At 62.6% G+C, this 115,343-nt stretch carries 110 protein-coding genes and 1 tRNA gene (1 of these 111 running past the window's edge); 50 read left to right on the plus strand and 61 right to left on the minus strand.

The features are described 5' to 3' along the window. The first annotated feature begins 40 nt into the window (after window positions 1–40). Genes EHW12_RS22080 through EHW12_RS22090 form a run of 3 tightly spaced genes read left to right on the plus strand, consistent with a single transcriptional unit; the run spans window position 41 to window position 4,478 of the window. Window positions 41–1,450 (plus strand): NAD(P)/FAD-dependent oxidoreductase, encoded by a 1,410-nt coding sequence (locus EHW12_RS22080; protein WP_030534884.1) that lies wholly within the window; start codon window positions 41–43, stop codon window positions 1,448–1,450. A 29-nt stretch (window positions 1,451–1,479) separates the two neighbouring features. Continuing rightward, window positions 1,480–3,009 carry a carboxylesterase/lipase family protein gene (locus tag EHW12_RS22085; protein ID WP_003946388.1) on the plus strand — a complete coding sequence of 510 codons (1,530 nt, stop codon included), beginning with the start codon at window positions 1,480–1,482 and terminating at the stop codon, window positions 3,007–3,009. Beyond that, complete coding sequence (locus EHW12_RS22090; RefSeq protein ID WP_064443896.1) at window positions 3,006–4,478, plus strand: carboxylesterase/lipase family protein; 1,473 nt, start codon at window positions 3,006–3,008, stop codon at window positions 4,476–4,478. The genes EHW12_RS22085 and EHW12_RS22090 overlap by 4 nt, the downstream gene beginning before the upstream one ends. 7 nt (window positions 4,479–4,485) lie before the next feature. Here EHW12_RS22090 and EHW12_RS22095 read toward each other — a convergent pair whose 3' ends face one another. Both EHW12_RS22095 and EHW12_RS22100 read right to left on the minus strand, forming a co-directional pair. Continuing rightward, entirely contained in the window at window positions 4,486–4,911 is a 426-nt protein-coding gene (locus tag EHW12_RS22095) for a hypothetical protein (protein ID WP_003946354.1), read from the minus strand. Next, window positions 4,908–5,498 carry an XRE family transcriptional regulator gene (locus EHW12_RS22100; RefSeq protein ID WP_003946400.1) on the minus strand — a complete coding sequence of 197 codons (591 nt, stop codon included), beginning with the start codon at window positions 5,496–5,498 and terminating at the stop codon, window positions 4,908–4,910. The genes EHW12_RS22095 and EHW12_RS22100 overlap by 4 nt, the downstream gene beginning before the upstream one ends. A 166-nt stretch (window positions 5,499–5,664) precedes the next feature. On the opposite strand from EHW12_RS22100, the gene EHW12_RS22105 reads away from it, so the two are divergent. The 6 genes from EHW12_RS22105 to EHW12_RS22130 all read left to right on the plus strand — a co-directional run bounded on the left by EHW12_RS22105 (window position 5,665) and on the right by EHW12_RS22130 (window position 11,627). Continuing rightward, a complete protein-coding gene (locus EHW12_RS22105) occupies window positions 5,665–6,450 on the plus strand; it encodes an aldolase (RefSeq protein ID WP_073512722.1) in 786 nt (261 codons plus the stop codon). A 33-nt stretch (window positions 6,451–6,483) separates the two neighbouring features. After that, the gene (locus EHW12_RS22110) at window positions 6,484–7,386 is read left to right on the plus strand and encodes a dihydrodipicolinate synthase family protein (protein ID WP_073512721.1); all 903 of its coding nucleotides are present in this window, start codon (window positions 6,484–6,486) and stop codon (window positions 7,384–7,386) included. A gap of 59 nt (window positions 7,387–7,445) precedes the next feature. Continuing rightward, window positions 7,446–8,306, plus strand: coding sequence for an SDR family oxidoreductase (locus EHW12_RS22115; protein WP_054188823.1), 861 nt, complete (start codon window positions 7,446–7,448; stop codon window positions 8,304–8,306). After that, window positions 8,306–10,114, plus strand: coding sequence for a DEAD/DEAH box helicase family protein (locus EHW12_RS22120; RefSeq protein ID WP_073512720.1), 1,809 nt, complete (start codon window positions 8,306–8,308; stop codon window positions 10,112–10,114). Before EHW12_RS22115 ends, EHW12_RS22120 begins: the two co-directional genes overlap by 1 nt. Before the next feature lie 199 nt (window positions 10,115–10,313). After that, window positions 10,314–10,790, plus strand: coding sequence for a nitroreductase/quinone reductase family protein (locus EHW12_RS22125; protein ID WP_073512719.1), 477 nt, complete (start codon window positions 10,314–10,316; stop codon window positions 10,788–10,790). 57 nt (window positions 10,791–10,847) lie between these two features. Next, a complete protein-coding gene (locus EHW12_RS22130; RefSeq protein ID WP_047272578.1) occupies window positions 10,848–11,627 on the plus strand; it encodes a DUF427 domain-containing protein in 780 nt (259 codons plus the stop codon). Window positions 11,628–11,657: 30 nt separating this feature from the next. On the opposite strand, the gene EHW12_RS22135 is transcribed toward EHW12_RS22130, so the two are convergent. Then, window positions 11,658–12,890 carry an MFS transporter gene (locus tag EHW12_RS22135; RefSeq protein ID WP_030534893.1) on the minus strand — a complete coding sequence of 411 codons (1,233 nt, stop codon included), beginning with the start codon at window positions 12,888–12,890 and terminating at the stop codon, window positions 11,658–11,660. 72 nt (window positions 12,891–12,962) lie between these two features. On the opposite strand from EHW12_RS22135, the gene EHW12_RS22140 reads away from it, so the two are divergent. Further along, a complete protein-coding gene (locus EHW12_RS22140) occupies window positions 12,963–13,838 on the plus strand; it encodes a LysR family transcriptional regulator (RefSeq protein WP_073512718.1) in 876 nt (291 codons plus the stop codon). Here the strand turns inward: EHW12_RS22140 and EHW12_RS22145 are convergent. The 4 genes from EHW12_RS22145 to cobF all read right to left on the minus strand — a co-directional run bounded on the left by EHW12_RS22145 (window position 13,831) and on the right by cobF (window position 17,940). Continuing rightward, window positions 13,831–14,697, minus strand: coding sequence for a DNA-formamidopyrimidine glycosylase family protein (locus EHW12_RS22145; protein WP_007727653.1), 867 nt, complete (start codon window positions 14,695–14,697; stop codon window positions 13,831–13,833). The two genes, EHW12_RS22140 and EHW12_RS22145, sit on opposite strands and share 8 nt — an antisense overlap. A 40-nt stretch (window positions 14,698–14,737) precedes the next feature. Continuing rightward, on the minus strand, window positions 14,738–15,913 hold the full coding sequence (locus EHW12_RS22150) for a GGDEF domain-containing protein (RefSeq protein WP_073512717.1): 1,176 nt from the start codon (window positions 15,911–15,913) through the stop codon (window positions 14,738–14,740). A 43-nt stretch (window positions 15,914–15,956) separates the two neighbouring features. After that, window positions 15,957–17,123 carry a GGDEF domain-containing protein gene (locus EHW12_RS22155; protein WP_223304416.1) on the minus strand — a complete coding sequence of 389 codons (1,167 nt, stop codon included), beginning with the start codon at window positions 17,121–17,123 and terminating at the stop codon, window positions 15,957–15,959. A 76-nt stretch (window positions 17,124–17,199) separates the two neighbouring features. Then, window positions 17,200–17,940, minus strand: coding sequence for a precorrin-6A synthase (deacetylating) (gene cobF / locus EHW12_RS22160; RefSeq protein ID WP_003946376.1), 741 nt, complete (start codon window positions 17,938–17,940; stop codon window positions 17,200–17,202). Between the two features lie 85 nt (window positions 17,941–18,025). Here cobF and EHW12_RS22165 point away from each other — a divergent pair, with 85 nt between their 5' ends. The 5 genes from EHW12_RS22165 to EHW12_RS22185 all read left to right on the plus strand — a co-directional run bounded on the left by EHW12_RS22165 (window position 18,026) and on the right by EHW12_RS22185 (window position 22,171). Further along, entirely contained in the window at window positions 18,026–18,826 is an 801-nt protein-coding gene (locus EHW12_RS22165; protein ID WP_003946427.1) for a thymidylate synthase, read from the plus strand. Window positions 18,827–18,828: 2 nt separating this feature from the next. After that, on the plus strand, window positions 18,829–19,320 hold the full coding sequence (locus tag EHW12_RS22170; protein WP_003946393.1) for a dihydrofolate reductase: 492 nt from the start codon (window positions 18,829–18,831) through the stop codon (window positions 19,318–19,320). 84 nt (window positions 19,321–19,404) lie between these two features. Continuing rightward, complete coding sequence (locus EHW12_RS22175) at window positions 19,405–19,737, plus strand: cupin domain-containing protein (RefSeq protein ID WP_003946336.1); 333 nt, start codon at window positions 19,405–19,407, stop codon at window positions 19,735–19,737. A 19-nt stretch (window positions 19,738–19,756) separates the two neighbouring features. Next, window positions 19,757–20,452 (plus strand): hypothetical protein, encoded by a 696-nt coding sequence (locus EHW12_RS22180; protein WP_073512716.1) that lies wholly within the window; start codon window positions 19,757–19,759, stop codon window positions 20,450–20,452. 27 nt (window positions 20,453–20,479) lie between these two features. Next, a complete protein-coding gene (locus tag EHW12_RS22185) occupies window positions 20,480–22,171 on the plus strand; it encodes a GAF domain-containing protein (protein WP_042921348.1) in 1,692 nt (563 codons plus the stop codon). Window positions 22,172–22,174: 3 nt separating this feature from the next. On the opposite strand, the gene EHW12_RS22190 is transcribed toward EHW12_RS22185, so the two are convergent. The 7 genes from EHW12_RS22190 to cycA all read right to left on the minus strand — a co-directional run bounded on the left by EHW12_RS22190 (window position 22,175) and on the right by cycA (window position 30,381). Next, window positions 22,175–22,813: a response regulator transcription factor gene (locus tag EHW12_RS22190; RefSeq protein ID WP_003946380.1), complete on the minus strand. Its 639-nt coding sequence runs from the start codon at window positions 22,811–22,813 to the stop codon at window positions 22,175–22,177. 76 nt (window positions 22,814–22,889) lie between these two features. Continuing rightward, window positions 22,890–23,783 (minus strand): universal stress protein, encoded by an 894-nt coding sequence (locus EHW12_RS22195; protein ID WP_073512715.1) that lies wholly within the window; start codon window positions 23,781–23,783, stop codon window positions 22,890–22,892. 358 nt (window positions 23,784–24,141) lie between these two features. After that, window positions 24,142–25,182 carry an LLM class F420-dependent oxidoreductase gene (locus EHW12_RS22200; RefSeq protein ID WP_007727670.1) on the minus strand — a complete coding sequence of 347 codons (1,041 nt, stop codon included), beginning with the start codon at window positions 25,180–25,182 and terminating at the stop codon, window positions 24,142–24,144. Window positions 25,183–25,358: 176 nt separating this feature from the next. After that, window positions 25,359–26,252, minus strand: coding sequence for a universal stress protein (locus EHW12_RS22205; RefSeq protein WP_007727672.1), 894 nt, complete (start codon window positions 26,250–26,252; stop codon window positions 25,359–25,361). Between the two features lie 141 nt (window positions 26,253–26,393). Beyond that, a complete protein-coding gene (locus EHW12_RS22210; protein ID WP_050654664.1) occupies window positions 26,394–27,899 on the minus strand; it encodes a glutamate-cysteine ligase family protein in 1,506 nt (501 codons plus the stop codon). Window positions 27,900–28,024: 125 nt separating this feature from the next. Beyond that, the gene (locus EHW12_RS22215; protein ID WP_003946431.1) at window positions 28,025–28,795 is read right to left on the minus strand and encodes a M23 family metallopeptidase; all 771 of its coding nucleotides are present in this window, start codon (window positions 28,793–28,795) and stop codon (window positions 28,025–28,027) included. A 122-nt stretch (window positions 28,796–28,917) separates the two neighbouring features. Further along, window positions 28,918–30,381 carry a D-serine/D-alanine/glycine transporter gene (gene cycA / locus EHW12_RS22220; protein ID WP_030534902.1) on the minus strand — a complete coding sequence of 488 codons (1,464 nt, stop codon included), beginning with the start codon at window positions 30,379–30,381 and terminating at the stop codon, window positions 28,918–28,920. Window positions 30,382–30,523: 142 nt separating this feature from the next. Between cycA and EHW12_RS22225 the strand changes: the two genes are divergently transcribed. Then, a complete protein-coding gene (locus EHW12_RS22225) occupies window positions 30,524–31,240 on the plus strand; it encodes an HAD-IA family hydrolase (RefSeq protein ID WP_125051768.1) in 717 nt (238 codons plus the stop codon). 7 nt (window positions 31,241–31,247) lie between these two features. Here the strand turns inward: EHW12_RS22225 and xylB are convergent, their stop codons facing one another. The 3 genes from xylB to EHW12_RS22240 all read right to left on the minus strand — a co-directional run bounded on the left by xylB (window position 31,248) and on the right by EHW12_RS22240 (window position 33,287). Next, window positions 31,248–32,645, minus strand: a complete 1,398-nt coding sequence (gene xylB, locus EHW12_RS22230) for a xylulokinase (protein ID WP_064443887.1) — start codon at window positions 32,643–32,645, stop codon at window positions 31,248–31,250. 24 nt (window positions 32,646–32,669) lie between these two features. Beyond that, window positions 32,670–32,987 (minus strand): WhiB family transcriptional regulator, encoded by a 318-nt coding sequence (locus EHW12_RS22235; protein WP_003946343.1) that lies wholly within the window; start codon window positions 32,985–32,987, stop codon window positions 32,670–32,672. Between the two features lie 69 nt (window positions 32,988–33,056). Then, complete coding sequence (locus EHW12_RS22240; protein ID WP_030534904.1) at window positions 33,057–33,287, minus strand: DUF3263 domain-containing protein; 231 nt, start codon at window positions 33,285–33,287, stop codon at window positions 33,057–33,059. Window positions 33,288–33,481: 194 nt separating this feature from the next. Here EHW12_RS22240 and EHW12_RS22245 point away from each other — a divergent pair, with 194 nt between their 5' ends. Next, a complete protein-coding gene (locus tag EHW12_RS22245) occupies window positions 33,482–34,669 on the plus strand; it encodes an ROK family transcriptional regulator (protein WP_003946405.1) in 1,188 nt (395 codons plus the stop codon). Window positions 34,670–34,936: 267 nt separating this feature from the next. Further along, entirely contained in the window at window positions 34,937–36,238 is a 1,302-nt protein-coding gene (locus EHW12_RS22250) for an MFS transporter (protein ID WP_099698277.1), read from the plus strand. A gap of 46 nt (window positions 36,239–36,284) precedes the next feature. Here the strand turns inward: EHW12_RS22250 and EHW12_RS22255 are convergent, their stop codons facing one another. The 9 genes from EHW12_RS22255 to EHW12_RS22295 form a co-directional block, all read right to left on the minus strand. Next, window positions 36,285–37,085: a crotonase/enoyl-CoA hydratase family protein gene (locus EHW12_RS22255; protein ID WP_125051770.1), complete on the minus strand. Its 801-nt coding sequence runs from the start codon at window positions 37,083–37,085 to the stop codon at window positions 36,285–36,287. A 65-nt stretch (window positions 37,086–37,150) separates the two neighbouring features. After that, on the minus strand, window positions 37,151–38,131 hold the full coding sequence (locus tag EHW12_RS22260; RefSeq protein ID WP_241199029.1) for an LLM class F420-dependent oxidoreductase: 981 nt from the start codon (window positions 38,129–38,131) through the stop codon (window positions 37,151–37,153). A gap of 4 nt (window positions 38,132–38,135) precedes the next feature. Continuing rightward, complete coding sequence (locus EHW12_RS22265; RefSeq protein ID WP_021345212.1) at window positions 38,136–38,537, minus strand: nuclear transport factor 2 family protein; 402 nt, start codon at window positions 38,535–38,537, stop codon at window positions 38,136–38,138. After that, window positions 38,534–40,255 (minus strand): class I adenylate-forming enzyme family protein, encoded by a 1,722-nt coding sequence (locus tag EHW12_RS22270; protein ID WP_073512712.1) that lies wholly within the window; start codon window positions 40,253–40,255, stop codon window positions 38,534–38,536. The genes EHW12_RS22265 and EHW12_RS22270 overlap by 4 nt, the downstream gene beginning before the upstream one ends. Window positions 40,256–40,268: 13 nt before the next feature. After that, the gene (locus EHW12_RS22275) at window positions 40,269–41,552 is read right to left on the minus strand and encodes an ABC transporter substrate-binding protein (RefSeq protein WP_003939841.1); all 1,284 of its coding nucleotides are present in this window, start codon (window positions 41,550–41,552) and stop codon (window positions 40,269–40,271) included. Window positions 41,553–41,610: 58 nt separating this feature from the next. Beyond that, window positions 41,611–42,699, minus strand: a complete 1,089-nt coding sequence (locus tag EHW12_RS22280) for a branched-chain amino acid ABC transporter permease (RefSeq protein ID WP_030534909.1) — start codon at window positions 42,697–42,699, stop codon at window positions 41,611–41,613. Further along, entirely contained in the window at window positions 42,696–43,592 is an 897-nt protein-coding gene (locus tag EHW12_RS22285) for a branched-chain amino acid ABC transporter permease (protein WP_003940241.1), read from the minus strand. Before EHW12_RS22285 ends, EHW12_RS22280 begins: the two co-directional genes overlap by 4 nt. A gap of 3 nt (window positions 43,593–43,595) precedes the next feature. Continuing rightward, window positions 43,596–44,309 carry an ABC transporter ATP-binding protein gene (locus EHW12_RS22290; protein WP_003939931.1) on the minus strand — a complete coding sequence of 238 codons (714 nt, stop codon included), beginning with the start codon at window positions 44,307–44,309 and terminating at the stop codon, window positions 43,596–43,598. Beyond that, complete coding sequence (locus EHW12_RS22295; RefSeq protein WP_021345217.1) at window positions 44,306–45,109, minus strand: ABC transporter ATP-binding protein; 804 nt, start codon at window positions 45,107–45,109, stop codon at window positions 44,306–44,308. Before EHW12_RS22295 ends, EHW12_RS22290 begins: the two co-directional genes overlap by 4 nt. Before the next feature lie 114 nt (window positions 45,110–45,223). On the opposite strand from EHW12_RS22295, the gene EHW12_RS22300 reads away from it, so the two are divergent. From EHW12_RS22300 to EHW12_RS22315, 4 genes are read left to right on the plus strand one after another with little or no spacing between them, the layout of a single operon-like run. Next, entirely contained in the window at window positions 45,224–45,811 is a 588-nt protein-coding gene (locus tag EHW12_RS22300; protein WP_064111724.1) for a nuclear transport factor 2 family protein, read from the plus strand. Next, window positions 45,808–46,578: an SDR family oxidoreductase gene (locus EHW12_RS22305; RefSeq protein WP_021345218.1), complete on the plus strand. Its 771-nt coding sequence runs from the start codon at window positions 45,808–45,810 to the stop codon at window positions 46,576–46,578. Before EHW12_RS22300 ends, EHW12_RS22305 begins: the two co-directional genes overlap by 4 nt. Then, the gene (locus EHW12_RS22310) at window positions 46,575–47,630 is read left to right on the plus strand and encodes a dihydrodipicolinate reductase (RefSeq protein WP_073512710.1); all 1,056 of its coding nucleotides are present in this window, start codon (window positions 46,575–46,577) and stop codon (window positions 47,628–47,630) included. Before EHW12_RS22305 ends, EHW12_RS22310 begins: the two co-directional genes overlap by 4 nt. Then, window positions 47,627–49,270 carry a long-chain-fatty-acid--CoA ligase gene (locus EHW12_RS22315; RefSeq protein ID WP_125051772.1) on the plus strand — a complete coding sequence of 548 codons (1,644 nt, stop codon included), beginning with the start codon at window positions 47,627–47,629 and terminating at the stop codon, window positions 49,268–49,270. Before EHW12_RS22310 ends, EHW12_RS22315 begins: the two co-directional genes overlap by 4 nt. A gap of 74 nt (window positions 49,271–49,344) precedes the next feature. Here the strand turns inward: EHW12_RS22315 and EHW12_RS22320 are convergent, their stop codons facing one another. From EHW12_RS22320 to EHW12_RS22330, 3 genes are read right to left on the minus strand one after another with little or no spacing between them, the layout of a single operon-like run. Then, on the minus strand, window positions 49,345–50,076 hold the full coding sequence (locus tag EHW12_RS22320; RefSeq protein WP_021345221.1) for a hypothetical protein: 732 nt from the start codon (window positions 50,074–50,076) through the stop codon (window positions 49,345–49,347). Further along, window positions 50,073–51,590, minus strand: coding sequence for a carotenoid oxygenase family protein (locus tag EHW12_RS22325; RefSeq protein ID WP_073512709.1), 1,518 nt, complete (start codon window positions 51,588–51,590; stop codon window positions 50,073–50,075). The genes EHW12_RS22320 and EHW12_RS22325 overlap by 4 nt, the downstream gene beginning before the upstream one ends. A gap of 43 nt (window positions 51,591–51,633) precedes the next feature. Further along, window positions 51,634–52,866: an acetyl-CoA acetyltransferase gene (locus EHW12_RS22330; RefSeq protein WP_073512708.1), complete on the minus strand. Its 1,233-nt coding sequence runs from the start codon at window positions 52,864–52,866 to the stop codon at window positions 51,634–51,636. Window positions 52,867–52,989: 123 nt separating this feature from the next. Between EHW12_RS22330 and EHW12_RS22335 the strand changes: the two genes are divergently transcribed. The 6 genes from EHW12_RS22335 to EHW12_RS22355 all read left to right on the plus strand — a co-directional run bounded on the left by EHW12_RS22335 (window position 52,990) and on the right by EHW12_RS22355 (window position 57,884). Then, complete coding sequence (locus tag EHW12_RS22335; protein ID WP_054827293.1) at window positions 52,990–54,201, plus strand: acetyl-CoA C-acyltransferase; 1,212 nt, start codon at window positions 52,990–52,992, stop codon at window positions 54,199–54,201. Beyond that, window positions 54,198–55,121 (plus strand): SDR family NAD(P)-dependent oxidoreductase, encoded by a 924-nt coding sequence (locus EHW12_RS22340; RefSeq protein ID WP_064074010.1) that lies wholly within the window; start codon window positions 54,198–54,200, stop codon window positions 55,119–55,121. Before EHW12_RS22335 ends, EHW12_RS22340 begins: the two co-directional genes overlap by 4 nt. Beyond that, window positions 55,118–55,942, plus strand: coding sequence for a DUF1295 domain-containing protein (locus EHW12_RS22345; RefSeq protein WP_125051774.1), 825 nt, complete (start codon window positions 55,118–55,120; stop codon window positions 55,940–55,942). The genes EHW12_RS22340 and EHW12_RS22345 overlap by 4 nt, the downstream gene beginning before the upstream one ends. Continuing rightward, window positions 55,939–56,805 carry an acyl-CoA thioesterase domain-containing protein gene (locus tag EHW12_RS22350; RefSeq protein ID WP_064074008.1) on the plus strand — a complete coding sequence of 289 codons (867 nt, stop codon included), beginning with the start codon at window positions 55,939–55,941 and terminating at the stop codon, window positions 56,803–56,805. The genes EHW12_RS22345 and EHW12_RS22350 overlap by 4 nt, the downstream gene beginning before the upstream one ends. Window positions 56,806–56,886: 81 nt before the next feature. Continuing rightward, window positions 56,887–57,105, plus strand: coding sequence for a hypothetical protein (locus tag EHW12_RS36065; protein ID WP_346774214.1), 219 nt, complete (start codon window positions 56,887–56,889; stop codon window positions 57,103–57,105). Further along, a complete protein-coding gene (locus tag EHW12_RS22355; protein WP_346774215.1) occupies window positions 57,093–57,884 on the plus strand; it encodes a winged helix-turn-helix transcriptional regulator in 792 nt (263 codons plus the stop codon). Before EHW12_RS36065 ends, EHW12_RS22355 begins: the two co-directional genes overlap by 13 nt. 7 nt (window positions 57,885–57,891) lie before the next feature. On the opposite strand, the gene EHW12_RS22360 is transcribed toward EHW12_RS22355, so the two are convergent. After that, on the minus strand, window positions 57,892–59,271 hold the full coding sequence (locus EHW12_RS22360; protein WP_164490596.1) for an LLM class flavin-dependent oxidoreductase: 1,380 nt from the start codon (window positions 59,269–59,271) through the stop codon (window positions 57,892–57,894). A gap of 242 nt (window positions 59,272–59,513) precedes the next feature. Here EHW12_RS22360 and EHW12_RS22365 point away from each other — a divergent pair. Together EHW12_RS22365 and EHW12_RS22370 are read left to right on the plus strand one after the other, a co-directional pair. Beyond that, window positions 59,514–59,589, plus strand: a tRNA-Arg gene (locus EHW12_RS22365). 49 nt (window positions 59,590–59,638) lie between these two features. Further along, window positions 59,639–60,601, plus strand: a complete 963-nt coding sequence (locus EHW12_RS22370) for a formylglycine-generating enzyme family protein (protein ID WP_125051778.1) — start codon at window positions 59,639–59,641, stop codon at window positions 60,599–60,601. Between the two features lies 1 nt (window position 60,602). On the opposite strand, the gene EHW12_RS22375 is transcribed toward EHW12_RS22370, so the two are convergent. Beyond that, window positions 60,603–61,520 carry a TauD/TfdA family dioxygenase gene (locus EHW12_RS22375; RefSeq protein WP_064444230.1) on the minus strand — a complete coding sequence of 306 codons (918 nt, stop codon included), beginning with the start codon at window positions 61,518–61,520 and terminating at the stop codon, window positions 60,603–60,605. A gap of 35 nt (window positions 61,521–61,555) precedes the next feature. Beyond that, window positions 61,556–62,224 carry a TetR family transcriptional regulator gene (locus tag EHW12_RS22380; protein WP_064443878.1) on the minus strand — a complete coding sequence of 223 codons (669 nt, stop codon included), beginning with the start codon at window positions 62,222–62,224 and terminating at the stop codon, window positions 61,556–61,558. Between the two features lie 205 nt (window positions 62,225–62,429). Between EHW12_RS22380 and EHW12_RS22385 the strand changes: the two genes are divergently transcribed. Further along, a complete protein-coding gene (locus EHW12_RS22385; RefSeq protein ID WP_064443877.1) occupies window positions 62,430–64,766 on the plus strand; it encodes an arylsulfatase in 2,337 nt (778 codons plus the stop codon). Between the two features lie 73 nt (window positions 64,767–64,839). Here the strand turns inward: EHW12_RS22385 and EHW12_RS22390 are convergent, their stop codons facing one another. The 4 genes from EHW12_RS22390 to EHW12_RS22405 form a co-directional block, all read right to left on the minus strand. Beyond that, on the minus strand, window positions 64,840–66,342 hold the full coding sequence (locus EHW12_RS22390; protein WP_320443256.1) for a DUF4173 domain-containing protein: 1,503 nt from the start codon (window positions 66,340–66,342) through the stop codon (window positions 64,840–64,842). 108 nt (window positions 66,343–66,450) lie between these two features. Beyond that, window positions 66,451–67,446 carry a HAMP domain-containing sensor histidine kinase gene (locus EHW12_RS22395; protein ID WP_007727705.1) on the minus strand — a complete coding sequence of 332 codons (996 nt, stop codon included), beginning with the start codon at window positions 67,444–67,446 and terminating at the stop codon, window positions 66,451–66,453. Further along, on the minus strand, window positions 67,443–68,129 hold the full coding sequence (locus EHW12_RS22400) for a response regulator transcription factor (RefSeq protein ID WP_003940586.1): 687 nt from the start codon (window positions 68,127–68,129) through the stop codon (window positions 67,443–67,445). Before EHW12_RS22400 ends, EHW12_RS22395 begins: the two co-directional genes overlap by 4 nt. Window positions 68,130–68,194: 65 nt before the next feature. Further along, a complete protein-coding gene (locus EHW12_RS22405) occupies window positions 68,195–68,728 on the minus strand; it encodes an NlpC/P60 family protein (protein WP_007727720.1) in 534 nt (177 codons plus the stop codon). Between the two features lie 250 nt (window positions 68,729–68,978). Here EHW12_RS22405 and EHW12_RS22410 point away from each other — a divergent pair, with 250 nt between their 5' ends. Beyond that, on the plus strand, window positions 68,979–70,088 hold the full coding sequence (locus tag EHW12_RS22410; RefSeq protein ID WP_007727723.1) for a serine hydrolase domain-containing protein: 1,110 nt from the start codon (window positions 68,979–68,981) through the stop codon (window positions 70,086–70,088). 5 nt (window positions 70,089–70,093) lie between these two features. Here the strand turns inward: EHW12_RS22410 and EHW12_RS22415 are convergent, their stop codons facing one another. Continuing rightward, window positions 70,094–71,317 (minus strand): erythromycin esterase family protein, encoded by a 1,224-nt coding sequence (locus EHW12_RS22415; RefSeq protein ID WP_007727728.1) that lies wholly within the window; start codon window positions 71,315–71,317, stop codon window positions 70,094–70,096. Between the two features lie 108 nt (window positions 71,318–71,425). Between EHW12_RS22415 and EHW12_RS22420 the strand changes: the two genes are divergently transcribed. After that, entirely contained in the window at window positions 71,426–72,148 is a 723-nt protein-coding gene (locus EHW12_RS22420) for a TioE family transcriptional regulator (protein WP_007727731.1), read from the plus strand. Window positions 72,149–72,152: 4 nt separating this feature from the next. Here the strand turns inward: EHW12_RS22420 and EHW12_RS22425 are convergent, their stop codons facing one another. Next, window positions 72,153–72,800, minus strand: a complete 648-nt coding sequence (locus EHW12_RS22425; RefSeq protein ID WP_125051780.1) for a TetR/AcrR family transcriptional regulator — start codon at window positions 72,798–72,800, stop codon at window positions 72,153–72,155. 77 nt (window positions 72,801–72,877) lie between these two features. On the opposite strand from EHW12_RS22425, the gene EHW12_RS22430 reads away from it, so the two are divergent. After that, on the plus strand, window positions 72,878–74,419 hold the full coding sequence (locus EHW12_RS22430; RefSeq protein ID WP_039972841.1) for an MFS transporter: 1,542 nt from the start codon (window positions 72,878–72,880) through the stop codon (window positions 74,417–74,419). Here the strand turns inward: EHW12_RS22430 and EHW12_RS22435 are convergent. Beyond that, complete coding sequence (locus tag EHW12_RS22435; protein WP_003940540.1) at window positions 74,319–76,601, minus strand: ATP-dependent DNA ligase; 2,283 nt, start codon at window positions 76,599–76,601, stop codon at window positions 74,319–74,321. The genes EHW12_RS22430 and EHW12_RS22435 overlap by 101 nt on opposite strands. Window positions 76,602–76,716: 115 nt before the next feature. On the opposite strand from EHW12_RS22435, the gene EHW12_RS22440 reads away from it, so the two are divergent. After that, window positions 76,717–76,989, plus strand: a complete 273-nt coding sequence (locus EHW12_RS22440) for a WhiB family transcriptional regulator (RefSeq protein ID WP_037128762.1) — start codon at window positions 76,717–76,719, stop codon at window positions 76,987–76,989. 65 nt (window positions 76,990–77,054) lie between these two features. Continuing rightward, window positions 77,055–77,960 (plus strand): transporter substrate-binding domain-containing protein, encoded by a 906-nt coding sequence (locus EHW12_RS22445; protein ID WP_003940429.1) that lies wholly within the window; start codon window positions 77,055–77,057, stop codon window positions 77,958–77,960. A gap of 1 nt (window position 77,961) precedes the next feature. On the opposite strand, the gene EHW12_RS22450 is transcribed toward EHW12_RS22445, so the two are convergent. The 12 genes from EHW12_RS22450 to EHW12_RS22505 all read right to left on the minus strand — a co-directional run bounded on the left by EHW12_RS22450 (window position 77,962) and on the right by EHW12_RS22505 (window position 90,172). Further along, a complete protein-coding gene (locus EHW12_RS22450) occupies window positions 77,962–79,617 on the minus strand; it encodes a substrate-binding domain-containing protein (protein ID WP_099698286.1) in 1,656 nt (551 codons plus the stop codon). A gap of 120 nt (window positions 79,618–79,737) precedes the next feature. After that, window positions 79,738–80,169, minus strand: coding sequence for an SRPBCC family protein (locus EHW12_RS22455; protein ID WP_125051782.1), 432 nt, complete (start codon window positions 80,167–80,169; stop codon window positions 79,738–79,740). Window positions 80,170–80,242: 73 nt separating this feature from the next. Next, a complete protein-coding gene (locus EHW12_RS22460) occupies window positions 80,243–81,880 on the minus strand; it encodes a cation acetate symporter (protein ID WP_125051784.1) in 1,638 nt (545 codons plus the stop codon). After that, window positions 81,880–82,239, minus strand: coding sequence for a DUF485 domain-containing protein (locus EHW12_RS22465; protein WP_125051786.1), 360 nt, complete (start codon window positions 82,237–82,239; stop codon window positions 81,880–81,882). The genes EHW12_RS22460 and EHW12_RS22465 overlap by 1 nt, the downstream gene beginning before the upstream one ends. 162 nt (window positions 82,240–82,401) lie before the next feature. Continuing rightward, on the minus strand, window positions 82,402–84,153 hold the full coding sequence (locus tag EHW12_RS22470) for a cation acetate symporter (RefSeq protein ID WP_030534942.1): 1,752 nt from the start codon (window positions 84,151–84,153) through the stop codon (window positions 82,402–82,404). Between the two features lie 10 nt (window positions 84,154–84,163). Continuing rightward, window positions 84,164–84,535: a membrane protein gene (locus tag EHW12_RS22475; protein ID WP_003939880.1), complete on the minus strand. Its 372-nt coding sequence runs from the start codon at window positions 84,533–84,535 to the stop codon at window positions 84,164–84,166. Further along, the gene (locus EHW12_RS22480) at window positions 84,532–85,362 is read right to left on the minus strand and encodes a LytTR family DNA-binding domain-containing protein (protein WP_202425847.1); all 831 of its coding nucleotides are present in this window, start codon (window positions 85,360–85,362) and stop codon (window positions 84,532–84,534) included. Before EHW12_RS22480 ends, EHW12_RS22475 begins: the two co-directional genes overlap by 4 nt. Window positions 85,363–85,374: 12 nt before the next feature. Continuing rightward, entirely contained in the window at window positions 85,375–86,592 is a 1,218-nt protein-coding gene (locus EHW12_RS22485; protein ID WP_125051788.1) for a histidine kinase, read from the minus strand. Beyond that, window positions 86,589–86,975 (minus strand): MmcQ/YjbR family DNA-binding protein, encoded by a 387-nt coding sequence (locus EHW12_RS22490; protein ID WP_007727762.1) that lies wholly within the window; start codon window positions 86,973–86,975, stop codon window positions 86,589–86,591. Before EHW12_RS22490 ends, EHW12_RS22485 begins: the two co-directional genes overlap by 4 nt. 4 nt (window positions 86,976–86,979) lie before the next feature. Beyond that, window positions 86,980–88,197: a lipase family protein gene (locus tag EHW12_RS22495; protein WP_125051790.1), complete on the minus strand. Its 1,218-nt coding sequence runs from the start codon at window positions 88,195–88,197 to the stop codon at window positions 86,980–86,982. 15 nt (window positions 88,198–88,212) lie between these two features. Continuing rightward, window positions 88,213–89,859, minus strand: coding sequence for a Na+/H+ antiporter (locus EHW12_RS22500; protein ID WP_003939739.1), 1,647 nt, complete (start codon window positions 89,857–89,859; stop codon window positions 88,213–88,215). 121 nt (window positions 89,860–89,980) lie between these two features. Then, window positions 89,981–90,172 (minus strand): antitoxin, encoded by a 192-nt coding sequence (locus tag EHW12_RS22505; protein WP_003940164.1) that lies wholly within the window; start codon window positions 90,170–90,172, stop codon window positions 89,981–89,983. Between the two features lie 180 nt (window positions 90,173–90,352). On the opposite strand from EHW12_RS22505, the gene EHW12_RS22510 reads away from it, so the two are divergent. Beyond that, window positions 90,353–91,495, plus strand: a complete 1,143-nt coding sequence (locus EHW12_RS22510) for a GGDEF domain-containing protein (protein ID WP_003940053.1) — start codon at window positions 90,353–90,355, stop codon at window positions 91,493–91,495. Between the two features lie 6 nt (window positions 91,496–91,501). Here EHW12_RS22510 and EHW12_RS22515 read toward each other — a convergent pair whose 3' ends face one another. The 3 genes from EHW12_RS22515 to EHW12_RS22525 form a co-directional block, all read right to left on the minus strand. Further along, window positions 91,502–94,006, minus strand: a complete 2,505-nt coding sequence (locus EHW12_RS22515) for a cation-translocating P-type ATPase (protein ID WP_003940410.1) — start codon at window positions 94,004–94,006, stop codon at window positions 91,502–91,504. A 76-nt stretch (window positions 94,007–94,082) separates the two neighbouring features. Beyond that, entirely contained in the window at window positions 94,083–95,198 is a 1,116-nt protein-coding gene (locus tag EHW12_RS22520; RefSeq protein WP_007727770.1) for an MBL fold metallo-hydrolase, read from the minus strand. 62 nt (window positions 95,199–95,260) lie between these two features. Continuing rightward, a complete protein-coding gene (locus EHW12_RS22525) occupies window positions 95,261–95,992 on the minus strand; it encodes an enoyl-CoA hydratase (RefSeq protein ID WP_003940192.1) in 732 nt (243 codons plus the stop codon). A gap of 112 nt (window positions 95,993–96,104) precedes the next feature. On the opposite strand from EHW12_RS22525, the gene EHW12_RS22530 reads away from it, so the two are divergent. Both EHW12_RS22530 and EHW12_RS22535 read left to right on the plus strand, forming a co-directional pair. Then, on the plus strand, window positions 96,105–97,208 hold the full coding sequence (locus EHW12_RS22530) for an NAD(P)-binding domain-containing protein (protein WP_125051792.1): 1,104 nt from the start codon (window positions 96,105–96,107) through the stop codon (window positions 97,206–97,208). Next, window positions 97,205–98,647: a phospholipase D-like domain-containing protein gene (locus EHW12_RS22535; RefSeq protein WP_007727779.1), complete on the plus strand. Its 1,443-nt coding sequence runs from the start codon at window positions 97,205–97,207 to the stop codon at window positions 98,645–98,647. Before EHW12_RS22530 ends, EHW12_RS22535 begins: the two co-directional genes overlap by 4 nt. 4 nt (window positions 98,648–98,651) lie before the next feature. Here the strand turns inward: EHW12_RS22535 and EHW12_RS22540 are convergent, their stop codons facing one another. Next, complete coding sequence (locus EHW12_RS22540) at window positions 98,652–99,161, minus strand: hypothetical protein (RefSeq protein ID WP_007727783.1); 510 nt, start codon at window positions 99,159–99,161, stop codon at window positions 98,652–98,654. 378 nt (window positions 99,162–99,539) lie between these two features. Between EHW12_RS22540 and EHW12_RS22545 the strand changes: the two genes are divergently transcribed. The 6 genes from EHW12_RS22545 (at window position 99,540) to EHW12_RS22570 (ending at window position 105,182) form a co-directional block, all read left to right on the plus strand. Further along, window positions 99,540–102,386, plus strand: a complete 2,847-nt coding sequence (locus EHW12_RS22545) for an ATP-binding protein (protein WP_238565171.1) — start codon at window positions 99,540–99,542, stop codon at window positions 102,384–102,386. Beyond that, a complete protein-coding gene (locus EHW12_RS22550) occupies window positions 102,383–102,799 on the plus strand; it encodes a roadblock/LC7 domain-containing protein (protein WP_003940329.1) in 417 nt (138 codons plus the stop codon). Before EHW12_RS22545 ends, EHW12_RS22550 begins: the two co-directional genes overlap by 4 nt. A gap of 5 nt (window positions 102,800–102,804) precedes the next feature. Next, the gene (locus EHW12_RS22555) at window positions 102,805–103,179 is read left to right on the plus strand and encodes a DUF742 domain-containing protein (RefSeq protein ID WP_007727785.1); all 375 of its coding nucleotides are present in this window, start codon (window positions 102,805–102,807) and stop codon (window positions 103,177–103,179) included. Further along, a complete protein-coding gene (locus EHW12_RS22560) occupies window positions 103,160–103,747 on the plus strand; it encodes an ATP/GTP-binding protein (RefSeq protein WP_003940118.1) in 588 nt (195 codons plus the stop codon). The genes EHW12_RS22555 and EHW12_RS22560 overlap by 20 nt, the downstream gene beginning before the upstream one ends. 40 nt (window positions 103,748–103,787) lie before the next feature. Next, a complete protein-coding gene (locus EHW12_RS22565; protein WP_003939865.1) occupies window positions 103,788–104,582 on the plus strand; it encodes an MHYT domain-containing protein in 795 nt (264 codons plus the stop codon). Between the two features lie 63 nt (window positions 104,583–104,645). Next, entirely contained in the window at window positions 104,646–105,182 is a 537-nt protein-coding gene (locus EHW12_RS22570) for an AAA family ATPase (RefSeq protein ID WP_047272608.1), read from the plus strand. Between the two features lie 12 nt (window positions 105,183–105,194). Here the strand turns inward: EHW12_RS22570 and EHW12_RS22575 are convergent, their stop codons facing one another. Continuing rightward, complete coding sequence (locus EHW12_RS22575) at window positions 105,195–105,653, minus strand: GNAT family N-acetyltransferase (RefSeq protein WP_042451126.1); 459 nt, start codon at window positions 105,651–105,653, stop codon at window positions 105,195–105,197. A 56-nt stretch (window positions 105,654–105,709) separates the two neighbouring features. Then, window positions 105,710–106,336 (minus strand): XRE family transcriptional regulator, encoded by a 627-nt coding sequence (locus EHW12_RS22580; RefSeq protein WP_003940282.1) that lies wholly within the window; start codon window positions 106,334–106,336, stop codon window positions 105,710–105,712. Between the two features lie 39 nt (window positions 106,337–106,375). On the opposite strand from EHW12_RS22580, the gene EHW12_RS22585 reads away from it, so the two are divergent. Continuing rightward, window positions 106,376–107,398, plus strand: coding sequence for an NAD(P)/FAD-dependent oxidoreductase (locus EHW12_RS22585; RefSeq protein WP_047272609.1), 1,023 nt, complete (start codon window positions 106,376–106,378; stop codon window positions 107,396–107,398). Window positions 107,399–107,407: 9 nt separating this feature from the next. On the opposite strand, the gene EHW12_RS22590 is transcribed toward EHW12_RS22585, so the two are convergent. From EHW12_RS22590 to ctaD, 3 genes are read right to left on the minus strand one after another with little or no spacing between them, the layout of a single operon-like run. Next, window positions 107,408–107,827 carry a DUF5313 family protein gene (locus EHW12_RS22590; RefSeq protein ID WP_042451127.1) on the minus strand — a complete coding sequence of 140 codons (420 nt, stop codon included), beginning with the start codon at window positions 107,825–107,827 and terminating at the stop codon, window positions 107,408–107,410. Window positions 107,828–107,882: 55 nt separating this feature from the next. After that, window positions 107,883–108,356: a MarR family transcriptional regulator gene (locus EHW12_RS22595; RefSeq protein ID WP_125051794.1), complete on the minus strand. Its 474-nt coding sequence runs from the start codon at window positions 108,354–108,356 to the stop codon at window positions 107,883–107,885. Window positions 108,357–108,401: 45 nt separating this feature from the next. Then, entirely contained in the window at window positions 108,402–110,156 is a 1,755-nt protein-coding gene (ctaD, locus tag EHW12_RS22600) for a cytochrome c oxidase subunit I (RefSeq protein ID WP_046379038.1), read from the minus strand. A gap of 202 nt (window positions 110,157–110,358) precedes the next feature. Here ctaD and EHW12_RS22605 point away from each other — a divergent pair, with 202 nt between their 5' ends. Next, window positions 110,359–111,510, plus strand: a complete 1,152-nt coding sequence (locus EHW12_RS22605; protein WP_125051796.1) for an NADH:flavin oxidoreductase — start codon at window positions 110,359–110,361, stop codon at window positions 111,508–111,510. Between the two features lie 64 nt (window positions 111,511–111,574). On the opposite strand, the gene EHW12_RS22610 is transcribed toward EHW12_RS22605, so the two are convergent. Next, window positions 111,575–112,423, minus strand: coding sequence for an aldo/keto reductase (locus EHW12_RS22610; RefSeq protein WP_037128502.1), 849 nt, complete (start codon window positions 112,421–112,423; stop codon window positions 111,575–111,577). 130 nt (window positions 112,424–112,553) lie between these two features. Here EHW12_RS22610 and EHW12_RS22615 point away from each other — a divergent pair, with 130 nt between their 5' ends. The 3 genes from EHW12_RS22615 to EHW12_RS22625 all read left to right on the plus strand — a co-directional run. Further along, entirely contained in the window at window positions 112,554–113,150 is a 597-nt protein-coding gene (locus EHW12_RS22615) for a class I SAM-dependent methyltransferase (protein ID WP_030535396.1), read from the plus strand. Between the two features lie 66 nt (window positions 113,151–113,216). Further along, the gene (locus EHW12_RS22620; RefSeq protein ID WP_030535395.1) at window positions 113,217–114,848 is read left to right on the plus strand and encodes an ABC-F family ATP-binding cassette domain-containing protein; all 1,632 of its coding nucleotides are present in this window, start codon (window positions 113,217–113,219) and stop codon (window positions 114,846–114,848) included. A gap of 145 nt (window positions 114,849–114,993) precedes the next feature. Further along, window positions 114,994–115,343: the start of an aldo/keto reductase gene (locus tag EHW12_RS22625; protein WP_125051798.1), read on the plus strand. 490 nt of this gene lie beyond the right edge of the window; only the first 350 of its 840 coding nucleotides appear in the window; its start codon is at window positions 114,994–114,996; its stop codon lies off the right edge, out of view.

Genomic DNA, 115,343 nt, shown 5'->3' on the forward strand with positions numbered 1-115,343 from the left:
AACCGAGCGAACTCGGACCGATCCGACATACCGTGGAGCAATGACCGACGAATTCGATGTCATCGTGATCGGCGGTGGACCCGCCGGCGAGAACGCCGCCGCATACGCCATCGCCGGAAGTAATCGCACCGCCGCAATCGTGGAACACGAACTGGTCGGCGGTGAATGCTCGTATTGGGCCTGTATGCCCAGCAAGGCACTACTGCGCCCGGGGCAGGTCCTCGAGGCGGCCGACGCCTTGCCCGGGATCCCGGCCGGACCGCTGGACGTCGATGCCGTTCTGAAACGGCGCGACTCGTTCACCCACAACCACGACGACTCGTCCCAGGTCGACTGGGCAACCTCCGCGGGCATCACCGTGATCAAAGGCCACGGGGTCATCGACGGCGAGCGAGCAGTGACCGTCGACGGGACCCGTAAGCTCCGTGCCCGCCGTGCCGTCGTACTCGCCACGGGAACGACCGCCACCGTCCCGAAGACACCGGGATTGCGCGAGGCACTCCCGTGGACCTCGCGCGACGCCACCAACCTGCACGAGGTTCCGTCGCGAGTGGCGGTCATCGGCGGCGGAGTGGTCGCAACTGAGTGCGCAACGTGGTTGTCGTCGTTCGGCGCTCACGTGACGTTGCTCGTGAGGGGCGATGCTCTGTTGAAATCAGCAGAACCGTTTGCCGGAACGATGGTGGCCGAAGCACTCGGTGCCCGCGGTGTGGACGTTCGACTGAGCACTGCCGTCAACTCGGTCTCACGCCCCGATGCCAAGGACACCGGCGAAGGTCACATCCACGGTGGACCCGTCAGCATCGAGACATCGTCCGGCGTGATCGAAGTCGACGAGGTCATCGTCGCGGCGGGCCGCGGGCCGACATCTGCCGATCTCGGCTTGTCCGTCATCGGCCTCGAGGACGGCAAGTACGTCACCACTGACGATCACCTCTGTGCCCAAGGTGAGTGGCTCTACGCCGTCGGCGACATCAACGGTCGTTCTCCCCTCACCCACATGGGCAAGTATCAGGCGAGAGTCTGCGGAGACGTCATCGCCGCGCGGGCCGAGAGCCGCGGACTCAGGGGACCTCGGTACACGGCGTCGGCGGACAATGGACAGGTCCCCCAGGTGGTGTTCACCTCACCCGAAATCGCCTGGGTGGGACGCACCGAGAAGAAAGCTCGCGACGACGGCTACGACGTCGAAGTCGTGGAGATCGAACTCGCAGTCGCGGGATCTTCGCTGCTGCGCGACGACTACTCGGGGCGCGCGAAGTTGGTGATCGACAAGGCCACCGACGTGATCCTCGGCGCTACCTTCGCCGGGCCCGAAGTATCCGAGCTGGTGCATGCGGCGACAATCGCGGTCGTCGGCGCCGTACCACTGGAAACTCTCTGGCATGCGGTGCCCTCGTATCCGACGGTCAGTGAAGTCTGGCTTCGATTGCTGGAGGCTCGCCGCTGACGCGCTCCCGAAGTACGTATAGTCGCGACATGGCGTCCGACATACTTGTGACCACGGCCGACGGCACCCTGCGCGGCCGCCGGGTGGGAAAACTTCGTGCCTGGCGCGGAATTCCCTACGCCCGGCCGCCGGTCGGAACACTGCGTCTGACGCGACCCCAGCCGGTCACGCCGTGGACCGGAGAACGCGACGCGACCAGGTTCGGCGACGCGTCTGTCCAACACAAGAAGGGGCTGTTGCTCGCGCCCGGGAAGTACCAGCCGAGCAGCGAGGACTGCCTGACGCTCAACGTGCTCGCCCCCGCGAACACCGGCAATACTCCGCGTCCCGTCATGGTTTTCATCCACGGTGGGGCAAACACCATCGGGACCTCGGCCACCGGCTTGTACTCGGGCGTGTCCCTCGTCGAACGCGGCGACGTCGTCTACGTCTCGATCAACTACCGACTCGGCGCTCTGGGCTACCTCGATTTCACCCCGTTCTCCACATCCGAGCGCGTATTCGACTCCAACCTCGGACTGCGCGATCAGGTCGCGGCCCTGCAGTGGGTGCAACGCAACATCGCCGCCTTCGGTGGGGATCCTGAAAAAGTCACGATTTTCGGTGAATCCGCCGGAGCCACCGCCGTCACCACCCTGATGGCGACTCCGGCCGCCAAGGGACTCTTTGCCGGCGCTATCGCCGAGAGTTCGGCTCCGGATCTGGTCTCGAGCACGCAGCGATCGCATGCCTGGGGCGCGCGTTTCGTCGAGATCCTCAATTCCGGCCTACCACCCGCGAAGGCCCTGACCTCGGCGACAGCCGTCGAATTGGGCAGAGCCGGAAGCAGACTGGGCGCCGAGGTACTCGCGAACACACCTGGACTACATCCCTTCGGACCGGTCGTCGACGGCGACTTCCTGCCGCGCTCCCCCTTGGACGCATTCAAAGAAGGATCGGCACACCAGGTGCCGATGATCATCGGCACCAACAGACGGGAGGGGACGCTGTTCCCGAAGGTGCTCGACGCACTTCCGACCAACCCGTCGCGCATCGACACCATGTTTGCCCTCACCGATCCCGAGGCCGGGAAGCGCATCCTCGCAACCTATCCCGGCTACCCGGACGAGCAGTCCGCGATCGACGTCGGCGGAGACGTCACGTTCTGGCACCCGTCCGTGGAGTTGATGCAAGCGCACGCACAATCAGCGCCGACATACGCCTACCGATTCGACTTCGCGCCGACGATGATGCGCTGGCTCGGCCTCGACGCCACACACGGATTCGAGATGTTTGCAGTCTTCGGCATCGGTGACACCCTTGTCGGGCGCGGCCTCACCCTTCCCGGCGGTCGACGCGGACTGCGCGCAGTCACCGAATCTGTTCAGGGACACTGGCTTCACTTCGCCGAGCACGGCTCGCCGCGCGGATCGTGGCCGCGCTACGAGGGGCAGGAGCGTCGGACCATGATCTTCGACGAGATCGTCCGCGTCGAGAACGATCCCAGACGTGAACAACGCTTGGCCTGGGCGGGATACAGCGGTTACCGTAGCCACGGCACCGACATCTCCCTACCGTGACGAGCCCCCTCGAGATCACTCTCGATTCCGGGGTCGTACGCGGGCGCCTCGATCGAGGACTGCGCACCTGGCGAGCAATCCCCTACGCAACGGCCCCGACCGGTCCTTGGAGATTTCGCGCACCGCAGCCGGTCGAGGCTTGGCATGGTGTCCGCCCGGCGGAAGCATTCGGCTCTCCGTCTCCGCAGCGCAAGAGCAACTTCGACGAGAACTCACTCTTCGTCAATGTCGTGGCCCCGCAGGTACCGTCGGATTCGTTGCGACCGGTCATGGTCTTCATTCACGGCGGCGCGTACAACGGCGGGAATCCGTCGACGCCCATGTACCGCGGAACGAGCCTGGTCGAACGTGGCGACATCGTCTACGTCTCGATCCAATATCGTCTCGGCGCGTTGGGCTACCTCGATTTCAGTGAATATTCCACTGCGGAACAATCATTCGAGACGAACCTCGGATTGCGCGATCAGATCGCCGCGCTGACGTGGGTCCAACGCAACATCGCCGCTTTCGGTGGCGACCCGAACGCCGTCACCGTCTTCGGTGAATCGTCCGGCGCCAACGCGGTCACCACTCTGATGGCAACGCCGGCGGCACGAGGGCTGTTCGCCCGGGCCATCGCTCAAAGTCCGCCGGCTGCTTCGGCATACGGAAAAGAGCGAGCGCACCGTTGGGCACGCGAGTTCCTCGAGATCGCACAGGCTCCGGATGCCGATCCGGCATCGTGGCTGCGCTCCGCTTCGGTGAAGGACCTGGTCGATGCCGGCGAAGAACTTGCGCGCCGCGGCGCGGACGAAGAACCCGGAACGCGGGCATTTGCCCCCGTGGTGGGTGACGACGTCCTTCCCGAACACCCGCTCGACGTGTTCGCCGCCGGACGCGCCCACCCCGTTCCGCTGCTCGTCGGTTCGAATCTCCACGAGGGAAGAATCTTCCCGCGCGTTCTCGACATCTTGCCTACCGACCCGGTTCGGATCGAGAAGATGTTCTCCCACACCACCCCTGAAGTGAAAGCACGTGCGCTCGCGGCGTATCCCACGTATCCGCACCGGTTTGCTGCCGCAGATCTCGGCGGCGACATCACGTTCTGGGAGCCCGCGATACTCTGCGCACAGGGTCATTGCCAGGTAGCTCCTACCTACAGTTACCGCTACGATTTTGCGCCTCGCCTGCTCAGACTCATCGGCATGGGCGCTACCCACGCCACCGAATTGCTTGCGGTCTTCGGGCGTTCGGATGCACTCACCGCGGCCTTGACAGCGGTCGGTGGGCGCCGCGGACTGACTGCGGTGACCTCCACCATGCAGCGCCACTGGATCCATTTCGCCCGCCACGGAGTCCCGGACCGGGATTGGCCCGCCTACTCCGTACCGGAGCGGCAAACAATGATCTTCGACGAGACGTCCCGAGTGGAGAACGACCCGATGGGTGAGCGTCGACGGGCTTGGATCGGCTACGAGCACAGGCGCTGAAGCCCGATCAGAAGAACTGACCTTTCACGAAACCTGCGAGTAGGACGGCAAATCCGCCCACCTCACCGAGGATCAGCAGAAACATCCCGAGGTGCAGGGGCGGACCGGCGGACTCGAACTGATTGTCGGTGTCCTTCATCGCACCGTGAGCGATGTAGCTGAATATCGCTGCGAGAAAGAAGAACACGACCACTGCGGCACTGGTCAGGTTGATCCACGTCGGCCACGCACTGAGTTCGACGAACACCGCGATCAGCAGCGTCGCAAACGAGTACATCAGGGCAGCGCGGTGTGCGATGTCGACATACGGATGGGCGAGGTGATTGTCCGAAGTGGCCATCTGTCGGTATTTCCAGATTCCCAGGCACAGGGAGAGAAGGAAGATCAGACCGGCCGCGAGAAGCGTCAGTGTCGTGTCGATCCCCAGCGTCATCTGCCCACCCCGCAGTGCGTTTCCAGCGAGTCACCGCTGGGTGATCCAGCCGAAGGCTTGTCGTAGACGACAACCAGCACCACCGCACGATCCGCCGACACCGACCGCATCCGGTGCGGCGTATTCGCGTCGAAGTACAAGCTGTCGCCGGCGTCGAGGTGCATCGTCTGCCCGGGGATTTCGAATTCTACGGATCCGGAATGCACGAACACGAACTCCTCTCCCGTGTGGTCCATGAACTTGGGACCCATCACCGAGGCCGGATGAACCACGAACGGCTGCATGGCCTTTCCGACCAGTGAGGGCGCGATCGGATCGTAGACGGAAGACTGCACGGAGTTGGCCGGGTCGATCACGCGGTCCTTCGCGCGCACGATCGTCATGGCATTTCCCTCCATACTGTCCGAGAACAGTTGCCCCACATCGGCGTCGAGCACACGCGCAATCTTGAGTGCCACCGCGATCGACGGGGTACTGATACCCCGCTCGACCTTGGAGAGATAGCTCTTCGTCAGACCGGTCTGCTCGGCCAGGCCCTCGAGCGTCAGACCGGCGCGACGCCGATGTGTTCGCAAAAACGCTGCCATTCGGTTCCCCTCACGCGACTTTGTGTCATCACCCTACCAATACATTGACCTGCGGCGATCAGCGATGCATGAATCGAGGGTTGCGCATTTCCGTCCTATATGACACTTTGTGTCTTATAGGTGACGGAATGTCATTGATTTCCGGGTCCCGAGAAAGGCACACCCCATGACCGACACGATGCATACGAGCAAGCAGGAACTCATGGCGACCGCCGAGACGAAGATGCTCACCGAAGTAACGACAGGTAGTTGGACTCTTCGACAGAAGATCGCACTGACCTGCCGGGCACTGTCGGACGCCGGCCACGATTCCGGCCTTGCCGGACAGATCTCCGCCCGCGGTGGGCAGCCAGGAACGTTTGTCACACAGCGACTCGGCCTCGGGTTCGACGAGATCACCGAGGACAACCTCCTGCTCGTCAACGAGGATCTCGAAGTCCTCGACGGGGAGGGCATGCCGAACCCCGCCAACAGGTTCCACAGTTGGATCTACCGCGCACGACCCGACGTCAACTGCATCGTCCACACACACCCACTACATGCGACGGCGCTGTCGATGCTCGAGATTCCCCTCGTCGTCTCCCAAATGGACATCGCGCCGCTCTACGACGACTGCGCATTTCTCGCCGACTGGCCCGGGGTTCCCGTGGGAAACGAGGAGGGCGAGATCATTTCGGCTGCACTCGGCGACAAGCGGGCAATTCTGCTCGCCCACCACGGCCAACTCGTCGTCGGCAACACGGTCGAAGAGGCATGCTCTCTCGGGCATCTGATCGAGCGAGCGGCCAGACTGCAGTTGCTGGCGATGGCTGCCGGAGACATCAAGCCGCTACCGCCTCGCCTGGCGAAGGAGGCACACGATTGGACACTGACTCCTCGGCGCAGCGAGGCGAACTTCGCTTACTACGCCCGTCGCGCTCTCCGCAATCATCCCGACACACTGACCAACTGACTTTTGTTTCCCACCAACAGAACTGAGAGCCTCATGAGCAGCACCATCAAGGGAATCGTCGCCTATCCCGTCACCCCGTTCGACCGGGACACCGGAGCATTCGACCCCAAGCCGCTACACACGCTCCTCGACAGCATGATCAGCAGTGGTGTCGACGCGATAGCCCCACTCGGCAGTACCGGCGAGAGCGCCTATCTCGACGATGCAGAGTGGGAGACGGTCGCTCGGGAGACTGTCGACTACGTCGACCGCCGAGTCCCCACCGTCGTCGGAGTGTCGGATCTGACGACGGCGGGAGCACTCCGCCGAGCATCGATCGCGGCAGACGCCGGAGCCGACGCAATGATGATCCTCCCCACGTCGTACTGGCATCTGGGTGAGCAGGAGATTCGTGAACACGTCACCGCGGTGGCCGATTCCGTCGACATTCCCACGATGATCTACAACAATCCGGCCACCACCGGGATCGACATGTCGCCGGAATTTCTCGTCGATCTCGTCTCCACCGTCGACGGCGTCACGATGATCAAGGAATCCACCGGCGACATCACCCGGATGAACCGCATCAACGAACTGAGCGGTGGCACGATCCCCTTCTTCAACGGCAGCAATCCTCTTGCACTGCAATCTTTCTCTGCCGGTGCAAGCGGATGGTGCACGGCAGCCCCGTGTCTGGCCCCCGAACAGGTGGTGCACTTCTGGCGTCTACTCGAATCCGGTGATCGGTCGGGTGCCGCCGCTGTGTTCGAACAGATCGAGCCGCTACTGAAGGTCCTCGTCAGTCGCGGACTGCCGTCGACGGTCAAAGCCGGGTTGGAATCTCTCGGCATCGACGCCGGCCTTCCCCGCCGGCCCCTGCTGTCCCTCGACGACAACACCAGGACAGCTTTGTCCGACGCTCTGTCGGTGGCTCGCGGTGTAATCGTCGCGTCGTGACCTGACGTGGGAGTGGGTTCCGGCAAGATGGGATGCACACCGACCGAAGGAGGGGCACCATGTCCGTAGATTCACGGTCTGCGAGGATCGCCGTCACCGGCGCGACCGGTCATATCGGCGGACTGGTGGCCCGGTCGTTGGCCGACGCCGGTGTCCCACAGCGGCTGATCGCACGGTCGGTCAACCGATTACCGCAGCTCCCCGGTGCCGATTCGGCCGAGACCACGTACGGGGATCAGAAGCGCGCTCTCGCGGCTCTGGCCGGAATCGACACCCTCTTCATGGTCTCGGCGGCCGAAAGCGCAGATCGTCTGGATCAGCACCGCACCTTCATCGACGCCGCAGCGGAGGCCGGGGTCAGGCACATCGTGTACACGTCTTTCCTCGGCGCTGCTCCGGACGCGACGTTCACGCTCGCTCGCGATCACTGGGTCACCGAAGAACATATCCGCGCTTCCGGGCTCGCATTCACCTTCCTGCGCGACAGCTTCTACCTCGATTTCCTACCCGCTCTCGCCGGTGAAGACGGTGTGATCCGCGGACCCGCAGGGGACGGTCTCGTCGGCGCGGTAGCGCGCTCCGACATTGCTGCCGTCGCTGTGTCGGTTCTGCAGGATCTGGATTCTCATGTCGGACAGACGTACAACCTGACCGGACGGGAGGCACTGACGCTCTCCGAGGCCGCGAGCATCATCACCGAAGTCACCGGCAAGCGAACCACGTACGTCGAGGAAACGCTCGAGGAAGCTTACGAATCGCGGGCGTCGTACAACGCACCCGCTTGGGAACTCGACGCATGGGTGTCGACGTACACCGCAATCGCGCAGGGTGAATTGGCGCTGATCACGGGCACCGTGGAGGACCTTGTCGGCCGGCCTGCGCTCACGCTGCGTGAATTCCTCACAGCAGAAACCGCCTGATGCCACCACGCAAAGCAACCACGGCACGCAAGGCTGCCGCAAAGAAGGCTGCACCGCAGAAGGCTGCACCGAAGAAGGCTGCACCCAAGAGGAACACGACCAGAAAGACCGCCCCGAAGAAGACTGTCGCAAAGAAGAGCTCACGCGCGACGATGCCGGATGTGCCGACTGCCGGCCCTGGTGAGAGAGTCTGGCTCCTCGACGTTCCCTTTCGGACGCCGGCGCCTGGTGCGCAGTTCGTCAAGAAATGGAAGAGCTACGCGTGGGTTGGTACGGAGTTGCCCGTAGAACTCGCTCCATTCAAGGCACTCCCCTTCTCTTATCAGCAGTGGGTAGAGGACGACATCAATGACAGCACCGGTGAACGTCCCGTTGCTGCACCCAAAATTCCTCGGCCCGAGCAGGTTTCGGGGGCTGCAGCCGTCGTCGATGCCGCTCGCGCCGGCAAACGCGGATTTCTGTTGGCAGACAATGCAGGCCTGGGTAAGACGCTGATCGCAGTGATGTCTGCCAAGACGATTGCCGAGGAGCGCGGCGAAACCAACATCCTCGTCCTCGTCGATCGACCCGCACAGATCACCATTCCGCATTGGCGCTATTCCATCGCCTCGGTGGGCGACGGTGGATTCCGCTGGTTGATCATGTCGCCTGACCAATTGAAGAAGCTGATCGCGCGAAACGGCCGCCCCAAGTACACGTTCGGTGTGGTGATTGCCGACGAGGCCCAGCTGTACAGCAACGACACACAGCGCACGGCGGCATTCGAGAAGGTCGCGCGCTTTTCGAATGCTCACGAGCAAGCGCCGTTCGTCCTGTCCGTGACGGCAACACCGGGACACACGCCGGCCGACCAGCGTTACCTGGCACCGCTTTTCGCGCAGCTGCATTCAGAACCTTCGGAGTACTGGTCCGACCTGGGCGCCAGGCTGGTCGAGTCCGGCCTTCCGCTGGACAAGTCCTACGGGAAGTGGACGTGGAGCGCAGAGGCGAAGGAATCACCTGCGCTGCAATCTCGCGCGCTCGAGACCGTGCGTGGGTGGATGTCGAACAGCAAACCGCCCTTGATGATTCATCGACCGACTCCGTGGGGACCCGTTCCGCTCGACGGTATGCCGATCGACCTCACCCATGCCCAGCGCGCCGAGTACGAGACGGAGTGGGCCGAGTACGCCTACGAAATGGGATTGGCCCGCAAGAGTCGCAACATCGCGCGCGGCCGTGCGCTGGTTCTGCGCTACCGACAGAAAGCGGGCATGATCCGCGCCGAGTCGACGGCCCAGTGGGCGCAGGCGCAGGTCAAGGCAGGCAAGCAGGTGTTGGTGGCCGTCGAATTCGTCTCCACGGCAGGTGATCCACTGGTCGAGATGATCGAAGACGCCGGGATCTCGGTGGCAAAACTGTTCGGTGCGGTGCCGGACAAGGAGGGTCAACGTCTGCGGTTTCAACGCGGGGACGCACCGGTCATCGTCTTCAATGTCACGACCTCGATCTCGCTCCATGCCAACGAAGCACTCCCGGACGGCACTCACGCGTCCCCGTTGCCACGGACGGGAATCTTTCATCAACCGCGATACTCAGGGATCGCGGCAGAACAGACGTTCGGTCGGTCGCATCGCGACTACCAGACGTGCCCGTGGGTCATACCCTTCGGCGTGGGCACCAAGGAAGAGGACGTCGCCACGGTCATGTTGCGCAATCTCAATTCGGTCACAGGTCTGAAAGGTGGTGATCGATCCGGTCTGCGGTCGCTGTCCGAACTGCTCGGCGTCGAGTGGCTCGAGCCTGATGTCTTGACCTCGGAGGGTTGATCTTCCAACGACCGTCCAACGCGCACAAACGAACGGTTTCGGCGGTATGCCCCAATTCTACTCCACCAAAACCGAATTCGGCTGACCGCTTCATTCCTTTCGGGACCTTGGGACTCAGGTATCTGTGACCAGACGTGGCAGACTCTTTCGAGTCGAGGTGCACCAGCCTCGAAACAGTGCCGAGAATGCGAGGGGTCCGATGCGCAATATCTACCGGTCATTGATGCGCAATGTCGGCCATACACAATGGTTCTCGGATCTCGGCAAGGATCTGGTTCCGCTCGATCGAGCAGTGCAGAGAGTGTCGGGAGGCAAGCTCTCGCTGGTCGGAGAGAACACCGTGACTCAGCTACTGCTCACCACGACGGGCCGTAAGACCGGCCGTTCTCGAACCACGCCACTCCTGTACGCACCCGACGACGATGCGTTTGTCGTCGTCGGTTCGAACTGGGGGCAGGATACGCATCCAGCATGGACACTCAATTTGATGGCAAACCCCACCGCAATCGTGACAGTGAAGGGCGTCGAAATACCGGTCGGTGCGAGTCTGGCGGAGGGCGCCACGCGTAAGAAGCTGTGGGAGCTCGCGACCACCACGTGGCCGCCGTACGAAACCTACGCCGATCGAGCATTCGGGCGCCAGATCCGCGTATTTCGACTCCAACCTGTCAAATAACTGCTGCCGGGCGCAGGATGGGAAGGACCACCCTGCCGATCTCAGGAGCATTCGCGAATGTCCACAGCACTGACTCACGCAGAAGACACACAGATCACAGCTTCCAACGGGCGGATCGCACTGGAGCCGAACCCCCGCCGAATTCGAGCCTTCTTCGCTGGTCACGCCGTCGCAGACACCACTCGTTCGGTATACCTTTTCGAACGCGGCCGCCTGCCGATGTACTACATCCCCCTCGCGGACGTTCGTACCGAATTCCTCGTCCCGACGTCGACGACCACCCATTGCCCATGGAAAGGTGACGCCACCTACTGGACGATCGAGATCGGGGATCGCCGGGCCGAGGACGCCGTCTGGACCTACCCTGAACAGTTCGACGGTTCCCTGGATCTGAGTGAGTACGTCGCTTTCTATTGGGATCGCATGGACGCCTGGTACGAGGAGGATCAACAGGTCTTTGTCCACGCCCGCGATCCATACGTACGTATCGACGCACTCCCCTCGTCCCGCCACGTCCAGGTCTTTGTCGGCGACGTACTGGTCGCCGAGACGAGACGACCCAGACTGCTCTTCGAAACCGGACTGCCCACGCGGTACTACATTCCGAGAATCGACGTTCGCAGCGAGTACTTTGCGCCGTCCCCGACCACCACGGCCTGCCCCTACAAGGGCACTGCGTCGTATCTGTCGTTCACCGGCACAACCGAACTCGCTCCGATCGAGGATCTGGCGTGGTTCTATCCGTTCACTACCGCCGAAGCGTCCGGGATCGACGACCACGTGTCGTTCTATCCCGAACGCGTCGGCAAGATCCTGGTGGACGGTGCCGAAATCTGAAAGGTGCTGGAGCCGAGAAGGTGTGGGTGCCTACCCCACTGCAACAGGGGATTGCGGGATTCGCAGTTCAGCCGTCTCCAGTCGGCGATCATGCACCCACACCATCGCCGTTGCAACGGAGAAGACCAACCCGGCGATGCATACTCCGTTCCAGCCGTACGACTTCCACACCACTGACCCCACCGCCGAGCCCACGGCAGCACCGACGAAGTAGGTGGTCATGTACACGGAATTCACACGCGAACGCGCTTCGGGGACAAGGGCGTAGATCACGTTCTGGTTGCTGACGTGCACTCCCTGCAGCGCGAGGTCGGCAAGGACGATGGCAACGAGAAACCACACCACGTGGGTGGCACCGGCGACAAAGGGAAGCCACGACACCAAGAGAATCGCGATGGCGCCGCCGGTCGCCAGCTGACCCAATCCCCGATCGGCCAGTCTGCCCGCCACCGTCGCCATCAAAGCTCCCGCCACACCGAGTAGTCCGACCAAGCCGATTTGAGTGTCGCTGTAGCCGAATTCGCCGGACAGAAGAAAGGCCATCGTCGTGAAGACGGTGCTGACAGCAGCAAAAGCCAGTCCGCCCATGGCCGATCGGGTTCTCAGGCGCGGCAAGGTCGCAGCCAACTTCCCTACCGAAGCGAGCGTTGCGCGGTAGCTTGCCTTCGGGCGATCTGCGGAATCGGAAGGCAGAGATCGCCACAATGCCACGGCCATCACCACCATCAGCACCGCCGCAACCTTGTATACCGTCGACCAACCTCCCAATCCGGAGAGGACGCCGGCAACGCTGCGCGCCAGCAGGATTCCGATCAGCAGTCCACTCATGATCGTGCCGACCACCTGACCGGACCTCTCAGGTTCGGCCAGCGAGGCGGCAAACGGAATCAGCACCTGGGCGGCGACCGAAAAGACGCCAGCGACAGCGATTCCCACTGCCAGCGTGGCAAAGTTGGGCGCAAATCCGCTGACCGCTTGACCGGTCGCCGCCAGCAGCATGAGCCCTACCGTCAGCTTGCGTCGGTCCACCATGTCGCCCACCGGAACCAGAAGTATCAATCCGAGTGCATACGCGACCTGCGCGATGGTCACCGTCGCGGCCGCTGCGGAGGCCGACACATTCAGGTGATCTGCGATGGAATCGAGGAGTGGCTGGTTGAAATAGTTACCGCCCGCGCACAGGCCCGTCGCTGCAGCCATCAGCAGCACTATCGGTAGTCCGAGCCTCGGACGCGCGTCGCTTGAAATCATGTCGTCAAGCATGACCGCCTACACCGACGCGCGTCCAATAGATAGATATGCATGATCTATCTCCAGAAACGATAGATTGGTGCAATGGAACTACGTCACATCCGCTACGCCCTGGCAGTCGCGGAAGACAGACACTTCAGCCGAGCAGCGTCGCGGTTGCACGTTTCCCAGTCCGCCTTGAGTGCCCAGATCAGAGACCTCGAAAAGGAACTGGGAGTCGAATTGTTCAACCGGAACAGCCGAAACGTCGGCCTGACTGCTGCAGGCGAGGTTTTTGTCGCCCGCTCCCGCGAGGTACTCGGCGCCGTGTCGAGACTCGTCAGTGATGTCTCCGCACGGAGCAACGAGCAAGTGCGGTTGACGGTCGGCACCATCACCTCGGCGGGGCGCGTCGACGTCGGACGCGCGCTGGCAGATCTGACACGGCGCCACCCTGCAATCAACATCACCGCGCGACCGTACGGCAGTGAAGTAGTTATCGAAGGAGTCCGGTCCGGTGCAATCGACGTCGGCATTGTCGGATTGGCCGCAGGTCGCCTACCCAAGAGCTTTGCCGCCGCGCCGCTGTGGAGTGAACCCACCGCAGCGTTCGTTGCTCCTGACCATCCCTTTGCCCAGGCTTCGTCGATCAGGCTCGAAGACCTACGCGATCACACTCTCGTGGACTTCGCCTCCGGCAGCGAGGCCCGTGTCCAAACCGACCAAGCCTTCGCCGAATCACAGGTCCCTCGGGGAAAAACACTTGAAGCCAACTCGGTAGACCTGATCTGTTCACTGACCGCCAACGGCCTGGGCGTAGGTTTGCTCCCCCGGTCCATGAGCGCCCTGCACCCCGAATTGGTCTGTATTCCGATCACCGATGCGCCGCATCGGATCGTCCACGCAATCACCGAACCCACCCATTCGTCGGCGCTCGCCCGCGAGTTCGTCGAACTACTCGCAGCGCAGTTCGCTACTTGAGCAGTTTCGACATTCGCCTGTCCGCCAACGGCTTACCGCCGGTCTGGCACGTCGCGCAGTATTGAAAAGAGCGCTCCGCGAACGACACTTCGCGTACGACGTCACCGCACACCGGGCACGGAAGTCCGGTACGAGCATGCACTCGCATCCCCGAGCGTTTCTCACCTTTGAGCCGGGCCGCGTCCTGACCTTCCGAACGCTCGATCGCGTCGGCCAGCGTGGATCGCATCACGGCATACAGCGTCGAAATCTGATCCGGCGTCAGCCGCGACGAGGTCGCGAAAGGCGAGAGTTTCGCGGTGTGGAGGATCTCGTCCGAGTAGGCGTTCCCGATACCGGCGATCAACGACTGCTCGACTATCGAGTTCTTGATCCGCGCCGACGTTCCGCCCAGAATCTGTGCGAACTCGGCTTCGGTCACGGCCATCGCGTCCGGCCCCAACCGGGCGATGCCCGGAACCTCCTGCGGATCGTTCACGACCCAGACGGCGAGGCGTTTCTTGGTGCCGGCTTCGGTGAGATCGAATGCCGGCGTCAACCCTTCGGGTGTGAAGAAATGAACGCGCAGCGCCAACGGCCCCTTCCCCGGCTTCGGCGGCGTCGCCGATGGATTGTCCAGCCAGCGCATCCAGCCGGCACGGGAGAGATGCGTGACCAACCACAACCCGTCGCAATCCAGAGCCAGATGCTTCCCGAAGCGGGCGGCGCCCGTGACGTCACGCCCCTGCAGAGCAGTGATCGGCGGATCGAAGGTCTTGAGCACACTCAATGCAGCGATGTCGACGCGTCCCACCACTGCGCCGACCGCGTGCTGACGAAGGAACCCTGCCAGCGCTTCCACCTCGGGTAGTTCAGGCATGGCAACAGACTAACGCCGACCACGGACACTCACAGCGCGCTCAGTCCGTTTCCGTCTGCAGCACCACCGAATGCCCACCGCGTGCCTTCGCGGAGTACATCGCCCGATCCGCTCGCCGCAGCAGAGTCGGGTAGGCGACCAGCGCATCATCCGCTGATTCGAAAGGCCCTGCGATCTTCGCGATTCCGACGCTCATCGCCACCTCGGGATGATCGGGCGAGGTGATCGTCGAACGGAGTAGCTCATGTTCGAGTCGATGGAACGAGCGTTGATCGACCGAATCGACGATGACGAACTCGTCGCCGCCTATCCGTGCGATCAAGGCCGCCGGGCCGGCGCATTCGACCAGTCTCGATCCGACTTTTTCGATCACAGCGTCACCGACGGTATGTCCGTACTCGTCGTTGATGGCCTTGAATCGATTGATGTCGACGGCGGCGACTACCAAGAGCGCCGAGTGCGTGTACGACCGCTCCAGCAACAGTCGCACTTCGTCGGCCAGTCCCCTCCTGTTGAGCAGTCCCGTCAGTGGGTCCAATTGCGAGTTCAACGCGTCGGTGCCGAGGATGGAGAAAATGAACTGACAGGCAAAGGGAATCACGTAGATTGCCGCGCCGACCAGTACTACCAACGCGACCAGAACCGGAGTATCCACATCGTTTTCGACCACGGCCGTACGTGTCACGATGCCGATGACCACGACGAATACCCACAACATGTGAAGGCTCTGTATTCGAGCATTGTGGAAGAACGCGATGTATCCGCCGATCACCGAGAACATCACGGCGTGTGCCAGTGCTGCAAGTGGATTGGAGTACAGCAGCATTGCGGCCGCTATTCCCACTTCCGAGTAGAGCACAAAGGCGTAAGACCAGGAACGGGAGAGATTGCGCCTCGTCGAGAGTGCGACGGCCATCATCACGGTTATGACCATGATGACTGCGTTCGCGGTGCGCGCGTGCGAAGTGGTCGGGCCCTGTGGACTGAAGCGAGTGAGGAACATGATCACGGTGACCAGCACCAACGAGCAGACGACGAGAAACCGCGAGGCGACGGTCAACCCTTTGTCCGCGAGATAGCGATTGAAGGTGTCGAATTGGTCCGGACGCCGATACCAATCGACAAGTTGAGAAGAGATCAGCCGGAACGCGGGACCCGAGAGCGGTCGTCGAGACGCCACGGCGTCCGAACGCTCAACACTCTCGGCAGATTCCATAGGGTCAGGGTAATCCAGTCAACTCCCCGCAATCAGACAATTTTCACTGTTTGCCGTCCCACATCACAACCTGATCGCCGCCGGCGGCCTTCGCGCGGTACATCGAGGCATCGGCTACTCGAAACAGTTCCGTCAACTCCTCGTCGGAAATAATCGACGACCATTCGGCAGAGGTGATCGCGACTCCGACGCTGGTGGTCACTACCGGATCACGATCGTCGATTCGCAAGTGCCTTCGCAGATTGTCTTCGAACGCAGGCGCTGCGCCGACGTCTATCGTGTCTACCAACACGAACTCGTCCCCACCGAATCTGGCGAAGAGCGCCTTCTCGCCGCCGCACCACCGCAGTCGATCAGCAATCTGGCGAAGTACGAGATCGCCTTCTTCGTGCCCCTGTGAGTCGTTGACGCTCTTGAACGAATCGACATCGACAATCGCGACGACATACGACGACTTGCTCGACGCATGCCCCGTCGCCCCCATTTCGACAACAGCTCGCTGCAGCCCGCGCCGATTCAGAAGCCCTGTCAACGGATCCACATCCGAACTGTCCGCGTCGGAGCCGAGAAGTGAGAGGACGAACTGGCAGGCGAACGGGATGACCACGATCCCGGTGGCGATGATCAGGCACAGTGCTGTGGCCAACGCAGGATCCGCGTAGACCGCAACCTTTCGGCCGACCACTGCCAGAACCACGATGGACAGCGCGATGTGAACCGCCTGGAGTCTCGCGTTGTGAAAGTACGCGATGTAACCACCGATCAGTACGAAGAGCACACACTGGATCAACCCGATGAAAGGGTCGTTGTTCAAGAACACACCGACGAATACGCCGACCTCGCAGTAGGCGACAAAGAAGTACGACCACCGACGCGTGATTTCGGGCAGAAGGCAGAAGAGCACGATCACCGCAATCGTGACGGCGATGATAACGGCGTTGACGACGCTGGTGACGTGGTTGTGCACGCCCGCGTCGCTGAAGCGCAGCAGAGTCATCGCAATGATGACCGTCGTCAGCGAGCCGATGACCAGCAATCGGACAGCTAGCTCCAAGCCCTTCGTGGCGAGGTATCGATTGAAACTGTCGAATTGATCAGGACGCCGATACCACTGAACCAGAAGGTCGAAAGCCGACTTCACAGCTGATTTTTCACGGCCACGCGGCGCGGGCAGAATCGACTGCAGTCGGTCCTGCCCGAACGATGTCATGCGCAGATCATAGGTGCGCAGACCGTCGTTCGGGATCAAGAGTGCAGGATCGAGGCGGCAAATTCAGGGTCGGTTGTCAGCGCCGAACGAGGTACGTATCCATGATCCAACCGTGCTTCTCACGCAACTCCGCCCGGCGAGCGACGATCCGATCTTCGACGTCACGCAGTTTGCCGGAAATCAACTCCTCGTCCGGGGTCCCGAGGTACGCGCCCCACCAGATCTCGGCGTCGTTTTCGCTTACCTGAGTGAAGGTGCAATGCGCGTCGAGCATCACGACGGCATTGTCCACGCCGTCGGGCAATCCCTCGGCCAGTTTGCGGCCGGTCGTGATGTGGATGGGTTCGCCGATTCGGTTGAGGACGATTCGGTGTTGTGCAGCCAGCGACTGCACGCTGGTGATTCCCGGGATGACGGAGTAGTCGAACGAAACTCTCCCGCGAGCGAGCACGCGCTCGACGATCCGCAGAGTGCTGTCGTAGAGGGAGGGATCACCCCAGACGAGAATCGCGCCGACGCCAGGTTCGGCCGCAAATTCCGCTTCGAATTTCGCGGCCCGACGCTCGTGCCAGTCCTCGACGACGCCCTCGTAATCGGTGGGGGTTCGGTCCCGCGGCGGGTCCGTGATCTCGACCACCTTGTAGTCGAGGTGAACGTGCTCGTCGAGAATCCCGGTGCGCAAGTCGACCAGGGCCTGCTTCTCGTCACCCTTTCCGATGATGAAGAAGGTATCGGCCCTGTTCATGGCCTTGATCGCCTGAACCGTCACCTGGTCGGGATCACCAGCACCGATACCGATCACCAAGAGTTCGCGCATGTGCCGAGGCTATATTGCCGTGCGCCTTTATTAACCGCCGGAGGTTAATAAGGGCGCACAGCAAGGCAGGCCCTAGACTGATCCCGTGACTGTCTCCACTGCTTACGAAGACCTCCTCCGGCTCGTCATGGAGACGGGTACCGCCAAATCCGATCGAACCGGAACCGGCACCCGCAGCATCTTCGGTCACCAGATGCGTTTCGATCTTGCCGACGGCTTTCCGCTCGTCACCACCAAGAAGGTCCACCTCAAGTCGATAGTCAACGAACTCCTGTGGTTCCTGCGCGGCGACTCCAACGTGGCGTGGCTGCACGAGCACGGCGTCTCCATCTGGGACGAGTGGGCCGACGAGAACGGTGAACTCGGCCCCGTCTACGGCGTCCAGTGGCGTAGCTGGCCCACCCCTTCGGGCGAGCACATCGACCAGATCACGCAGACCGTCGAGACCCTGCGCTCCAACCCCGATTCGCGGCGGATCATCGTTTCGGCGTGGAACGTCGCCGACATTCCACAGATGGCCCTGGCGCCGTGCCACGCTTTCTTCCAGTTCTACGTCGCCGACGGCAAGCTCTCCTGCCAGCTGTACCAGCGCAGCGCCGACATGTTCCTCGGCGTTCCGTTCAACATCGCCAGCTACGCGCTGCTCACCCACATGATGGCCCAGCAGGCCGGACTCGACGTCGGCGAGTTCGTCTGGACCGGCGGCGACTGCCACATCTACGACAATCACGTCGACCAGGTGACCGAGCAGCTCGGCCGCGAACCGCTGCCGTTGCCGACCCTGAAGCTGAACAAGCGCGACTCCATCTTCGACTACACCTTCGAGGACGTGGAGATCGTCGACTACCAGCACCACCCCGCGATCAAAGCCCCGGTAGCGGTCTGACGATGACCGATCGCACAGTCACCCTCATCTGGGCGCAGGCCCACGGCGGCGTCATCGGCGCCGACAACTCGATCCCGTGGCGCGTGTCCGAGGACATGGCTTACTTCAAACGCGTCACCATGGGCCATCCGGTAATCATGGGGCGGCGCACCTGGGACTCCATTCCATCGAAGTTCCGTCCGTTCAGCGGGCGTCGGAACATCGTCGTCACACGCGATCCGCAATGGCACGCCGAAGGCGCCGAGGTGGTCCGCAGTCTGGACGACGCCCTGGCGTTGCCGGACGGTGACGTCTTCGTCGTCGGTGGCGGGCAAATTTATTCGGCTGCACTGCCATTCGCGACGCATCTACTGGTGACCGAGATCGACCTCGACATCGCCGGTGATGCTTTTGCTCCCGAGATCGGCCCCGAATGGAACCTGAAATCCGACGAGCCCTGGCAGACCTCGGAGAAGAGCGGCCTGCGCTTCCGCTGGTTGGAGTACACGCGCTGACCGACTTCCGCCGATAACGAGGCACCTCGCGAGTGAGTCGGTCATACTCCAAGAAGGACATTCACCGCTTCCGAGAGGTCTTAGATGGACAAGAAGTCACTGACCGCTCTCGCTCGCCAACAGTTGAAACTGGCGGGCTCGGCGACCAGCGGTCGCAGTTCACAAACCGTCTACGGTGGCCACCAGCGCAGCCTGCGACAGACGGTGATCGCGCTGAGCGCCGGCAAGAGCCTCGCCGAACACGACAGTCCGGGCGAAGCCACATTGTTGGTCCTGAGCGGGAAGCTGAATCTTGTATGTGGGAGCGACCAGTGGAAAGGATCCACGGGTGATTTCCTGACCGTCCCGGCCGACCGGCACAGCGTCGAAGCGCTCGAAGACGTTGCATTTCTACTGACCGTCGCCATGAAGGGCTGAAATCGGTAGCGTCTTCCGCGTGAGCGAAACCGTGATCGAAGTGTCCATCGTCGCAGCCCCGTCCGTACTCTGGCCCGCGCTGCGCGACCCGTCGCTGATTCGACGTTGGTTCGGCTGGGAGTACGACGGACTCGACGACGAAATCACCCAGATCTACTCCACCGCTGAGGCCGACCCCGAAGCGTTGACGCTGAAACTCGGAAACGGCGACCGTTTCTCACTTCGCGAACAGGACGGCAAGACGGTCGTCCGCATCGACCGACCGGCCAAATCTGCCGACGACGACTGGTACGACGACATCACCGAGGGCTGGACGACATTCCTCCAGCTGCTCAGATTCGCAGTGGAGCACCACGGACTGGCCGAGCGTAGAACCATTTATCTCGACGGCCTTCTGCTCCCCGGTGAGAACGTGGCAAGCGTCCTCGGGCTCACCGAAATCGAATTGGAAGCGGGAAGTCGGTACGCGGTGACAATCGCTCCCGGCGACTATTTCGAAGGCGTCGTCGACTACGTCACCGACCACCAATTCGGGTTGACAGTCGAGGATCTCGGCCCTGGCTTGCTGTCTGTCGCCACCCAGTCGGTGACGGCGCAGCGGCCCGACGGAGGCATGTCCATCCTGCTGACCACCTACGACCTGAGCGATGACGAGTTCGACGAGATCAAGCATCACTGGTCGTCGTGGTGGGAAGGTCGCCGCCAGGAGAGCTGACGTTCGGTGAGGCGATATGCTTCGACCATGGTCGAAGCTTCGGGTCACAGTCCGGCACGTACGTTCGGCGAGTTGCTCGACCGCCTGGGCGATTCCAATGCCGACATACCGACACTCCACCGCCTGCTCGAGGCGGTCCTGGTGGTCGGCTCCGGCCTGGACCTCGACCTGACGCTTCAACGGATCATCACCTCTGCGACAACGGTTCTGGATTGCCGCTACGGCGCCCTGGGGGTCGCGGCGCCGGGGGGCGGGCTCTCGGAATTCGTGTACGAGGGAATCTCCGGGTCCCAACGCGCGACCATGGGACATTTCCCCGAAGGTCATGGCGTGCTGGGTGTTCTGATGAATCACCCGCAGACTTTGCGTGTGGCCCATCTCGGCGACCATCCCGAATCGGTGGGATTCCCCGCAAATCATCCACCGATGGAGAGCTTCCTCGGAGCGCCGATCATGATGCGGGGAAAGGTGTTCGGAAGCATCTACCTGACCGAGAAACGGGGACAGGCCGAGTTCACCCAGGAAGACGAGGTCATTCTCGAAGCCCTCGCCATCGCAGCCGGTATCGCTGTGGAAAACGCCCGACTGTTCGAGCAGTCACGAACTCGTGAAAGATGGCTCACCGCAACATCTGCCATCCGCTCGCGGTTGCTGGCCGGTGACTCGCTCGAGGACGGCCTGCAACTTCTTGCCAGTCGCGTTCGGGACCTGACCGGCGTCGACGACGTGATCGTGGTGATCTGCGAGAACGGCTACGCACAGGTTCACGCCGCGGCCAGCGCCCGGACCACGTCACGTGGCGTCAGAATCCCGGCGACCACTTATCCGTTCGACGTGGTGCGGAGCACTCGAAAGCTACAGGTACTCACCACTTTAGGCGCACTCACCGAACTGGTGCCGTCGGCTGGGAGTGCGGTAGTGGCACCGATGTGCGTCGCCTCGGGTGTAGTCGGCGCGGTCATCGTGGCGTCGAATTCCACCAACACACACTGGGATCACGACGAACTGACCCGGATCGAGTCGATGGCCGAACTCGGCTCCGTTGCAATCGAGTTCGACGAGAAACAAAAGGCGCAACGCCTGTTGTCCGTTCTCGCCGACCGCGACCGCATCGCACGAGACCTGCACGACAACGTCATCCAGCGACTGTTCGCGAGCGGAATGAGCCTGCAGAGCACGCTTCCGGACGAGACCCTCCCGGAGTCGGCGCGCGCGATTGTCAAACGATCTCTCGAACAGCTCGACAAGACAGTCCGCGAGATTCGGACAACCATCTTCGATCTGCAGACTCCGACGGCCACCGATTCGTCGAGCCTGCGCCGACGCCTCCTCGATGTCATCGGCGACGCCACCGCACAGTCCGCGGTGACCCCGAGCGTCCAATTCTCCGGCGCCATCGACACTCTGGTGAATCCCGGGATCCACCAGCACGCCGAAGCCGTGCTGCGTGAGGGGTTGAGCAACGTCCTTCGGCATGCACACGCACGCCACATCACCATCGCTGTCACCGCGGACGTCGAATTTGCGATCACGATCGAGGACGACGGCGTCGGACTCCCCTCCGACTTCCACAAGAGTGGACTGCACAATCTGGAGCGCCGCGCCGAACATTGCGGCGGTACGTGCACGATCGTCAATCACGATCCGAGCGGTGCACGCCTGCTCTGGCGAGTACCGCTCGGTCGCACCAACTCGAATCGACCGAAATCCGGTCGTTAGATCCTAGCGACTGCCGCTACGGATTTCGGTCGCCAGCACCGCAGCCTGAGTACGACGCTGCATGCCCAGCTTCGAGAGCAGACGCGTCACGTAGTTCTTGACCGTCTTCTCCGCGAGGAACAATCGCGCGCCGATCTCCCGGTTGGTGAGCCCTTCTCCGATGAGGTCGAAGACTGCTCGCTCCTGATCGGAAAGTTCGGCCAACGGATCAGCTGTACGGTCGCTGCGGATCCGCTGCATCAGCGCCTCGGTTGCACGACTGTCGAGCAGTGAACCGCCACGCCCGACTGTGCGGACTGCAGCGACCAGATCGGTTCCGAGAATCTGCTTGAGGACGAATCCCGAGGCGCCCGCCATGATCGCGTCGAGCAACGCCTCGTCGTCGGCGTACGACGTGAGCATCAGGCAGCGGAGGTCGGGAAGCATCGAGCGGAGTTCTCGGCACAGTTCGACGCCGTTGCCGTCAGGCAGGCGTACGTCCAGAACAGCGACGTCGGCGTTGCTCTGCGGTACCGCGGCCAGCGCTTCCCCCACGGACGCCGCCTCGCCCACCACCACGAAGTCCTCGACCCCACCGAGTAGGTCGAACAATCCGCGTCTGACGATCTCGTGATCGTCGACCAGGAATATCCGCGTTGTCATCGAACCCCTCCAAAAGACATCTCACGTCGAACGGTACCGGAGACGGTGGACTCAGAACTCATGGAATGCATTCTCTTCACTTGTTGACGTGCCGGACGATGAGAACCGGGCAATCCGCGGTGTGCAGGAGCGCCCGACTGGTCGATCCGAGGAGCATTCCTGCGAATCCGCCGCGCCCGCGACTGCCGACGACTATCAACTGCGCCGTCTCCGCGTATTCGCTCAGGACTCGGACCGGCCGGTCACGCGCGACGACTCTTTCGACGACGACGTCCGGGAAACGCTCGGTGAATCCGGCCAATTGCTCGGCGAGGACAACTTCCTCACCCGTCTGGATGCTGCTCCACAGTGGGTCGTCGGGGGTGGCGCCCAACGAGGGCTGCACACTCACGTCGCTCCACACGTTGACGGCAATCAAGGTAGCGCCCCGCGCGGAGGCCTGCTCGAAAGCGTGCTCGACTGCCTCGATGCTGCTTTCGGATCCATCGACACCGACGACGACGGGGCCCTCGGTCGGCGGCCGACCGTCGAGCGTCCGTCCTCGGACAACTGCAACCGGAGATTCGCCGTGCGAGACAACCGAGACCGTCGCAGAACCGACGACCAATCCGGTGAATTCGCCGTGCCCGCGAGGGCCGAGCGCAATGATGTACGCACCCTTGGACAATTCGATCAAGCGATCGGAGACGCTGCCGTCGAGCAGTTCGGTGACGATCTCGAGGTCGTCGTCGATGCTTTGCCGCGCGAGGATCTGTGCGCTGTCCAGACGAGCGGTGGCAGTGCGCCGCAGTTCGTCCTTGAAGCTCTCGGCGAGGTAAGGCTCGGAGTAGTAGAAGACTGGGATGTGCACCACCGTCGCGATGTGGAGCGGTCGACCGAGCGCCACTGCCGTCCTCGCCGCCCAGACGACAGCCGACGACGCCGATTCCGAACCGTCTACCGCTACGACGACGGGTTTGGTTGCACTCATGTTCGTCCCTCCACAATCGACCACAGAATCTCTTCGCCCTCACACTATTGCCCAATGACGGCAAAAAGGATTCATCAGCCGACGCGAGTCCCGAATCGGACATTGGGTGTTCGGGTGGACTGCGGCAACGGCCCCGCCAACATCCCTTTCGGGCGTCAACGAGGCCACCGGTGCCGGATTCGCACGCAAACCCTGGCTACTCGATCCACGTTAGGTGAAGAACCCGACCGGTCAGAAGTGAAAAAAGTCCTGTCAACAAGCGCCCAAAATCGGGTTTCGTACGCAGGAGATCCTGAACCACCCGCTCTGCTGTGCGCCTTTATTAACCGCCGGCGGTTAATAAAGGCGCACAGCAGGGTCAGTCACAAATCTTGCGGAACTTCTCGATCAGCTGCACTCGGCCGTTGCGGTCGGCCGCCAACGGCGTGACGTTGAGCGTCGTGACACCGGCTTCGGCGAAGGCTGCGACGCGTTCCTTGACGTAGCTCTCGGGACCGATCAACGACACTGCGCGAACCAGTTCGTCCGGCACTGCTGCTGCGGCTTCGTCCTTCTTGCCCGCGAGGTAGAGATCCTGGATCTTCTCGGCGGCCTCTTCGTAGCCGTAGCGCACCGCGAGATCGTTGTAGAAGTTCTTGCCCTTGGCGCCCATGCCACCGATGTAGAGCGCAAGGCTCGGGCGTACCCAGTCGAGCATGTGGTCGACGTCGTCACCGATGGCCAGTGCCGGCGACGCGTACACCTGAAGCTCACCGAGGCTCGGATCGCGCTTGGCCTTGCCCTTGGCGATCGGCTCACCCCACACGCTTGCTGCCTTCTCCGGATGGAAGAAGATAGGTTCCCAGCCTTCGGCGATTTCCGCCGTCAGCTCGACGTTCTTGGGTCCGAGCGAAGCGATCAGGATCGGGATGCGCTCACGCACAGGATGATTGATCAGCTTGAGCGGCTTTCCGAGTCCGGTGCCCTTCTCGGCGGGGAGGGGAACCTGGTAGTACTTGCCCTGGTACTCGACCTTCTCGCGGCGCCATACCTGACGGCAGATCTCGACGACCTCACGTGTGCGTCCCAGCGGAGCGTCGTACTTGACGCCGTGGAACCCCTCGATCACCTGCGGTCCGGAAGCGCCCAGTCCCATCACGAAGCGACCGTTGGAGACGAAGTCGAGGCCCGCCGCCGTCATGGCGGTCAACGAGGGCGTACGGGTGTAGATCTGAAAGATTCCCGAAGCGAGTTCGATGGTCGACGTCTTGGCCGCCAGGTAACCGAGCTGGCTGACGGCGTCGAAGGAATACGCCTCCGGGACGAAGGCGATGTCGAGGCCCGCCTTCTCCAGGTCACCGACCTCTTCGACGGTTTCGGCGAACCCGCCGCTGTAGTTCAAACCCATACCGATACGCACGTTGTAACCCCAATCCTGACGATTGCTGCCGTGTGCGACGCGCACACGAGCAGTGGTACTCCCATCGAACACTTACTCACATCGAACACTACGGAACCTGAGTCCGCATTCATGTGACTACCCCGTTCATATTCGATGACCGAAATGAACGGGGTAGTGGGAGAGCCTGTCGAGGGTCAGGATTCTTCGGGGCGAACCACCATGACGGGGCACTTGGCCGAAGCGATCAGGGTGTTGCTGGTCGAGCCGAGCAACATGCCGCGGAATCCACCGCGACCACGGCTTCCGACTACGACGAGCTGCGCTTTTGCCGACCAGTCCAGCAGCCGTCCGCGTGGGTTGTCGAGGTATACCTCGCGCCGGACCTTCACGTCCGGGTATTGCTCGGACCATCCGGCCAAGCTCTCGCTGAGTACCGCATGCTCTTCCTCTTCGAGAGACTGCGGGGCAAGCGCAGCGGCCCTCGGGTCTTCGAATGCCGCACTGCCGAGGTCACTCCACACGTGCAACGCCACCAACTCGACTCCGCGGAACGACGCTTCCTCGAAAGCCGCACCGACGGCCTGGGCGCTCAACGCGCTGCCGTCGACGCCGACCACTACGGGTCCTTCCGAGGGCACCGCACCATCGCGGTCTCGGACGACGATGACCGGACACTTGCCGTGACTGGCCACACCGACCGCGGTATTGCCGAGGACTGCTGTCGCCGCCTTGCCTGACGCCGACGCTCCGACAACGACCCGCCTGGCCTGTGCCGAACTCTCGATCAGCCACTGAGTTGCGCTGCCGATGGCGATTTCGGTGTGAACTTCGAGTTTCGGATCGATCTCACGGGCGAATTGTTCCGCCTCTGCCAAGATCGCTTTTCCGGCCTCTTCGACCCATTCGTACACCCCACCCGCGTCGACGTACGGTCCGCCGAAACCGTAAGGCGCGAAGTCGAGAGCGTGGATGATGTCGAGTCGCAATTCGCGCTGGGCGGCGATTTTCGCGGCCTCGCGGAGCGCTGTGGACGCAGTGTCCGAACCCTCGACTCCGACAACAACACTGTTATGTTCGCGTGAACTCATGTGCCCACCTTCCTGAAGAAGTAACCGAGCCACTTTCACTCTAACCATCCCACTTGTCCGGCTTTTTTGGGGTCGCCCCCTCTTCATTTCGGGGACTTAGGTCCCCGAAACTGTTGACGGATAGGAGAATTAGCAGAGCAATCAGGACCAGGTGTGAACAGGATCTCCCGTCCGCATGTTCTCCACGTAACCGCGGAGCATTCCGGTGAGCGCAGTCGAGCGGTCCGCGCCCGAGGCCTCCGCGTGCGCCACTTGCTCGCGTTGCCAGGCGGCACCGGTCTGCCGATTCATGCACCGCCCTTCGATCACGCCGAGGTACCGATCGCGGGCCGCGGCGGACAATCCGAAGTCGGCCAAACCCTCGTCCGCCAACGGCAGCAGCCTTCGCAGGACCAACTCGTCGGCACCGACCCAACCGATCTCCGGCCAGTACAGGGTGGCGTCGAGTCCGTACTTGGCGCCGATGTGCAGGTTCTCTTCGGCCGCATGGAACGACATGTGCGACCACAGTGGCCGCTCCGCGTTCACCAATGCGCGAACGGTTCCGTAGTAGAAGGCCGCATTGGCCATGATGTCGACGACGGTCGGCCCGGCCGGCAGCACCCGATTCTCGATACGCAAGTGCGGCTTGCCATCCGAGCAGTCGTAGACAGGCCGATTCCAGCGATAGACCGTGCCGTTGTGCATCTGAAGCTCGCTCAACTCCGGAACCCCGCCCGCCGCGAGCACTTCCAGTGGATCGGTGTCCGAGACATCAGGGAGCAGCGCCGGGAAGTACCGTGAATTCTCCTCGAACAGGTCGAGAACCGAATGGATCCACCGCTCACCGAACCACACTCGCGGTCGCACACCTTGGTTCTTGAGCTCGAAAGTTCGGGTGTCCGTTGCCTGTTCGAAGATCGGAATGCGTGATTCGTGCCAAAGCGCCTTCCCTGCCAGGAAAGGGGAATTGGCCGCAAGCGCCACCTGTACTCCGGCCAGACACTGCGCGGCATTCCAGTGCGCTGCGAATTCTTCCGGCGCGACGCGCAGGTGCAACTGCATGGACGTACAAGCCGCCTCCGGCACCACCGAATTGGTGTCGGCCCGAAGGATTTCCACGTCGCCACCGGGTAGCGCGACACCTTCGACGTCGAGTTCGATGTCCTCTCCTCGCGCGGCAAAAATTTGCTCGTTGAGCAATTCGTAGCGCGGGTTGGCGGTGATCCACTCACGATCGAGATGCTCGAGCTGCAGTGTCGGCAGCATCCCGATCATCACCATCTCGGCGTCGTGCGCGTGGATTCGCGCGTCTGCGACGTCGAGGGACGCCCGCAGTTTCTTCTCCAATTCGAAAGTCGCATCACCGGTGAGTGGGCCGGGCTCGACGTTCATCTCGACGTTGAACTGTCCGAGCTCGGTTTGGAAAACCGCAGAGTCGTCGATGGATTCGAGCACTTCACGGTTGGACATCGCGGGCGTCATGTCGCCGGTCACGAGGTTGAACTCGATCTCCATGCCCAACAGCGGAGCGGGCTTGTCGACGGCGTCTCGGAAGTCACCACCGTCGAGCATCTGCTTCATGGCGTCGACGCACGAGCGCACCTTCTTACGAAAGAGCCTACGGTCGGCTCTGGTGAATTCTCGCGCCGTGACCTCTGCACCCATTGCGCATTCCCCCTTCGACGATCAACGTCACTGAAGGCTATCCGTCCGGTGTCACCGACAAACGAGAACTGCGGTGGCACCGGGAAGAATTTCCCGACGCCACCGCAGTTCTCCGAAAGTTTCTTCTACGAGTTGTCGACCCAGGTGACAGCTACGCCGCGAGCCTGCAGCCACGCTGCGGGATCGACCTTTGCGCCGTTCTCGGCAACCTCGAAGTGCAGGTGCGGGCCGGTGGACTGGCCACGGTTACCCACGGTGGCGATCTGCTGGCCGGCGTTGACGCGCTGGCCGACGTTGACCTGGTAGTCGTTGACGTGGCCGTACGTGGTGACCGTGCCGTCGTCGTGCTGGACGCGGACCCAGAGGCCGAAACCTGACGCCGGGCCGGCGTCGATGACCTGGCCGTCGGCTGCAGCCAGAATCGGCGTACCGATCGGAGCCGCGATGTCGAGGCCGCCGTGGTGTGCTCCCCAGCGCGAACCGAAGGTGGAGGTCAGCGTTCCGGACACCGGCTGCACGGTACGAGCTGAGGTGCCGGGGTTGATCCCAGCGAGGAACTGCTGTGCCTGCGTGTTGAGGTCGGCAGCAAAATCGGGAAGCTCGGGGATGTCGAGAGCCGGAAGTGCCGCCAATTCAGCCGGAACGACAACGCCCTCGGGAAGCAGACCCTGCGGGATTTCGATGCCGGCGATGGTCTGTGTTGCCGGCGCCGCAGCAGCGGTTCCTGCACCCATCTGGCCTGCACCGACGAGGAGCGCACCGGTAGCCGCAGCTACGACACCTGCCTTGACACCGGCACCAGGGCCAGCCGACGGGGTGCGGTGGCGGCCGCTTGCTGCCTCGGGATCGATCTCGAAGACAACATCGTCATTGCCCGTGCGGTGGTGGTTTCCCACAGTGTGTACTCCGTCAGTCGTCGGCGTGCAGCGTCCTTCTGATGAAGCCCGCTCCTCTGTCTGCCGAAGAATGTAACAGTTTGATCAAGGCGGCCGCCACCGTTACCCGATCTTGACCAAAACTATTTCTCGCCGTTCTGTCGGCTGGCGTCCAGTTCTGACTTGAATGCGTCGTATCGTGCCCGGTGAGCGGGTCGACGCCGGATGATCGCCCACGCGATGCCCAGAACCACGAACCAGATCGGCGTGACGAGAAGTGCCTGCAGGGTGTCGTCCTTGGTTGTCAGTGCCCAGAGAATGAAGACGAAGAACGCGAGCACGACCCAGCACATCACGATGCCGCCGGGCATCTTGAACTTCGACGCCTCGTGCAGGTGCGGACGACGCTTCCGGTACACCATGTAGCTCGCCAGGATGATCGTCCACACGAACATGAACAGCAGCGCCGAAATGGTCGTGACGACGGTGAAGGCCTCGATCACGGAATCGCCCGAGAACAGCAGGATCAACGAAGCCAGCAGGAAGATGCACGAGAACATCAGGGCGTTCGCGGGGACCTTGCGTGAGTTCAGCTTGCCGAGGGCCCTCGGTGCGTCGCCTTCCTGCGCAAGGCCGAACACCATGCGCGAGGTGGAGTAGATACCCGAGTTGGCCGAAGATGCAGCGGAGGTCAGCACGACGAAGTTGATGACAGATGCAGCGATGCCGAGGCCGGCGAGTGTGAACATGGCGACGAACGGACTCTTGTCTGCGCTGATTTCACGCCACGGAGTCACCGCGATGATCACGGTCAGTGCAACGACGTAGAACAGCAGGACACGAATGGGGATGGAGTTGATGGCCTTCGGCAGGTTCTTCTCCGGGTCCTTCGCCTCGGCTGCCGTCGTACCGACGAGCTCGATACCCACGAAGGCGAACACGGCGATCTGGAAGCCGGCGACGAAGCCCATGAATCCGGTCGGGAACATCCCGCCGTCGTTCCAGAGGTTGTCGATACCGGAGGTGGCACCGTTCGGCGCCGTGAACCCGGAGACGACCATGACGATGCCGACGACGATCAGGCTGACGATGGCGATGATCTTGATCAGCGCGAACCAGAACTCGGTTTCACCGAAGGCGCGAACGGTCGGGAGATTGAGGAGCAGCAGCGCCGCGATCGTCAGCAAAGCAGGAATCCACGCCGCGAGCCCTGGCCACCAGTACTTGAAGTACCCGGAAATCGCGATGACGTCCGCGATGCCGGTGACGATCCAGCAGAACCAGTAGGTCCAGCCGGTGAAGAATCCCGCCCAGGGGCCCAGCAGATCCGCGGCGAAGTCGGAGAACGACTTGTACGCCATGTTCGAGAGCAGCAGCTCCCCCATCGCCCGCATGACGAAGAAGAGCATGAATCCGATGATCATGTACACGAAGATCACGGAGGGCCCGGCGAGCGAGATCGTCTTGCCCGATCCCATGAACAGTCCGGTGCCGATGGCACCACCGATGGCGATCAGCTGGATATGCCGGTTGGACAGCTGACGTGAGAGGTGGGGGTCTTCGCCGGACGGCTTCGTCAGGTCTGGTGTATTCGCGTGGTCGGACACGGAGGATCCCCCTCGTCATACGGTTCATCCGGGGCATCGAAATCGTGCCCGTCGGGGGAACCTCGGAAAATGTGCTCTCTCAAAGTACGCGTGCACTGGCTCACATCACGCATCGGAAAGCGGACGCCGATAACCTGTCGAGGTGAACACTGACAGCACGGCCCATCAAGACGGACATATCGCCGCGACGCTGTTCGATTTCTCCGGAACCCTCTTCCGTTTGGAGGAGAGCGACGATTGGACCGAGCACCTCGTCGATCACCAAGGCGATCCGCTCGACGTGCGCGCTCAAGCCGAGCTGATGCGTCGGATGACCGCGCCGGTGGGCAGAACCGTGGAGATGGACGAAGCGGGGATCTACGCGTGGGAGAACCGCGACCGGGATCCGAAGTTGCATCGTCAGGCTTACCTCGACGTGTTGAGTAAGTCCGGGGTGCCCGATCCGGTTCGGGCCGAAGCTTTCTACGCCCTGCTGGTCGATCCGGATCAGTGGTCGCCGTACCCGGATACCGGCGAGGTCCTGAAGTCACTGTCGGAGAAGGGCATACGCACTGCCGTCTTGAGCAACATCGCCTTCGACATCCGTCCGGCGTTCGCCGACCGCGGCTGGGACGTCTGGGTCGACGAGTTCGTTCTCTCGTTCGAGGTGGGTGCAGTCAAGCCCGAACCGGCGATCTTCGAGTACGCCCTCGCACAACTCGATGTGGATGCGGCGCAGACTCTGATGGTCGGTGACAGCGACATCGCCGACGGCGCTGCCCGTGACGTCGGTTGCCAGTTCGCACTCGTCGATCCCCTGCCGACGACCGAACGCCCGCACGCGCTACTCGACGCAGTGCGGAAGTTCGGGCTTCTGTAGGGAGCGCTCAGACACCTTCGGTGAGTTCGCGCAACGACGCGTAGCGCTCGCGCACGTGGGGAGCTGGTTCGGCGTCGAATCGTCGCTCTTCCGGTTTCGGCCACACCGGCGGCTGCGTGTCCCCGGACAGTGCCCATGCTGCTTGCCTGCATGCCCCTTCGGCGACGTACTCACCCGGAGCAGGGATCACGACCGGCACTCCGAGAATTGCCGGCGCGATCTCACAGAGAGCGCGCGACTTCGCTCCGCCTCCCACGAGGAGAACTCGCTTCACCTCGACGCCTTGACGAACCAGGTCGTCGACGCCGTCGGCCAAGCCGCACAGGAGCCCTTCGATTGCGGCTCGTGCAAAGTGCGCAGGCGTCGAGTTCTGCAGCCGGAATCCGTGCATGGCCCCCGTGGCGTCAGGGCGGTTGGGCGTCCGTTCACCCTCGAAGTACGGAATCATGACCAGCCCGTCGTTTCCGAGGGGCGCCGTCGACGCCAACCGCGACAGTTCGGCGTGATCGACACCGAGAATGGACGCCGTCGCATCAAGAATGCGCGCGCCGTTGAGAGTGCACACCAGCGGCAAGTGCAGGCCGGTTGCGTCCGCGAATCCTGCCACGTTCCCGCCGGGATCATGCGTGGGGGTGGCCGATACAGCCGAGACGACGCCGGATGTTCCGATCGAGATGATCACGTCACCGGGAACTGCCCCCAAACCCAGTGCGGCTGCGGCATTGTCACCGGTGCCAGGCCCGACAATACCTCCGGAACGTGTACTTCCGATCTTTTCGTTCGGCGATGCAACTCGGGGAACATGCGGGGTTCGACCGCGAAATGCCAACGCCAGCAAATCTTTACGATATTCGCGCGTCGAGGCAGCATAATAGCCGGTTCCACTGGCGTCGCCCGCGTCGGTGGCAAGCTCCTCGATTGAGCCGGACCCACCCAACTTCCAGGACAACCAGTCATGCGGAAGACACACCGCGGCAGTGCGATCGGCGTTGCCGGGTTCGTGATCTGCGAGCCATCGAAGCTTGCTTGCCGTGACCGCGGCAACCGGAACTACACCAACTGCGTCGGCCCACGCCTTGGGTCCGCCGAGCTCTTCGACCAGATCGGTCGCAGCCTTCGCCGAGCGAGTGTCGTTCCACAGCAACGCCGGTCTGACGACCTCGCCGCCACTGTCCAGACACACCATGCCGTGCTGTTGAGCTCCGACCGATACGGCTGCGACGTCGCCGAGCCCACCCGCTGCGGCGATTGCACTGTCCATCGCCTCGAGCCAGCATGCCGGATCTATCTCGGTACCGACGGGATGCGCCGCCCGCCCTTCTCGTACCAGCTCTCCCGAATCGGCATCACGGACAATGACTTTGCACGACTGGGTAGACGAATCGATACCGGCTACGAGGGCCACACTGGCGTCCTTTCCGAAGGACCGTCAGCTCGCGTTGGCGACCGCGGGCATCCGGTTGCTGCGCTTACGCAGCGATCGCACATATTCTGCGCGCTCGGTCTCCGTCATTCCACCCCAGATGCCGTACGGCTCGTGGACGGAGAGTGCGTGTTCGCGGCACTGCTGGAGTACAGGGCACGTCGCGCAGACCTTCTTGGCGTTGCGTTCACGGTTCTCGCGGGCGTGTCCACGCTCGCCGTCCGGATGGAAGTACACCGCGGAATCGTGCCCGCGGCACGCTCCCTGCAGCTGCCAGTCCCACACTTCGGCGGTCGGGTACGGCATCGGAAGGTGCTTGTGCATGATGGCGACCTCAATTCCTTACTCGGGTGACACGGATTCGGGTGACTCTGGGCTGACGCCGGGTCAGACTTATCGACGCCTGACCGATTGGCCGAGTCGATGTGCACAGACCGTTGCGAGTTCGCCGGTGACCGGCGGAGTCAGCGCTACGACGCCGTCGTCGAGAATTGCCTGCAGCCTGCGGAAATACTCGTCCGGGGCGAGGCCGAAGGTTACAAAGATCTCTTCGTCAGGTCCACCGTCGAACTGCTGCCACTTACGTGCGAACTCGACGATCTCTTGTGTATCGGTGCGGCTCATCAGGTTCTCCCCTGTTTGTGCGCCCTGCTTCACAGAAACTGCGACTCGTCTCCTCGGACGCCCGTGGCAGTGAGTCAAGACACAGACTATGCCTACTTCTGCTTTTTCACAAGACCTACTTACGTCTTTTTGTGGACAAAGTATGCGAACTTTCGCACGCTGAAGTTACCGACGAGGAATGCTTGAATAGGACAATGACCCGACCGTCCACGACTCCGGCCACCGCGGGAGAGGTATTCACGCTGATACGCAGCGGTTCCGCGACCACGCGCAGCGAGATCGGGAAGCTCACCGGCCTGTCCAGGACGGCGGTATCGGCCAGGGTTGCAGCACTTCAATCGCTTGGTTTGATCGCCGATGACGACGAGGGCCCGTCGACGGGCGGCCGGCCGCCGTCCACTCTCACCTTCGCGAACTCGTCCGGCGTGGTTCTCGTCGTGGCAATCGGTCGATCGCGGGCACAACTTGCCGTCACCGACCTGGCGGGCACGATCCTCGCGGCAGAAGACATCGACAAGTCGGTCGGGGTCGGCCCCGACGAACTGATGCCCGAAATTGCCGAGCATCTTTCGTCACTACTGGCCCAGGTCCACCGCGCGTCTACCGAGGTCATCGGAATCGGACTGAGCATTCCCGGAACGGTCGACGTCGCCGCGGGAGCAAGCCTCGACTCTCCGATGATGGCGGGATGGGACGGAGTCGCGCTTGCCCCCTATCTGGCATCGGTGACCACGGCTCCGCTGTTCGCGGACAACGATGCCAACGTGATGGCTCTGGCCGAATTGAGCGAGCGACGCGAGAGTGCGCCCAACCTCCTGATGATCAAGGCGTCAACCGGCCTCGGCGCAGGAATCGTCATGGGCGGAGTCCTCCAACGCGGTTCACTCGGAGCGTCCGGCGAGATCGGGCATACCAAAACCGCTGCAGCGCGGGGCATGAAGTGTCGCTGCGGCGACGTCGGCTGCGTCGAAACTGTCGCCAGCGGTTGGGCTCTCGTGCACGCCCTCCGAGATCAGGGCCGAAGCGTCGGTCACGTGCGTGATGTCGTCCGCCTCGCCCTGGACGGCGACAGCGAAGCCCGCCGGCTCATCAGAAGCAGCGGCCGACTGATCGGCGACGTCATTTCCGGCGCGGTCAATCTCCTCAATCCCGAGGTCCTGATCATCGGCGGCGACATGGCCGAGGCGGACGAACTCTTCCTCGCCGGGCTTCGGGAGTCCGTCTACGGCAACGCAACGGCGCTTGCCACCCGAAAGCTTCAGATCGCTTCGGTCAGCCACGGCGCACAATCCGGCATCCTCGGTTGTGCGGTTCTCGTCCTCGACCATCTGCTCAGCGCCAGGGAAATCGATCTGCGGATCGCGGCGTCACTCCACACGTGAGTCGCTGACTTCTCGCACGCTCCGCATCAAACAATCAGACTTTTCCGGCATCGCTTGTGTTGACGCTCACACTTCTGCATAATTCATTACCTACCGATCATTCGGTTGCCGATATCGACGATGAGATCGCGCAGGAACGCTCCGAGTCAGCCAAAAGCATGCACCGAGCACACCGGCAACGTCGCAGATCGAACAGCGTTTCTCCCCTGTTCCGACTTCGCAGTTTCACCGTGTCGGTGAACCACGTGACTGGCAGAAAGTAGCTCGATGACCACAACCAGAACTGGCACCAAGCCCGCCGCGAAGGAATACGACCGCGCCGCGATGGCGTCGATGGTCGGCACCACCGTCGAGTGGTACGACTTCTTCATCTACGCCCAAGCCGCAGCCCTGATCTTTGCCGACCTGTTCTTCAAGCCGATGGGCTCGGCCGGCCAGATCGTCTCCTACGTCACGGTCGGCATCAGCTTTGTCTTCCGTCCTCTCGGTGCCATCGTGGCCGGCTATCTCGGCGACAGGCTCGGCCGCAAACGTGTCCTGGTCGCGACGTTGGCGATGATGGGTGCCGCGACGGTTCTCATCGGCGTGCTGCCGACGTATGCCTCGATCGGAATCTGGGCACCGATCCTGTTGATCCTGCTTCGCGTCGTCCAAGGATTCTCGACGGGCGGCGAATGGGGCGGGGCCGCTCTTCTTGCCGTCGAACACGCACCCACCAAGCGTCGAGGGTTCTTCGGAGCGTTCGTACAGATGGGAGTACCGCTCGGAATGTTGCTCGCCACCGGCGTTTTGGCACTGTGCACATTCACCCTCACGGACGAACAGTTCACCACCTGGGGATGGCGAGTGCCGTTCCTGCTCAGCGTCGTGTTGATCGGCGTCGGCTTCTACATTCGAAGCAAGGTCAGCGAGTCACCCGTATTCGCCGAACTCAAGGAACGCCGCACCGAGAGCAACACGCCTATCCGAACTCTGTTCAAGAAACACCCGAAGCAGGTCGTACTCGCGGCGCTGTCCTTCATCGGCACAAACGGCAACGGCTACATGGTGATCGGCGGATTCATCGTCGCGTACGCAACCAAGACCTATGGCCTGGGTAAGACCGAACTACTGATTGCCACGCTCGCAAGTGCCGTCACGTGGGGCGTTTTCACCATGATCGGCGCCTACTGGTCGGATCGACGCGGCCGCACCACGGTGATGAACGTGGGCAACCTCGCAATGGTCCTCTTCGCGGTGCCGTTCTTCCTCCTCGTCGACACCGGGAATCTCGGCTGGATCTACGTGGCGATGATCCTGTTCTCGGTCGGACTCGGGCTGTCGTACGGACCTCAACCCGCGTTGTTCGCCGAACTGTTCCCGGCTTCGATCCGTTACAGCGGTGCGTCGATCTCCTACGCGGTAGGCACCATCTTCGGCGGCGCCTTTGCTCCCACCGTCGCACAGTGGCTCCTCGGCAAGACCGGTGGCACCCTTGCCATCTCGATATACCTCGCCCTGCTGGCCGCGGTCTCGTTCGTCGCCACGATGCTCATCAAGGATCGATCAGGACGAGACCTGATGGTGTAATCGACCTGAATGTGGACGCCCAACGGCGTCGCGATGCCGGAGTTTGTCAGCCGAACTTTCGAAAGGCGAACTCCGGCAACTTCTTCGCAGCATTCGCTGTACGCACGATCTTGTGGTTCTTGCCTCGCATCAGCGCCAGTTGGATCCGCGATTCGATCCAGAACGCGCCGCGAGGCGAGCGGTTCCAGGTCTTATGCAGCAACGTCTTCGTCGCTGCGACGGCGTCCGGCGAGCGAACCGCGATCTGCGACAGCAGTTCCTGCGCCGGCTTGATCGGATTGTCGCTGACTCCGCTCACGAACCCCCACTCGAGAGCCTGATTTCCGTCGAACAGTTCAGCAGTCATGGCGAGGCGTTTCACGACGTCCATTGCCGCGAGTTCGCGCATCGTGACCGTTCCGGTCATGTCGGGGATCAATCCCCACTTCGCCTCCATCACCGAGAACGTGCAATCGGGGGTGGTGAATCGAAAGTCTGCGGCGAGCGCCAATTGCAGTCCCCCACCGAAGCAGTGCCCGTCAACGACCGCGATGACCGGCACGGGCAATTCGCGCCACACCCAGCACGCGCGTTGGAAGAGGTTGGTCTTCTGACCGGGAAATTTCGCGAAGGCCTTCGCCATGCGCCTCGGTTGCTTACCCGCAGAGGCGAAGTCCAACCCGGCCGAGAACGCGTCACCCGCGCCTTGAAGAATCACGCCCCGGATCGAACGATCAGCTTCGATAGTTCGAGCGGCGTCCACCAGGGCGTCGAGCATGTCCAGATCGAGACCGTTGAGTTTCTCCGGTCGGTTCAGCGTCACGTACGCCACCGACTGCACTACCTCGACACGAACACGATCACTCACGGCAACTCCTCCGATTCGACATATCCCCGACGAACTTACCTGAGAGTAAGTTCCCCGGGGATTCGTCATGCCATCTCGGCAAGAAGTTCCATGGTCTCTTGCCCGGCCGGGTCCGAATCAGTGGATGACGGTACGGCCACGACGGTGTCCACACCCGCCGCTCGGTACGCCTCGAGTTGCGCGCGAGCATCGGCCGCAGTTCCCACGATTCCCACCGCCGCCACCATGGCGTCGGAGACCTGACTCGAGAGCTCGCGCGGCGCGGTCCCGGCCCTGGCTGCCTCGATCACGTCCGCGAAGCCTGCGCGGACGAACATGTCCGAGTATCCGGGAGCAGCGAGATACGGCACGAGTCCACGTCTGAGTTGATCGATCGACATCTGAGTTGGGCCTTCGGTTGCCACGGCCGCCGGCGCCCACACCGACACCTGGGGCATCACCGTTTCCGTCTCAGCCACGATCTCCTTGCACCGTGTGATCAGACGACCGGCCTGCTCCGCACTCACCAGATTGAGCACCAGTTCGTCACCCAACTCCACGGCGGCCCGAAGAGCCTTGTCTCCGAATGCCGCAACGATCAGCCGCCCACCTGGCGGCTGAAGTCGCAGCCGATATCCGCTGGTGCGCATCACCGTTCCGGCGACTTCGCCCCGTTCACCGTTCATCAGCGCTCGCACACCGCGGGCGGACTCCGCAAGTGCACGTGCCGCCCCGGATCTGCTTCGCCCATGCCATTTCTCGACCACGACAGTGCTGGAAGTACCCAACGCGATCGATACGTCACGCCCGGTCAGGTCGGATACCGACGCCGCCCCGATCGCGATCATCGCCGGATCACGAACCGTCACCGCGAGCGGGCCGACCACTAGTTCGGAGTGCTCGAATCCGGTGCCGACTGACGTCGCCAGAGCAAAGACGTCGTACGTCGCCATCTCCCCCACCCACACTCGGCCGAACCCGAGTTTGTCGGCGAGGCGTGCAGTAGCGGTCACCTCCTGCGGCGGACGGTCCTGCCACAAACCCAAGGAGATGTCGATGGTCGGCAAACCTCTACTCGAAGTCGGAGACAAGACCCATTCCCTCCAACAGTGTCGGACGGTCGTAGTACTCGAGCCACTCGGTGATCCGTCCGTCTGCCATGCTGAGGATTCCGACAACAGGAACGACGCCATGGGTACCGTCGAAGTGGAAGTCGTCCACTCGCTGCACAAATACCCTTCCGTCGATCACGCCGAGAGACTCGATCTTCAGTGTGATCCGTTCACACTTGCTTGCCAGTAACGCAATTCGGCCCGCAACGGCCTCCTTGCCGACAAGAGGTTCCTGCATGACGCTGTGGAGCACACCGTCCTCGGCGAACAAGTCGACGACGCGTGTCCAGTCCATGACGTCCCACGCCTGGAACATCTCACGCGCCAACGCAAGCTTGTCACTGTCGTTCATCACACTCATGCCACACTCTTCTGTCGAAGCTCACGCTTGAGGATCTTTCCGGTCGAATTGCGCGGCAGTTCTTTCCGAATCTCCAGCCGCTCGGGAAGTTTGTACGACGCGATGCGCTTGTCCTTCAGGAACGCGACCAGAGCGTCCAGCTCGAGTTCCGTCTCGGGCCGCAGCGTGACCACTGCTGCGACGCGCTCACCGAGTACTTCGTCGGGGTCGCCGATGACGGCCACATCCGCAACGGCCGGATGCTCGGCGATCAATCCCTCCAGTTCGGCTGGGGCGATGTTCATTCCGCCGCGGATCACGAGGTCCTTCCCCCGGTCCAGGTAGCGGAGATACTGCCCGTGATCACCGGCAATCTCGAAGATGTCTCCGGTGCAGAGGAATCCGCGCTCGTCGAACGGAGACGGCCGATCGCCGAGATAGCCGGCAAAGACCGTCGGTCCGCTGATTCGCAACTCACCCGGGTGCCCGACTTCCGTGATGTCCTCGCCGGTGACCACGTCGACCAAGCGAACGTCCATCCAGTCCGAGATTCTGGTGCTCCAGCGGAAGTTCTCGACACCGAAACGAGGGAAGTACCGTGCGCGGTCGTCCGGATCCGGCATGTCCGCAGGCGAGGAGAGCAGACTGATGCCTTCGTTGGACCCGAAGAAGTTGATGACTCCGATTCCATATCGCTCCTGCCATCCCCGCACCATCGGAGGTTGCAGTGGCACCGAACCCGAACCGATCCGAGTCAAGCTCGACAGGTCGACCGCCGCGAGCATCGACTCGTCGGCGAGCAGCATCCACAACAGCGCAGGCGGCGCTACCGTGTACGTCACGCGCTCGGCCTCGATCTGCCCGAGGAATACTCGAAGGTCGAACGGGTGATGCTGTACCAGTACACATCCCGTGCGGAGCCACGGCAGGAACATTCCGTTGATTCCGGCCATGTTGACCATCGGGAACGGGTTCAACAAGACGTCGCCGACTCCGATGTCGGGAGCGTCGATCGTGGCCCAGCAGATGGCCAGCCACTCGTAGTGCGAACGTGGGACACCCTTCGGTTCGCTTTCGGTCCCGGAGGTCCAACAGATCGTCATCGCATCGTTGGGGTCGTTGGGATCTTCGGTGATTCGTACATCCAATTCACTGCGCTGTGTTTCGGTGGCCGCCCGAGGACTCAGCCCCACGACACCGGCGGGCAACTGGGCCGGAAGCTCGGATGCGGGAGCGTAGGCGAACACCGATCTCAGAGAGGGAATCCGGGATCTGATTGCAGCGATCTCCGTAGCAGGGAGTCTGTCACCAAAACTGGGTACGGTGACAAATGCTGCAAACGCCGCCTGGTTTGCCATTCCTTCCACTTCACGTTCGCGGTACTGCATGGGCAAGGGTGAGACCACGATCCCCAGAGACCACGCTGCAAGGTAGACCTCGACCAATTCGACGGTATTGGGCATCTGCACGCCCAGAACATCTCCCCGGCCCAAACCCACCTCGGAGAAGCCGGCAGCGAGCGCGATGACTTCGCTCTCCAGTTGGTTCCAACTGAGGCGTCGCGGATCTCCGCCGGACAACTCGCTCCGGTTCGCCGGATCAACCACGGCAAGTTCGTCACCGCGTACCCGCACCTGCGCCCGGAACACCTGATCGATCGTCTCGTCGGACCACCACCCTTTCGAGGTGTATTCGTCCACCTTGACGCGAGGATGCAATCCCCTGTGTGCCTTGTTCATTCGCGTACTCGTTTCAGTTCTCGTAACGGCCGGAAATGTCGATCACGTCGCCTTGCTTCTCGAACGCCTGGGTAGCGGCGTTCCACTCGAACGGCTGGAATGCCAGGATTCCCAATGCATGGTCCGCGGTCATCGTGAATTTGATTCCGTCGATGAACATCGGCGGGTGGTAGTCCTGCGTTCGTGCGGCACTCATGATGCTGGCGCGTGAGAGCCCGTCGGATGACTCAGAGGCCCGAGTGAAGTTGTCCACCAACAGGTCACCGATGGCCCAGCCGTTCACGGTGTAGCTGTTGGTCGGGGAATCGGCACCGTGAGCAGCCGCACCGGCCAGGTAGTCACGTACCGCCGCGTCGTCCTTGTAGAGGGCGTTGTTGGGATCCTTGAGCCACACCATCACCTGCTGCCCGTCGGCAGCATCACCGGCGGGCGCATACAGCGTCGCACCGTCGACGCAGTTCGACGGTTGAATCACGGTGTCGGGCTTCCATCCGACACGTCCGATCGCCTGGGTGATCGCGAGGCAATCGGTGGTGACACCGGCCACCACCAATACCTCGGCGCCACTGGCTTTGAGGGTCGATGCCGCCGTCTTGGGGTCGGTCAGCGCCTCTTCGGCTGCGATCTCGAAGTTCGTTCCTTCGATCGCGGACTTGAAGCCGTTGGCGATCCCTTGTCCGGACTCGGTCTGGTTCGTGGCCAAGGCAACCTTGGCGCCGCTCGGATACTTCTTCTTCAGGCTTTCGACCACTACCTCCATCTCGACGCCCGGATCCGGTAGATACTCCGTGGTCCACGGAAAGTCTTCGATCACCCGGAACTCGGGCATGCCTGCCTGCGCGAAGAGCAGTGGAACACAGGCAGTGGTCTGGTCGTCCGCGATGGCGTTCAACTGGCCTGCTCCGAACGTGCCCAGAACGTCGACCTTGTCCTTCTGAATGAACTCTCCGACATTGGCTTTGGCGCGCTCCGGGGAGAAGGCATCGTCCTTGACCACGACGTCGAGCTTGACGCCGCCGACGCCGCCGGCCGCGTTCTCGACCTCGAACCGTGCTCGCATTCCTTCGATCACGTTGCCGACCGCGTCGGCGAGCGGGCCGGACGTCGGCCCACTCCACCCCACCGTGAGTTTGTCGGTGATCGGCGCCGCGGCACCACTGGGATCGCTGCAGTCGTCGACCGATACTGCTCCGGCCGAGGTCGACGTGTTGCTCTCTGCGTCGGAGTTACCTCCGCAGGCCGAAAGGAGTAGTGCCGCAGCGGCGATGACTGCGGGAATCGTGGTCTGCCTTTTCATATCGTCCAGTTCCTTGCTGTGAGTTGAGAGAAACGAGAGTGGGCGAGGGAGACGGCGCTCAGGTGCGGGGTTCACCTTCGCGATACTTGGGATGATCTGCGGGAACCACCAGGACAAACCGTCGGAGAACGCTGTTGATCCGGCCGACGATTCCGTCCGGCATCAAGAACACGATCGCGATCAGCACCGCGCCGAACACCACTCCCGACACGGGGCCGTCGGTGACGCTTCCGGTGTAGTACGGCAGGAACACCACTGCCGTAGCCCCGACGATCGGGCCGAATTGCGTTGCGATTCCGCCCAACACCAGTCCGGTGATGAACTCGATCGACTTCATCAACGAAAAGGACTCGGGTGAGAGCGCGCCGATGTACATCGTGAACAGCGAACCTGCCAGACCGGTGATCGCGCCGGAAAGTCCGAAAGCGAGAATCTTGACCCGCGCGACGTTGATGCCGTTTGCACTCGCCGCAATCTCGTTGTCGCGCACCGCAACCATTGCCAGACCGAATCGACTCTTGACGAGATTGCGGATCAGGAGCATGACCACTGCCAGCGTCACTACCGAAACCCAGAAGATCCAGAGATAGGTGTCCGCGCGGGTCAAACCCGTCCATTTCGGCGGGACCAGAAGATTCGCACGAACGACCATGCCGGCCGCGCCACCGGTGAGATCCCCGGTCTTGCGGATCACTTCGGGAAACGCCACAGCGACGGCGAGGGTAACGAGGGCCAGATACAGCCCTTTGATCCGCAAGGAGGGAAGCCCGACGAGAAGTCCTAGTACGAAACACAATACGACTGCCATCGGGATTGTGGTCAACGGCGAGTATCCGCGATCGACGATCAGAACGCCGGTCGTGTACGCGCCGAGGCCGAAGAAGGCAGAATGGCCGATCGACAGAAGTCCGGTGTACCCGCTGACGATATTCAGTCCGGCGATGGCAATCGCGATGATGAAGACACTCGTGAACTGCCCTACGCGAAACGGCGCGCTCTGCGACACGAGGAGCAGGGCACAGACGGCAGCCACCAGCAGAACCAGTTGGAGTATCCGGTACGACGTCGATCCGGCAACCACCACGCGCGGCTGCCTGACTGCCTTTTCGGCGACCGCGGGTTCATTTCTCTCGGCAAGCGTCGTCATACCCGCTCCAGTTTCTTGGTACCGAACAGTCCATTGGGTCTGACGAAGAGGATCACCACGATGATCAGTAGCGCGGATGTCTGCTGCAGCGAACCGCCGATGACCGAAATGTAGCCGCTGAGCATCGATTCCAGAACACCGATCGTCAACCCACCCACAACTGCGCCGACAAGACTGTCCAGACCGCCGAACAGCGCTGCCGCAGATGCTGCGATGAAGATCGGGAACATGGTCGTGAGGCCGAGTTGTTGCGGCGAGAGCGGAGTGACCAGGACACCGGCCAGTGCGCCGATCGCTGCCGCAACACCCCAGCCGATTGCGAGTATCCGGCTGGTCGGAACTCCGGCGAGAGTGGCAGATTCGGCATTGTCCGCGACGGCACGCATGTGCAGACCGACTCTCGTCTTGCGAAAGAGCAAGGACATCAACACAAGTAGGACAACGAGCGCAACCAGTACGCCCAGTGCGTCGCCGTACACGCGCGCGCCGCCCACTGAGATGTAGTCGGTGGGACCGTTGGGAAACGGGCTCGGCATGATCTTCGTTTCGCTCCCCCACAGCATTCCGGCCAACGAGTTGAGCCCGGTGAACAATCCCAGTGCCACTATCAGCACTGCCATGTCACTTCTACGTTGAACCGGCCGGATGAGCAGACGCTCCATCAACGCCCCGAGCAGGAAGCCGAGAGCGAGAGCCGCTCCGATCGCGGCCCAGATCGGCCAGGACATCGTTGTGAGCCACCACGCCACGAAGGTTGTGAACAGGGCCAACTCGCCCTGAGCGAAGTTGATCGTGCCGGTGGCACGGAACACCACCACGAGTGCCAGCGCGAGAATTGCGTAGATCGAGCCGTTGGTCAATCCGGAGATGAGTCGTTCGAGAAAGAGTGTCACCGTTTACTCCTGGTACCCGAGATAGGCGCTGCGCACGACGTCGTCCGAACGAAATTCCTCGGGCGTGCCGGCAGCGACGATGGTGCCTACGTCGAGCAGGAAGACCTTCGACGCGAGTTTCATCGCGAGATCGGCATTCTGTTCCACGATCAGCAGTGCAGTTCCGTCGCTCCGGTTGATCGCACCGAGCGTGTCGAACAATTCGGCGATGACGATGGGCGCCAGACCCAGGCTCGGTTCGTCGCACAAAAGCAGGGTGGGACGGCTCATCAATGCCCGCGCGACCGCGAGCATCTGCTGTTCACCGCCTGACAGCGAACCTGCCAACTGTGTGGACCTCCTCGCGAGCACCGGAAATGTCTCACACCACCGCTCGATGTCGGCCTCGATCTCCGCCTTGTCGTTGCGAAGCGCAGCGCCGACGAGCAGGTTGTCACGTACCGACAGTTGACCGAGAGTTCCACGGCCCTGTGGGACAAGGCTGACGCCGGCGGCCACGGCGCGTTCAGGTTTGGATCCGAGCGGCGAACCGTTGAAGGTGATCGTTCCCTGGTGCGGAATCAATCCGGCAAGCGCACGCATCATGGTGGTCTTGCCGGCACCGTTCGCGCCGAGAACAACAGCGACCCCGCCGGGTTCCACGTCGAGCGAAACCCCGTGCAGTACATTGCCTCGCCCGTAACCGGCATGCAGATCATCGACGCTCAGCAGGCTCATGCCGCTCGCCCCAGATAGGCATTGATCACGGCGTCGTTCTGCTGGATCTCCGCCGGAGTACCTTCAGCGATCTTGTGGCCGAAGTTCAGTGCCACAACGTGATCGGAGATACCCAGCACCAATCCCATGTGGTGTTCGACCAGAAGCGCTCCGAAGCCGAAGTCGTCGCGGAGCGAGACGATCAGTTCTCCCAGCTCCTTGACTTCGCTGTGTGTGAGCCCGCCGGCGGGCTCGTCGAGCAGAAGCAGCGAAGGCTCGGACATCAATGCTCGTGCCAGTTCGACGCGCTTGAGTGTTCCGAACGGAAGGCCTGCTGCCGGCGCGTTCGCGACGTCGACGAGTTCGAGGCGTTCGAGCAGGTACCAGGCCTTCTCTCGCAGTTCTCGGACTCGGGCGCGCGCTGGAGGCCAGCCGAGAACCCCGCTCGCCAGTCCGAAGCGGCCCCGAGACGATCCGCCGACCATGGTGTTGTCGAAGACGCTCATGCCGCTGAACAGTGCGAGATTCTGGAAGGTCCGAGCGATCCCTGCAGATGCCAATGCATAGGGCCGCAATCCCAAGAGGTCGGTTCCTTGCCAGGTGATGACACCGCGACTCGGTTCGTAAATCCTTGTGATGCAGTTGAACAGCGTGGTCTTACCAGCGCCGTTCGGCCCGATGAGTCCGCAGATCTGGCCGGCGTGGACGTCGAAGCCGACGTCGTCGAGAGCCGTGACTCCGCCGAATTCGATCGATACATCGGAGAGCGTGAGTACGACCGGGTCATTCGCAGGTTGTGCGGGTGGTGTGTTTCCAAGCATTGGTTTCACCTCCTCGTGACACTTCAATTAACAGTGTGATAGAGATTACTACAGTAAACAGAGGCACTCCGTCAACGTGCGGCCCCCGATCCGGAGCCGAGAAGGGACATCATCGTGAGGTCCAACAACATTCACGCAGTCGACAGCGGCGGGGGCCCAGACGTCAGGGACTACAGCCGGGTCGACGCTCTCGTCGCCAAGCAGGAAATCTACGAGGTTCTGGCTCGTTTCCTCCGAGCCGCCGATCGCGGCGACGTCGAGGACGCCAGGCGGTGTTATCTACCCGGCGCAACCGAAGACCACGGGGGTGTCTTCACCGGCACCGCCGACGACTACATCGACCACATCGCCGGGGCCATCACCCACCCACGGTCACTGACCACCCACGCAATGACCAACGTCTTGGTCGAACTCGACGGGGACACAGCACACGTCGAGTCCTACGTGCTTGCCTTCGCGCGAATCAAGCACTCGGACGGCATAGCCGACACACTCACCTCGGCGCGCCTGATCGACCGCTTCGGCTACGAGGACGGCAGGTGGGGAATCCGCCACCGCGCCCTGCGGTGGGACTGGAACCACGACATGGCCACAGCCGAAGGCTGGATCTTCGGGATGCTCGCGCCTGAAACGTCTTTGAAGAAGAGCAAGAAATTTCCCGACGACCTCATCTACACCCGGCAGACACAGGAGCACTCATGACAAGGTTTCGCGGAACGCCGATAGAGGGCGCGACTGTCCTCGTCACCGGCGCCAATCGAGGGCTCGGCTTGGCCTTCGTCCAACAGGCGAAGTCGATGGGTGCCGCCAAAATTTATGCAGGGGTGAGAAATCCCGACGAGGCGCCCGCCGAGCTGCGATCCACCGGAGCACACATCGTCGAACTCGACGTGACCGATCCAGGACTCGTCGATGCAGCGGCCAGGGAGTGCGGTGACACCACAGTGGTCGTCAACAATGCCGGACTGTTCACCGGGAATCGGTTGATCGAGGCCTACGACCAAGCGGCTGCGCGAGCCGAGATGGAGGTCAACTACTTCGGGCCTCTGACGATGATCCGCGCCTTCGCGCCGGTACTCGCCGCCCGCGGCGGAGGATCGATAGTCAACGTCCTGTCGGTGGCCGCAATCGCTCCGACCGCCTTCATGGGTGGCTATTCACCGGCCAAGGCGGCTGCTCTGTCGCTCGGCGGCATCGCTCGCGCCGAACTCGAACCGCACGGCATCACCGTCACGTCGTTGATCGTCGGCAGCGTCGACACCCGCATGGCGTCACATGTGCAGGGCCACAAGGAAAACCCTCTCGACATCGCGGCAACCGGACTCGCCGCCATGCAACGCGGCGAGTGGACGTGCGACACCGATTTCATGGCAATCGACGCGCGTGCGCGCCTGGCCCGCGACCCGATTCGGTACGAACGCGGACTGGGCAAGCTCCTCTTCGCCGGCGAACTGACCACCCGATCATGAGCGATCCGATTCGTGTTGCCCAGTGGGCGACCGGTGCCATCGGCAAGACAGCGCTACGCGGAATCATCGATCGTCCCGACCTCGAGTTGGTCGGCCTCTACGTGTACAGCGACGCCAAGGCGGGTCGAGACGCCGGTGACATCGCCAGACGAGCACCGACGGGGGTGATCGCTACACGCGACGTGGACGAGATCATCCGCTCGCGCCCACAGGTTCTCATCCACAGTCCGCGGTTGCAGATTCCGTACGAACGCCACGACGACGATCTGTGCCGTCTGCTTCGCGCCGGGATCAACGTGATCACGACGGCCGGGCAGCACTTCCCCCGCGCACACGGCACCGAACGCGAGCACATGTTCGCCCAAGCATGCAAGGAAGGCGATTCGACGCTCTACGGGGTCGGCGTGAGCCCAGGTGTCATCGGCGAGCGATTGGCGTTGGCGCTGACGGGAACATCGATCGAACTCGACCGAATTACGATCGACGAGGTGCTCGACGCTCGCGGCATGCCTGACCCCGACTTCGCGTTCACCGTGATGGGAATGGGTTCGCCCCCGAAGGACCTGGACGGCACCGGGCCGTTGCCCTCGCTGTACGCGTCGCTGTACCTCGAGACCATCGCGTTCATGTGCGAGCGCCTGGGCGTCACCTACGACGAGGTCGTGTCCGATCACAGGGTCGTTCCGGCACGTACGGATCTCGACGTCGCCGCCGGACGCATCGCCGCGGGAACCGTCGGAACCACCGAATGGCGCTGGCACGCAATGGTCGACGGAAAGCAGTTCCTCACCCTCGCCATCATCTGGACCATGGAACCTGATCGCGACGAATACGCGGGACGGGACCAATGGGAAGTCCACCTCTTCGGCAAACCCGAGATCGTGATGACCGTCAACCTGGTCGAACCACAAGATCCGAACAGTCGCACGACAGCCGGTCAGTTCATCACTGCAGGCCCGGCACTACGCGCCGTCGAGCATGTACTCGCTGCTCCCGCCGGCATTTTCGAACCCCCTGTCTTTGCCCCCTTCAGATTGGAGCATTCAGCATGACAACTCAGCCGACGGACGTAGGTTCGACTGCCACCCGTGAACCTGCCACCCGTGAACCTGCCGTCCGTGAACCTTCCGTGAACGCGCTCCTGCCCGACGGTCGCCCCGTGCGGAATCTGGAAGACTTGCTACGCAGCCGGGCGATTGCCAGTCCGGAGAGCACCGCCGTCATCTCCGATGACGGGCGTACCAGTTTCCGCGAACTCGACATCGAAACAAATCGTGTCGCGAATGCACTTCTGCGCGATGGTGTTCGACCCGGCGACCGGGTGGCGTACATCGGGGCCAATGCACCGTCTTTCCTCTCCGTCCTGTACGGATCTTCGAAGATGGGCTCGATCCTGACGGCCGTCAACAATCGGCTGGCACCGGGCGAGGTCGACTACATCCTGAGCAACAGCGAGCCGACCGTCGTCGTACTCGGAGCAGGCGATGAGGGCCTCTCCGACGTCGCCGCGGCGGTCGGTAGCGTCCGGACCGTCGTCACGGTGGACGGTTCCGGAAACTCGATCTCGTGGAACGACTGGCTTTCCGGTGTCGGCGACGACGATCCGGGGTCGTCGCGCCGCCCCGACGACACAGCGCTGATCTTCTACTCGTCGGGAACCACCGGTCACCCCAAGGGAATCGAACTCACCGGCGCCAACCTCGGCCGTGCCCTCGCCACCATGTATCACCTGCTCGATCTCGACACCGACTCCGTGGCTATGTGCCCGGTTCCGTTCTTCCATGTGGCCGGACTGGGTCTCGCCCTGGTCACGACGCTCGGCGGTGGCGCTCTACTGCTCGAGACCATCGCCGGACCTCTCGAACTCGTCGCGCTGATGCAGGAGTACAAAGTCACGCATGCGGTCGCCGTTCCCGCGGTGATCAGCGTCCTGACCTCCCTTCCGGCTGTGCGCGAGGCAGATTGGAGTGCCCTGCAGTTCCTGGTCTACGGAGCCGCGCCGATGCCACTGCCCCTGTTGCAAGACGCGACCGAGGTCTTCGGGTGTAGTTTCCTGCAGGCATACGGACTCACCGAGTCGACCGGCGGCGTCACCATGCTGACCCCGGAAGATCATCGGGCGACCGACGAGTCGACCGCGCATCGGTTGAAGTCCGTCGGGCAGCCGATGTTCGGAGTGCCCATCCGCATCGTCGATCCCGTGACGCTCGAAGACGTCCCGGTCGGTACCCGCGGCGAGGTCGTCATCGGCGGCGCTCACGTCATGAAGCGTTACTGGCGTAATGAGGCAGCCACTGCGGCCACCATGTTGGACGGTGACTGGCTTCGCACCGGAGACGGCGGATCGTTCGACGAGGACGGCTATCTCTACCTCCACGACCGCCTCAAGGACATGATCGTCTCCGGCGGTGAGAACGTCTATCCGGCCGAGGTGGAGAGTGTTCTCTCCGGGCACCCCGGCATCCGCGAGGTCGCGGTAGTCGGCGTTCACTCCGATCGGTGGGGTGAGACTCCCCTTGCCGTGGTCGTTCGAGCTGCTGATTCGGATGCAACCGAAGCGGAGATCATCGAGTGGTCACGCGAGCGACTGGCTCACTTCAAGTGCCCCAGTGCAGTTCGGTTCATCGAGGAGCTGCCACGCAACGCTAGCGGGAAGCTGCTCAAGACTCGTTTGCGACAGGACTTCGCTTGAGTCCATGACACGAATTCGGGGCCGGTCGCTTCGAGCGATCGGCCCCGAATTCTGTCGTTCGATGTGAAGCACGCTCAGCGTGGGTGAATCCGGAACTCCACGCCGCCGACACTCAGCCCGGGCTCGACGGCAGACGCGCCGCTCGACGCCGCCAGATCGATTGCAGTGAGCATCGACCGCTCCCCCGGAACGAACGACACGACGCGTGATCCCAGCCTGATCGAGAGTGGTTGCGCCGAGACCGGTTTCTTTCCGAACACTTCGGCCCACAGCGTCGCCGTCCTGGCCGGATCGGGCGAGGACACGTCGACGCCGAGGATGTCGTCGACCCAGGGATCGAGGGAAACCTCCTTCTCCGTCTCATCCCAGAACCACTCGTCGGCGTCGGGAATCTCGTCGAGTTCTACGAGCAGTCCGAGATCACCGGGATGAAGTTGGACGATCCGGTGACCGTAGGCCTCGAGATCTGCCACCGTCCGAACATCCGCCGCAGCTGCACGTTCCAGATAGGGCTCGATGTTCGAAACCTGGATCGAGAGTGCATAGCCGCCCTCCCCTCCGCCCTTGCGGATCCATCTCGCCAGCGAGACCTTCTCGTCGAGCGGCGCGACGATCTCGAGAAATGCCTGCGGCCCGACGGCCAAGGTCTCGTCGGCCAAACCGATGTCTTCGAGCAGTGGATCCGCGAATCCTGGTGCCAGATTCAATGCTTCGCGCAATTGGTGACCGGTCTTGTCCACGTCTCGTGCACCGATCACCACCTGTCGCAGGATCTCCCACGTGCCCGCGTCGTGCGTGCCCGTCACAGTCCGACCGCTTCGGCGGCGGTGTCGGCACTCTGCCAGCGTCGGAGCTCGGCGCCCGGAGCCCACGTCGAGTGCGTACCACTCGAAATTCGTTCGGGAAGGCGAAGTTTACACAACGGTCCGTCTCCGACGCGGGCAGCGTCGAAGATCAAGCAGAAGGACGCATCCTCGTTCATGTCAGTGGTCAACGTGATGAGATAGCCGTCGTCTTCGGCGGTACCACCCACGCGCGGCGCCATCGAAGTCTCGCTGCCGTACACACCGTCACCGAAGGAGAATCGTTCCTCGTTGCCCGTCAGCAGGTCGTGTTTGACCAAGCCGTCGAACAGGAACCACGACGGTTTACCCGAAGCCGCATAGGCGTATCGGTACTTCTCGCTCGCGAAATTCCCGTTCATCATGCCGAATTCGGTGATCGAGTCACTGAGTTGCTCCTCACGCGTGGCTCCGGTGACCAGGTTCAAACGCCAGCGGTGAAGCCGGGTCTGCATACGATCGAGAGCGAGGAAACGGAAGGCGCGCTCCCACTGATTGCCCATACCGTTGTCCGACGGTTCCGGGTCGCCCTGGTAGAAACCGTCCAGAACAATCTCGTCGCCCTCTTCGTAGGCGTTCACGAAGTGCAGGACATAGGTCGGATCGGCTTCGAACCACTTGATGTCAGCGGTGTTTCCGCGGCGTGGGATGACTCCGAGACGGAGCGGGATATCGGGATGGAAATTCGCGACGTGCGCGCCCTTCTCCAGCAGAACCGGATCCCAGAACAAGGGGCAGTCGTTGAGGATCGCGTAGTTCTCCGTGAAGGCCATGTCGTGCGGCAAGCGTGGACCTGGAAGCGGGACGTCGACGTAGTGGACCAACTCGTTGGCCGAGTCCACGACGCCGTAGTGCATGTACGGCGCTTCCTTGCTGTAGTTGAAGAACAGCATTTCTCCGGTCTTGTCGTCCACCTTCGGATGCGCGGACACACCCCATTCGAAGGGGAACTTGCCGTTCCAGCTTTCCTTGCCGAGTGTCTCCGCCGACATCGGATCGAGACGATACAGATCTCCGCACTGGTAGAAGCTGGTGAGAGCAGTCCCCCTGTGAACGACGACGTCGGTGCTGGACGCGTCCTTCATCCGGGTGCGCGCACCCTTGCCGCCCTCGGGGCGACTGAGTTTGGGAGACTCGGCAAGCCCGGCCCACAACGCAGCGCCGGCGTCCTGCTCGGCCGCCAAGCCGTCGGTACGTACGAATCGGTTGCGGTAGAACGACTCTCCGTCGCGAAAGCCCACGATGTGAATCATGCCGTCACCGTCGAAGGGGTGATACGCCTTCATCGAGGGATGGAGCGGATTCTCGGTGTTACGCAGGTAGACACCGTCGAGGTCTTTCGGAACCTCACCGAATACGACTTCGAGGTTGTCCGCTTTGAACTCGGTGGTCTGGGGTTGCCACGGGCCGGTGCGATACGGGTGATCGTCATCGGCGGGAAGGGTGGACAACAACTTGCCTACGATTTCGACGTCCATGGAATTCTCTTTTCGACTGATGGGGAAAGGCTGGACTGCACTTTCAGGAAACTGCGTCGACGACAAAACTGACGGTGGTGGCCGTACTTCCACCGAAGTTGAGCGTCGCAAAGCGGCTCGCACCCTCGACTTGGAAACCGCCGGCCGTTCCCGTCACCTGATGGGCCGCGTCGAGAAGCATTCGGACACCACTGGCACCCACCGGATGACCACCGCCGATCAGACCGCCGCTGGGGTTGATCGGTAGCTTGCCGCCCATGGCGATGTCACCACTCTCGATGGCTTTCCACGACTCGCCGGGTGCGGTCAGACCGATGTGGTCGATCGCGAGATACTCACTCGCCGTGAAACAATCATGTGTTTCGATCCCGTCTATCCCGGCCAGGTCGACTCCGGCCCGGGAGAAGGCACCCATCACCGCATCCCGAACGTGTGGCATCACGTAGGGATTATCGGCGTCGCGGGCCAGCTTCTGCTCGAGACCTAAACCAACAGTCCGATGACCCCAGCCCGCGATGTGGGCCAGCGGAGTCGCCGCGGCACCAGGGTGTTCACGCAGGTACTTGTCCGTCACCAGCACCACCCCGGCGCCACCGTCGGTCACCTGGCTGCAATCGAATCGTCGAACACCGCCTTCCACAACAGGATTGGTGGCGTCGTCGCCGCCTGCATTCCCGAGCAGATCGGGTACCGCCCAACCGCGTGTCTGCGCGTTGGGGTTGTTCTTCGCGTTTGCGAAGTTGATCTGCGAGATCGTGCGAAGGTGAGATTCGTCGATCCCGTAACGCCGCCCGTACTCCTTCGACACACGGTCGAACATGTACGGCCACATGAATTTTGCTTCCTGACCTTCGTGTCCGACCCAGGCTGCAGCGCCCAGATGGCCGGCCGCGTCATCACCCGGAACCGTCTTCTCCAGTTCGATACCCATCACCAGAGCCGCGTCGTAGTTGCCGGCGCGCAGGTCTGCCATCGCTGCAAGTACAGCGATACTGCCCGATGCGCACGCCGCCTCGTGCCGAGACGAGGGCACACCCCACAGGTCTGGATGCACGGTGGCGGGCATCGCGCCCAGCTGACCTTGGCCGGCAAACAATTGCCCGAAGGCATTACCGACGTGGATCACCTCTATGTCGGTGGCAGGAACCTTCGCCGCGTCCAGGGTGTGGTTCACCACCTCTTCGGCAAGGTTCGCGAAATCGAGTTCCTCACGGGTGAAGTTCCGTGCGAAGTCGGATTGGTACCCGCCGAGAATCCAAATGTTCGAAACAGTCATGACCTCTCCCCTTGCCGATCCGGCCTCGGTGACGTCACCGAGATACCCGCGCAACGGCGGTTGTAATTTCACCGCAACCGTACTACAACTAGCAGAGTAACTCTACTAATTGAAGGGTTGAAAATGACTGATGCTTTTGTCCTCGACTACGTGCGCACGCCGCGCGGTCGAGCATCGGCGCGAGGCGCCCTCCACGAACACAGCCCCGTGGACCTTGTCGTCCATCTGGCCAAGGCTCTGCAGGGTAGAACGAACCTCGCCGCAGAACAGATCGACGACGTCGTTCTCGGTTGCGCATCGCAGGTGGACGAGCAGGGCGCGAACATCGCGAGAACTGCCGCACTCCTTGCCGGTTGGGGCGACTCCGTCCCCGGCGCAACCCTCAATCGATTCTGCGCATCCGGCGTCGACGCAGTCGGCCAGAGCGCGGCCCGCATTCGCGGCGACGACGTGTCCCTCGTCGTGGCCGGTGGCGTCGAAAGCGTCTCCCGGACTCCGATGTTCAGTGATCGCGGACCGCTGTGGACCGATCCGGCAACTATCGCGCAGATCGGTTCCATCCATATGGGTATTGCCGCCGACTTGAATGCCACGATCGAGGGGTACTCCCGCGACGAGTTGGATGCGTACGGCGTCGAAACCCAACACAAGGCTGCCGAGGCCTGGCGCAACGGCGCATTCGAGCGGTCCGTTGTGCCTGTCCCCGGCAGAAACGGAGAAGCGGGAACAGCCCACGACGAACTGGTCAGGGCAGAGACGACGGCAGAGGGACTCGCAGCGCTGCCTGCCGCCTTCGAAGGGCTCGGCGCCGCCGGTCAGGATGCACTCGCGCTCGCCGCCTACCCTGAGGTCGGCAAGATCGAACACCTGCACACCGTCGGATCCTCTCCCGCCATGGCCGACGGCGCAGCGCTCCTACTCCTCGGATCCGAGAAAGCCGCGGCGAGAGCCGGCTTGACCCCTCGCGCACGGATCATCGGATCCGCCTCGACTTCGGTGAATCCGGTCCTCATGCTCACTGCGGGCCAGAGCGCCGTGGAGGCAGTCATCGCGCGAGCCGGGCTTCGTCCACAGGACATCGACGTGTTCGAGTTCGCAGAGGCGTTCTCCGCACTCTGCCTACGGTTCCGCCGCGATCTTGACGCCGGGCCGGACCGCATGAACCCCAACGGAGGCACGATGGCGATGGGCCATGCATTCGGCGCCACCGGAGCAATTCTCGTCGGCGCATGTGTCGACGAACTGGTACGGAGCGACGGACGCTACGGTGTGGCCGCGGTCAGCGGCGCCGCCGGTGTCGGAGTCGCGGTGCTCGTCGAACGGATCGCCTCATGACCGTCAGTTCACTCTCCGGCCGCGTTGCCGTCGTCACGGGAGGGGGTAAGGGCCTCGGCCGTGCCGTCGCACTGCATCTCGCGAGCCGAGGGGTCACGGTGATCGTCAACAATCGAAATCGCACACTCGATTCGAGCGGCCGAGGCCCTGCAGATCAGGTTGTCGACGAAATCCTCGAAGCCGGTGGACAGGCCGTCGCCAACCACGACGACGTCACCGACCCCGAGGTCGGCCGAAAGTTGGTGGACGACGCTCTCACTCGGTTCGGACGACTCGACTTCTGCATCACCAGCGCCGCGGTCAGCGGTCCACAGATGCTTCATCGCACCACCGCCGAGAACCTCAGCACCGTCATCACGACAAACGTCGTCGGAACCGCACTGGTCGCCGCCGAAGCCTCCCGAGTGATGCGCGAAGCCGGATTCGGGCGCATCGTGATGATTGCCTCGACCGCAGGACTGCACGGAGAACCCACCGTGTCCGCCTACGCCGCCAGCAAGGGTGCCGTCATCGCATTGGGACGCACCGCAGCCGGCGAAGGAGCGAGTCGCAATGTGTTCACCAATGTCGTACTGCCCTATGCCACTACGCAGATGACCGAATCCGGAATGGATCCACGATTCATCGACATCATGGGTGCCGACCTGGTAGCCCCGGTGGTCACCGCCCTCGTCGATCCCGAGTCCACGACCAACGGGCAGGTGATCGTCACCGCAGGTAACGGAGTGCGTTCGGCCGACGCCGTCGAGGGCTCGACCGAATTCTTACCCACCACCACAGAACTCGATGCCAAAGCGCTCGACGCACTGCTCGTGACCAGCCGGCTCGGCACTCCTCACACCTATCCGAGCGCACAGGAAGCCTTCGCGGACTTCGCTTCCGAACTGCTCGACCACCACAATCAGAAAGCGCGCGCATGACCGACATCCCACTGGGCGACCTTGCACTGAACTTCGGTGTGAGCGCACTCGCCGTGCTCGTCTTCATCGCAGTCGTGATGGCCGTAGCCATCCGCATGAACAATCACTCGATCATCGACATCTGTTGGGGGCCTGGCTTTGCCGTCGTCGCCGCCGTCTCGTACCTGACGTCCATCGGATCGGACGGCAACGATCTGCGTCGCCTCGTCGTGCTGGCACTGACCGTGGTGTGGGGAATGCGACTCGGCCTCTACATCGGCTTCCGAAACCGTGGGCACGGGCAGGACAAGCGCTATACTGCCCTGCTCAAACATCAACAGGGACCGCTGGTTCCGTTCCTGATTCGCAAAATTTACGGCCTCCAGGGCGTCCTCATTCTCGTGGTGTCGCTGCCCGTCCAGTTCGCGATGTACGAGTTTCGCGCCCTCGGAGTCCTCGGCGCGATCGGCATCGCGGTCTGGACCGTCGGCTTCGTCTTCGAATCGGTTGGAGACTACCAACTTTCCCGCTTCAAAGCTGATCCGGCCAATGCCGGGAAGGTGATGGACCGTGGGCTCTGGGCCTGGACCCGCCATCCCAACTACTTCGGTGATGCATGCGTCTGGGTCGGACTGTTCATCCTCGCGCTTGGTGATCCATTGGCGCTGATCACGATCGCCTCTCCGATCGTCATGATCAAACTGCTGGTGAGCTACAGCGGTAAGGCCCTTCTCGAACGCGGCATGCGCAAGAGCAAGGGGCAGGCCTACGACGACTACGTCGCCCGGACCAGCGGATTCTTACCTCGTCCACCCCGCCCGGCACGAAACCACGCGTCGTGAGCGCCCCCACGAGTGGTCTCGCCGACGTCTTCGATCTGGAATCGACCGGCCCGGACCGGTGGCAGGGGTCGAACGACGGCGTTCGTCTACCTCAATTGTTCGGCGGCCAACTGGTAGCCCAGTCGATTCTCGCAGCCGGGCACACGGTTACCGACGGCAAAGCGATCAGTTCCGTCCACACCCACTTCCTTCGCCCGGGATCGACGGAGCATGCAACCGAGTTCTCGGTAGATCGACTTCGGGATGGAAAACGCCTGTCCACCAGAGGCGTCGACGTCCACCAGGACGGACGACTCGTCTGCCGTTCCACGGTCTCTGCCTCCTCGATCGACGAGGGCATCACTCACAGTCGCGCAGTACCTACCGCACTCCCGCCCACTGAGTGCGTGACGTTGCAAGAGTTGGCCGAGGCAGACGGTGGGTTGGGTGAGGTGTGGGAGGAGTTCTCCGCCATCGAGATTCGTGTGTCCCCCATCGATTCGCAGTCCCCCACGACGCATTCGGCGGCGCCTCCGCGCAACATCTGGATGCGTTCGGCTCAGCGGCTGAGCGACGATCCGCTGATTCACGTGGCTGCTCTCGCTTATGCCAGTGATCTGATGCTGATGGCAACCGCGCTGACTCCGCACGGCTACGACATCGGGCAGGAGCACTCGCTCGACACGGACTGGACTGGTGTGTCCCTCGATCACACGATGTGGTTTCAACGCCCTGTGCGGGCGGACGAGTGGCTACTCTTCGAGCACTCGACCCCCACAGCTCACACCGGCAGAGCAGTAGTGAATGCGGCGGTCTTCGATCGATCCGGACTCCAGATCTGCCAGATCACTCAGGAAGCGTTACTCATTGCCCGCACCGAGTGATTCCCGACTCTTTCTGCAGACCATTCGGTACGGTCTCGCGGTGCCGCAGGGTGCGCGGCCTATGATTTCGGGGTGGTACGAGTGAATGCAGCCGGATCTTCGACACCCACCGCGTCGGCGGGCGTCACCGAGTTGCCTGCCGGCGGTCCGAACGCACTGGCCGTCACGCTCGGGTTGTTGGGGGACGAGTGGAACCTCTGGATTCTGCGATTCGCCCTGTTGGGGTCGCGGCGATACAACGACTGGCTCGCCCTCGGGGAATCTCCAACTCCGTATTGTCCTCACGGTTGGCGGTCCTGACGGCCGGCGGAATGCTCGAGCGTCGTGAGTATCAGCAGAACCCGCCCAGGCACGAATACTCGGTCACCCGCAAAGGGCAGTCGATCTGGCCCGTCCTCATCACCATGTGGTCGTGGGAGAAGCAGTGGGCGCCCAATGAAACCCAGCCGCTTCCACCACTGCGGCACAGCACCTGCGGAAACGACTTCACCCCGATCCTGCGCTGCAAGGAGTGCGGCGAGGACGTGGACGTACGATCCCTGGACTCCCAAATGGGTCCGAGTGGGGACTTCTCACGCAGTGTCCCGGAAGCAACATCGCGGCGACGCTCCACCAAGTCCGAACGCCGTCCGGAGATTCTGGCTCACACGATGGAACTTGTCGGCAATCGCTGGTCAGCGGCGATCATCGGTGCAGCTTTCCGAGGCGCTCGCCGTTACGGAGAGTTCGCCGAGATCACCGGTGCACCACCGGCGATAGTCGCGGATCGCTTGAAGCACCTCACCGAGATCGGTGTGATGGAAACGCGTCCGCTTCCGGATCGCCCACAGTGGTCGGAGTATCGACTCACCGCCAAGGGCACGGCGTATTTCCCCGTGGTGATGTGCATGATCTCCTGGGGTCAGCGTTGGTTCAGATCCGCGGACGGCCCGGACATCGTTCTCCATCACAAGGCCTGCGGTAAACGGTTCGAAGCACGCTTGGGTTGCAGTGTGTGCGGTGAAGAGTTGAGGTCTTCGGACATCGAGGCCGTCGACCTCACCACCTCGGTTCACGTACCCGGGTCCGGTTGGTCCTGAGGTCCGCTCAGCCGGCAGTGCGGATCCGGCCGAAACTCCGGCCTCGGTGTTCGAGCGGCAGCCTGTCCCCTCGCCCGAACAGTTTGTTGCGCAGCGTTCCCTCGTCGTAGTCGCTCTGGTAGGCACCTCGTTTGGTCAGCTCCGGAATCACATGCTCCACAATGTCTTCGAAGGTTCCAGGAGTCACCGCGTACGCGAGATTGAAACCGTCGACGTCGGTCTCGGACACCCACTCCTGCAACTCGTCCGCGACTTCCGCACCGGAACCGACAACGATCGGGCCGAGCCCGCCGATGCCCGCCCACTCCGCGATGTCCCCCACCGTCCATTCGCCGCCTTTCTCGTCGGCCTGACGAAACGATGCGACCGCGGATTGAATGGCATTGCTCTCGACGTTCCCGATCGGCTCGTCCGCTCGGTATCCGGAGAGGTCGATTCCCATCCACCCCGAGGTGAAAACGAGCGCGCCTTCACTACTCGCGTAGCTGCGGTAGTCCTCGAGCTTCGCCTGGGCCAACTCAGGGGTTCGGTCGGTGATGATCGTCAACAGTGTGTAGATGCGGGCCGAGAACGGATCTCGCCCGACCTTCGTCAGTTCGTTTCGGATTCGAGCAACGGTGTCTTTGAGAATCGCCTTTGTCGGTGCACCCACAAGGATCGCCTCGGCATTCTCGGCGGCGAACCGCACCCCACGAGGCGACGCGCCGGCCTGGAAGATGACCGGCGTCCGCTGCGGAGAAGGTTCGGAGATGTGGATGCCCGGAACCGTGAAGTGCTTGCCTTCGTGCTCGATCGGATGAACCTTGGCGGGGTCCGTGTAGACCCCGGTGGTTCTGTCACGCACCACCGCGTCGTCTTCCCACGACGTTTCCCACAACTTGTAGAGAACTTCGAGGTACTCGTCCGCGTGGTCGTAGCGATCGTCGTGCTGGAGTTGGTCGTCCTCGCCCATGTTCCGTGCGGCCGAGGGGAGGTATCCGGTGACCACGTTCCACCCGATTCGCCCGTTCGTCAGGTGGTCGAGGGTGCTCAAGCGCCGAGCGAACGGGTAGGGATGCTCGAAAGCTGTACCTGCGGTGATCCCGAAGCCCAAGTGCTCGGTCACGGCAGCCATCGCCGACGCCAGCAGTAGCGGGTCCGAGACCGGTACCTGCGCGCCCTGCCGCAGCGCTGCGTCGTGATTGCCGCCGTACACGTCGTACGTTCCCAACACGTCGGCCAGGAACAGCCCGTCGAATCGTCCACGCTCGAGGAGCTTCGCCAATTCCGTCCAGTACCTCAGATCCGTGTACCTGGACGACTGGTCCTCCGGGTGGCGCCACAGACCTGGCGATTGGTGGGCGACGCAGTTCATGGCAAAGGCGTTGAATCGGATTCTGCGGGTCATTCCCGCACGATGCCGTGCCTGCTCCGCGGTGAACACCATTGCGATCAGTGCGATCGGTTCGGCTCCTGCTTGCACCCGGCGATACCGTCGACTTCGCGACCTCGTCGGCGGGCCGCTACACTGACTAGCGCAGCTGTGACGCCCGAGGCTTCGTGCCGACAGGTCGAGCGGATGCAACAGCAGTATCGGGAAGCGAAAACCCCGGCAGCACAGGGTTTTCAGTGCTTGTCGGTACGCTCCCCGCCCTCGTAGCTCAGGGGATAGAGCATTCCTCTCCTAAAGGAAGGGTCGCAGGTTCGAATCCTGCCGAGGGCACCAGGTGGGACTCTCCCCACATCGGCGTGACCAACGTGCCATTCTTGAATTCATGACGACGCCTCACTCCACGGCTACTCCCCCGAAGAACATGTCTTTGATCCCGGGTGGGACGTACTGGATGGGCTCCGAAGATTTCTATCCGGAAGAACGCCCAGTTCACCAGGTCACAGTCGACGGATTCTGGATGGACACGACGGCGGTGACGGTCGCCGAGTTCCGACGCTTCGTGAAGGCAACCGGCCACGTCACCACTGCTGAAATCGCCCCGGACGCCGCCGACTATCCCGACGCCGATCCAGCCCTCCTCGTCCCGGGATCGTTGGTCTTCACTTCGCCACCCGGCCCGGTTTCACTTGACGACTACACCCAGTGGTGGTCGTTCACTCCCGGCGCCGATTGGCGCCATCCCGAGGGCGCCGACAGCAACATCGGGGGACGTGAACGGCACCCCGTCACCCACGTGTCGTACTTCGACGCCCAGGTCTACGCCGCGTGGGCCGGCAAGGAACTCCCGACCGAGGCCGAGTGGGAGTTTGCCGCCCGCGGTGGACTCGATCGCCAGGCGTACGTGTGGGGCGATCACGACTCTCCGGGCGGGCGGCCCGGTGGCAACGTGTGGCAGGGCCAGTTCCCCTGGGAGAATCTGCTCGAGGACGGTTACGAGCGCACCGCTCCGGTCGGAAAGTTCCGGCCCAACGGCTACGGACTGTTCGACATGGCCGGGAACGTGTGGGAATGGACGGCCGATCACTACACATCGGACCACGCCCACAGTTCCAAGAACGTCGCGCCGGCCTCGTCGTGCTGCATTCCTCGTAATCCCCGAGCGGAGTTCGCCACGGAGGCGTTGGTGGGCGAACCCTACGCGCGACGGGTGATCAAGGGCGGCTCACATCTGTGTGCACCGAACTACTGCTTGCGCTACCGCCCCGCCGCGCGGCAGGGCGAATCCGAGGAGTCCTCGACCTGCCACGTCGGCTTCCGGTGCATCATCCGCATTCCGCAGGAGTAGATCAGAAGGGCACGTCCCCCAGGATGGCCACCCGCTCCATGACGCGGCGATGAGGGAAGTAATCACTCGCTGCGTAGTGCTGGGTAGCCCGGTTGTCCCAGAAGGCAATGGAATTCGGCGCCCACTTGAAGCGGCACTGAAAGTCCGGGACCTTGACCTGCGCGAACAGCAAATTGAGCAGATCGTTGCCTTCGACAGAATCCATATCCGGAATGTGGGTGGTGAAAAGGCTGTTGACGAACAGCGTCTTCCGCCCGGTCTCCGGATGCTTACGCACCATCGGGTGCAGAACCGGCGGGTACTGCTCCTTCATCTGTTCCAACTTCTCCGGGCTCATGCCGCGTCCGAAGGACGGCACAAAATCGTGGATGGCGTCCTTGCCGTCGATCAATTCCTTGATCTCGTCGGGGAGGCAGTCGAAGGCGTTACCCATATCGGCCCAGAGCGTGTCACCACCGGCAGGCGGTACGTCGATCGCCCGAAGTACTGAACCGAGCGGCGGCGTCTTCGTCCAGGTGACGTCGACGTGCCAGATGTTCTCCGTTCCTGGACTGTCCTCTCCGCGTTCGAATCTGACGACTGCCGGGACCTCTCCCTGCGGGAGAAGTGGATGAACCTCGAGTTCACCCCAATGGGCCGCGAAGTCACGATGATTCACGCTCGAAATCGGCTGGTCCCGAAAGAACACGACCTTCCATTCGAGGAGGGCCCGGCGCACGTCCTCGATCTGCTCCTCCGACGGATCACGCAAGTCGATATCGCTGATCTCGGCACCGATGAACGGTGTGACGGGTGTCAGAGTGAACCGCTCGTACGGCCTCGATTCAACGCCTTCCGGATTGCGCCTCATTCCGCGTGGTCCGAATTCGATTGTGTGATTGCCGATTTGGACTGTTCGTGATGATGTAAGGGTAGCCATCGAATGACTCCGTCCTGTCGTGTCGTGTCGCGGGGTCACACGTCAATCGACGCGTCCACCCGCTTTGCTCGTGTGCGTTTGTGTGCGCTTTGGGGCGCGGTCAGTGCTCCTACCGCGAGATCGACCAGATGATCCACCGTCGTATCGAAATCTGCCTGCACAACGGGGTTTTCGTCTTCGCGGCGCTGCTCGAAGATGGCCAGAGCAGAGACGCTCATGTTGAACGTCAGATCGATCCGTTCAACCGCGACGCGGCGGGGCAGATGCGGCAACGCCCGCGTCAACCTGACGACAACTTCGTTGATCCCCTCGCTGACCTCGCGGAACTCAGCACTCTGCGTATCCACCGACGGTGAGATTCGGGCAATGAACCTCGCATAGTTGGAACCGTCGACCGTCGCCAGAAAATCTGCCAGCGGGTACAGAAAGGCTTCGACCAAAGCACGGACCAAGTCGGTCCGCCCACTGGCGTCGATGTCGTCGAGATACGTCAGTCGCGCTGCGTTGATCTGATCCATCCGATGCCGGAATACGGCCAGCACCAGACCGTCTCGCCCACCGAAGTGATACTGAACTGCAGAGTTGTTGCGCTGCCCGGCCGCAGTCGCCACGTCCCGCATGGACACTTCGTGAATACCTTGCTCGGCGAACATCCGCTCGGCGACGGCGATCATGGCGTTCTTGGCATCCAACGAGGCGGGCATACACCGACCATATAAGTCACTGTCTTAATTCCGCAAGCCCCATCCCCTGTGCGCGGTTAGGGAGTGCAGGGACTCCTTAACCACTCACGGGGGTAGTTGTCCCAGTCAACGAGACATACGCCGCCAACTGAATTCCGATCGATACGCTCCAGATTAAGACGACTGCTTAATCCGCCCGGTTTTGCACACGCCAAGGAGCCTGCTGGTGAATCGCCATTCCATTCCGATCATTCCCGAGACGCCGAACGTCGCGGCCGCCGTGTACTACCCCGATCAGAATCCCCCGTACACCCGCCCGGAACCGCTTCGCCCGCCGGCCGGGGCCCCGAACGTGCTGCTGATCATGATCGACGACGTCGGATTCGGCGCACCCTCCGCGTTCGGTGGCCCGTGCCGCACCCCCACCGCCGAGCGTTTGGCCGAAACCGGCGTGAAATACAGCCGATTCCACACCACGGCTCTGTGCTCGCCGACGCGTGCCGCCACACTGACCGGGCGCAACCACCACAGTGTCGGTATGGGTGTCATCTCCGAAATGGCCAACGCGGCACCGGGATACAACGGGACCCGCCCCGCCTCTGCCGCCACGGTCGCACGCGTCCTACAGGGAAACGGCTATGCGACAGGTGCTTTCGGCAAGATGCACCAGACCCCGACGTGGGAGACCACCGCTGCCGGGCCGTTCGATCGTTGGCCGGTCCGTGAGGGTTTCGACAAGTTCTACGGTTTCCTCGGTGCCGAGTCCGACCAGTTCACCCCGGTTCTCTACGAGGACTTCACGATGGTCGACTTACCCAAGACACCACAGGAGGGTTACCACCTGTCAGAGGATCTCGTCGACCACGCGATCGAATGGGTCGAGGGCGTCAACACGATGGACCCCGACAAGCCGTGGTTCTGCTACCTCCCCTTCGGCGCGTGCCACGCTCCACTCCAGGTCCCGGACCGCTACCTGGACAAGTACGTCGGCGAATTCGATCACGGGTGGGATCGCCAACGCGAGATCACCCTCCAAAAGCAGAAGGAACTGGGCGTCGTCGCTCCTGACACCGAATTGGCCCCGTGGGCTCCGGGGCTCCCACACTGGGACGAACTCGACGACGACCAGAAGAAGGTCTCGGCCCGTCTGATGGAGTTGTACGCGGCGTTTCTCGAGCACACCGACGACGAGGTAGGCAGGCTCGTCGACCGGTTGCAGGACATGGGTGTACTCGACAACACTCTGGTGCTCTACATGATGGGTGACAACGGCGCTTCCGCGGAAGGCGGAATGGAGGGTTCGTTCAACTACCTCGCCGGCCTCAACGGTTACAAGAGTGCGACATCCGACGTACTGGCGCGCTACGACGAATTGGGGACCGAAACCAGCTACCCGCACTATCCGGCGTCGTGGGCTCTGGCTCTCGACACCCCTTACCAGTGGGCCAAGCAGGTTGCGTCCCACTACGGCGGTACCCGAAACGGTCTGATCGCCCACTGGCCCAAGGGGATCGACAAGCCAGGAATCAGGGAGCAGTGGCATCACTGCGTCGACATCACGCCGACAATCCTGGAAGCTGCCGGCATTCCGGCACCGACCAGCGTCGACGGGGTCACCCAGAAACCGATGGAAGGCGTGGCGATGAACTACACCTTCGCCGAGCCCGACGCCGAAGAGCGCCACACCACACAGTATTTCGAGATCTTCGGCAACCGCGGAATCTACGATCACGGTTGGACCGCAGTCACGGCCCACCGCGCACCCTGGCTGATGGCCACTCACGGCCTCGAGCTCACACCGATGAGCGAGGACCGTTGGGAGCTGTACGACACCTCGGTCGACTGGTCGCAGGCCCGCGATCTCGCGGACGAGCATCCCGAGATCCTCGCCCGGCTCAAGGAAAAGTTCCTCGTCGAGGCGGCCAAATATCAGGTGCTGCCGCTGGACGACAGAACGGTCGGTCGCCACGCCACCGCGGAATCACGACCCCCGCATCCGATGATGGGCCGCAAGACCCTCACGCTGTACCCACACATGAACGGTCTGGTCGAGAAAGCCGCGCCGACGTTCTTCAACCGCTCGTACACGCTGACCGCAAGTCTGGGTAGCGTCGCCGACGGCATGCTGGTCAGCCTCGGTGGCCGGTTCGGCGGATTCGCTTTGTACATACTCGATTCCGTCCCCGTCTACTGCTACAACTTCAGCGGCGGTGGTCGGACCTTCGTGCGTGGGCGCAACCCGCTGGCACCCAATGCACGCGAGGTGTCCGTCCACTTCGAGTACGACGGCGGCGGAATCGGCAAGGGTGGAACCGCAACCCTGAGCGTCGACGACGAGGTGGTCTCCGAAGGCCGGATCGAGAAGACCACTCGGGCGATCTTCAGCATGAACGAACAGCTCGACGTCGGCATCAACCGGGGAAGCCCGGTCGCGGAAGAGTTCGCGGACAAGGGCACGTTCCGCTACGGCGGCAAACTCCACAGCGTGACCGTCGACTTACGATCCACCCGAGATGTGGTGTCCGCAGAGGAACGGGAGAAAATCTCACTCGCCGTGCACTGATCGACCAGGCGACGCTCGCCGATTGTGCAGCCGCGCGCGATATCTGCCGTGCGGCTGCACAATCGCCCTGCGTCTATCCGACCGTGTACATCGGCAGGCACGGCCCCACCGGGCGAGCTTCCAGGATGTCGCGGGCCTTCTCACGCGCTGCGTTGAACTCCCAGGGTGCAGTGGTGCCCGGCACTCCGAATCGATATCTGCTCAAGGCACATGAACGCTGCGGTTCCGGTAGACGATCCAAGGCAGGTACCGCGTCGACGGAGAGCCCGCGTAAGTAGGAAACGTCGATGCTCTTGCCGCCCTCGAACCGTTCCACGTTCTTTTGCGCGATGTACGCGCCGGGGTTGAACACCGCGAAGGCCAGCAGCGCGACGGCCGAAGTGGCGAGAACAGCTGTGGGCAGCCACTTCCCGGACATCCGAATACCTGCGACGAGCAACAACACGAACACGAAGCCAAGAAGCAGCTCTGTCGCGAAGACGCTGACCCGGAGCACCGTGAAACCGTACTGATTCTCGTACAACCACATCCGGTGCACAGCGGACGCCACGATCACCAGGCTGAAAACACACAGGGCACCCAGCAGTCCGCGGGCAAGACGCCTCGATCCAGCGTCGCGGCGGTCGATGTACCGCACTGCGACGGCGATGACGAGCAGCGTCAGCACGGTAACCGCCATGAGCTGCCAGAAACCCTCACGCGCATAGTCCGCATAGGTCAGTCCATCGGTCACCTGTACGTGCTCGTCTCCCCCGAACAGCGTCTTCGTCTGTACTGCAACAAAACCGAGGAACAGCACGTTGAGTACTCCGAGCGGGACCGCCCACTCCCACATCGGCAACGGCGTCGCCTGCGCAGGTGCAAACGCGTCCACCGTCGGCGTTCTGCGGCGCAGATACACCGCAACCAGCGTGCCGAACGCCATCACGACGCCGGCAAAGATCCGTGCTCCCGGGTTCGACACCGAGATGGCAGGAGCGAAGCCGTCGAAGATCTTCGCGAACTCCGGATCCGCACTCACGAACAAAGATCCGAAAATCAGCAGGAGAAGAATCGATACTGCGCTTACGACGACAACTCGCGCCGCCGGCACCCGCGGAGCAGAGCGGGTAGCAAGTTTTCGACGACGAACGAAGTTGACCGTCCGGTGCGGTGCCCGCCAGGGAGCGACCGTTCCCAGAAGTATTCCGGTCCACGTCCGCCCGCCGATCAGAGTCCACGTGAACAGAACCCACGCAGCTACGACGCAGAGGAACACCAACCACTCCGCACCGCGAACGGCGGCAACACCCAGCAGTGCGAGCATCCCGATGGCGGCGACCCACTGCGTCACGGTCATCCGCGGCGGCGTCAGAATCCCGAAGACGATCACCACACCGGCACCCACGATCACGTACGCGATACTCGCGAACCCTGGGTCGAGGATCAGGGCCGCAAGCACCCCTACTGCGGCCGCGCCGAGGAGCATCGAGCGGGTGGCCATCGAAGTGCGATCGGGACGCCAGAACCGGCTGGAACGCTTGGGTTTTACGGCCGACATCGGCGGTTTCGGTGGAATTACTATCGGAGCGCTCATGTGATCTCCTATGTGTCTGGTTCAATTTTTCAGGGTCGGAAGTACAGACGAATGCCGATGAAGACATGCGCCATCGCGAGATCTCTCGATCTCGTCAGGGACTTTGATTCAGTTCTGCGGCAGCACTACTCGAATGCAACAACCCGACGGGGCATCGACGACGGCAATCCTGCCGTCATGTAATTCGACCGCCCACTTCGCGATCGCGAGGCCGAGCCCGGTACCCCCGTCGGTCGAGCCGCCGCGGATGAAGCGGTCGAACACTCGCTCACGGGCCTGTGGTTCGATGCCGGGGCCGTCGTCGTGGACGTCGAGCACCAATTCCCCCGCGCTGCCGGTACGTACTCGGATGACAACTTTGGTGTCGACGTTCCCGTGCTGAACCGCATTGTCCACCAGGTTGGTCACCACCTGGTGGAGGCGATCCGGATCGGCGACCACGGACAATTGTGGAGGCTTGACGTCTATCTCGATGTCGCCCGCACTCACACTCGACAGCTCGCGTAGGAACGGCTCGACCTCGAAACGGCGGCGTTTCAACGGCATTGCGCCACCCTCGAGTTTCGAGAGATCGAGAAGGTCGGCTACCAGCGCGCCCAGTCGTTCCGTTTGCCGCAGCGCCGATTTCATCATCGCCGGATCCGGTTCTTCGACACCGTCGACGACGTTCTCGAGCATGGCTTGCAAAGCGGTGATGGGCGTGCGCAGTTCATGGGAGACGTTGCCGATCAACTCGCGGCGGTACCGGTCGTCGGCCCCGAGGTCCTCGGCCATCCGATTGAACGCATGGGCGAGTTCGCCTACTTCGTCTCTGGAAGTCGCTCGTACTCGCCGCGAATAGTCGCCGCGCGCCATCGCCTTCGCCGCGGCCGTCATCTCGCGAAGCGGTGACGTCATCCCGTGTGCGAGCACCTGCGTAACGCCGAGAGCGACAACCAACGCCGTCAGTAGAGCAAAACGAAACGGTTGTTGCGACGTCAGCCAGAAACCACCCGCGGCGAACACCAGTGCTGCGACAACCAGGAGGCCGACCTTCACCTTGAAGGACCGCATCGGGTCCAGCGGCCGCGGCCACCGTGCAAAAAGACGGTCGACGACGCTCATCGCGGCACGTCCCAGGCGTACCCGACCCCGTGAACGGTCCGGATCACGGAAGGTCCGAGCTTGCGTCGCAGTGCCTTGACGTGGCTGTCGACGGTCCGACTGCCCGCTCCCTCACCCCAGCCCCAGATCTCCTCGAGCAGCGACTCCCGCGGGATCGCGGCTCGCGGCCGCTCCGCCAGATAGGCGATGAGATCGAATTCGGTGCGAGTCAGGTGAACTTCTTGCGCATCACGGCGCACTCGACGTTCGGTCAGGTCGATCACGACGTCACCGAACTCGAGGAGGTCGGCCACCGGGCGAGCAGCGTGCTCCGCGCGATCCGCACGCCGAAGCAGAGCCTGCACCCGGGCGACGAGCACACGCATGCTGAACGGCTTGCTCAGATAGTCGTCGGCCCCGACGCCGAGACCGATCAGCATGTCCGTTTCATCGGCGCGAGCGGTCAGCATCAGCACAGGCACCGGGCGCACGGCCTGGATGCGGCGGCAGACTTCGAGTCCGTCGAATCCCGGCATCATCACGTCGAGTACCACCAGGTCTGCGTCCATCTGCTCGCAGCGGGCCACCGCGCTGGGACCGTCGAACGCCAGCTCGACGTCGTAGCCCTCGGCACGCAGCCTCGCCGCGATGGACTCGCAGATGCTGACCTCGTCGTCGACCACGAGCACTCTTCGCTGACTCATGGAACTGACTGTATTCGGCCCTCGTGGATGAACCTGGGAGGACTTGTGAAGGTTCTGTGCAGGTTCTAGAACCTGCGGATGTTGTTGATCGGCAGATCCGCCAGGGGCGTCAGTCCGGTCGGAACACCAACTCCGTAGGCGTTGAACACCATTCCGAACCCAGCGTAGATGCCGACGTGCGTCGCACCGGGGTAGAAGGTGATGACGTCGCCGGGGGCGAGGGCCCACCGGGGAACCGGCTGTCCGACGTTGGCCTGCTGTTGGCTGGTCCGTGGCAGATTCACGCCGGCCTGCCGAAACGCCCATTGCACCAGCCCGGAGCAGTCCCACGAGTTCGGCCCGACGCCGCCCCACTGGTAGGGCTTTCCGGTCTGAGTGCTCGCCGCTGCCAGCGCGATCAGCCCTGCCGGACTCGGAATCGGAAGGGCGGCTGATCCGCTGCTGATGCTGCCCGTGCTTCCCACGCTTCCGGAACTCCCGCTACTGCCACCGCTACCGAGGCTTCCCGGGTCGGCTGAGGCAGGGGCAGCGGAAAGCAACAGGGCACTTCCGGTCAGCAAAGCCGCGACCGTTCCCGTGCGGAGTGTCGACTTCTTCATGCATCCGTCCTTCGTGGGAGTCGTTTCGGCGCGCGGCAGCGCACCTCGATAGCCGTGAACTGGTAAGACACGTGAAAACAAACACTTCGTTCGGATGTTAACTGCGTGGACGTGGTGTTCGGACAGGAATGATTGATCCGATTTGTCGGTTTTGAACAAACGGGCCTTACGTCCCGGGCTGGCAGAAGATCAGGGAATGATGGGGGATTTCCTGGATCCCGCGGCACGACAAGGTCCATAGATTCGACTCATGCGCCCATACCTGCTCGTCGCCGCGGTCATCATCGGAGCCACCACGGCACTCGTCGGTTGCTCGACGCTCCAGCGCGCAGTGGAGATTCAATCGGATCTCGACGGACTCACCAGGTCGGGTGTCGTCGGGTCGATCGCAACACTCGACGACGGCACCACGACGGCTGTCATGACCAGCGGCGTGCCCAACCGGACCAACGGCGATTCGATCGGCAAGAATGATCGCGTCCGGATCGGAAGTGTGACAAAGACATTCACAGCTTCACTCGTTCTGCAGTTGGTCGCCGAGGGCAAGGTCGACCTCGACGCACCGATCGAGCGGTATCTCCCGGGCCTACTGCACAGCAGTGACATGGACGGCAGTGGCATCGACGGTAGCGCGATCACCGTGCGGCAACTGCTGCAACATCGCAGCGGCCTTCCCGAGTTCGCCGGAGAACCCGGCGCCGACGAATGGATTGCAGCTAACGAGAACCGAACGCTGACGCCGTCCGCCGCGGTCGCCATCGCCCTCGGCAAACCGGCGCAATTCGTCCCCGGAACGTCGTTCGTCTACACCAACACCAACTACATCGTTCTCGGAATGCTCGTCGAATCCGTGAGCGGCCGCAGCTACGCCGATGAACTCCGGTCTCGGATACTCGATCCGCTGGACTTGGAAGACACGTACCTCCCGCCGGCCGGTGAGCTCGACATCAGGGGCGATCACCTGACGGGCTATCAGGATCTCGACGGTGGCCTGACCGACGTTTCCCGCACGGAACCGTCGATCCCCTGGGCTGCCGGAGCGATGGTCTCGACGGGCACAGACCTGAACACCTTCTGGCGTGCACTACTCGACGGGCGGGTGGTGCCGGCCGAGCAGCTTGCCGAGATGACCACCCCTCAGGTCGCCGCCACCGAAGCCGAGGGACTCGGGTACGGGATGGGCGTCGGCGCCACCGAACTTCCCTGCGGCGTCACCTATACCGGCCACAGTGGTGGGATCTACGGGTACTACACACTGTCCGGTGCGACGCCGGACCGCGCGTTCACTGTGACGCTGACGTCGACGCCGAAGGACCAGCCGGACACCGTCGCGATACTCTCGCACGCACTCTGCCCTTGACGCTGTTACCAGTATTGATGACGTTTTCCATCAGTGTCCGCGACGAAAATGACCGCGTCGGCGCCGTCCAACTCCGAAGGTTTCAGCGGCAGATGCCCTGGCAGGATCGCCTCTCCCGCGGTGACGGACAGGTCAAGTGCTGCGCGAAGTGCGGGGGTCGGAAACAGGGCACGCCGACTGGTCGCATCGGCCAACGCTCCCTGCAGAGTGCCCGGATCACTGTCGGGGTTGGCGTCGGTTGCCACGAATACGTAGCGCTCTCCGAGGACAAGTCCGACAAGTGAGCCGGCGCTCCCCCAGCTGACCACGTCGCCGTTGACGGGCATGTCGGACGGCACTCGCAGGAGATGGGCATTGTGTGCGAAGAGCAGGATCGGCCCGCGTCGCTGCTCCTGGGCGACGACGGCCAGCAGGTTCTCGGCCATCATCTCGGCACGGAGACTGAGCAGAGTGCCGATACGATCAGGAGCGGAACTCGCCATCGCGGCGTGGTAGCGCAGAAGACCTACAGCGGTGCGTGCGTGTGCGAGGGCCAGGTCGTATCCGCCCGGGTCGGCGGGCCGCAGCACAGGTGCGGCGCGCCGCAGGACGCTGGCGAGGTCGTCCGCAATGATGCGCAGGGCACGAGCCTGATCGGAGTTGCCGACGGACGCAGCCGGTTCGAACATCGCCGCCGGGTTGGTCCAGTCGGGGTCCTGCCCGAGCAGAAGGTCGATGTCGTCGAACGAGTGCGGCCGCATCGCAGCGGGCAGGAAGTCACCTGCTGCAGACAGCGCGCCACGTGGGCTCGGTGCGCCGGAGTACTCCACCGGAGCGTCGAAGCCGTAGAAGCGAACTCGGTCGGCCGGAGCGCGGCCGTGGTTGTACTCGCGTAGCCATTCGACGAGTTCGCGGTTTCCCGGTACCGCACCGAATCCGTGGCTGAAGCCTGTGGCGAGCACCTTCTCGATGTCCGCCTCTCCCCCGTTCACGTAGTCGTTCACGAGCAAAGCCGCAAAGACATCTGTTTCGAGCACGATCGACCGATATCCTCGTTCGACCAGTTGGCCGAGAAGTTCGTTGCGCAGCAACGGAAAAGCCTTGATCCCATGAGTCGGCTCGCCGAGAGCGAGCAGAGCCGGCACCTCGGTTCGCGCTGCGAGCAGTTCGTCGACCGCACGACCAAGACTTGCCGCGTCTTCGAGTTGGCGGCCGAACTCACTCAGCGCTGGGGCAGTGGACATGATCATCCCTTTCGAAGGTGGACTGCCTTCGACAGTATCGTTGAAGATTCGGTTGAAACTTTCACTGGCAATTACCTGGGGTATACCGTGAAAAGCCTCAATCGGAGGTGATCAGTGCGGCCCATAGACCTTGCCCGTGAACACGGGTTGTCCGCACAGGCGATCCGCAACTACGACGATGCCGGCATCCTCCCTCCGAGCGAGCGCAGCACTTACGGCTACCGGCGATACACCCCAGTGCACGCGCAAGCCCTGCGCACTTTCCTCGCATTGCGCGGCGGTCACGGGCACCAGCGGGCCACGGAAATCATGCGGGCGACCAACCAGGGCGACACCGAGTCCGCCTACCGCCTGATCGACAGTGCGCACGTGACGCTGCTCGCCGAGCGAAAAACTCGCACCGAGGTAGCCACAGCGCTGGGGACTCTGTCCACCATGGCACCGGCACTGGTGCACGGTCCAGCGCTGACGGTGGGTGAGCTGGCGCGCCGTCTCGGCGTTCACCCGGCGACACTGCGCACATGGGAAGAGCACGGCATCCTGCGCCCCGAGCGCGAACGAGCAACGGGTTATCGCGAATACGGTCCGGAGTGTGTGCGCGACGCCGAGATCGCACGGCAGCTGCGGCGCGGTGGCTATCGGCTGTCGCAAGTCGCTCAGTTTCTCGATTCGCTGCGCGAGGCCGGCGGAGCAGACGCATTGTCAGCGTTCCTCGAATCCTGGCAAGACCGGCTGGCCACACGCAGTCGCAACCTTCTCGCCGGCGCAGCTCAGCTCGATGCCTATCTCACGATGCTGGATCAGACCTCGCCTGGTTGCCGATCAGCAAACGGTTGAGGCGTCAGTTCACAAGCCGCGCAAGGCTCCTCACCATCTCACCGACGGTGTCGGTCGACGGCCACGGGAATTCCGGGAGATCGGCCCGCAACATCACCTGTCCGTGCAGCGAAGTCCAGATCGATACCGCATCGACAAAAGTGTCTGTGCTGGCCGACCTCCCAGCGGCGACGCACGCGTCGAGGTTGGTCACCAGCGTGTTGAAGGCGGCCAGTCCTCGCGTATCCGATTGTGGTGACTGACCTTTCGGCCTGGACCACCCGAACAAGACCCGATACCGAGCGGGCTCGGAAATGCCGAACTCGACGTATGCCGAGCACGCGGCATACAGACCCTCGACCGGGTCGGGGTGTGCGGAAACGGCGTCGGCCACGGCGAGATGCAACTGCTCCAGCGATTCGGAGACCACCGCTTCGACAATGGCATCGCGATCGGAAAAGTGTCCGTAGATAGATGGTGCGGATATCCCGACTTCGCGAGCGACCGATCGGAGCGTCACCGCCTGATCCGATCCGGTGCGGGCGATGAGCGTCGCCGCTGCGGCGACGATCTCTCCGCGGAGCCGTGCGCCGCTTCCTCTCGGATTTCGGGCGCGAGTACTCCGAGAACCACTCGTCCCAGTTTCATCGGCATCTTCGGAAACATCACTCACCCGACAAACTTTACACATGTAAGGCGAAGGGGTACGTTCTCATCACTAAACATTCGTAAGGTTACATTCGTAAGGACATGATGAATTCCCTCGAACCCACTGACCGGCGACGATGGGCAGCACTGGGCGCCCTCTGCACATCCCTCGTCGTAGTCACGATCGACAACACCATCCTCAACACCGCTATCCCGACCCTTGCCCGCGAACTGCGGGCGACCACCGTCGACCTGCAATGGATCACCAACGCATACACATTGGCGTTCGCCGCCTTGCTCATCACGGCAGGTGGACTCGGCGCGAGATTCGGTCACCGTCGGATACTTCTGACCGGCCTCACCTTGTTCGCTCTCGGGTCAGCCTTCGCTGCCCTCTCTCACACGTCGTTGCAGCTGATCGGCTGGAGAACAGTGATGGGGGCAGCCGCCGCACTGGTCATGCCGGCGACGCTGTCACTTGTCGTCTCGATGTTCGCCCCGCACGAGAGAGGCCGGGCGATAGGAATCTGGTCTGCAACCGCCGGACTGGGAATCGCGATCGGCCCCGTAGCCGGTGGCGTACTACTCGAACATTTCAGTTGGGGAAGCGTCTTCTGGATAAACGTCCCACTGGTCGCCGGTGTGATCGCCGCGACGGTTTCTCTTGTGCCCCCGGCAAGAGGAATCACGAAGGGTTCGTTCGACATCCCCGGGCTCCTGTTATCCGCCGGCGGACTGGCTTTGATCGTGGATGCCCTCACCCAGGCAAGCCTTCGCGGATGGTCGTCGCCCGTCACGGTGCTGGAGATCGTCAGCGCAACAGCACTTCTCGCCGGATTCGTCTGGTGGGAGCTGCGGGCCTCGGCGCCGATGACCGACGTGCGCATATTCACCAGTCGAGTGTTCAGCACCTCCAATGCCATCTTGGCCGTAACATTCTTCGCCCTTTTCGGAGTTCTCTTCACGTACACGCAATACCTCCAATTAGTTCGTGGTTACGGTCCATTGGTCGCCGGCGTCGGTGCAGTTCCGTTTGCGATAGTGATGGCGACTGTCGCCTCCAGCAGCGATCGTATGGTCGGCCGATTCGGCGTGCGCAGTTCGATCGCGACCGGTCTCGCAGTCATGTCCGCGGGACTGTTGGTCCTGTCGATCGCAGCAGATAGGTACGCACCGTTCGGAATCCTGGCTGCGATCATGGCACTGGTCGGCGCGGGGATGGGGTTGGTCATGGCTCCGGCCACAACCACGTCGATGTCTTCGGTTGCGCCCCAGCAGGCTTCGATGGCCAGTTCGATCAACAGCGTCGTGCGAGAGTTGGGTGGAGTTCTGGGCGTCGCCGTCATCGGGACGGTCGTAGCCACCGTTTTCCGGTCCCGCTTCGAACCCGGAGTCGGCACTTCCACAGCCGATCCGGCGCAGATCCATGCCGGCGCTCCCCCCGCGAGTGCCTTGACCGACGCAGCGAACCAGGCTTACACCTCGGCGATGAGTACCGGAATCCAAATCTGTGCCGCAGTCGCGTTCGTCGGTGCGTTGGCCGTCATTGCACTGTTTCCCGCACCACGTCGCCCGGTTTCTTGTCCTCCCGCAGACCTCGCCAACTCGGATGACGCAGACGCTCGGTCTTCGTCCAATCCATGAACCGCACCTCACCGACGAGTTCCGGCCTCACCCACACCGCACCCTTGCGGTCATCTGCTGGAAGTTCCTCCCCGAACGGACTTTCCTTCTGACGCAGCGGTTCCAGTGTCGCAAGTAAAGACTCCAAGTCGCGATCACTGAAGCCGGTACCGACGCGCCCAACGTAGGTCAATCCATCCTCACCCGGAATTCCCATGAGCAGCGCCCCGATCCCCTGTGCTCGATTGCCCTGCCCGGTGCGCCACCCTCCGATCACCACCTCTTGAGTGCGCCAGTTCTTCACCTTGATCCAACTCGACCCACGCCGCCCCGGAAGGTAGACCGATGCACGACGTTTGGCGACAATCCCTTCCCATCCGGCATCGGTACTCACCTCCAACGCGTTCTCCGCCGTGCCCTCGATCTGTGGAGGTACCTCGAGCTCACCGACCTTGCCCGCCAACGCATTCAACACGGTGCGCCGGTCCGAGTAGGATTTCCGCAGCAAAGACACTCCGTCGAGGTACAGAAGATCGAAGGCCAGGAACACCGGCTCCCCACCTCGCTGGAGAAGACCGAAATCGGTGACCCCCGCGTCGTTGTACGCCACCACTTCACCGTCGAGAACCACGTCATGACCGTCCAGCACCTCGGCCAACCCGGCAAGGGAGGGATAGTCCCCGGTCTTGTCGTTACCCGCGCGACTGCGAAGTGACATTGTGCCCGAATGATATTCGAGAATCACTCGGATCCCGTCCCACTTTCCTTCGAAAGCCCACTCCTGCGAGTCGAGACCTTCGAGCGTTCCAGCGGTGGCAAGCATCGGCTCGAGATTCTTGGGAAACTCCGTTCCGAAACTCGCGTTCTGATCCTTCATCAGATGCATCAACCACTGGTCACCCTTCGTCCGGATCAGCGCGAAGCGTCCCTGCACCCGTTTCCCACTGAGGCGCACGATCACCTCGTCTTCACGCCACTTCTCGGTCTCGTACGTCCCGGAATCCCAGATCGTCATCGAACCGCCGCCGTACTCCCCCTTCGGGATCGTGCCCGAGAACGTGGCGTACTCGAGCGGGTGATCCTCGGTGTGCACGGCCAACCGATTCTCTCCGGCACTGGTCGGCACGCCCTTCGGAACAGCCCAGGACACGAGCACACCATCCCGCTCCAGGCGAACGTCGTAATGCAATCGTCTGGCGTGATGTTCCTGAATCACAAAGGTATTGCCCGCTGTCTCCTTGGTCACCGCAGCAGGGATCGGCTCCGGCGTCCGGTCGGCCGACCGCTTGTTGCGATAGTGCGTCAACGTGTCGGCTACAGCCGCCGAGACCGGCGGATCCAGATCGCCCAGCAGATCACCATCGGATTCGACGCGCTCCAGAACCTCGTCGAACAACAGATGTCGTAGTTTCGGATCGTCGAGTTCGTCCCAACTGCGCGGCGCGGCAACATAGGGTTGATCGCGACCGCGCATCGAGTACGGCGCAATGGTTGTCTTGGCTGCGTTGTTCTGACTCCAGTCCACGAAAATCTTGCCTGCCCGCACATTTCGAGCCATCGTCGCGGTGACGAGATCCGGGTGAAGCTTCTCGAGTCCGGTGGCGATCTGCTTGGCGACAGTCGACGCACCGCTGCCGTCCAAGGCTCGATCCAGTGGAACGTAGAGGTGAATTCCCTTGCTACCACTGGTTACCGGATAGGCAGTCCACCCCAGAGTTGCGACCAGATCTCGAATCGACCTCGCCACCTCGGCGCACTCGGTCAATCCGACGCCTTCGCCCGGGTCGAGATCGAATACCAGTCGTGTCGCCGGACCACGCTCGGAACCGTCGAATCGCCATTGGGGAACGTGCAATTCGAGTGCGGCCTGCTGCCCCAGCCACGCCAGGGATGCAACGGAATCGAAGACCGGGTAAGTGACGACACGATCAGAATGTTGCAGCGACGCACGCGTGAGCCACTGCGGGGCAGACGACGCAAGGTTCTTCTCGAAGAAGGACTGACCGTCCACGCCATTGGGCCAACGCTTACGAGTGCCCGGTCTACCGACGACATGCGGAAGCATGACTGCGGCGATACGGGTGTAGTAGTCGATGACTTCGGCCTTCGTGGTGCCGCTCTCGGGGTAGAGGATCTTGCCCAGATTGGTCACGGACACCGTTGTGCCGTCGAGCGTGATCTGACCCCGATCCGTCGTTGCCATTTCCTCATTGTGCTGGATAGTGCTGCATCTGGCAGTAGAAATCTGGTGGATCGGAAACCTGCCGCTGCGCCAGGCCACGGGCAAGACTGGATTCTCGATGGGAGAGGAGACCACGATGACAGTTCGCAGTTCCGTGGAGCCGTTGGTCGACAACAACTGGCGGATGTTCGCCACCTGTAAGACGGTGGACCCCGCCGTGTTCTATTCGCCGGGTGAAGAACGCGGACGCAATCGGGCTGCACGGGAAAATTCCGCGAAGCAGGTGTGCTTCCGCTGCCCGGTCATTCGGGACTGCCTGACCTTTGCACTCGACACCGCTGAACCACACGGAGTATGGGGTGGGACGACACCGTCGGAGCGCCTTGCACTACGACGCTCAGCTGCGTGAACTCCGCTCACACGAGACCCCCGTCACGTTCGTACCGGACAAACAGGCAAGATGGCCTTGTGCCTATGACACGACGCGCTGTTGCCGTGACCGCGATCTTCGCTTCCTCGATCTTGTTGGGCTCGTGTTCGTCGCAGCCGGAGGCACCTGCGGCAGCGGACACCACGACCACGGTTCCCGAGGCATTCACCAAACTGCCCTCGACCACCGCCGTGGACAAGTGCGGACCACAGAGCGGGACCACCCTCGAAGACGGTGTCTTGACCATCGCCACCGATTCGCCGGCGTACGCGCCGTGGTTCGTCGACAACACTCCGTCCAACGGCAAGGGCTTCGAGGGGGCGGTGGCCCGGGCCGTCGTCGGCAAACTCGGGTACAACGCCGATCAGGTTCGCTTCACCACGGCCGCCTTCAACGACGCACTGAAACCAGGCCCCAAGGATTTCGACTTCGACGTCAATCAGTTCACGGTTTCCGGGGATCGCCGCGAGAACGTCGACTTCAGCTCGCCGTATTACGCAGTGGCGCAGTCGGTGATCGCCTCGCGCGGGAGCAAAGCCGCTGAGGCAAAGAATCTTGCGGATCTTGCCGGCTACCGACTGGGCGCTCAGACCGGTTCCACCAGCCTCGCGGCGATCACGGACACGATTGTTCCGACCACTGCGCCACGCGAGTTCGCGACCACGGACGATGCGAAAGCTGCGCTGGCCGCAGGCGAGATCGACGCACTGGTCGTCGACATCCCGACCGGATTTCACATCACCGAGAACGAACTGCCCGGGTCGGTCATCGTGGGTCAGTTTCCGCGGCCCAACGCGGTCACCGAATTCTTCGGGTTCGTGCTCGAGAAGAACAGTCCTCTGACGGCGTGCGTCTCTGCCGCCGTGGATGCGCTCTACGCCGACGGCACCCTCGAGAGACTCGCAACCGAATGGATCACGGACAGCGCCGACGCGCCAGTCCTCGAGTAGTTCAGCCGGCGCGCCCACTGATCGCGCCGACGAAGACCTTCGGGATGTCTGCCGGTGTCGGAGCGAAGTGGCTGTTGCCGCCGGTGAGAGCCGAAATCTGCTCGAGCACATCGGTATCGGCGTCATCGGTGACACCGATGGTGATGATCGGTACCGGCCGCGTCGGGTCCTGCTCGCGAGTCAGGGTGTCGAGAAGTTCCTGCAGCGAGATACTCGACGGATCATCGTTCGCACCGTCGGTCAGTAGAATCACCGAATTGATCGAGGCCGGATCGTAGGTCTGTTGCATGGACCGATACGCGGCGAGAACGCTGTCGTACAAACCTGTTCCGCCGCCGACGATCGAAGAGAGGCTGTCGATCCGAGACAGCAGTTTGCTCCGATGATCCGTGTCGCCTTCAGTTGCATCCATACGGGCGACAGGTTCGAGTTCGCGGTAGTCCGTGCCCTCGCCGAGGTCTACGGAGAATGCCCAGAGACCCAATTGTGCGTTGGCGGGAAACATTCGGATCGCAATGTCACCGGCCTGTGCAGTCGCGGCCATTCGAGTGACCCCGTCCTGCATGTAGTCCATGGACCCCGAGACGTCGACAACTGCCAGTGCACGGGAAGGCCTGGACAGAATCTCGTACCGCGCAAGCGCTTTGGCGACCACAGTCGGATCGGACGGCACCAGCGAGCCAACTTTTCCCACTCCACCGGCGACCGGCGGGGCCTGATCCGCGCCGCGGAACCCGAGGCCGGCAAGTACGGAGCGCCCGGTGTCCGATGTCAGCGCTGCCGCCAGCAGTTTGCCGGCGTCGACCGCCGCCGACGAGTCTGCACCCACACTTGCCATCGGGTAGTCCATGAAGACCGAACCGGACGACGGTACCGACGCGGTGAGTCGACTGTCCGCATGTGCGGCGAGATAAGCCTCGAAGGTCTGCTCGGTCGTCACCGCGGTCCCGCCGTCCGCGTCCACGGTTTGGATGCGTCCGGTCGAACCGGTTTCCTTCAGATTTCCGTACTGCGCTTGCGCCACCGGGACCAGGGCTGCCGAAATGGACGTGAGGTCCCCGCCCCGCGACTGGGCCTCGGCAAAGGCTGCCACGATCGGTGCGCTGGAGACGGCACTGGTGAGGGGATCGCCGATGTGCAGTGCTGGAGCGCCGAGGACATCCGTCCAAGCGGCGGGTGCCTCGCTACCCGGCGCCGAGACAGTGACAACAGGGGTGGACGCGACCGAGTTGCTGATCCGGCGAATCTCCTGCCCGCTAGCCGAAACCTTGTCCAACCATTCGCTCGAATCAGGGATCCACAGTGCGGGCGCCGAACCGTCGGCGATCGCCGCGACGGTGAGCACGGGATCTTGCGGCGTCACGCTGAGCGAGCTGCACCCGAGTTCCGTAGCGGGGATGGCAGCGGCGACAGCTTCGAGTCCCGAGGCGATCGACGGATCGGCCGCCACGGTCACGGTCTCCGGGTTCTCACAGCTGGTTGCCGTCGCCGCTGTGACAGCACTCGCACCGAGTTCTCCCTTGTCGCTGACGCTTTTGAACGTCACGGCGAATGCCGCGGTGCCACCGACTGCGACTACTGCCAAGAGTCCGATCAGAACCTGCACGGATCGAGGCATGGACGCAGGTGGTGCGCCGTACCCATGACGAGACGACATTGATCGAATCCTTTCCGGCGGGACCCGCATCAATAACCAACCGATGCCCGGTTTATCCCGCCGAAAAGAATCCTAACTCATGTTAGCGGTGAAGTAGCTCGATGTGGAAATCTCCACAACTTAGGTGTAGATCTGGACAAACTGGGCCAGCGACTTCTCCACATCGCCTTTGAGCGCCCGCGCCACACTCGAACCGATCGGGCCGAACAACGGCGCGCCGCCCAACTCGACTGTCAGCGCGAGTTCCGACCCGTCGCCCTTTGCCTTGACGTCGAGTTCGAGACCGAGCTTGACCCCGCCCTTGCCGTCTCCCTTGAGCGAGATCGCCTTCGGAACGTCGTACTTCTTGATGGTCCACCGAACGCGGTTGCGCAGGCCCTTCACAGTCACGACCGAGCTGATCTCGGTGCCGACACCCAGTTGTTCGGGAAGTTCACTGCGCCATCCGTCGTGAACCACGAGCCAGTTTTCGTATCCGCTGAGATCGGACGCCTTGTCCCACACTTCCTGAGGAGGACGCGGAACGTCGATTTTCACTGTGAGCTTTGCCATGGCAGAACAATAAGCCCCGTGCGCCTTTTCCGTAACCAGAGGTACCAGAAAGACGCACGGGGCTTTGCCCCTCTTAGTGGCTGACTGCCTTTTCGACGCCGACGCCGGTGAGGGAGCGAACTTCCATCTCCGACTGCTTTGCCGGATCTTCGATCTTGTTACGTCCGATGTACGTACCGACGATGCCGAGGACGAATGCCAGCGGAATCGAGACGATGCCGGGGTTCGAGAGCGGGAACCAGGCGAAGTCGGAGTTCGGGAACATCGACGACGGCTTACCCGACACCGCCGGGGAGAACACGATCAGCGTCAAGCAGCTGATCAAACCGCCGTAGATGCTGAAGAGCGCACCGGTGGTGTTGAACTTCTTCCAGAACAACGAGTAGAGCAGGGTGGGCAGGTTCGCCGAGGCCGCCACTGCGAAGGCGAGAGCCACCAGGAAGGCGATGTTCTGCCCCATCGCCATGATGCCGAGAACGATGGAGACGAGTCCGATGACCACGACGGTGATTCGAGAAACTCGAACCTGCTGCTCCTCGGTTGCGTTGCCGCGCTTGATGACACTGGCGTAGATGTCGTGAGCGAACGACGCCGAAGCAGTGATCGCGAGACCGGCAACGACGGCGAGGATGGTCGCGAACGCCACCGCGGAGATGATGCCGAGGAAGATGGTGCCACCGAGCTCGAAGGCGAGTAGCGGAGCGGCCGCGTTCTCCTTACCAGGCGCTGCCAAGATCTTGTCCGGTCCGACCATGCTGGCCGCGCCGTAGCCGAGAACCAGTGTGAACAGGTAGAAGGCACCGATGAGCGCGATCGCCCAGGTCACCGAGCGGCGAGCTTCCTTGGCAGTGGGCACCGTGTAGAAGCGCATCAGCACGTGCGGCAGGCCCGCGGTGCCGAGCACCAAAGCGATTCCGAGAGAGATGAAGTCGAGCTTCGTCATTCCGGAAAGACCGTACTTGGCACCGGGCCCGAGGATGTCGCGTCCCTGCACACCCTTGGTGGTGGAACTGTTGACCATGTCCTGCGCATTGGCGAGCAACTGAGAGAAGTTGCCGCGCACTGCCCACAGAACGAGTACGAACATGATTCCGGCTCCGGCAACCAGCAGAACTGCCTTGACCATCTGTACGTAGGTGGTGCCCTTCATGCCGCCGACCAAGACGTACACGATCATCAGCACACCCACGATCGCGACGACGATCGACTGTCCCACCTTGCCGTCGATGTTGAGCAGCAGCGCGACAAGTCCACCGGCGCCGGCCATCTGGGCAAGAAGATAGAAGAGGGAAACGGCCAGAGTGGACAGGGCTGCCGCCATGCGCACCGGACGCTGCTTGAGTCGGAAGCTCAGCACGTCGGCCATCGTGAATCTGCCCGTGTTCCTGAGCAATTCGGCGACCAGGAGCAGTGCAACCAACCAGGCGACAAGGAAGCCGATGGAGTACAGGAAGCCGTCGTAGCCGTACACGGCGATCGCACCTGCGATACCGAGGAACGATGCCGCCGAGAGGTAGTCACCGGCGATGGCGAACCCGTTCTGCGGGCCGGTGAACTGCCCACCACCGGTGTAGAAGTCGGACGCCTTCTTGGTGGTCCGGCTGGCGCGGATCACCAGCGTCATGGTCACGACGACGAAAGCGAGGAAGATCGCGATGTTGAAGGCTGGGTTTCCTACGTCCGTTCCGGACGCGGCGAGTGTGGTGATCACTATGCGGGACCTTCCAGTTCTTCACGGATGGCGGCGGAGCGGGGATCGAGCTCACGACCGGCGAACTTCACGTACCACGCGGTGATGGCGAAGGTCGTGACGAATTGCCCGAGGCCGAGGATGATGCCGAGATTGATGTTGCCGAGGATCTTGGTGGCCATGAAGTCGTGGGCATAGGTAGCCAGGACGACGTACACCGCATACCAGAGCAGGAAGAATGCAGTGATGGGGAAAACGAACTTGCGCAGACGCGTTCGGAGTTCCTGGAATTCGGGACTCGCTTGCATGTCTATGAATGCCTGGGCATCCGGGGTGCGTCGCTCTTGCGGCGACCCCTCACTGATTTCTGCTGTGGACACTGCCGGCTCCTCGCCTCGCGTGTGAAGTGAACTACGCACAGACGTTAGTGAGATCGGAGTCACATGAAGACGCTGTGGCGCCAGTCACACGGTGAGCAGTCGCGCGCTGCGCCGAACGGTCAGGCAGGCGCGACCAACGGCAGAGGGTTCGGGCGGTGAAAGTCAGGGTTGGCGGAGATCGTCTTCGCGATCGGAGCCCATTCCGAGACGTTCCGGGGCGTGCATCCGCGTGAAGATTCGCGCAATATCTGCCGGTATCTGCTTCGACGACACCTTGCTCACGACGATCATCGTGAGGAACGCCAGCGGCACGCTCACCGCGGCCGGGAACGCGAAAATGGCTGCCGGCCAGCCACCGAGGACGTCCTCCGACAAACCACCCAGGACGGCGACAGTAGCGGCAGTGCCCGCAACACATCCACCGACAACCATCCCCGCCCCCGCGCCGACGGCAGTCAGACCGCGCCACCAGATACCCAATACGAGCAGTGGGCAGAGCGTCGACGCGGCGACTGCGAACACCAAACCGACGGTTCTCGAGAGGTCGACCGACACCACCGCCAGCGACAGCACGAGAGGAACGACCCCGGCCAGTAGCGCTGCAATACGGAAGTCTCGAACTCGACCACGGAGAACATCGGTACTGACGACGCCGGCGATGCTGACGAGCAATCCGGACGACGTCGACAGGAAAGCGGCGATGGCACCGGACGCCACGAGGGCTGCCAGCAGTTGTCCGCCCCACCCCGAGAACACCGAGCCCGGCAACAGCAGCACCGCCGCGTCAGAGGTGCCGGTGATCAGAAGTTGCGGGACGTACAGGCGAGCGAAGACGCCGAGGAGTGTCGGAAACAGGTAGAACACGCTGACCAGACCGACAACGGCGAGCGACGTCAGACGGGCTGCCCGGCCGTCGGGGTTGGTGTAGAACCGGACGAGAACATGAGGAAGGCCGAGCGTTCCGAGGAAGGTCGCGAGCATCAGCGAGTACACCTGGTACATCGGGTGCGGCCCACCGAAACCCCAACCCGGGGTGATCCAGTCAGAGTTCTGCGCGGGCGCTCCGGCGACGACGGGGACAGCGGCTCCCGCGTCGAGGACCATGGACATGCCTTCACCGAGAGTGTGCTCCCCCGGCCCCAGGGTCATCGTGCCTTCGACCGCTCGCCCGTCGACTGTGCCGCCGCTGACCGTCACCGGCTCGGACACCTGGACGACGACGTCGGTGGTGATGTCGACGGTCGTCGCAGTGGTGACCGTCGGCGGCATCGACGCGCCGACGTCGTGGTGATCGCCGAAGAAGTAGAAGGTCAGTGCCACAGCGGGAATCGCGACGGCAGTCAGTTTCAGCCAGTACTGGAAGGCCTGAACGAAGGTGATCGAGCGCATCCCGCCGCCGACGACGTTGGCGATGACGATGACCCCGACCGCTACGCCGCCGATCCAACTGGGAACCCCGAGCAAGATATTGAGCGTCAGTCCCGCGCCTTGGAACTGTGGAATCAAATACAGGATGCACACCATCGCGACCACGAGCATCGCGAGCTTGCGCAATCGCGGTGAGCCGAGACGGAACTCGGCGAAATCGGGGACGGTATACGCACCGGAACGCCGAAGCGGCGCTGCGACGAACAGCAGCAGGGCGAGGTATCCGGCGGTGAAGCCGATGGGATACCAGAGTGCGTCGGCGCCGTACTTGGCGACCAGCCCCGCAACACCGAGAAACGAAGCAGCAGAGAGGTACTCGCCGGAGATGGCCGTCGCATTCCACCGCGCACTGACGGTTCTGGACGCGACGAGAAAGTCCGAGGTGGTACGAGCGAGCCGAACGCCGTAGATTCCGATAGCCACCGTCGCGACAGCTGCTGCCACGATGCCGAGCACCGTCAACACCGGGATAGGTTGTCCTCCCACAGTGCCGCGCTCAGTCGTCCACGATGTCGTTGAAGTCCTGCTCGTTTCGCTCCGCACGACGCACGAACACCCAACCGGTCGTCAACAGCAAGGGATACACGGCGCCGCCCATCACGAGCCACGGCAACCGGATGCCAAGGACCGCGACCTCCGACAGCGTCGGGAAGAGATGCGTCAGCAGCGGCACCGCACACAGGAGCCCGGCTGCGACGACGGCAAGGCGAATCGCCAGTCCCAACTGCGCGCGAACGAGACCGCGGATCATGGCGTCACCGACTTCGGTCTGTTCCTGCACCTCCACCCGTGTTCGCACGATCCGTGCGCCACTACGTTGCGCCAACACAACGCGCTCACGCTGCGGAGGATCGGACTGCGACGTCACCGCGACAACCAACTCTGCTTGGGCGCACGAACCAGTCGATCCTTGAGTTCACGGGTGTGTCTGCGACTGACCGGAAGCTCGACGGGAGGCTTGTCGCCGTGCGGGCGCAGACAGACCACCAATCCACTGCCTACTGTGCGGATGCCGGTGACCAGCGCCAGAGATACCAGGTAGGAGCGGTGCACACGCAAGAAGCCCGCGTCGGCCCAGCGTGATTCGAGCGTCGAGATCGGGATGCGCACCAGGTGCGACTTTCCAGCGGTGTGCAAACGCGCGTAGTCCCCGTCGGCTTCCACCCACTCCACCGAGGAACGCTGAACGAGCGTCGTGACACCGCCCAGTTCCACCGGGATCACCTCGTCCGTGGGCGCAGCTTCGGGTTTGCTCTCACTCTTGGTGCGCCCGGCGAGCCCCACGATCCGCTGAACGGCCTGAGCGAGACGCTCCTCCCGGAGCGGTTTGAGTAGGTAGTCGACGGCGCCGAGATCGAATGCGTCAACCGCTCGATCGTCGTGCGCTGTCACGAACACCACGGGCGGTGGCGTCGCGAAATTGGAGAGGATGCCGGCCAGTTCGAGACCGTCGAGTCCGGGCATGTTGATGTCGAGAAACACCGCGTCGATGCTTCCACCGCGCAGTATCCGCAACGCTGTCGTCGCATCCGATGCCGTGTGAACGTGCGCCACCGAGTCCTCGGCGCGCAGCAAGAAGGCCAGCTCGTCGAGGGCTGGTTTCTCGTCGTCGACGGCAAGGACGGTCAGCTGGGCATCAGTGTCAGTCTCGTTCACAACAGGTCCATGTTCCCACGACGGTTTCAGCCTGATCATCGAAGGCGAGAATCAGACGTGAATACCCTGCTTGAACTTGGGAACACGCATGCTGACCTTCGTACCGGCACCCGGCGCTGTCTCCACCACGAGTCCGTAGTCATTGCCGAACGCGGCACGAAGTCTGTCGTCGACGTTGGCCAAACCGACGTGAGCAGCTTCTCGTGCGCTGGGTCGCCCCGATCCCGACTCGATGGCGTCGAGCGAACCGGAGCGCAGTAGTTCGGGGTCCATCCCCACACCGTCGTCCTCGACGCTGATGATGCAGTCCGGTCCCTCGTCCGCAGCCACGATGCTCACGGTCCCGCCCTCCGGCTTACTCGAAATGCCGTGACGAACCGCGTTCTCGACCAGCGGCTGGAGGGCAAGGAAAGGAAGAACCACGTTGAGCACTTCGGGTGCTATCTGAAGGCGGACGTTCAGAGCCTCCCCGAATCGCGCGCGTTCGAGGGTCAGGTAACGATCGATGTTGCGCAACTCGTCGGCAAGCAGGGTGAACTCACCCGCAGATCGGAACGAGTACCGCGTGAAGTCCGCGAACTCGAGGATCAGTTCTCTGGCCCGCGCCGGATCGGTTCGAACAAACGATGCGACCGTGTTGAGCGCGTTGTAGATGAAATGAGGACTGATCTGTGCGCGCAGGGCACGCACTTCGGCTCGATCCAACAGGGCTCTGGACGCGTCGAGGTCGGCGAGTTCGATCTGACTGCAGGCATATCGTGCGACCTCGGTGACCGCTCCGAGCATTCCCGGCCACGGGTCCTTGCTGGTGACGATTCCCAGTACGCCGACCACGCCGATGTCCTCGATCAGCAGGGGCTGAGCGATCAGCGCTCGCACATGGTGATCGCTCGGTCCGCGCACCAGGTCCGAGTGCGTGACGAGTACCCGGCGTTCGCCTTCGATCGCACGAATGGCGGCGTCATGGAATTGTTCGGACAACGCTTCGTGACGGCCGTCCCACGCCAACAGGTTTCCCGACGCGTCTGCCAGGCCCAGACCGGAGCCGCCGGTCAGCTCGCGTAGGTGAGGCGCCGCCTCGGCGGCCGAATTCTCGTCGAGTCCACGCCGAAGTGGCCGCGCGGCAAGCGAAGCCGTATGGAGAGCGGCATGGACTGCACGTTCGGTGGGGGTGGTCACCTCACGTCTGGTGCGCATCCACACAGCCGTCAGCGCCCCGGCCACTGCGAGAATCAGCACGCTGAGAAGCGCGACCACGGCCGGACTCAAGGCGAGTCCTCGTCCAGTTTCCGTATCAGTGTTTTCGGAGCCACCGTGCGGTACGCATCTTCGACGACGTCGGCTACGTCGTTCCAGAATTTCTCGTCCTCGGTCTCGTCGGCACTCGGAACGTCGAGGTACACGCCGATCCATCCCCGGCCACCCACGTACGGAGGGACGAAGAACCTCGACGGGTCACGACTGACCCAATCTGCCTGCGCCCCAGGTGGGGCCGCGGCCCAGATCGCGACGCGATCGTCGTGGTGGTGATCTGCCATGGTGACGAACTGCGGCGCCTTGCGCACGAACCACGACGCTTCACCGTGGCTGACCCGCTCGGTCGCCTCCGGCAATGCCAGTGCAAGAGCGCGGATTCGCTCCAACGGCGTCATCGATTCACGACCCGCAGGTATTCGGTGCCGGAACACCTGCAAATCGATCCTTCACCCACGCGACAGCTCCCGGCACAGCGGCGCCGTCCGCATGACCTTCACCCGGTCGCGCCTGGAATTCGATGACGTCACCGTCGGCGCAGGCGCGTTCGACTGCCGCCTCGGTCCATTCCGGACGGATCAGGTTGTCATTGGTACCGACGACTACGTACATCGGACCGCTCGCGCGTTGACGGGGAAGAGCAACATCGCTGAGCCACGCGTGAATTCGGTCCGCATCCTCGGCGGTAGCCGGCCGCGTGTCGGCGGGCGTCACCTTTCCGACCAGACCCAACTTCTCCGTCGCCCGAGAGGTCAGGCACGAGGTGAGCAGGTCGTAGTTCTGCTCGAATGCGCCGCGCACGTAGTCGGTTCGTTCGAGGTCCGGATGGGTGAGGGACAGCCCTTCGAGTACATAGGGCAGCAGCAGTTGCTGAGGCAGTGACAGATTCACCTCGGAATCACTCGAGATGATCGGCGAGATGTCCGCTGCCGGGGACAGGTTTGCTGCACCGACGAATTCGAGTCCGTCGCCGTAGGTGTCGGCTTCCTCGGCTGCCGCCCAGGATGCCTGCCCGCCTTGGGACAGCCCCAGAGTTGCCCAACGAGTCGAGGTGTCCGGAACGACGTTGCGCGCCGCTCGAACCGCGTCGATGACGTTGAACGACGCGGTGTCCGGTTGCAGGTAAGGATGCGGGTCCGGAGTGCCGAGGCCCTCGAAGTCGGAGACAGCGACCACGTATCCCGAGTCGAGGAACGGCGCGACCAGGCCGATCGTGCCGAACAGGGTCGGCGAGGCCGACGGCGCGCAGTCGTCCGAAATACCCGTCGTGCCATGGCCGATGGAGACGATCGGCCAACCGCCCTCCGGCGGAGTTCCAGGCGGCGTGAACACCGTTCCCGACACCTGAGTCTCTCGGCCGTCGATACCGGAGGTGGAGCCGTACAGGATTTTCACCGCGCTTGCTCCGGACGCCGCCACTTCGGCTGTGCTGGTGAAGGGTTCACTGTCGAACACGACGCCACGTTGCGCACTGCTCTCGACCGACGGGGTTGTCGTGGTCGAGGTGTCGGTGACGGAGACATCCGGCGAGGCATCCGATCCGCAGCCGACGCTCACGAGAAGTGCGCTCGCCACCACGACTCCCCAGACTGCGCGAACCCTCGAACTCCGAACAGTCATACGCAGTGTTCCCCTCTATTTGCCTGCACCGCTACCTGCTCGGCGACGCCTGACACGTTCCTCTGCTGCGGCCTCTTCGATGTCGAGTCCTTCCAATACGGTACGCAATACCTCGTCGTCGAGATCTCCGTCGTCACGTGCGGCGATCAGCGCAACTCGTTGCGAGCGCAGTGACTGATGCCGGAACTTGTCGAACAGAGCTCCCGCATTCCACAAGGCGGCCTCGCGATCGGCGTCCTCGTCGACCTCCTGGAGTTGAAGCCTCGCCTGCATCGAGCGTCGTACGCGTTCGACGATCGCCTGCAGTTCCTTCCCGTCGATCCCCGGCGGAGGGTGCGCGGCCGCGTCTGCCAACGCCTTCTCTCCCGCCTTGCGAGAAATGTTGCGGGCCAACTCCATCTGTTCCTGCGTGCGCAACTGCTCGTAAGGATCCGCGACGTCGAGGCGACGGATCATGAACGGCAAGGTAGATCCCTGGATGAGCAATGTCCCGACCGCGACGATGAACGCGATCGCCTGGATGACGCCGCGTCCGGGGAACGGCTCGCCGGACGAGAGTGCAAACGGGATACCGCCGGCCGCAGCAAGAGTGACGACGCCGCGCATTCCCGCCCACGAGACCACCAGATTCTGTTTCCACGTCAGTTGATTCTCGCGATCACGGCGCAGGGTTACACCGAATCGCACACGCGAGTAGCTCAGGAACAGCCACACCGGCCGAATCACGATGACAACGGCCAGGACTGCGAGACCGTACGCGAACACGTGAAGCACCGGAAGTCCGTCGGCGACAACATCGTCGATCACGAAGCTCAGCTGGAGCCCCATGTACGCGAAGACGAACATCTCGAGAAGAGTGTCCAGGCTCGACCACACCGAGCGCTCCTGCAATCGCGTCATGATCGACGCGTCCGTCGAATAGTGCCCGATCACCAGACCAGCGACCACAACGGCCAGAACACCGGACGCGTGTAGTTCTTCGGCGGCCAGGTAGGCAGCGAACGGAAGCACCAACCCCAAGCCGGTTTCCAGTGGAGAGTCGTACATGCGGGCACGAACGAACTTGACGACAAACGCGAGCACCAAGCCGACGACAACGCCGCCGATCACTTCGTACGCGAAGAACAACAGGGGCGAATCGGTGGCAATTCGCGTTCCGGTCACTGCTGCGACGGCGACGGTGAAGAGCGTGAGCGCGGTGGCGTCGTTGACGAGCCCCTCGCCCGTCAGGATGGCTATCACCCGTTTCGGGAGCCCGAGCTTCTGACCGACCGCCACCGCGCTGACGGCGTCGGTCGGCGCGATCACGGCCCCGAGCACCAGGGCGGCGCCGATCGTGAACTCGGGCACCATCCATTCGGCGAAGAAGGCAACCACGAACGCCGTCACCAACACCATTCCGACGCCGAGGCGCAGGATCGGGGCCAAGTTGCGTTTGAAGGTCGCCACCGAGAATTTCAGAGCGGCCGAGTAGAGAAGCGGCGGCAGGACCACACCGAGAATGACGTGAGGATCGAGTTCCGGCCGCGGCATACCGGGTATGAAGGATGCGACCGAACCTACCGTCACCAAAACCAGCGGAGCCTGCAGGTTTCGTCGATTGGACAGCCCGGTGACTGCGATGGCGGCAATGACGACCAGCAGAATCCAGGTGAAGTTCACGCGTTCATTCTGCCCGCCGACCCTGGGAGTTCACCCAGCGGACGCACAGAAGCCCGCAACCTTTTCGGTGACGGGCCTCTGAGCAACGGTGCTACCGAAAAACGGTATGCCGAATCCGGTATTACTGCTTTTCGGGAACAGCCTTCTTGGCGGCCTCAGCTGCCTTGTCGATCTGATCGCCGTACTTGTTGCCGGTCTTGTCGTCGGCGATGTCGGCGACCTTGTCGATAGCGTCGTGAACCTTGTCGGAGTTCTCCGCTGCGAGCTCCTGGCCCTTTTCGACCAATCCCTTGACGTTGTCCAAGAAACCCATGTCCGTGTCCTCTCCCGGTGCTGACGCACATCCTTCGGCGGAATCGTTCCTCCGCGCCCTTCGATTCTCACAGGTCGACGGCCTCTGCGCCAGAAAGCAGGTCCGTGCGTTCGAGCCGTGCGCAACTCGAGGTGGCGTTAACCCGCCAATAGCTGATTGACCACCCATCGACATCGACAGGTGCCCGGTTTGAATGCAGGACTGCGCGGGACGGGGAGCGACCCCTACCCCACGCGTGAACTGCTGTCCCGGTGGTGGTCGGATCGCACCGATTACACCTGGCTCCCCCGATTCCTCGACACTCGCGGGCTGACCGTTCCCGGACGCAAATTAGTCGCGGTGTGGTGTTTTCTCTTCGCCCTGATCGCGGCGACCATGCAGTTGAGCCGCTTCGGTTCCGACACCGCCCTGGCGCGGTCGATCTTCGCCCTCGGAACTATCAGTGGCGCCTATGCGGGCTACCGCTGGGCGCGTAATGAATCGTGGCCAACTTGGCGACAATCCGTGGCCTTTGTCGTCTGGGCCGACCTGTGGCTCGCCGTCACTCTCTTCTTCGCCGTACGCACCGCTTTCGTCGGAACCATCGGCTGCATCTTGTTCATCATGATCGGCTTCTATGCGGCGATAGTTCACAGCCCTCGCGTTGCCATCAGCCACATCGGTTGGGCTCTTGCTGTCTGCACGACGCTCGCTGCCATGGCGATGTCCGAGCCGGTCAACGACGACTGGGTGGTCGTGAATCTCTATCTGATGGTTGCCGGTGTGGTTTTCTCCACCGCGTGGATTCTGCAGATCGTCTGGCTGCGCCTGACCGACGACGCACGCAACGCCCACCGGGACTACCTCACCGCGACACTCAATCGCCGCGGACTCCAGGACGAGGCACAGCATCTGCTGCGCAGTGATCGAACGCAGGCTCTGATCGCACTACTCATCGACGTCGACTCGTTCAAAAACCTCAACGACACGCACGGGCACGTCGCGGGCGACGACGCGTTGACCGCTGTCGCCGACCGCCTCATCGCTGCCGCCGGCCCCGATGCGGTGGTGGCTCGAATCGGTGGAGACGAGTTCGTCGTCCTGCGCGGAGTCGATCGAGGAGATATCGAGCAGGTCGCCACCGAGATACATTCGGCGGTTTCGTCCGACTCCGATCCCTATCCTGTGTCCGCCAGTACCGGCGTCAGTGTCTATCTGAGTCCCGAGACGGACTTACCGGATCGGGCTGTCAACGAACTGATCGAGCACGCAGACAATGCGATGTACCGAGCCAAGAAGCGCGGCGGCGATCGCATTGCCTGGGTGCAGATGTTCAGGCGCTGAAACTACTCACTCACTGTGGGCATGGTGATGCTCGCCGGGCAGGTCGTCGGGTGTCGCGAACATCTTTCGTTTCTCCCCGTGCAGGCGTGCGCTGATCCACCACGAGAGTTCCACGAGTACAACGCCGATCGCGCCGAGGGTGATCGCGAGCGTCGTCGCAGCGACGTTGCTCGGATCCAGTTTGAAGAACTCGCGGGTGAACGGCAGCGCGAACAGGATGAGGTATCCGGCCACCGACCCGCCGATCAGAACGAGCTTCCACCAGACGTACGGCCGAGCCACGACGGCCAGAACCCACACGGCGATCATGATCAACGTGATGAGCGCACTGGTTCCGGCCTGGATCTTCTGGGTTTCCGTCTGGTCCGGGCCTTGGTAAGCCAATACGTAGGAGATGAACGTGGTGATGCCGATGATCAGGCCCGACGGCAACGCCAGACGCATCACGCGCGAGACGAAACCGGTTCGCGCGCGCTCGTTGTTGGGTGCCAGAGACAAGATGAAGGCCGGGATACCGATCGTGAACCACGCTGCGATCGTGACGTGGCGGGGCAGGAACGGGTACGGCAGCGGTTCGAAGTCGAAGACCTGGGACAGGACGCCGGTGATGCCGATCAGGAACGCAAGCACCACCGAGTAGACGGTCTTGGTCAGGAACAGATTCGACACACGCTCGATGTTGCCGATCACTCGGCGGCCTTCCGCGACGACGTACGGGAGCGTCGCGAACTTGTTGTCCAGCAGCACGATCTGGGCCACGGCTCGGGTAGCCGGGCTGCCCGAACCCATCGAGACTCCGATGTCGGCGTCCTTGAGGGCGAGCACGTCGTTGACGCCGTCACCGGTCATCGCGACGGTATGTCCGCGAGACTGCAAGGCCGCGACCATTTCCCGCTTCTGATCCGGTCGCACTCGACCGAACGTCGTTGCTCCGTCGAGAGTGTCCGCCAGCTTTTCCTGATCGCTCGGCAGCTCTCGCGCGTCGATGGGACGGTCGCCGCCTTCGAGTCCGAGGGATCCGGCAACGGCGCCGACGGAAACCGCGTTGTCGCCGGAAATGACCTTGACCGCGACCTTCTGGCTGGCGAAGTACTCCAACGTCTCCTGGGCGTCCGGGCGCACTTTCTGCTCGAGCACGACCAGAGCTTCGGGGGTGACGGTGCCAGGGGCGTCGGCGTCGTCGACGGGGAGGTCGCTGCTGCCGAGCATGAGGACACGAAGTCCGCTCGAACCCACTTCCTCGGCCTTGCGGGCCATTTCCGAGTCGGGATCGAGCAGCACGTCCGGGGCACCGAGTACCCAGTTGCCGTGACTGCCGTACGACTGGCCGCTCCACTTCTTCGCCGAGGAGAACGGCGCCACCGCTGTCGCTTCGCCCCACCCGGAGTCGTCGGAGAGAGACTCGCGAATCGCCAGGACACTCGCGTTGGGGCGAGGGTCGGACGCGGCCATCGCGCTCAACGCGGACTTGACCGCAGTCTCCCCCGATCCACCCGGTGCGACGTCGACCTCGGACAGCCGCATACCGTTCTCGGTCAGCGTTCCGGTCTTGTCCGCGCACACCACGTCGACACGAGCCAGACCCTCGATCGCCGGCAACTCCTGAACGAGGCACTGGCGCTTGCCCAACCGGATCACACCGACCGCAAATGCAATGGACGTCATGAGCACAAGGCCTTCGGGAACCATCGGAACCAGAGCTGCCACCATGCCGTTGAGTGCCGGTCGGATCGGCAGGCCGATCGTGAAGAGCTGATTGAAGATGATCAGCGCACCCGCCGGAATCATCAGGTAGGTGATGAACTTCAGGATCTTGTCGATGCCGCTGCGCAGTTCGGAATGCACGAGGGTGAACTTGCTCGCCTCTTCGGCCAGCTTGGCCGCGTATGCATCGCCGCCGACCTTGGTGGCGCGGTATGCACCGCTGCCCGCGGCAACAAAACTGCCCGACAACACTTGCTGGCCACTCGCCTTGTGAACCGGATCGGCCTCACCGGTGAGCAGCGATTCGTCGACCTCGAGTGCAGCCGAACTGACCACCTCACCGTCGACGACTATCTGGTCACCGGATCCGAGTTCGATAATATCGTCGAGCACAACATCTTTGGGCGCCATCGCCACGGCGACGCCGTCACGCCTGACCATGGGCTTGGCCTGACTCACGATGGCCAGAGCGTCGAGCGTGCGCTTGGCGCGGATCTCCTGGATGATGCCGATACCGCTGTTCGCGATGATCAGCAGTCCGAACATGCCGTCGATGATCGAACCCGTCGCGAGCACGATCACCAACAACACGGTCAGGATCGCGTTGATGCGAGTGAAGACGTTGCCGCGAATGATGTCCTTGACCGAGCGGGACGCCCGGTCCGGTACATCGTTGGTTTGTCCCGACGCGATCCTTGCTGCAACCTGATCGGCGGTCAGACCGCGGGCGACGTCGACGTCGTCCGGCAATCGCTCAGGCGCTACCGCCACTGCTGTCTCTTCTGAACTGGTGTGCTCGTGAGCCATGGTCAAAGATTACGCACCCGGAGCAACTAATCAGGGTGCGACTCGACAGGCAACCACGTCCGCGACACTTCGCCGCTCAGCCCAGCGGTATCCACCACTTCGACGGCGGTGTCGGTGACAACGCGTCGATCCTGCCGCCCGGCATCGGGACCGACACTGTTGTGCCCGCATCTGCAGCCGACTCGTCGAGGCGAATGATCGGCTCCGACCACGAGTGAAACGCGAGGTTGAACGTCGCCCAGTGAATCGGGACGAAGACACCGCGCGACCCGTCGCCCTTGTTGAGGTCGATGTGCGTCTGCACTGCCTCTTCCGGATTCATGTGGATGTCCGGCCAGCGCACGTCGTACGCACCGACGGGGAGAAGCGTCAGATCGAAAGGCCCATAGGTTTCACCCAGCTGTTCGAAACGCGATGTGTATCCGCTGTCACCACCGAAGAAGACCCGGTGCTTCGGCCCGGCGAATACCCACGACGCCCACTGCGTCGTGTTCCGGACGAGGCCACGACCGGAGAAGTGACGAGCCTCCGTGCACGTGAGGACCAGGTCGTCGATTTTTGTCGACTCGTCCCAGTCCAATTCCACGATCCGGTTCTCGGGCACCTTCCAGTGCCGCAGGTGAGCCCCGATACCGATCGGCACGACGAACGGAGCGGTCTGTGTACGAGTCAGGGTCTTGACCGTAGCCATGTCGAGATGGTCGTAGTGATCGTGAGAGATGACTATCGCATCCACTGCAGGCAGTTCGGTCAAAGCCACCGGAGTGGGGTGCATGCGCGCGGGACCTACTGTGGCCGAGGGTGATACGCGTTCACTCCACACCGGATCGGCGAGAACGCGGTAGCCGTCGACCTCGACGAGAACGCTCGAATGGCCGTACCACGTCACCGCCGCGTCGCCGGCTGCCGCCGGTGCCAGCGGAGTGGCCAACGGAATCGGCCGACGCGGCCGACCCGTCGACCCTCGCGTGGCCATCGACTTGAACATTCCGACATCGGTGCCCGGAACCAGTGTGCTGCTGGGCTCCGAGTTGTGGAACTGGCGGTCCCGGTATCGCGGGGACATCGCCGCATACGGTTGCACCGTGTTTCGCGAGGCCCCGATCTGCGTCGGGATGCCCCATGCGGCTCGCGCCACCCACCCCGTCGCCGCGGCAACAGCAGCAACTCCGAGAACCGTCGTCTTCTTCATTCAGACGAGCGTAGCCACTATCTGCCCTGCGTGCCCGGCGCCTGTTTTCCCTGCAACCAGCTTTACTTACCCTTGAATACGGGAGGGCGGTTCTCGATGCGGGCAGCGCGGGCTTCCTGGACGTCCTCGCTGAGCCAGGCGGCGTGAAGCGCGTCGAGCTGCTCGGGAGACTGCTCCTCCATGGTGCCGTCGTCGTTGAGAACCATCTTCATGTGCCGCAACGACAGCGGTGCGAGATTCGCGATGCGGTGTGCCCATTCTTGAGCGTCGTCGAGGGTTCCGATTTTGTTGGCGAGGCCGCGAGTGAAGGCTTCTTCGGCGCCGATCTGTTCGATGCCGAGCAAAATGGTGCGCGCGGGACCGCCGCCGACCAGCGACGCGAGCCGACGCATCGTCCACTTGTCCACCGAGACACCGAGGGTGGCGGCCGGGATTCCGAAGCGAGCGCTCGGCGCCACGACGCGAAGATCCGACGCGATGGCCAGTTGCGTGCCCGCGCCTATAGCCGGACCGTTGACGGCAGCGATGACGGGGATGGGCGCCGTGTCGATAGAGCGAAGCATCTCGAACAGGCGATCGGTGAAGCCCTCCATGTAGACGTCGCCGGAGAGGTCCGCGCCTGCACAGAACGCCGATCCCTCACCGGTGATGACGACGACGTGCGCGTGCTCGGCTACCGCCGCGTTCATCGCGTCCCGTATTGCGATGCAGAGTTCCGCGCTGAGCGCATTACGACGCTCGTGACGCTGCAACTCGATGGTCACGACGTTGCCGTCACGGGAGAACCCGATCATGTCCGCTCACTTTCGTTTCTGGAAGGCTCGACACAGGGATGTTCCGAGGCGCCGATACCGTCCGCATACTTCTCTGCAGCTAAGTTCTGTACATCAGGAGGTTAGATTACCGATGAGTACAGACGACCTTGCCGCACAGCAACCACACCCGGTTGACGTGGTGGTGATCGGCGCCGGACAGGCCGGACTCTCCGCCGCCTACTACCTGCGCAAGTTCGGAATCGAGCCCGAATCGGGGTTCGTGGTGCTCGATCATGCGTCGGGGCCGGGCGGGGCGTGGCAGTTCCGTTGGCCGAGCCTGACACTGAGCACCGTCAACGGCGTCCATGACCTCCCGGGAATGTCCTTCGCGGCAACCACCGGTACAGACGCCGAACAGGTGCCTGCATCGGTGGCGGTCCCCCACTACTTCGAACTGTACGAAAAGCAATTCGAACTTCCCGTCCACCGCCCGGTACACACGCGAGTGGTGTGTCCGAGGGAAGAGCGCCTGCGGATCGAGACCGACCAGGGAGTATTCGCGGCGCGAGGCTTGATCAACGCGACGGGGACCTGGGAGCGGCCCTTCATCCCCCACTATCGCGGGGCCGAGTCGTTCCGTGGCCGACAACTGCACACGAAGGACTATCGAACCGCTGCCGAGTTCGAAGGCAAACATGTCGTCGTGGTCGGCGGCGGGATCTCGGCCGTCCAACTGCTCGACGAGATCTCACGCGTCACGACCACTACCTGGGTGACGCGGCGCGAACCCGAGTTCCGCGACGAGCCGTTCACGCCGGACATCGGCCGCGCTGCGGTTGCCATGGTCGAAGATCGTGTACGACGCGGCCTGCCACCGGGATCCGTTGTCTCGGTGACCGGCCTCCCGGTAACGCCTGCCATCCGGGCAGCGCGAGAGCGTGGTGTGATGAATCGACTGCCGATGTTCTCCGAAATTCTTCCGAACGGCGTGAAGTGGGCCGACGGTACCGTCGCCGACGCCGATGTCATCTTGTGGTGCACCGGTTTTCGTAGCTCACTCGATCACCTGGCGCCGTTGCACCTGCGCGGACCGGGTGGCGGAATCCCGATGACCGGGCGCCTCGCCACGCAGGTCGAAGCCGACCCTCGCGTGCACCTGGTGGGATACGGACCGTCGTCGTCGACGATCGGAGCCAACCGCGCCGGCCAAGCGGCAGCGCGCGAACTGACCGCGTACCTGGGAATCGGCGAATGAACAGAATCCTTGTTCCGGGCGAAACCTGCTGGCGCATCGAACCGGCGGACAATCTTGCCTGCATCGTCGACGCCGCTGACTACTTTCATCATGCGAAGTCCGCAATGCTGCAAGCTGAGAAGCGAATCATGTTGATCGGCTGGGACTTCGACACGCGCATCAAACTCGAACCAGGCAAGCAGACTCTCGACGGCCCCAACCGGTTGGGAATGTTCCTCCGCTGGCTCGTCCGCGAGAAACCCGACCTCGAAATCCTCGTACTCAAATGGAACATCGGCGCGTTCACCGCAATCGGCCGCGGCATGACTCCCGTCTTCGTGTCCAACTGGCTGACCGACGAGCGCCTACGGTTCGAGATCGACGGCGCCCACCCGGTTGGTGCGGCGCACCATCAGAAAATCATCGTCATCGACGACGCTCTGGCGTTCTGCGGCGGCATCGACATGACTGTGGACCGCTGGGACACCTCGGATCACGTCGACCGAAACGATTATCGAATCACGCCGAGCGGAAGGCGTTACGGCCCTTGGCATGACGCAACCACGGCGGTCGACGGCAATGCGGCTGCGGCCATCGGCGAATTGGCGCGGGCACGCTGGAAATCCGCAACCGGCGAGGATCTGACACCGGTCAAGAGCACTACGACTCCATGGCCCGTCAATTTGGCTCCCACCTTGCGGGTGGTCGACGTAGCCGTCGCCAGAACATTGCCGGAACTCGGCGAGCGCACGGAGGTTCGTGAGATCGAGGCGCTGTATCTCGCGGCCATCGCCGGCGCCGAACACACGCTGTACATCGAAAGCCAGTACCTCGCCTCACGCACGCTGGCCGAGGCGATTGCCGCGCGTCTACGTGAGGCCGACGGGCCGGAAATCGTTCTGGTCATTCCCCGCAATGCCGATGGATGGCTCGAACAAAAGGCGATGGACGGGGCACGCCACGACCTGCTGCATTTGCTGTGGTCGGCCGATATCCACGACCGTTTCGGTGCGTTTTATCCCGTGACCTCTTCTGGCGCACCTATTTACGTACACGCCAAGGTTCTCGTGATGGACGATCGCCTCCTGCGAATCGGGTCGTCGAATCTCAACAACCGTTCGATGGGCTTCGACACCGAGTGCGACATCGCCGTCGAATCCGACGACGACGCAGATGTCGAGTTGCGCGCCTCGATCATCGGATTGAGGCGCCACCTACTCAGCGAGCACCTCGACGTCACCGAGGAAGAAGTCGACGACGCGTTGGGCGAGCAGTCACTGTTGTCGACGGTTCGCGCTCTCTCGACCTCCGACGCTCGCAGTCTGCGCGAATTCGACCGGAACACAGTCGACGGCGAAGACCACGTGCTCGCTGAAAATGCACTGATGGATCCCGAGCGCACGCCGCCCAGACTGAGCGATCGAATCGAAGGATTGCGCCGCCTGCTCGGCAAACGCTGAGACTCTAGAACACGCGCACGCAGTGCCCGGTTGCCAGCGCGAGTTCGACGAGCGTTGCACCGTGAACACTCGGGACGAGCGCGAGGAGAAACGTATCGCTGTCGCTGTCGAGCCAGGCAAGTGAAACGCCCGTATCGGTGATGTTGTCGCCGATACGGGCGAGAAGCGATTCGAGTCCGGCAGCTTGATCGAAGGCCACGACAAGACTGTCCGACCACTCCCACGATCCCGCCGGCGCCGACGTGAGCACTCGCAGCTGACCCAGAACCTCGGCAGCATCCTCGTTCCAGTCCACCCAGACCAGGCGTTCTTGTTCGTGCAATGCGTCGACGAGAGCAAACCACGCCATTTCCGGGTGTGGCTTCTCGAGCGTCTGTGAGTACAACTCGTTCTGTACTTCGACATACCGTTCCGGTTGGTCGATCGCGAGAGTCACACGATCGATGACAACAGCGCTGTCAGGGGCGAGCAGTTCGGCGATCGCGCGCAACGCGTCGCGAGCAGTTCCACTCACTATGGCTCCAAGTTCAATTCGGTCATCGGTGCGGTTTCCACATTCTGACATGCGTGTGCGCCTCGTTCGGACGTGTCCTCGATGTCGGGACACGAGCCAGATGCTTGCCGTGAGTTCCGCGAATTCCCGGGCAGCACTACTCGCCGAGCTACCAAATTGGACTATCCGGCTATCCCATTCGCCGCACTTGTCCGTTTACCCTTTCACCTGGCCTTACAATCCGGATATAGTCATCGGCGATCCAAGAAGCCAACTGGGATGTAGCGAGCCAGCGAACAGTCTGTTACCGTTCAGCTAACTACCCCTTCTGGTCAAACCGGATCGAAGGGGTTCGGGCAATGACCCACGGGGGGTTGACGTGAAGGGGCCATGTTCCGCATGAAACACGATTCACACACGACAACCTCTTGGTGGTCGATCGGCGAATGGCGCCTGGGATGGAAGGTCATCGCCGTTCTCGCATTGCCGATGATCGTCGCCGTCGTCCTCGGAGCCCTTCGCGTTCAGACGGAACTCGAAGAAGCCGCACAGCTGAGTTCCTCGTCCGAGCGCGCCCTCGCTGTGCCCGCCGCGATCAATCTCGAATCCGCGCTGTACGAGCTCGCCGAAGCCGCATCGGCACGCACTGACACCGGCCCCGCCACACAAGCGGTTTCGGACGCAATGGATCAACTGGTCGACGCCGCGCGCGCGTTCCAGTCCGACGACGATCTCAACGACCAAGTGACTTCGGCGCTCGCAGAGAGCCGTTCCATCACGGAGGAGGTCGCCGCCGGCGCGGTGGCTCCCGCACGCTTGGTTTCGCGGGTCGGCGAAGTCTCTCGCGCACTCTCGAGCACCTTCACCAGCGTCGTCGAGCATTCTCAGCGTCCGGCGCTGCGCGAAGAGGGTGGCCGACTCTCAGCACTCTGGGATGCGCGACGAGCACTGGCCGAACAACGAATCCTCTTCGGCTCAGGTGATCCGGACCAGCAGGCTCGTACCTCGATGGTCAGTGCCGCCGGTGCCGAACTGGTCGCTCTGAACAACATTCTCGCCATCGACGGGAGCAACGACACCGTCCGGACCCTCAGCAACTCCGCTCAGAACCGGATCAACGCACTCGGATCAACCCCGTCGACCTCTCCTCTGGGGAGCCGCGTCGGTACCGATCTGAAATCCGGAAACGACCAGTACAACAGCCTGACCGACACCACCGTCACCGAGTTCGGCGATACCGTCACCGCTGAATCCAATGCAGCACGAACCGCAGCACTTCGTGACACTGCAATCGTGCTCGGCGCGGTCCTGCTGGCACTGGCCATCGCCCTCGTCATCAGCCGATCGCTCATCGATCCGATCCGTCGGCTGCGATTTTCCGCATTGCAAGCAGCACGACGCGGACTCCCCGACGCGATCGAACGAATTCGCGCAGGTGCCAGTATCGACGACGTCGACTTCGCCCGTGTACCGATCCGCACCCACGAGGAAATCGGCGAGCTTGCACGCGCGGTGGACGACATGCACGGTCAGGCCATCACGCTGGCCGGCGAGCAGGCCACCCTGCGGCGCCAGGTCAACGACATGTTCGAAACGCTGTCGAGGCGTAACAAGTCCCTCGTCGACCAGCAACTCGGTTTGATCGAACAGTTGGAGCAGGACGAAGACGACCCTCGTCGCCTCGAGAATCTGTTCCGGCTCGACCACATCGCCGCGAGAATGCGTAGAAACGGCGACAACTTGTTGGTTCTCGCCGGAACCGATGTACGCCGCGCCAGAACCGCCCCCGTCGCTCTCGGCGATATCCTTCGTGCGGCGGTATCAGGCGTCGAGGAATATCGACGCGTCGAACTCGGGCAGATACCGCCCGGAGTCGTCACCGGTCATGCTGCCCCGGACGTCGTTCACCTCATCGCTGAACTGCTCGACAATTCTCTGCGGTACTCCCCGCCGGAGACCACCGTCTCCATCAACGCTGCCCGCACCATCGACGGCTCCATGATCGTCGAGATCGCAGATCTCGGTATCGGCATGTCGCCTGCCGATATCCTCGATGCCAACGAGCGCCTCGCCGCCGGCGGCGAGATGAGCGCGGATACAGCGCGTCGCATGGGTTTGTTCGTCGTGAGCCGAATCAGTCGTCGCTACAACATCTCTGTGCGCCTGCGCCCGACGGCAACGTCGTCGACGCACAGCGGCATCACCGCAACGGTGCTCCTACCGACGTCGATACTCGATTCTTCTCGGGGACCCGAGATCCGCACGCCGCGAACCGGACCCGTGCCCACGCTCGATCGGACTCCGCCGCCCGCACCGTCTGAACCGTCCTGGTCACAGCCCGTCCCGACCGAATTGGCACCCCCGCAGCCTGCGACCAGAAGTTTCGCAGATCTCCCGCGTCGAACGCCCAGCAACAGCACCGACCGGACTGAGACGTTCGCCCCGATCACACCGCAATCCATTCCCACGACAACAGCGCCTTCGGGGTTGCCACGTCGCACTCCGGGCACAAGTGGAGTACCGGCGGTCAGTACCTCGACTCCGACCACTGCTGCACCCGCCACCTCCGTGTCGTCCTTCGCTCCTCTGCCCGATCCCGAAGGCACAAGCGCATCGACGTCCCTTCCCGTGCGTACTCCTTCGCCGGAATTCACCTCGCCGGCACAGGGTCCCGAGATCCCGGTGGGTCCACACCCGTCGACAACCCCGCCGCCACGGCACCGGCTCTCAGCCCCGACGCCGACAAACACTGCGGCGTTCTTCTCCTCGCGCACCCGTGACGGGCTCTCTGCTCGCGCATCGGCGCGCGCTGACGGCGCGGGAGACGGCAACTCGAACGGCGTACTCGCTGCCCCGACCACGATGCCGATTTTCGCCCGGATGGTGTCCGAGTGGCTCGTGGACCCGACGGCGGAGACGTCAGCTGCTTCCACCGGCAGTGCGTGGACCACCGACGCGGATCAAGGCTGGCTGGCCGCTCGGACCTCGTTCGAGATGCCGGTCACCAAGATCGCCGATTCCGGACTTCCCATTCGAGACCGCGGAGCCCGCCTGGTTCCCGGCGCAGTCGGGAGAGGTGGAACGACACAGCGCCATGCATCCAATCCGGCGGACGTCCAACGTGGTTGGAGCAGTTACCAATCCGGAGTACAACGAGGGCGTCGGCGCGCTGCCGACCATCAGCCCGATGGCGGACAGTCTTTCGAATCGTCCACGATGTTGCACAACGATGAAGGAGAACAGTGAACACTGTCGGAGCCCAAGAGACTCCCCGCGCACTCGACTGGCTGGTATCGGCTTTTGCCCGAGACGTGCCGGGTGTGAGTCACGCGATCATCGTCTCAGCCGACGGGTTGTTGACGGCCTCGAGCACACATCTTCCGCTCGATCGGGCCGATCAATTAGCCGCTGTCACTTCCGGACTCGCCAGCCTGTCCGCGGGGGCGTCACGCCTCTTCGACGGTGGAGCCGTCATGCAGTCCGTCGTCGAGATGGAGAACGGCTACCTGCTTCTCATGGGCGTCGGTAGTGGCGCTTACCTTGCCGCTCTCGCTGTCGCCGGATGCGACATCGGCCAGATCGGTTACGAAATGGCGACTCTCGTCGATCGCGTCGGCACCACCATGGACATTGCCCCGAGAACATCGCAGGGTATTTGAGTTCGATGCCTCACCATCAATCCGAGTACGACGACGCCGAACCGAGCTTGGTCCGGCCGTACGCGCTCACCGAAGGTCGGACCCTGCCGTCCATCGACCTCCCACTCGAAGCGATCATCGCGACGATCGAAGACGCGGTCTCGAACAATCTTGCACCGCAGGATATTCGTGCATCGATCGTCGCACTCTGCGAGCAGCGGATCTCGGTTGCCGAGATCGCTGCCCACCTGGGTGTTCCGATCGGAGTCGTGCGGGTACTGGTCGCCGACCTCGTAGTAGCCGGATCACTGGAAATACATGCCACTCTGCGAAGCGACGCATCTCGAGTCGAGCGACGCGAACTGATCGAAAGGACCCTCAGTGGACTTCGGGCACTCTGACTCATCGTCTCGCGTGAAATCGACAAAAATCGTGATCGCCGGGGGTTTCGGTGTTGGCAAGACAACACTTGTGGGGACCGTCTCCGAAATCGTCCCCCTTCGCACGGAGGCCATGGTCACCGACGCCAGCGACGGTATCGACAATCTCGGATCCACTCCCGACAAGAGCACCACGACCGTCGCGATGGACTTCGGGCGCATCACTCTCGCCGACGACCTGGTCCTCTATCTGTTCGGAACCCCGGGACAGCGCCGCTTCTGGTTCATGTGGGACGACCTGATCACCGGTGCGATCGGTGCGGTCATTCTGGTCGACACGCGTCGCCTGGAAGACAGCTTCGCCGCAGTCGACTTCTTCGAGGCGCGAGGCCTCCCGTTCATCGTGGCGGTCAACCGTTTCGACGGCGCACCAATCCATTCGGCGAGCGATCTCCGCCAGGCGTTGGCTCTACCCAACCGGGTTCCCATGATCGAGATCGACGCCCGAAACCGCGAATCAGCCAAACGCGCGCTGATCGCCGTCACCGAATACTCCCTCGAACGACTTGCAGCTGAAGCAGTCGTCTAGATGAATCACCAGATGCGAATCGTCGCCGAAAGGAACTGGCATGTCGGATGAAATGCACCATTTCTCGATGGGAATCTGGCTGCTCGGACTCGCCTACGTCGTGTCCGTGGTCGGGTCGGTAGTCGGCCTGGCGTGCACCAGGCATTCAGCGTCGGCGACGACAACCGCCACACGCATGCGATGGCTCGCCATGGCTGCCTTGTCGATCGGTGGCGTCGCCATCTGGCTCATGCATTTCATCGCCATGCTCGGCTTCGCGGTCCCCGGCAGTCCCATTCGATACAACCTCGGATGGACCGTGATCTCCGCGATCATCTCAGTAGGGGCCGTGTTTGTCGGCCTGCTGATCATCGGGACCGAATTTCGCTGGACGCGGCTTCTGATCGGGGGCGTGGTAACCGGTCTCGCCGTGAACATCATGCATTACACGGGTATGCGCGCCTTGCGCTTTCAGGGCGAGATCCACTACGACCTGCTCTTCGTTGCACTGTCGGTTCTCATCGCAGTCGTCGCCGGAACCGCTGCACTGTGGTTCACCATGGTGCTCGAGTCCACGATTCTGCGTTTTGTCGCCGGAATCATCATGGGCATCGCTGTCGTCGGTATGCACTACACCGGAATGGCCGCTGTCGAGGTTGTTCACGACGCGGCAGCCCCGGCGCCACAGGGACTCGAAGTGTTCTCGTTCCTCTTCCCTGTCTTCGTTCTCGGCCTGCTGGCGTTGGCAGTTCCGATTGTCGCAGTGCTGACAGCACCCAACCGCGCGACGGCACGAATGGAATCCGCCGCCGACGATCTGGCGTTCGAAGCACGAGAGTTCGCGATCTCGAACTGAGCGAGTACGGGGCGAGTACGGGGCGAGTTCACGTAAATCGACAACGCCCCGTACATTTCGGGGATGGTGGATGCCGGACACAACCCCCAGCCATCGACTCGCGCAACGCTGGTCGTGATCGGTGGTTTGCCGGCCACCGGCAAGTCGACGATCGCGCGGGCGCTTGCGCAGCGTCACCAAATCCCCTTCGTGCGGATCGATACCATCGAAAAGGCGCTGATCCGCAGCGGTATCGCTGACGCGTCCGGGACCGCCGGATACATCACCGGGTACGCGCTCGCCGCCGAACAATTGCGACTGGGACTTTCGGTCGTGGTCGAATGCGTCAACCCCGTCGAGGCGACACGAACCGCCTGGTCCGCTACCGCACAACATAATTCGGCGCGCCTGCTCGGTGTCGAGGTCATCTGTTCGGATCCCGACGAGCATCGCAGACGCGCTGAACGGCGAGTCGTCGACATCCCGGATCTCGTACTACCGACGTGGCAGGAAATTCTGGATCGAGACTACGAGCCGTGGACTACGGAACGGCTGGTGCTCGACACCGCAATCATGGACCCCGACAGTGCAGTACGACGCATCACAGCCAAGATGCTGTAGCGTGCGAGCTGCTCACAAGGTGAGAACGAAGAATGCGCTGTTCGGGTCTTCGCGGTAGTTCCCGAACGGTGGACAAGGCACGAACCCGAATTTCGCGTACAACCGGCGAGCTGGATCGAAGAACTCTTGCGTACCGGTCTCCAATTCGAGTTGCCGGTAACCTCGTTGTCTCGACTCGTCCACGACGTGTTGAAGAAGTCGCGTTCCCACGCCACGCCCCCTTGCTGCCGATGACGTTCGCATCGACTTGATCTCGCCGCCGGCCGACGACCGTTCCTTGAGTGCGACGCAACCGAGTAACTCGTCACCTTCGCTCCACAGCGTCCACATGGTCACAGAGCTATCCATCAGCCCCGTGACGTCCAGCGCGTGAACGCTGTCCGCGGGCGAGGTCGCGTGCATGTCGGCGAGATGTTCGGTGAGTAGAGCACGGACCGCATCCCGACTCAGGTCGTCAATTTCGATTCGCACAGATCCTCACTGTCCTCTTCGCTTCCGGCAGTACCGAATGAAAGTATGACTGTCCTTCACTTCGCCGAAGGCTTGGCCCGAACGTGGATGCGTTCTCCTTGGGGGCCGAACAGACTCAGTACCTCGACCGGGCCGCGCCCGTCACTGCCGAACCAATGCGGGTTTCGGGTGTCGAATTCAGCAGCTTCACCCGTACCCATCACGATGTCGTGATCGGCCAACACCAACCGCAACCTCCCCGACAGCACGTACAGCCATTCGTAGCCGTCGTGCACTTGGGGATCCGGTTCCGTCTGGCTTGCCGGGATGGTCATCTTGAATGCCTGCAACCCACCCGGTTGCCGAGTCAGCGGCAATACCGTTCGCCCACTGACGCTTCGAGGCGCACTCTGGATGCGTGGATCGGCGACCTGCGGTGCCGCCACCAGTTGGTCCAACGGCACTTGGTGGGCAAGCGCGATCGGAAGCAGCAACTCCAAGCTCGGGCGACGCTCCCCCGCTTCGAGCCTCGACAGGGTGCTCTTCGAAATACCGGTGGACTCGGACAGCGCTGTGAGCGTGACGTTCCTCTGTGTACGAATGCGTTTGAGGCGCGCGCCGATCTGCGAGATGGCGGCATCGATGTGCGGACCGTTGACATTCATGGTGCCGAGTCTGACGACGATTCCCAGAAATGGCAACATTAGTTGCTGAAGAACCCCCTCCGCGAGCAATCTGTGCTCATGCGAACACACACTGAAACTGAGATCCTCGACGCCGTGATCGTCGGCGGTGGCGCCGCCGGACTCAGCGCAGCCCTGGTGTTGGGTCGTGCTCGGCGCTCGGCCGCCGTCATCGATTCCGGCAAACCGCGCAACGCACCGGCAGCACACATGCACGGCTTCCTCTCGCGCGACGGCATGGCGCCACGTGAGTTGCTCGCCGTCGGACGCAGCGAATTGCAGACGTACGGAGTGGAATTGACACAAGATGACGTAGTCGACATCTCCTGGCGCGGTATCGAACCCGGCTTTGTCGTCGAACTTTCAGGAGGCACGACGCTCGAAACTCGTACTGTGCTGGTTGCCACCGGTCTACGGGATTCACTCCCGGAAATACCAGGCATCCAGGAGCTTTGGGGACAAAGCGTGCTCCATTGCCCGTACTGCCATGCGTACGAGATCAGCGACCAACCGATCGGCGTTCTCGGCGGCGACGCTCGCGAGATGTCACTTCACCAGGCGTTTCTACTCCGACAGTGGTCGTCGGATGTGACGTTCTTCCCCGACAAGATCTCGCTCACCCCCGACGAACGCGCGCGACTGGCTGCCCGAGGAGTGACGGTTGCCGACGGATCGGTATCTGGATTGGTCTGCGAGAAAAGCAAACTGAAAGCCGTCGAACTCGACAACGGCCAACTTGTTGCGCGCTCAGCACTGTTCGTTGCGCCGCGTTTCGTTCCGAACGACGCACATCTGACGCGACTCGGCTGCAAAACCAGCCCCACGGGATTCGTGGCTGTCGATCGTTCCGGCGCCACCAGTGTTCCTGGTATCTGGGGCGCCGGCAACGTCGTCGACCCTCGCGCCCAGGTAATCAATGCTGCGGCGGCAGGTTCGACCGCGGCAATCGCGATCAACGGATATCTGGTCGAGCAAGATGTCGAATCGGCTCTTCGTTCGACCGAGCCGGAAGGGGGCTTCTCGGCGACCGTGGAGCAACGCGTCTGCGAGTTGAACGGCGGCAGCGCCCTCCACGGCATGTGACCGAGGTGTCTACGTCGCGGGGCCGCCGTGCAACTTCTCGTAGGCGGCCTTCTCGGCGTCGTGGCGCGAGATCTTCTTCGGGTTCTCGAGGTCGGAAGGCAAACCGTGACGCTCGAGGCGACGCGACCTGTTCTGAGCCATGTAGGAGACCGAATAGAACAGCGCCAGAAGCACTCCGAGCAGCACCATCGACGCCCGCAGGGCCCACGGCCCAGGGAAGAGCATGAAGGCCGCGAACACTGGAATGAACGGCACCATGCTTCGGATCAGGTGACGCGGCACGGCCCAGTCACCGATCAGGTCGTTTCGTACCCAGTCCTGCATCGAATCGGGCAGCTTGCGCCCCACTGAATAACCCAACCACTGAAGAGGATTCGGGCTCGTACGTTGCTTTTTGGAAGTCACGGAAGTCACCTGTTCGGTACGCATCGACGGTACTGACGCAGTCATCACGTTTTTTTCGGATGCAGTCATCACATTTCTCTCATTGGTCCAAGGCTCCGGCGCGGAGCGCGGCCTCGTTGACCCGCGTCAGAACGTTGTGGAGTTCTTCGAGTTCGGCGAGGCTGACGCCGAGCTTCGCGACAACCGCCGGCGGGATCTTCTCCGCCTCCGCGCGCAGTGCCACACCGGCTTCGGTGAGGTCCACGTCCAGTTGCCGTTCGTCGGCGCGGCTACGGGTTCGCGTGATCAGCCCGGACGCCTCGAGTCGCTTGAGGAGCGGCGACAGCGTCGGCGAATCGAGTTGCAGTGCCTGCCCGATTTCCTTGACCGCCATCGGCGACTTTCCCCACAGTGCCAGCATCACCAGGTACTGGGGATGCGTGAGGCCCATCGGCTCGAGCAGTGGCCGGTAGACGGACAGCACCGCCCGGTTCGCGACCGCAAGTGCAAAGCGCACCTGCCGGTCGAGAGCCAGCGGATCATCCATCTGCGTCTGCGGAGCCTTCGTCGTCATGACTCCGATGTTATCAGATTAATTAGTGCAGCAACTATTATTGCACTAATCAATCTGGCGACGATCGTCACTCTTCTCCAACGTCGACGTGGGTTGCCCGGTGAGACCCACGTGCGCTTCCGCCCTCATTCGCTCCACCATGTGCGGGTAGTGCAGCTCGAACGCCGGACGCTCACTGCGGATGCGCGGCAACTCGGTGAAGTTGTGACGCGGCGGCGGGCAGGTGGTTGCCCACTCCAGCGAGTTTCCGTAACCCCACGGATCGTCGACGGTGACAACTTCGCCGTAGCGGTAGCTCTTGAAGACGTTCCAGATGAACGGAAGCGTCGAGGCACCGAGCACGAAGGCAAAGATCGTGGACACCGAGTTCAGAACCGTGAACCCGTCCGAGGGCAGGTAGTCGGCATAGCGACGCGGCATCCCCTCGCCGCCGAGCCAGTGCTGAACGAGGAACGTGCCGTGGAAACCGACGAACGTGGTCCAGAAGTGCCACTTGCCGAGACGCTCGTCCATCATGCGACCGGTCATCTTCGGGAACCAGAAGTAGATACCGGCGTACGTGGCGAACACGACCGTACCGAAGACCACGTAATGGAAGTGGGCGACGACAAAATACGTGTCGGTGACATGGAAGTCGATCGGCGGGCTCGCGAGAATGACACCCGACAGACCACCGAACAGGAAGGTGATCAAGAAGCCGACCGAGAACAGCATCGGCGATTCGAAGGTCAACTGCCCCTTCCACATCGTGCCGATCCAGTTGAAGATCTTCACACCTGTCGGCACGGCGATCAGGAACGTCATGAACGAGAAGTACGGCAGGAGAACAGCACCCGTCGCGTACATGTGGTGAGCCCACACCGCGATCGACAGAGCTGAAATCGCCAGTGTCGCATAGACCAATCCGGTGTACCCGAAGATCGGCTTGCGGCTGAAGACCGGGAAGATCTCCGAGACGATACCGAAGAACGGCAGCGCGATGATGTACACCTCGGGGTGACCGAAGAACCAGAACAGGTGCTGCCACAACAGAACTCCACCCGACGCCGGGTCGAAGATGTGCCCACCGAGATGACGGTCGACGAACAGACCCATGAACGCAGCGGTCAAGAGCGGGAACGCCATCAAGATCAGAATGCTGGTGATGAAGATGTTCCACGTGAAGATGGACATCCGAAACATCGTCATACCTGGTGCGCGCAGGCAGATCACGGTGGTGATCATGTTGACCGCACCGAGAATGGTGCCGAGGCCACCGACCGTCAGACCGAAGACCCACAGGTCGGCGCCGACGCCGGGACTGTGCACCGCGCCCGACAACGGGGTGTACGCGGTCCAACCGAAGTCGGCAGCGCCGCCCGGCGTAAGGAATCCGCCGAGAACGATGAGACCACCAAAAGTGAAGAGCCAGAATCCGAATGCGTTCAGACGCGGGAACGCCACGTCCGGGGCACCGATCTGCAGCGGAAGTATGTAGTTCGCGAAGCCGAAAACGACGGGCGTCGCGTACAGCAGCAACATGATCGTGCCGTGCATGGTGAACAACTGGTTGAACTGCTCGTTCGAGAGGAACTGCATCCCGGGGACAGCCAGTTCCGCACGCATGAACAGGGCCATCAGGCCGCCGATCAGGAAGAACACGAAAGCCGTGATCATGTACATGATCCCGATCTTCTTGTGATCGGTGGTCTTGATCATGTCGAACATCCACGACCCCTTGGGATCACGGCGCTTCGGGTACGGCCGCTCCGGAATCGGCTCCAACTCTCCGGTCCGCTCGTCCGGCACCGTTGTCGTCATGCTCGCGCGTCCTCTTTCGTGCTCGATACCGCCTCAAGAACTTTCCGCACGACCATATCGCATGTTAATAGTTAATGCCCAAACTAAGTGTGGCCGACGTGAGCAACTATCGAAAACCGAACGTACGCAACCTTTTGCAGATTTCGGTGAGATAAAGTCAGGCGGCGGAATAGGTCGAGGGTCCGCCGCGTTGAACAAACCCGTGACTCTTCCCGACACATCGACAGCACCCGAGGCCTCCGCGTTGCGCGGCCTCTTCGAGCCTTTCGAGGTCAAATCACTCTCGTTGCGTAACCGTTTCGCCATGGCCCCGATGACGCGCGCCTTCTCGCCGGACGGAATCCCCGGCGCCGACGTAGCCGAGTACTACCGTCGTCGCGCAGCAGGTGGTGTCGGCCTGATCATCACCGAAGGCACGTACATCCCGGACCCGGCAGCCGGCCCGCACACCCGCGTACCGCGCATCTACGGCGATTCGAGCCTGGGTGGCTGGAAGTCGGTTGTCGACGCCGTCCACGCCGAAGGCGGATCGATCATTCCTCAGCTGTGGCACCTCGGAGTCGAACGCGGCGAGAACTCGCGCCTGAACCCCGAGGTCGAAACCGTCAGCCCCTCCGGCCTGGCACTGGACGGAACCCGCCTGGGACGAGAATTCACCACCTCTGACCTCGGCGACTTGAAGCAGTCGTGGGTCGACGCCGCACTCAATGCGAAGAACACCGGCTTCGACGGTCTCGAGTTGCACGGAGCACATGGCTACCTGCTCGACGAATTTCTCTGGGCGGGAACCAATGTCCGAACCGACGGATACGGCGGATCACTCGAGGCCCGCACCCGTTTCCCGGCCGAGGTCGTCGCCGCAATCCGAGAGGCCGTCGGGGACGAGTTCGCGATCGTCTACCGATTCTCGCAGTGGAAGTCCGGCCATTACGACGCTCGTATCGCCCAGAGCCCGGCAGAACTCGGCCGCATCCTCGCTCCCCTGGTCGACGCCGGCGTCGACGTTCTGCATCCGTCCACGAGGCGTCATTGGGAACCGGCATTCGCTGAACTCGACGGTGAAGACGGCACACTCGGCCTCGCCGGTTGGACGAAGAAGCTGACCGGGTTGCCGACCATCACCGTCGGTTCGGTCGGACTCGATTCCGTGTTCACGACGGCATTCACCGGCGACGCTGCATCTGCTGTCACCGGACTGGAGCGTCTCGAAGCTCAGTACGAGAGGGGTGAATTCGACATGGTTGCCATCGGGCGCGCGCTGCTCGCCGATCCCGAGTGGGTCGAGAAGCTCCGCACCGGACGCGCGGACGAGCACATCGCATTCACCGCAGAACATCGCACACACCTGAACTGACCTCGCACGACAAAACGGCACTCCCGCAATTGTGGGAGTGCCGTTTGTGGGTCTGCCGGAAGTACTAGCTGCCGAGCGTGACCGGGTCGGGGCCGATGCGGCCGGCCGGGTCGTCGAGAGCACCGATCGCGTTGATCTGTTCCGGTGTCAGTTCGAATCCGAAGACATCGAAGTTGGCGGCGATACGTTCGGGGGTCACCGACTTCGGAATCACCACGTTTCCGATCTGCAGGTGCCAGCGAATAATCACCTGAGCCGCGGTGACGCCATGAGCGTCGGCGATAGCGGTGATGACGGGGTCGCCGAGAACGGTTCCCTGTCCGAGCGGGCTCCACGCTTCCGTCGCGATTCCCTTGCCGGTGTGGAAGGCGCGCAGTTCGGCTTGGTTGAACTTGGGGTGAAGCTCGATCTGGTTGAGGACCGGCACCTCACCGGTTTCACCGATGACACGCTCGAGGTTCTCGATGGTGAAGTTGGAGACACCGATGGATCGAACCCGTCCGTCGGCCTTGAGCTTCTGGAATGCCTTGAACGTCTCGACGTACAGGTCCTTGGACGGAACCGGCCAGTGGATCAGGTACAGGTCGAGGTACTCGAGACCCAACTTGTCGAGGCTGGCGTCGAATGCCGCAAGCGTCGAGTCGTAGCCTTGGTCGTCGTTCCACAGTTTTGTCGTGATGTAGAGGTCTTCGCGGGCGATGCCGGATTCGGCGATCGCGCGGCCGACGCCCACCTCGTTGCCGTAGATCTTGGCGGTGTCGATACTGCGGTAGCCGGTCTTCAGGGCTGTGGAGACGGCCTCCTGCGTCTCGTCGTCCGGAACCTGGAACACACCGAATCCGAGTGCGGGGATCGTCTTACCGTCGTTCAGAACAATGGTCGGTACAGAGGTCACATCGTTGGTCTCGGTCATATATGGATCCAACGCGCGAGGGCCGGGAGGCATTCCCCGCCGAACCTCCGGGCAGTGCCCTTGTACCGCCCGAAATGCCGGTCTACCTTGGAAGACAAGTATTGGAATCGCCTCGAGAAAAGAGAGAGCGATGAATCTTTCATATCGTCTCGCCTACAAGGTCGGTGTCACTCCGTGGGAGCACACCGGGCACGGGTTCGACGCTCAACTGTCCGGCCTTCTGGATGCGATTCCCGTCCCGGAAGGTGGCCGTGCACTCGATATCGGTTGCGGCACCGGACGCCATTCCATCGAGCTGGCGCAACGCGGTTGGCACGTCACCGGCGTCGACGCCGAACAGGAACCGCTGGACAAAGCGCGCATACACGCGCGTGAAGCACACGTCGACGTCCGGTTCCTCCACGAGGACGCGGCAGACCTGCACATTGCTGTCGACGGCGGGCACATGCTGGTGCTCGACATCGGCTGTTTTCACGGGCTCACCGATCATCAACGACGGGACTACGGGAGATCCGTAAACGCGATCACCGCACCGGGAGCGTCCATGGTGATGTTCGCATTCGGACCGGGGCACCGTTGGCCGATGCCACACGGCGTCTCGGAGGAGGACGTCATGCGTGCATTCGACGGTTGGTCGATGGCCTCGAGCATGGCCGCGGACGTGAGTGAATCGCCACTTCCGGTCCGTGCGGCACATCCGTGCTGGTATCACCTGGTCCGTGGCTGACTGCTGTGCGCCTTTATTAACCGCCCGCGGTTAATAAAGGCGCACAGCACCGGGGATACTTCTCAGGTGACTGCAACACTGCGCATCAGCGGCCTCTCTGCTTCCCGGGGAGAACGCACCCTGTTCTCCGACCTCGACCTCACCGTTGCCCCCGGCGACGTCATCGGCCTCGTCGGCGCGAACGGCGCCGGCAAGTCGACGCTTCTCACCGCACTGGCCGGAATCGGAACCGCCGACGTCGAGGGTTCGATCATCCTCAGCCCGCCGGATGCTGCGGTCGGTTACCTCGCGCAGGAACCCGATCGCATCGAGGGTGAGACCGTCCTCGAGTTCCTCGGCCGCCGCACCGGCGTCGCCCACGCCGAGGAAGTCATGAACGCCGCAGCCGAAACCCTGGCCGAAGCCGAAGAGGATCTGTACTCCCCGGCACTGGAACGCTGGCTCGCTCTCGGCGGCGCCGACCTGCTCGAGCGCGCCGAGAAGGTGGTCGAAGAACTCGGTCTCGGAGTTCCACTCGATGCACATATGACGGCATTGTCCGGCGGTCAGGCCGCGCGCGCCGGCCTCGCGTCACTGTTGCTTTCGCGCTACGACATTCTCTTGTTGGACGAGCCCACCAACGATCTCGACCTACGCGGTCTCGAGCAGTTGGAGCGATTTGTCGCCGAGACGCGCGCAGCACTGGTTGTCGTGAGCCACGATCGCGAGTTCCTCTCGCGCACCGTCACCGGAATCGTGGAACTCGATCTGGCACAACAGGACATCGCCGTGTACGACGGCGGCTACGAGTCGTACCTCGCCGAACGCGAGATCGCCCGCCAGCACGCACGCGAGGCGTTCGAGGAATACGCAGGCACCCGCTCCGATCTCGAAGATCGCGCACAGATGCAGCGCAACTGGATGGAACACGGCGTCCGCAACGCGCGTCGTAAAGCCAAGGACAACGACAAGATCGGACGCGGATTGCGGACCGAGTCGACGGAGAAGCAAGCCGCGAAAGCCCGCCAGACTCAACGCCGCATCGAGCGACTCGAAGTGGTCGAGGAACCGCGCAAGGAGTGGGAACTTCGTATGGAGATCGCGGCGGCGCCGCGGTCCGGATCCGTTGTCGCAACCACGAACGGCGCCAAGGTAACTCGCGGTCAGTTCACGTTCGGTCCGGTCACGACGCAGATCGACTGGGGCGATCGAATTCTCGTCACGGGCGCGAACGGGGCAGGCAAGACCACCCTCCTGAACGTCCTGCTCGGCAAACTCGTCCCGGACGAGGGCATCGCGTCGCTGGGTTCCGGTGTCGCGATCGGTGAGATCGATCAGGCGCGTGGATTGTTCGAAGGTGATCAACCAGTCGTGGAGGCCTTCGGTGCGCAGGTTCCGGACTGGCCCGATGCCGATGTCCGCACTCTCCTCGCCAAGTTCGGCCTGCGCGGACACCACGTACTCAGATCTGCCGCTTCCCTGTCCCCCGGCGAGAGAACAAGGGCTGCACTTGCTTTGCTCCAGGCTCGGGGCGTGAACCTACTGGTACTGGACGAGCCGACGAACCATCTCGACCTTCCGGCGATCGAACAGCTCGAGCAGGCAATGGAGTCGTTCGAGGGAACCCTCCTTCTGGTCACTCACGATCGACGCATGCTGCAGTCCACCCGAAGCACGCGCCGGTGGCGAATGGAGAACGGACAGCTCTTCGAGGAGTAGCCGATCGACTCTGCTTGCGCAGACAACCCGCGTGTGCAACTATTTATCAGGCGCACGCAATAGTTGCATGCGCGGCATAGGTGGCCCGCGGATGACATGATCCCCCGTCGAGCTGCCACATCCCAGTCCCGAAAGGCACTCTTCAATGTTGTCGATCCCCGACCGCACACTGACTCACGGAACCACCGGCGAGCCGATCACCATCCCGCAACTCGGGTACGGCGTTTTCCAGGTACCGGACGCGCAGACCGAAGAGGTCACTGCCACCGCTCTGGAGATCGGCTACCGCCACATCGACACGGCCGCGATCTACGGAAATGAAGCCGGGGTCGGCCGCGCCATCGCAGGTTCGGATATCCCTAGGTCAGAGCTGTTCGTCACCACCAAGCTGTGGAATGACGATCAGGGCCACGACCGAACACTCGCCGCTTTCGACACGAGCCTCGACAAGCTCGGACTCGACTACGTCGACCTGTATCTGATCCACTGGCCCGC

Origin of the sequence: Rhodococcus sp. NJ-530, assembly GCF_003860625.1 — a bacterium.
Taxonomy (GTDB): Bacteria; Actinomycetota; Actinomycetes; order Mycobacteriales; family Mycobacteriaceae; genus Rhodococcus_F; species Rhodococcus_F qingshengii.

Coding starts and splice junctions, on each gene's coding strand:
- EHW12_RS22080 (WP_030534884.1), top strand. CDS start 41: ATGACCGACGAATTCGATGTCATCGTGATCGGCGGTGGACCCGCCGGC.
- EHW12_RS22085 (WP_003946388.1), top strand. CDS start 1,480: ATGGCGTCCGACATACTTGTGACCACGGCCGACGGCACCCTGCGCGGC.
- EHW12_RS22095 (WP_003946354.1), bottom strand. CDS start 4,911: ATGACGCTGGGGATCGACACGACACTGACGCTTCTCGCGGCCGGTCTG.
- EHW12_RS22100 (WP_003946400.1), bottom strand. CDS start 5,498: ATGGCAGCGTTTTTGCGAACACATCGGCGTCGCGCCGGTCTGACGCTC.
- EHW12_RS22105 (WP_073512722.1), top strand. CDS start 5,665: ATGACCGACACGATGCATACGAGCAAGCAGGAACTCATGGCGACCGCC.
- EHW12_RS22110 (WP_073512721.1), top strand. CDS start 6,484: ATGAGCAGCACCATCAAGGGAATCGTCGCCTATCCCGTCACCCCGTTC.
- EHW12_RS22115 (WP_054188823.1), top strand. CDS start 7,446: ATGTCCGTAGATTCACGGTCTGCGAGGATCGCCGTCACCGGCGCGACC.
- EHW12_RS22120 (WP_073512720.1), top strand. CDS start 8,306: ATGCCACCACGCAAAGCAACCACGGCACGCAAGGCTGCCGCAAAGAAG.
- EHW12_RS22125 (WP_073512719.1), top strand. CDS start 10,314: ATGCGCAATATCTACCGGTCATTGATGCGCAATGTCGGCCATACACAA.
- EHW12_RS22130 (WP_047272578.1), top strand. CDS start 10,848: ATGTCCACAGCACTGACTCACGCAGAAGACACACAGATCACAGCTTCC.
- EHW12_RS22135 (WP_030534893.1), bottom strand. CDS start 12,890: ATGCTTGACGACATGATTTCAAGCGACGCGCGTCCGAGGCTCGGACTA.
- EHW12_RS22140 (WP_073512718.1), top strand. CDS start 12,963: ATGGAACTACGTCACATCCGCTACGCCCTGGCAGTCGCGGAAGACAGA.
- EHW12_RS22145 (WP_007727653.1), bottom strand. CDS start 14,697: ATGCCTGAACTACCCGAGGTGGAAGCGCTGGCAGGGTTCCTTCGTCAG.
- EHW12_RS22150 (WP_073512717.1), bottom strand. CDS start 15,913: ATGGAATCTGCCGAGAGTGTTGAGCGTTCGGACGCCGTGGCGTCTCGA.
- EHW12_RS22155 (WP_223304416.1), bottom strand. CDS start 17,123: ATGACATCGTTCGGGCAGGACCGACTGCAGTCGATTCTGCCCGCGCCG.
- cobF (WP_003946376.1), bottom strand. CDS start 17,940: ATGCGCGAACTCTTGGTGATCGGTATCGGTGCTGGTGATCCCGACCAG.
- EHW12_RS22170 (WP_003946393.1), top strand. CDS start 18,829: ATGACCGATCGCACAGTCACCCTCATCTGGGCGCAGGCCCACGGCGGC.
- EHW12_RS22175 (WP_003946336.1), top strand. CDS start 19,405: ATGGACAAGAAGTCACTGACCGCTCTCGCTCGCCAACAGTTGAAACTG.
- EHW12_RS22185 (WP_042921348.1), top strand. CDS start 20,480: ATGGTCGAAGCTTCGGGTCACAGTCCGGCACGTACGTTCGGCGAGTTG.
- EHW12_RS22190 (WP_003946380.1), bottom strand. CDS start 22,813: ATGACAACGCGGATATTCCTGGTCGACGATCACGAGATCGTCAGACGC.
- EHW12_RS22195 (WP_073512715.1), bottom strand. CDS start 23,783: ATGAGTGCAACCAAACCCGTCGTCGTAGCGGTAGACGGTTCGGAATCG.
- EHW12_RS22205 (WP_007727672.1), bottom strand. CDS start 26,252: ATGAGTTCACGCGAACATAACAGTGTTGTTGTCGGAGTCGAGGGTTCG.
- EHW12_RS22210 (WP_050654664.1), bottom strand. CDS start 27,899: ATGGGTGCAGAGGTCACGGCGCGAGAATTCACCAGAGCCGACCGTAGG.
- EHW12_RS22235 (WP_003946343.1), bottom strand. CDS start 32,987: ATGCACAAGCACCTTCCGATGCCGTACCCGACCGCCGAAGTGTGGGAC.
- EHW12_RS22240 (WP_030534904.1), bottom strand. CDS start 33,287: ATGAGCCGCACCGATACACAAGAGATCGTCGAGTTCGCACGTAAGTGG.
- EHW12_RS22245 (WP_003946405.1), top strand. CDS start 33,482: ATGACCCGACCGTCCACGACTCCGGCCACCGCGGGAGAGGTATTCACG.
- EHW12_RS22250 (WP_099698277.1), top strand. CDS start 34,937: ATGACCACAACCAGAACTGGCACCAAGCCCGCCGCGAAGGAATACGAC.
- EHW12_RS22265 (WP_021345212.1), bottom strand. CDS start 38,537: ATGAGTGTGATGAACGACAGTGACAAGCTTGCGTTGGCGCGTGAGATG.
- EHW12_RS22270 (WP_073512712.1), bottom strand. CDS start 40,255: ATGAACAAGGCACACAGGGGATTGCATCCTCGCGTCAAGGTGGACGAA.
- EHW12_RS22275 (WP_003939841.1), bottom strand. CDS start 41,552: ATGAAAAGGCAGACCACGATTCCCGCAGTCATCGCCGCTGCGGCACTA.
- EHW12_RS22280 (WP_030534909.1), bottom strand. CDS start 42,699: ATGACGACGCTTGCCGAGAGAAATGAACCCGCGGTCGCCGAAAAGGCA.
- EHW12_RS22290 (WP_003939931.1), bottom strand. CDS start 44,309: ATGAGCCTGCTGAGCGTCGATGATCTGCATGCCGGTTACGGGCGAGGC.
- EHW12_RS22295 (WP_021345217.1), bottom strand. CDS start 45,109: ATGCTTGGAAACACACCACCCGCACAACCTGCGAATGACCCGGTCGTA.
- EHW12_RS22305 (WP_021345218.1), top strand. CDS start 45,808: ATGACAAGGTTTCGCGGAACGCCGATAGAGGGCGCGACTGTCCTCGTC.
- EHW12_RS22310 (WP_073512710.1), top strand. CDS start 46,575: ATGAGCGATCCGATTCGTGTTGCCCAGTGGGCGACCGGTGCCATCGGC.
- EHW12_RS22315 (WP_125051772.1), top strand. CDS start 47,627: ATGACAACTCAGCCGACGGACGTAGGTTCGACTGCCACCCGTGAACCT.
- EHW12_RS22325 (WP_073512709.1), bottom strand. CDS start 51,590: ATGGACGTCGAAATCGTAGGCAAGTTGTTGTCCACCCTTCCCGCCGAT.
- EHW12_RS22330 (WP_073512708.1), bottom strand. CDS start 52,866: ATGACTGTTTCGAACATTTGGATTCTCGGCGGGTACCAATCCGACTTC.
- EHW12_RS22335 (WP_054827293.1), top strand. CDS start 52,990: ATGACTGATGCTTTTGTCCTCGACTACGTGCGCACGCCGCGCGGTCGA.
- EHW12_RS22340 (WP_064074010.1), top strand. CDS start 54,198: ATGACCGTCAGTTCACTCTCCGGCCGCGTTGCCGTCGTCACGGGAGGG.
- EHW12_RS22345 (WP_125051774.1), top strand. CDS start 55,118: ATGACCGACATCCCACTGGGCGACCTTGCACTGAACTTCGGTGTGAGC.
- EHW12_RS22360 (WP_164490596.1), bottom strand. CDS start 59,271: ATGACCCGCAGAATCCGATTCAACGCCTTTGCCATGAACTGCGTCGCC.
- EHW12_RS22370 (WP_125051778.1), top strand. CDS start 59,639: ATGACGACGCCTCACTCCACGGCTACTCCCCCGAAGAACATGTCTTTG.
- EHW12_RS22375 (WP_064444230.1), bottom strand. CDS start 61,520: ATGGCTACCCTTACATCATCACGAACAGTCCAAATCGGCAATCACACA.
- EHW12_RS22380 (WP_064443878.1), bottom strand. CDS start 62,224: ATGCCCGCCTCGTTGGATGCCAAGAACGCCATGATCGCCGTCGCCGAG.
- EHW12_RS22390 (WP_320443256.1), bottom strand. CDS start 66,342: ATGAGCGCTCCGATAGTAATTCCACCGAAACCGCCGATGTCGGCCGTA.
- EHW12_RS22395 (WP_007727705.1), bottom strand. CDS start 67,446: ATGAGCGTCGTCGACCGTCTTTTTGCACGGTGGCCGCGGCCGCTGGAC.
- EHW12_RS22400 (WP_003940586.1), bottom strand. CDS start 68,129: ATGAGTCAGCGAAGAGTGCTCGTGGTCGACGACGAGGTCAGCATCTGC.
- EHW12_RS22405 (WP_007727720.1), bottom strand. CDS start 68,728: ATGAAGAAGTCGACACTCCGCACGGGAACGGTCGCGGCTTTGCTGACC.
- EHW12_RS22410 (WP_007727723.1), top strand. CDS start 68,979: ATGCGCCCATACCTGCTCGTCGCCGCGGTCATCATCGGAGCCACCACG.
- EHW12_RS22415 (WP_007727728.1), bottom strand. CDS start 71,317: ATGATCATGTCCACTGCCCCAGCGCTGAGTGAGTTCGGCCGCCAACTC.
- EHW12_RS22430 (WP_039972841.1), top strand. CDS start 72,878: ATGATGAATTCCCTCGAACCCACTGACCGGCGACGATGGGCAGCACTG.
- EHW12_RS22435 (WP_003940540.1), bottom strand. CDS start 76,601: ATGGCAACGACGGATCGGGGTCAGATCACGCTCGACGGCACAACGGTG.
- EHW12_RS22440 (WP_037128762.1), top strand. CDS start 76,717: ATGACAGTTCGCAGTTCCGTGGAGCCGTTGGTCGACAACAACTGGCGG.
- EHW12_RS22445 (WP_003940429.1), top strand. CDS start 77,055: ATGACACGACGCGCTGTTGCCGTGACCGCGATCTTCGCTTCCTCGATC.
- EHW12_RS22450 (WP_099698286.1), bottom strand. CDS start 79,617: ATGTCGTCTCGTCATGGGTACGGCGCACCACCTGCGTCCATGCCTCGA.
- EHW12_RS22455 (WP_125051782.1), bottom strand. CDS start 80,169: ATGGCAAAGCTCACAGTGAAAATCGACGTTCCGCGTCCTCCTCAGGAA.
- EHW12_RS22480 (WP_202425847.1), bottom strand. CDS start 85,362: ATGATCAGGCTGAAACCGTCGTGGGAACATGGACCTGTTGTGAACGAG.
- EHW12_RS22490 (WP_007727762.1), bottom strand. CDS start 86,975: ATGACGCCGTTGGAGCGAATCCGCGCTCTTGCACTGGCATTGCCGGAG.
- EHW12_RS22495 (WP_125051790.1), bottom strand. CDS start 88,197: ATGACTGTTCGGAGTTCGAGGGTTCGCGCAGTCTGGGGAGTCGTGGTG.
- EHW12_RS22505 (WP_003940164.1), bottom strand. CDS start 90,172: ATGGGTTTCTTGGACAACGTCAAGGGATTGGTCGAAAAGGGCCAGGAG.
- EHW12_RS22515 (WP_003940410.1), bottom strand. CDS start 94,006: ATGGCTCACGAGCACACCAGTTCAGAAGAGACAGCAGTGGCGGTAGCG.
- EHW12_RS22520 (WP_007727770.1), bottom strand. CDS start 95,198: ATGAAGAAGACGACGGTTCTCGGAGTTGCTGCTGTTGCCGCGGCGACG.
- EHW12_RS22525 (WP_003940192.1), bottom strand. CDS start 95,992: ATGATCGGGTTCTCCCGTGACGGCAACGTCGTGACCATCGAGTTGCAG.
- EHW12_RS22530 (WP_125051792.1), top strand. CDS start 96,105: ATGAGTACAGACGACCTTGCCGCACAGCAACCACACCCGGTTGACGTG.
- EHW12_RS22535 (WP_007727779.1), top strand. CDS start 97,205: ATGAACAGAATCCTTGTTCCGGGCGAAACCTGCTGGCGCATCGAACCG.
- EHW12_RS22545 (WP_238565171.1), top strand. CDS start 99,540: ATGAAACACGATTCACACACGACAACCTCTTGGTGGTCGATCGGCGAA.
- EHW12_RS22555 (WP_007727785.1), top strand. CDS start 102,805: ATGCCTCACCATCAATCCGAGTACGACGACGCCGAACCGAGCTTGGTC.
- EHW12_RS22565 (WP_003939865.1), top strand. CDS start 103,788: ATGTCGGATGAAATGCACCATTTCTCGATGGGAATCTGGCTGCTCGGA.
- EHW12_RS22570 (WP_047272608.1), top strand. CDS start 104,646: ATGGTGGATGCCGGACACAACCCCCAGCCATCGACTCGCGCAACGCTG.
- EHW12_RS22580 (WP_003940282.1), bottom strand. CDS start 106,336: ATGTTGCCATTTCTGGGAATCGTCGTCAGACTCGGCACCATGAATGTC.
- EHW12_RS22585 (WP_047272609.1), top strand. CDS start 106,376: ATGCGAACACACACTGAAACTGAGATCCTCGACGCCGTGATCGTCGGC.
- EHW12_RS22590 (WP_042451127.1), bottom strand. CDS start 107,827: ATGCGTACCGAACAGGTGACTTCCGTGACTTCCAAAAAGCAACGTACG.
- EHW12_RS22595 (WP_125051794.1), bottom strand. CDS start 108,356: ATGACGACGAAGGCTCCGCAGACGCAGATGGATGATCCGCTGGCTCTC.
- ctaD (WP_046379038.1), bottom strand. CDS start 110,156: ATGACGACAACGGTGCCGGACGAGCGGACCGGAGAGTTGGAGCCGATT.
- EHW12_RS22610 (WP_037128502.1), bottom strand. CDS start 112,423: ATGACCGAGACCAACGATGTGACCTCTGTACCGACCATTGTTCTGAAC.
- EHW12_RS22615 (WP_030535396.1), top strand. CDS start 112,554: ATGAATCTTTCATATCGTCTCGCCTACAAGGTCGGTGTCACTCCGTGG.